Origin of the sequence: Pseudomonas sp. NFACC05-1, from assembly GCF_900100135.1 — a bacterium.
Taxonomy (GTDB): domain Bacteria; phylum Pseudomonadota; class Gammaproteobacteria; order Pseudomonadales; family Pseudomonadaceae; genus Aquipseudomonas; species Aquipseudomonas fluorescens_Q.
This window is the reverse complement of record NZ_FMTR01000008.1, coordinates 57,672-171,984: the sequence shown is the minus strand read 5'-3', so window position 1 is coordinate 171,984 and position 114,313 is coordinate 57,672. Positions and strand designations below refer to the sequence as shown.

Below are 114,313 nucleotides of genomic sequence, written 5' to 3'. Positions count from 1 at the left end.
GATGTGTGATGGATGTTGTTGGTTACGTTCGTGTCAGTACGGGTAAGCAGGAAGCATCCGGCCTTGGCCTAGAAGCCCAGGTTGAATACATCCATACAGCAGCACGCCAACAGGGTTGGAGCGTCACACACATCTATAGTGAGGCAATCTCAGGCTCTGTAGCCCCGACAATACGTCCTGAGTTCTCCAAGGCTATGGCAACAGGCTTGCCTATCATCGTTGCCAAGATTGACCGCCTATCAAGGGATGTCGAGCATATTGCTGGCCTGATGAAGCGTGTAGCCTTCAAGGTTGCCACCATGCCCAACGCTGACACCATGCAATTGCACCTATTCGCTGTACTGGCTGAGCAGGAGCGAGCATTCATTAGCCAACGTACAAAGGACGCCCTGAAGGCTCTTCAGCAACGTGCTGATGAGGGCTGTGTATCGTCTCAAGCAAAGGTGAAGCGTCGTTCAGACAACGCCTCAGTGGCTAGAGCAGCTAAGAAGGAGAAGGCTGCACAGGGGGGTGAAGTCGCTAAGCAGAACAGCCACCACACTGAGATAGCCCCTCACGTTATGGCGTGCCTCTACCAAGGGTGTAACACACTTCAGTCTCTCGCTGACTGCCTCAATGCTAAGGGTAAACACACCTCACGTGGTGGTCTGTGGTCGCCTACAACAGTACGTCGCTTGATGTTGGCTCTAGGAGTCGAGTTCAAGAAGTAAACAGCTTGGGTAGCCTTACAGGGGCGCTCAGAGTTATTTTATAATTAAGAACAATTCCTATTTGGGTCGTCGTCTGTTGCTTAACACCTCCAGCACAAATCTCACTTTTCCAAAGTTCATCTGACAACACTCTCCACGACACTCCACACATTATTTTCCCAGCCACGAAACCAAACGCATAAAGCATGAGGCCGTTTCTCACGGCGGGAATTTGGAAGTTGTATTAAAATCATCCATGTGAGCCGATCTCATTCCATGCCAAGGGTGTATTCCGTGACCACAAGTAATGAAGTGATGGCCGACGCATTGGAACTGCTCCTGCTCAATCAACATGCAGTCGCTTCTGGCCTGGAGGAAGTGGCCTTGTGGATCAAGTCGAGAGGGGCTGTCGATACACACCAGAACGTTGTCTCGGCCCTGGAGCGGCTTGATATGAACGCCGAAAGCATCACTGCTGCAATCGAGAGGCTACGTCAGGACACGTTGTAGAAGGCTGGATGTCGCTAGCTTAAAGTGGTTCCTTTCTGGCGGCGGGGGATTTCGTACAGGAAAAATTCCAAACTCTTGCTCCGTTAGGCTCTGATAGAATGGCCTTTTGGCATGATGGAATGGCAGCATGAAAGGGATCCGGGGAAAGGTCATTAAGTGGTCGCTAGGTACGTTGGGTGCTGCTGGTGTGGCACTGATTGCATATGTCGTTGAGCATGGGGAGTTACCTGTATGGCTATCAAAGGCTTTGAGTGCGTTGTCAGGTTTGTTAAATATGCAAGCACCTTGGGCGTTGTGGGAGATTCTACTGGCAGTTCTGATGCCCTGTGCAGGTTTGGGAATTGTGATTGTTATGTTGTTGCAGAAGAACTCAGTTGATGTAGATGACTATAATGCACAGCTTGAGGTATTGAAAGCTACTAACGCTGCTAAGATTCAGTTGGAAAAACAGTATAATGAATTAACAAATGAACATGCCAAGCTTTTGGCTTCGGTTGATACGCTAAAGCTTTCAAATTCTGACTTGCTTGCAAAGAATGAAGAACTGAAAAAAGCTGTTGCGATGGTTAACGAGGCAAAGCCTAAAGACATCGAAATTAATGACATCTGTTTGAGTGTGCTCAAAGCTATCGCTTCGCTGACTGAGCGTGATATAAGAGCGGAGTTAGATAACATTGAGTCTATAGTAGGGTTTGGAAAGATACAAACTCATGCTGCTTTAGATATTCTAATAGAAAGTGGATTGGTTTCCGCCTCTGCCAACGTTCGAGGGACACGCTACCGTCTCACGCCTAAAGGGCGAGCTTACTATGTAGGACGTAAGGATTAACAATCTTGGGTGGCTCGATGTCTCAGATTTTTACATGGAAGAACTGCATGGCTGACGTCTATGCATCTCGGTATGGACCCATTGCTAAAGATTTCTTAAGTCTCGTTGTAAATCCTTCCCTGGACGCTCTCGATGTCCAAATCAAATATTGGGAAGATTCTGAAGACTCTGTTTCATATTTCATGCTCGCTGACTTAAATGAGTTGCTATACAAAACCCGGATGGCGTTCTGTCTTTCAATACAATCTCTCTGGGAACAACAGATTCGCACTTACTTGGCAGATTGCCAGCGGCAATTGGGCATTAATCCATTTCCTGTGTCCAATCGTAAAGGTGCTAACTCCATTCAGACGGTGTACTGGGGCGATGAGCTTAACGCTGTATTTGAGAGATTGCGGAATATCGCTCTACCTTCGTTCGCATCATTTGAGTCACTTGACCTGCTTATGTTGGTAGGCAATGTGTGTCGTCATGGTGACGGCAACTCTAGTGCAAGACTGTGGCGTATTCGCCCTGATCTATGGCCCGCTTATCATAAGGCTGATGAGATTCTTCCTAAGTCAGCGCCGCCGCCTCAGGCGCCGTCTGTGCAATCCCTGAAAATCCCCAGAGAAATGCTAGACGATTTCGTCGATAAAATTTGTCTTTTCTGGGAAGACACTAATTACATCTATGAAGAGAGTATCGAACGCAAGCACCCGTCTCTAGAGGCTAGATTGGTGGTCAGGCGTGCCGAACGTGCGAAGGGAATCCGCAATGGTGGATTCACCACTCCCATCTCAATCGCTCCTAGTGAATGATGTGTAATTCTATGTGTGATCCTTGGCTTGCTTTTTATGTGTAACGTGTCATAGGATGCGCATCTGTCAATCACACGTGAAGGTGTTAATAATGGCTGTCACATACAAAATGCCGCAAGGCACAGTTCTAGCTGCCAATCAGGTCTGGAACGCTCAACACGGTTATGTCTCGACTGATGCTAAGCACTGTGAGAAGGAGGCACTGATAGCAGCCTATAACGCTGCTGGGCGGCCCCCAATGCGTACATGGATCAAGGATCAAGCAGCTAAGGGTACGGCTGTCCCTTCTTATCCAACGTGCATGGCATGGTTTAAGGCTGAGGATGCCGCCCCGTCAACGCGTGCTGTGCCGGTGGCTCAAGCTCATTCGACTATGACAACGCTGGATGAGGTAGAAGCTGCTTATAAGCAAGGTATCAAAACACTCATCACCAAGCTTGAAATAGAACAGACCAACCTTAAGGAAGCGCTTAGCAAGGTTGAGGATGAGCTTGCTAAGGCGAAGGAGAAGCTTGTCAAATTTGACTAATGCAGCTTTGCATCTGCCCAAGGCCACGCATTGTGGCCTTTTTCATTCCTGTCATACTGGTATGTGTGATTGTGTGTTGACATAGGGTGTGTGTCACATTACATTTCTGGTGTGTCGCAAGGCACTGCACAACGTAGTGCCAGACATGGAAGGAGGTGCTATGGAAACACTTCACAATGTCTACGTTCAGAAGGGATATGATTCAAACATTTACGAGATGTACAGCTTCAAAATCTTCAATACAGCCAACACGTTGAGGGATTGTGCATCTAGGTTTGGGTTGACTGCTTTCATCATTACTGTTGAAGCTAGCCAGCAACTGAAACACTACGTGCAAAGATGTGAATGCTGTGAATCTGTTTTCCAGTTCAACCAAGGAGTGGTGTAGATGGGATTCTTTTATGTTGTGTTCAGCTTTTGTGTTTCAGCAACAGGATATGAAAACCATTGTCAGCAAGAAAAGTTGATAGACACACAGTATCTTGGGTTGGTTAGCTGCTACACAGGCGCCAAATCGGTGGAGAAGAGAACCACAGAGCAAATCTTGCAGGAGGCACAGAAGAACAACGTGAAAGACCCGAAGATAGAGGTTAAGACTCGGTGCATAAACAGTGCAGAGACTGAAGCCTTCTTAAAGCAGTGGGGGCCGTCAGCCTTGGTCATCACTGGTAAGAAATACGAGTAGGGCTAACCGCCCCAATCCCCGCAACACCCCGCTACAGATTGCACCTCCCGCCCCATGCGGATAAACTCCGTACCTAATCCCCACATTGCAGATTCTTGGGTGAAGATCATGTCGTAGATCAGCGCCGAGTTCCACGCCACTTGCGTATGACCCGGGCCCTTGTTCAAGCCGGCGAGCATGTCTACCCAGCGCTCGAACTCAGGTTTCCAGCGGCCTGCGTAATAGGTCGTGCGCTCGTAGTTGCGAATACCCTCGGCGTTGACTTTCAGCTCCCGCGCGTACCATTGGTCCACGGTGCGATAGGGTACGCCCAAGGCTTTCCAGTCTTCCAGGCCAATGGGGTTGACCATCGCCAGGCGTTCGACCTCGTCGGGAAACTGCAAGGCGTAGCGGGTGGCGAGCATGCCGCCGGTGGAGTGACCGAGGATGACGGCTTTCTGTACGCCGAGGGCCTTGAGCAAGGCCTGGGTGTTGCTCGCCAGTTGCTGGAAGCTGTACTGGTAATGCTCGGGTTTACTCGATGTGCAGAAACCGACCTGGTCCGCCGCGATGACCCGGTAGCCGGCTTCGCTGAGGACCTTGATCGAATCGCCCCAGGTGGCGGCGCAGAAATTCTTGCCGTGCATCAGTACCACTGTGCGGCCATTGACCTTGCCTTGGGCCGGCACGTCCATATAGCCCATCTGCAACGACTGGCCCTGGGACTGGAAGGCGAAGCGCTTGAGGGTGTAGGGGTATTCGAAGCCCTCCAACTGCGCTCCGTAGGCCGGGCCTTCGGGTGGGGTGGCGGCCAGGGCGAACAGGGGCAGGGCGGCGGTGAGGAACAGGCTGGGCAACCAGCGCGCGGGGGTACGGGGCATGGTCAATCTCCTTGTGGCCGCCGCCGATCCTGGCGCGACCCGATTATGGCGACATTAACCACAGGCAACCGAACAGCCCGAACGTTCAGTCCATCCATCCCAGTGTCGCCAGGGCGAGAACGCCATAGCGCAGGCCCTTGGCAAGGCTCACGAGCAGCAGGAAACGCCGCCACGGTTCGCCCATCACCCCGGCCACCAAGGTCAACGGATCACCGATGATCGGCAGCCAGCTGAGCAGCAGTGACCAGTGGCCGAAGCGTTGGTAATGCACGCGAGCCTTGTCCAGGTGGGCCGGGCTGACCGGAAACCAGCGCCGATCCTTGAAGTGCTCTAGCCGTGTGCCCAGCCACCAGTTCACCAGTGAGCCGAGGACATTGCCGAGCGTGGCAACGGTCAGCAACAGCCAGGCCAGATGGCGCTCGCTGAGCAACAAGCCGACCAACACCGCCTCCGATTGCAACGGCAACAAGGTTGCCGCGCCGAAAGCCGCCAGGAACAAGCCGATATAGGCTTCGCCCATTAGTGGGCCGGGTAATCCGCCACTACGGTTTGGGTCCCGTCTTTCTTCAAGCCGATGACTTGGTAGGCATCGCTCATACCGTCCATTTCCATGCCGGGCGAGCCCATGGGCATGCCCGGCGCGGCGACACCGAGCAGGTCATCGCGCTTACTCAGCGCCAGCACCTGGTCGGCCGGGACATGGCCTTCGACGAATTTGCCGTTGATCTCGGCGGTGTGGCAGGAACGCAGGTTCGGCGCCACGCCCAGGCGCTGCTTGACCGAACTCATGTCGGCTTCGACATGGTCGTTGACCTTGAAGCCGTTTGCTTGCAGATGCGAAATCCACTTTTTGCAGCAGCCGCAATTGGCATCGCGGTGTACATCGATGGTGACTGGTTCGGCGGCCTGGGCCAGGGTGGTCATGAACAGGGCGCTCAAGGCGAGCAGGTGCAGGGGATGGGCCATGGGGGTGGTCTCGTGTCGAACGGTTTGGAGGGAGGATAACAGAGTAGCGAGCGCGAGCTGACGGGGGGCTGAAGTGGGGATTACAGAATTGTCAGGTTGCTCAGGGTGGACAACAAGGCAAGCAATAGGCTGATACGGCGAAACATACATAATTCCTCATGATTAACCGCCGCGGTTGCGCGAATACGCTCCTTCGGCTGTACCATGGGACCCCGTTGGCAGCCCGCCATTCCCGCAATACGGTATGGGCTTGGCAAGCCTTCGGACACAGAGCGGATACATTCAGGAAATTGGTAATGACTCATTCACAACGTTTGAAATACTCGATTCTGATCGTCCTCGTCGTCCTGGCAATCATGCTGGGGCTGTCGTGGATGCAGGGCAAGGGCATGATCAGCGAGCAGCTGTTTCAATACATCGCCATCGCCGTGGCGGTCATCGTGGTGGTGATCAACGGCGTGATGCGGCGCAAGGTCAAGTCCTGAGCGCCGGCTTCATTCCTCGGCCTTGAGCACGGCCATCGCACTGGGGTGCAGGCGGTAGCTTTTATCCGGGTTGAGGGTGACGACGCCCTCGCTGCACAGGCGCTTCAACACCTCACGCACGCTGAGAAAGGACAATGGAATGTCCAGCCCCAATAACTGGCTGTGCACCCCGCGCACGCCCAGGCTGCGGTTTTCCTGGGCGGCCTTGAGCAGCGCGTCGATGACTTTGAGACGAATCAGGCTGGTCCTGAGCCCGAAGCTCTTGAGCAAGCGTCTGATGTGGTCATTGCCGCCTCGCTCTGCCGGCCTGTCGAATACACGGTGGGGGGCGCTCAGCGAGACGCCGGTCGCCCTTGGCTTGCCCTCCATGGGCAGTTGCGCGTTACGCATGCAAAAACTCCTTACCAGCCTGATCAGAAAAGGTCACGGATACTCTCCTGTAATAGGACGAACGAGGACGCACAATCATGAGGGCCATGATGTGAAAAAAATGCCCTTGCTGCGTCAAACCCCCATATTCAAAAGGCTGCCAGCCATTAATTTTTTTTCATCCGGTTCGTTTTCAAGGGAGGCACATTCCGGTTCAGCAAGCGGCATGTGATTTCCCAGGCGGGTCGAGTGTTTGTCTTCTGTCGCACCGGTGGCCGTCCTGGTTTCTGAAGTTTTATCAGGAGTGAATGTGAGAATGTCCGGGCAGTTATCGAGGATTGGCCTCGCAGGCGCTTTTCTGGGGATCGCCCTCGGGCTCAGCCCCGTGGTCAATGCGCAAGACGATGGGCAGCAGGCCAGTGCCGAGATCCGTCGCACCCGTTTTGGCGTACCGCATATCCGGGCGCAGGATGAGCGCGGGCTGGGTTATGGCATCGGCTACGCCTACGCCCAGGACAACCTGTGCCTGCTGGCCAATGAACTCGTCACGGTCAATGCCCAGCGCTCGCGCTATTTCGGGCCCGAGCGCAGGACGGTGGAGCAGCGGGAGAACCGCGTCAGCGATCTGTTCTTCAGTTGGCTCAACACGCCACAAGCGGTTTCCGGTTTCTGGCAGGCCCAGACGCCTCAAGTGCAACAACTGGTCGAAGGCTACGTGGCGGGCTACAACCGTGCGCTGGTCGAGCGCAAGGCCAAAGGCCTGCCCGAACAATGTGCCAGCGAGTGGGTGCGACCGATCACGGCGCTGGACCTGGTCAAGTTGACCCGTCGGTTGTTGGTGGAAGGCGGCGTTGGTCAATTCGCCGAGGCCCTGGCCGGCGCGCAACCGCCCCAGGCGAGCGCACTCGCGGGCACCCCGGTCGCTGGTTTCGCGGCCGCCGCCACTCGGCAGCAGCGTTTTGCCCTGGAGCGCGGCAGCAATGCGCTGGCCATCGGCAGCGAGCGCTCGTTCAACGGCCGTGGGATGTTGCTGGCGAACCCACATTTTCCGTGGCTGGGCGGCATGCGTTTCTACCAGATGCACCTGACCATTCCCGGCAAGCTGGACGTCATGGGCGCGGCGCTGCCAGGCCTGCCGATGATCAATATCGGTTTCAGCCAGCACTTGGCCTGGACCCACACCGTCGACAGCTCGAAACACTTCACCCTATACCGCCTGCAACTCGACCCTAAGGACCCGACCCGCTATCTGCTTGACGGCAAGTCTGTGCCGATGAGTCAGCAGACGGTCGCGGTGGACGTCAAGCAACCTGATGGACAGGTGCAGACGGTCACCCGAGTGATCTATGGCTCGCAGTTCGGCCCGATCGTGCAGTGGCCTGGCCGGTTGGACTGGGATAACCGGTTCGCCTACAGCCTGCGGGATGCGAACCTGGAAAACGATCGCGTGCTGGCGCAGTGGTACGCCATGAACAAGGCGGTCACGCTCAAGGATCTGCAGGACGCCGTCCATAAGATCCAGGGCATTCCCTGGGTCAATACCCTGGCGGTGGACGACCAGGGGCAAAGCCTTTACATGAACGTGTCGGTGGTGCCGAATGTCGACGCCGAGAAACTGGCCCGGTGCAGCGATCCCCGGGCCGGGTTGCGACTGATCGTGCTGGATGGCTCTCGCAGCGAGTGTGCCTGGGGCATCGATTCCAAAGCCGTGCAAAAAGGCACCTATGCCGCCGACAGGCTTCCGCAGTTGCTGCGCCGCGATTACGTGCAGAACTCCAACGATTCGGCTTGGATGGCCAACCCTGCGCAGCCGCTGTCCGGTTACTCCCCACTGATCAGTCAGCAAGGCCAGCCCCTGGGACTGCGGGCACGTTTTGCGCTGGACTGGATGAGCCAATTGGCCAAGAGCGGGCCGGTGAAGATCGAGGATTTGCAGCGCATGGTCATGGACGATCAGGTTTACCTGGCTGACCAAGTGATGCCGGACCTGCTCGGCGTGTGCGCCGGTGACCTGGGGGCCGATGCTTCGGCATTGGTCGAGGCGTGTGCCAGCCTCAAGGCGTGGGATCGCAAGGCCGGCCTGAATAGCGGCCTGGGGTTCGTGCATTTCCAGCACATCATGGACCGCTTGCAGGCGGTGCCGGATTCATGGCGCGTCGCGTTCGACCCCAAAGACCCGCAACACACACCGCGTGGCCTGGCGATTGAGCGGCCAGCGGTACTCAAGGCCGTGCGCGATGCCATGCTGGCTTCGGTGGAGACGGTGAAGGTCGCCGGCTTGTCGAAGGACAGCCAATGGCAAGACGTCCAGGTGGCCAGCAGCGGCAGCCGACAGACGCCGATTCACGGCGGTCCCGGGGAGCTGGGCATCTACAACGCGATCCAGAGTGTGCCCGGGGCGGACGGCAAGCGGGAGGTGGTCAGCGGGACCAGTTATCTGCAAGTGGTGACGTTTGACGGCAACGGTCCGCAGGCCCAGGGGTTGCTGGCATTCTCCCTCTCCAGCGACCCGGCATCGCCATATTCGGCGGACCAGACCCAGGCCTTTTCGCAGAAGCAGTGGAGTGTGCTGCCATTCACTGAACAGCAGATCAAGGCCGATCCGCACTATCAAGCGTTGATTATCCGCGAGCGTGATGAGACGGGCAGGGTGGCGACGCAATAGCCGCTGGTGAGCGGTCACATTCAAACTGAATGTAGACTGATCCACCGCCTTCGCGAGCAAGCTCGCTTCCACACATAGGATCGGTGCCAGCCTGTGATTTCCCGGCCAACACAAATCCCCAGTGGGAGCGAGCTTGCTCGCGATGAGGGCGGCGCATTCAACGTCGAGGCAAGCTGACCCGGGCTATCGCGAGCAAGCTAGGCTCCCACAGAGAAAAGCTGTCAGTGAGTGGCTGGTCGTTGCCCGATGGAATTGAGGACCGGGTTGCCGTCCTTGTTCTGGGTCAGGTAGACCGGCAGCACTTTCGGCAGCGAAGGCACCAGGTTTTGCACTTCGCTGATGTTGTAGACACCACCGATACGCAGGCCCCCGGTGCTGTTGTCGGCCAACATGACAGGCCGGTCGAGGTAGCGGTTGATCAGCGGCAGTGCATCGCTCAGGGCAAGGTTATCCAGCACCAGTTTGCCGTTGCGCCAGGCCAGCGAACTGTCATTGGCATCTGTCTCACGAACTTGCGGTTGTTGGTCGCCTGCCTTGTAGCTGGCCTGCATGCCCGGGAAAAGCGGCAGGCCGTCACGGCTGAGTGCCTGGTTGCTGGTCACCCTCACCGAGCCCTCCAGTAGCGTGATCCGTACCTGGTCCTGGTACATCCATACGTTGAAACGTGTACCGGTCACACGCACCTGGCCTTGGCCAGCCCGAACGACAAACGGGTGCTGTTTGTCATGGCTGACGTCAAAAAACGCCTCACCCTTTTTCAGCGTCACCCGGCGTTCGTTTTTGTAGTTGGCAAATACCAGCTCACTGCCCAGGTTGAGTTCGACCTGGCTGCCGTCACCCAGGGTGACATGACGTACGCTGGCGCCGGCTTCGAAGCGCTGGTAGGAATTGGCAACCCAGCCCAGATTCCAGCCGGTGTAAGCAGCCAGGGGCGTGCCCACTACTAACACCGCAGCGGCGACCGCCAACCGGCTCCAACGCGACTGGGTGCGGCGTGCTGGAGCCGTCGGCGTTGACTCGACACGCGGCAGATGATCGGCAACAGCCCAGATCTCCAGCATGGCTTCGTATTCGAAAGCATGCAGGGGATCGGCATCGTGCCATTGCTTGAACGCCTGCCGTTCGGCATGGGTGCAATCGGCGGCATGCAAACGCATGCACCAATGGGCAGCGGCATCGGTAATGGCGTCGTATTCGGCTTCCGAGAGGGGATGTTCGGTCATTGACTCTTCCTGGTTTGCCGCATTCTAACCTTCGGCATGAGCTGCCGAGAACAACCGTCATGGCGTTTACGCATCAATCGCCTGTTTTTTTACTCAAACACTCGTTGTCGCCTACCGTCGCATACATTGCGTGAAAAAAAGATCAACCCCCAAACCGTTCATGGCACGGTAGTTTTCCGTGGTGGAGTGGGGTCGAGTTGGCGTCCCAATTCACAAATCAAGAGTGTGAGCGAGTCGGCGTTGCGAAGTATGACGTCGATGCGCTTGTCCGGCAAAATCGAATCGAGAAAATCATCGCGAGCGTTATCCATGGTTCTGGCGCCGGTTATCTTCAGGATTTCCCGGGTGATTTGGCTGTATCCAGGCAACAGCTCCAGCTTCTTGTAAGTGTTATCCGTGCTGTCCCACTGCGTGAACAGTTTTGACTTTGGTGTGGTCAATGAAAGCCCGTTGAGTTGCAGGTCCCTTTGCTCGTCGTATCGCAACTTTCCGGCGTAAGTCGCTGTTGAAATCAAATCGAGAAATGGCAGTGCGGCGTCCAGGTAGATGATGTCGAACGTATTGAACAACTGATGGGAAATTTCGTGGATGAGGGTCGCTCCCTGGGCGTGCGCATCGACATTGAAGAACTCGGGTACGACGGCCTTGTACCAGTCCAAGCCCATGTCGAAGAAAAACTGCGTGATATAGATTCTGCCGACGGCTGCCGGCTCGAGTACGAAGGCGGTTGCTCGATCTTCCAGGTGCTTGAGGTTGCCGATCACGATGCGGTCGGCATTCTGTTGCGCCCAGGATGGATCGGCCAATGCCCGGCATATGGGCGAGATCGCCGTCTCTATCTTGCTGATAAGACGAGCGTCGACGCTGTCGACCCCAAAAAACAATCTCATGAAATTATCCAGCCGAGAGCCCGCAAGTGGTTGTCGCTTGAATTGATCAAGGTTGTGAAGGGCGTTGAATGAATAGAACCTCGCGGTCTCCAGTGCCTGCACAATGGCGTTTGCACGGTGCGGATATTTCCTGCGTATCTCAGCCATGCCCTTTGCTTCGATATTCAGTGAGCCCTTGGCCTTGAAGTCGCTGTAGGTGACGGCCATTTTCGATCCGGCTTTGCCAAAGCGTATGGTCTGGCGTTGTGGATCGAGTTCCCATGTCTGGCCGTCAGGCGACTTTCTCAATAACGGCCCCTCTGCGTGCTCATGCACGATTCGCCAGGTTTGGCCGGCTTTCGCTACTTGGAAGACTTTGCCGGCAAGGGGGATATAAAGCCTGCCGTTTTCCAGTGCCTTGTAGGTGCCGTCGATCAGGTCTGGTTGCAGGTCCGACAGGCTGATACCCATGGCCTCGAAAACGCTCAAGTCGGTTCGGATTCGGGCGGTGGAAGCGATGTCCTTCCAGCGATTGGCCAACGTAGCGCCTTGCGAAAGCGGTTCAATGGGATCGAGAAGACCGAATGTATCCTCGCGATTCATCAGGCCCAGCGACACCATCTCGGCAGCGCCGGCGATAAAATCGTGCAGGCCTGTTTTCCAGTCATGCTGCTGCAACGCTTCGGCTGAAGCCTTGAAGTCCTGGTAGCTTTCCCAAAGCGTTTCGATAAAAGTCAGTTTGCCCGACAGTTGCCTCCCCACTGACTTGATGCCGGAGCTGAACAGGTGCAGGACCGTTTCCCAGTCAAACTGTCGTTTTTCATTGGTTTGTGCGCTCAGCATGTCCGATAACAATGCTGCGTTGTCGTCGAACAATGTGTCGAACAGGTTGGTCTGGATAGGGTTCGAGGCCAGGGTGATTTCCGATCGCTGCCCGACGGTGGCGGCGAACAGGTGCCTGAATGTGGCCTGCTGGTGCTCGGGAAGCCGGCGAATCAGCAGGTTCTGAAGTATCCCTGGCGTATTGAATGCGGCAATGACGCTCGCTTCATCCTTGAATTCGGTGAAGTGCTCCCCCTCGTGGTAGGGCGAATACAGGACCTGAGGACTTGTCGCATCGACGCTCGAGCCGATCAAGTAGAGCCCTTGCGCTTTGACCGGCACTGCACCACCGGTCTTGATCAATTCCAGCGGGCGAATAAACGCGTTGGCACCGTCAACGGCTTTGCGAGCGACGGCATCGGGCATGTCCACCACCTGACGAATCAAATCAAAGGCCAAGGGGGAAAGGTGTTGTTGCAGATAACGTGCGTGAGCGTATTGCAGCAACTGCCAGGGCATTTGTTGGCGGAAGGCCGTTTTTCTTTGCCGGGCCTGGGCAGTGGGGCCGGACAGTTTCTGCGCCACCTGATTTTTAAAATCGGTCGAGATATTCAACGAGGACAGCATCTGCCTGACGGTGATCTCGTTCAGGCCGTCCGGCAATTTCTGCGTGGACGTTGAAGAAACCTTGAAGCCCTCCCGGGTCACTTCGATGTGATGCAGGGCGAAGTCGGTTAGCGAACTGGCCGGTCCGACTATGGCGAGGTTTGGTGTGATCTGGAGGGTGTCGGGGTCAAGGTTGTTTGCAGCGAAGCGTGCGCTCAGCAGTGCTTTCAATTTATTACGCACATAGGTGCGCAGCGGCTCGATACCGTCCAGATAGTCCTTGCCATCGACCACGCTGTTTTTATATTGCTCAAGCAACTCGACGTGCAGGCGTTGATCGTCAAGTGCCGCCGTACCGAGCCAGGCGGGGAGTTGCTGTTGCTGCTTATTGGCCCGGGCAATGTGGGTGGCGCGCTTGAGATTGGTCGGCGCGCCTTTGTCCAGCAATGCCTGAAGGCTTCTCGACAGAGCCTTGCCGGTCAGTTGCCAGCTTCCGGCTTTCAAGGTGGTCAGATAAGCATGCTCGGCCTCAAAGTGTTTGATGAACGAACTCATCCGATTCACCAGCACGTTGTCCTCGATCAGTTCATATGCCTGGAGTTGATAGCGTCCATGAGGTTGGCGTTGGGCCGGGGTGAGGTTGGCGAGCAACCCAAAGCGTTTTCGGGAATCGAGCAGGTGCCGATTCAATTGCTGGGTCGCAACATCTACGGACGAAAACGCCTGCAAGCCATCGGCGGGCGTCCACAGGATGGCCATGCCCGAATAGGGGGTATCGAGGCCTCCGCGCTCAGTTAATAAAAAGCAGTTGGCAAGGGGCAGATAAACCGTTCGGTCTTCTTCGCTACAGGCCAGCGTCAACGAATAGACATCCGGCCGGAAGCCCCTGACGCCGATCCGTTGGGCACGGTCCGGGTATTCTGAATCGTAGGCAAAAACCGTTCTGATCAGGTCATTGGCAATCGACGGCAGGCTCGCATTAAGTTCCCTGAGTTCGGCCTCGGCCCGTATCCCCAAGGAAAAAACATTGGTCAGTTCAGCCAGTAATTGCCGGAGCCCATTGTGCAGCGAAACGTTGTGGGAGGTCGGCAACCGGGTAAAGAGGCTATCGAAAGCGGCTTCGACATCGGTGTAGCTCTTGACCTTTCTTTGCATCTGATCAGCCATGAAGTTGGATGGGCGCAGACTTCCATGAAAAGCGGGATGAGTCCCCCAGTGTCCGGCAGTAGGCGGGTCCAACAGGCTTTTATTGATGAAGGTGCGTATATCCAACGCCTTATCGATGAGCGCGTGGATGTCGACATCGCCCTGGCGAGACATTTCCAGTGCGTAATGAAAGTTATTCTTCTGTTTTTCGATGATGGCGTTCGCCAGGGATTCGGACACTGGCAAATCCAGCGGCTTGCCCGAAATCTGTGGTTCGTCAAAGCGCAGGAAACGGTTGCGCTCTTCCAGGCTCAGCAGGCTATAGAGCGCTTCCTTTTGTGCGGTGCTTGCGGGGTGACCGAACAGCGCAGCCTTGAAACCTGGAGGGTTGTCTATCTTCTGAAGACCCTGCATGGGGGTGTAGAGATAGTTGCCTTTGGCGCTGATCATCAAGGAGCCTGCAAGTTCTACAAAGTGCGGCTCATATTCCCAGAGGCGAATCGTTTCGATGAACAGCAGTGCTTCGTCCCGGCGCGAGGGCCTGAACAATCGGAGCAGTTCACGACTTTGTTCCTCCGTCAGTTGTCTTTTTTCCCGCTCGACCAGGATGGTTGCCCAGAGTCTGTCGTGGATGACTTGGGAAAGCAGTTTGCGCCGAGACATATAAAAGTGGGTCGTCATGTTCTCCCAAAAGGCATCAATGCAACCGATAAGCGTTGGAATCAGTTTCCTGGCGATGTCTTTTATGATGTTTTCCCATCGCTGCGGGCTGTAGGACGATGCGGGCGTACCCGGGTGAGTCAGATCGATGTCATGCCCGACAGGCCAGCCCTGATGATGGAAATAGCCCAGGATGGCATCGCTCAGTGGAAGGCTTTCGGTCACCTGGATGGCCCTTGGATTTCCTGGGTAAGCCCCCTTGCTGAAGGCCACGCGGATCTGTCGATGATCCAGGTCTGGCAGCGCCTCGTTCAATACCTGGTCAAGCATCGATCTTAACGAGGGCAATTTGATCAGTTCATTCACCATGGCCAGGGCATTGAGGCGCTGGGCGTGCTCGATGGATTCGAGCTGGGTCTTGAAAACGTCCTCTTCGATGAGTTGCCGGGTCTGCCTGATGTCGGTGGTGCTGTTCAGTTCGCTGCGTTGGGAGATCGACAAGAGACGAAACAGGTCGTCGCGTTGCGCAGTGTCCCGGCGCATCTGGTCAATCTGCGCTTCGAGGGATGCCAGGTTGTCGAACTTTTTTATGCCGCCACTTGGCATGTAGAGGAACGCCGGGTGGGTGCTGGTTTTGCTGCTGTTCGACGAGGTGCTGAGGACAAAGCAGCCGGCCAGTGCAATGGGCGGTTTTTCATCGGCTTGCAACAGAATGATTTCGGCGAACATCGGGGGTGTCTGCGCTGCGCGCTGGGTGTGGTCGGGCAGGGCGATGTGCTGCAACCAGTCGAGGTCTGCCTGCGTCAGTCCGTGGGTTGCGGTCAATTCGTCCAGGCGATGGGCGTGCAATACCTCGGGAAATAAAAGTGGCGTGGTTTCAGTGAGCATCGTTGCTTCTCGATCGGGGCGCCTCAAAGCGGCGCGAACGTGGAGGAAGCCGCCAGACTAGGCAACGATGAAAGAGCCAAGGTGGTACATAGTTACCGCATGCTGGTTTTCGACCCGCCACGCCGGGCAGATGCCGTGGACAAGGATTGACAGTGCGCGCCTGAACCGGTGTTTAATCCCCCGGCGGGTCCCTTTACGCTGTTGCTACCTCCAACAATCATTCTGGAGCTTCAGATGTCTGTGCCATCCGATCATGCCGCTTCTTGCACCTTGTCTTTCGATGCTCTGGTGAGCTTGCTGGAGAAAATTTTCCTGCGTCATGGCACGTCGACCGAAGTCGCTCGGTGCCTGGCTGAAAACTGCGCCGGGGCCGAGCGCGACGGCGCCCACAGCCATGGGGTGTTTCGCATTCCCGGTTATGTCTCGACACTCGACAGCGGGTGGGTCAACGGCAAGGCCGTGCCGATGGTCGAGGACGTCGCTTCAGGGTTTGTCGCGGTGGACGCCTGCAACGGGTTCGCCCAGCCCGCCCTGGCCGCGGCGCGTCCATTGCTGGTGGCGAAGGCCCGCAGTGCCGGTATCGCCGTCCTGGCCATTCGCAACTCCCATCACTTTGCCGCCCTCTGGCCGGATGTCGAGCCGTTCGCTTATGAAGGCCTGGTGGCGTTGAGTGTGGTCAATAGCATGACGTGTGTGGTGCCCCATGGCGCGGACCGCCCATTGTTCGGCACCAACCCCATTGCCTTCGCCGCACCACGGGCTGACGGTGAGCCGATTGTCTTCGACCTCGCCACCAGCGCCATTGCCCACGGCGACGTACAGATTGCTGCACGCAAGGGCGAGTTGTTGCCACCAGGAATGGGCGTGGACAGCCTCGGCCAGCCGACCCGGGACCCCAAGGCGATTCTCGAAGGTGGAGCGCTCTTGCCTTTTGGCGGGCACAAGGGCTCGGCGCTGTCGATGATGGTCGAGTTGCTGGCGGCAGCCCTGACTGGCGGCAATTTTTCCTTCGAGTTCGACTGGCACAACCATCCGGGTGCCAAGACCCCGTGGACCGGTCAGTTGTTGATCGTGATCGACCCGAGCAAGACCGCCGGGCAAAACTTTGCCGAGCGCAGCCAGGAACTGGTCAGGCAGATGCATGGCGTCGGGTTGCGGCGCTTGCCGGGAGACCGTCGCCATCGCGAACGCAGCAAATCCAATGAGCATGGGATCAGCTTGGACGAACAGACCCTGGCGCAGCTGCGCGAGTTGGCAGGGGTTTGAACAATCCGCTGTGGCGGCCAGCCTGGCTGCCACTGCCTTGCCGTGACACGCTGCGCCAAGCCTTCTACTATGACGGCTTCTTTTCTGTGGAATCGCCTGGATGAGTAAGCCCGGCCAAACGGTGCTGGTTGCGCTGCGCAAGATGATCGCCTCGGGCGAGTTGGCCGCTGGCGAGCGTCTGATGGAAATACCCACGGCCGAGTTGTTCGGCGTATCGCGCATGCCGGTGCGCATGGCGTTCCGCACCCTGGAGCAGGAAGGGTTGCTGGTGCGCTTCGGCGGACGAGGTTTCCAGGTGCGTTCGGTCAGTGCCGAACAGATCGCCGGGGCCGTGGAGGTGCGTGGCGTGCTGGAGGGCCTGGCAGCACGGCAGACGGCCGAGCACGGTTTATCTGAAGAGGCCCGTGCGATACTCGAGCAATGCCTGGCGCAGGGCGATGAACTGTTCGCCAAGGGTTATGTGACCGAGGACGACCTGGAGGTCTATCACGACCTCAACATGCGCTTTCACCAGGTGATCGTCGAAGGCAGCCACAACCCGGCGATTGCCGATGCCCTGGCCCGCAACGATCATCTGCCATTCGCCTCAGTCACCGCCCTGGCTGTGGATCGCCAGAACATGGCCGGCGAATTTCGCCGCTTCAATTATGCCCATATGCAACACCATTCGGTGTTTGACGCCTTGATCAACCGCCAGAGTGGCCGCGCCGAGGCAATCATGCGCGAGCATGCCAACGCGACCCTGCGCTACGCCGAAGTGTTCGGCTCGACGCTGGCTGACGAGCGGATGACGGTGATTCTCCGTTCGGAGTGAACGGCCCGGATGACTGCTGTATTTGTGTAGCCAGCACGCATCCCCTTTGGCGAGGGAGCTTGCTCCCGCTGGCCTGCGAAGCAGGCCCTATATCGTTCAGGTAAATCGCATTGTCTGGTTTGCGAGTGCTGCGCAGCCGAGCGGGAGCAAGCTCCCTCGCCACGGGATTTGGGTGCCTGTTTTCCGGTGGTTGTCAGAGATCCAGCACCAGCACCGGGGTTTTCGACCTGGAGCAGCACGGCGTGAACTGGTCGTTGCAGGCCTGTTCAGCCTCGGTCAGGAACATGTCCCGATGCTCTGGTACACCTTCCAGCACGCGGGTCAGGCAGGTGCCGCAGACCCCTTGTTCGCACGAGATCGGGATCTCGATGCCATGGCGCTCCAGCGCCTGCACCACACTGCAGTCCGCCGGCACGTCGAACACTTGGCCGCTGCGGGCCAGCTTGACCGAAAAACTGCCATCGGCACGGGTGTCGGTAGGGGCGGCGGCAAAGTATTCGCGGTGCAGGCAGGCTTCCTGCCAGCCCTGGCTTTTGGCGGTGTCGAGGACGTGTTGCATGAACCCGCCGGGGCCGCAGACGTAGAGGTGCACATCGTCACTCGGCGCGGCCAGCACCCTGGCGGCGTCCAGCAGGGTTTCCGGTTCTTCATCGAAATGCAGGAAGACCCGGTCGGCATAAGGCGCCTGGCGCAGGCGCTCGACAAAGGCCGCGCGGTCCCGGGCGCGGGCGCAGTAATGCAGCTCGAACGCGGCACCGCTCTGGGCCAGATGCTCGGCCATGCACAGGATCGGCGTAATGCCGATGCCGCCGGCAAACAGCAGGCTGCGCTGGGCTTGCGGGGCGAGAGCGAACAGGTTACGCGGCTCGCTGATGTGCAAACGCATGCCTGGCTGGATCAGCTCATGCAGGCTGCGCGAACCACCGCGGGACGCCGGATCCTTGAGCACACCGATGAGGTAGCGGTGCCGCTCCTGGGGATGGTTGCACAGCGAGTACTGGCGAATCAGCCCGCCGGGTAAGTGCACATCGATATGGGCGCCGGCGGTGAAGGCCGGCAGCGGCTCGCCATCGACACGCGTCAATTCGTAGCTGCAGATATCGAGGGCTTCGTTGTGTCGCGCCGCGACCTGGACTTCGATCATGGCCGTTGCTCCACCCGTTGTGGTTGATGGCTGCTGGCGATCAACCCGGCCTGTGCTTCCCGTTCCCGTGCGATCCAGCGCTCCAGCACCCGGCGGGACTGTACGCCGCCTGCGTCGATGTTGAGTTTGAGCAAGTTGCGTTGCGGATGGTCCAGCAGGTTGCGCTGTTGGCGTTCGAGCATTTCCAGGTCTTCGCTGAAAATCTTGCCTTGGCCTTCGCGAATGGACGCGGTGAGGGCTTCATCCTGCGGCTGGAAGTGCCGGGCCATGCCCCAGAAGTACCAGATCGACGTCTCGGTTTCCGGCGTAATGAAATCCACCACGATACTCGACGCCTTGAATTGCGGTGCGGCGTGATAACCGCCGTTGCCGGCATGGGCCACGCCGACTTCGATCAGCACATGGCTGGGCGGGGTGAAACGGCAGATCTGCCAGCGATCCACCGGCACGTCATCGGCCAGATTGTTGCCGCGCAAGGCCATGCGCCAGAACGGCGGGGCCATGATGTTTTCCATGTGCCGGGCGGTGACCACTTCATCGCCATCGACCGTGGTCACTGGCGGCGCCTCGTCGATTTCCTTCTGGCCGATGCTTGAGGCGTGGACGTAGGTTTCGTGGGTCAGGTCCATCAGGTTGTCGATCATCAGGCGATAGTCGCAGTGGATATGGAACAGGCCGCCACCGTAGGCCCATTCATCGCTTTCAGCCCATTCCAGATGATGGATCAGCGCCGGGTCGGCCTGCGCCTGGTCTCCGGGCCAGACCCAGATGAACCCATGCCGTTCCTGTACTGCAAAAGTCTTGTTGCAAGGGAAGCCTCGCACCCGTTGCCCCGGCATCTCGACGGTCTTGCCGTCGCAGCCCATCACCAAGCCGTGATAGCCGCACACCAGGTTGCCGTTTTCGACATACCCCAAGGAGAGCGGGGCGCCGCGATGGGGGCAGAAGTCTTCCACCGCCGCGACCTTGCCTTCATGCCCCCGGTAAAAAACCATCTTCTCACCACAGATCTGGCGACCCAGGGGCTTGTCGGCGATTTCATCGGGGGTGCAGGCAACGTACCAGGCATTTTTGGGGTACATAAGGGATCTCCAGGCGGATGTTGTTCTTGTCTGTGGATCCATTAACTCTCTTAACTAATTTGGTTGTCAACGTTTTTGCTGTGTTTGCGGACAATTGGTTATTGTGGTGGATCCATTGTGGCGAAATGGATGTTCGTGTCACCCGCAGTAAGCCACCGGCCCCGGGCTTCAATGAGCCGCTGGATGTGCGCTATGGTTCGCAGAAGGAAATATTCCTCGGCTTGCTGGGCGGGCGCCTGATTGTCTCGCGGGCCTGCTGTGGCACAACACGGAGTGATCCATGAAAACCAAAGCGGCACTCACTGAACAAGACGTTGCCATGTTGCTGGTAGCGGCCAAAGATCTAGCGCACCAGCGGGAATGGGCGGTGTCGGTTTGTGTGGTGGACGACGGTGGTCATCCCCTGGGGCTGCTGCGCCTGGACGATGCCTCGCCGTTGTCGGCCTATATCGCTACCGAAAAAGCCCGCACGGCCGCCATGGGGCGGCGTGATAGCAAGGTTTTCGAAGACATGATCAATGGTGGTCGTTACGCGTTTCTCAGCGCTCCGCACGTGCAGGGCATGCTTGAAGGTGGGGTGAGCATTCATCATGACGGCCAGTGCATCGGTGCCATCGGGGTTTCTGGGGTCAAGGCTGAGCAGGATGCTGAATTGGCTCGCTTGGCGGTAGAGACGGTGTTGCCGGTGATTACTCCGGATTCCTGAGGCGGCTATAAACCTGTGCGAGCTTGCTCGTGATAGCGGTGGGTCAGTTACAGATGCATCTACAGACCGAACACCATCGTGAGCAAACCCGAACGCCACAAGGTTTGCACAAATCTTCCAGACACTCTCCTCATCAGCCGTTAATCTGCCAAGAGCACATTCACCAAGCGGGATAGGGCATGACAGCGCGCAACTGGATCGATCTCAAGCAGGACGCCACGTCCGGTATCGAGACCGTGCGCGCGCATTTCGAGGGGCATGCCTATGATCCCCACTGGCATGACACCTATCTGGTGGGCGTGACCGAGCAGGGCGTGCAGCAGTTTCATTGCCGCCGCCAGCAGCACAACAGTACGCCGGGCAAAGTGTTCCTGCTTGAGCCCGGCGAGCTGCATGACGGCAATGCCCCCCACGACCACGGGTTTACCTACCGCACGTTGTACCTGGAGCCTCAATGGCTGGAGCGCGAATTGCGTTCCTTGTTCGACGTGGCGCCGGACAACGCCCAGTTGGGGTTTGCCGCCACTTTGACGGACGATGCGCGGCTGGCGAGTGCCACGGCCATGGCCTTCCAGAGCCTGCACGAGCAGGAGATCCGCATCGTGCGCCAGACGGCCCTCGATACGCTGTTGGCCAACCTGACCCAACACCTGCACTGGCGGGCGCGGATCAACCCGGATCCACGGCTGCCATTGGTGGCGCAGCAGGCCCGGGATTATCTGCACAGTCACCTGAGCGAAGACATCGGCCTGGATGACTTGGCGCAGGTCACCGGCGTGGATCGTTTCCGCCTGACCCGTGCGTTCAAGGCGGCTTTTGGCCTGGCGCCCCATGCTTATCTGATCCAGTTGCGCCTGGCCCGCGCCCGGCGCCTGCTGGCGCGTGGCGAGAGTGCCGTGGCAGTGGCGGCCATGCTCGGTTTTGCCGATCAAAGTCACTTGGGCCGCTGGTTCCAGCGCGCCTATCGCCTGAGCCCGGCGGACTACCGCAAGCGCTGCTCAATTGTTCCAGACTGACCATGGCTTCATGGGGATGATCAAGCGATCGATCATTCACCGAGAAGTTGCTCCATGGATCAGTTACTGCCGTTTGCCTTGTTCGCCTTTGTCGCCTCCATCACCCCGGGCCCGACCAATATCCTGGTGTTGAGCCATAGCTCGCGCTTCGGCCTGGCCACCACCTTGCCGATCATCCTCGGCGCGTGCGCGGCGGCAGCCTTGTTGGTGCTCCTGGTCGGCACCGGATTGGGGGACGTGCTGGCGCGTCATGCCACGATTCAAACATTGCTCTCATGGGCCGGCATTGCCTGGTTGAGCTGGATGGCCTGGCAGATTTTCAGCGCGCCGGCCCAGGCCATTGACCCGGACCGGCCCGCCGAAGGCCCGCGACTGGGCCTGGCGGGAGCGGCCGGGTTGCAGTTGGTGAATCCCAAGACCTGGATGATGGCGCTGGCGGTGGTCAGCGTGTTTGCCGGCGCCGAGGCTGACCGTACCGTGCGGGTGCTCTGGCTGTCCCTGGCGTTTTTCGCGATTTCCATCCCGTGCATGACCGCGTGGGCTTATCTGGGCCTCGGTGCGGCCAGGTTCTGCCGTTCCGCCGTAGCCATGGGCCGGTTCAATCGGACCATGGCGGTGTTGCTGCTGGTGTCGGCATGGGCGACGTTGGTGGTCTGAGGGATCGGAAAGAACCATTGTGGCGAGGGAGCTTGCTCCCGCTGGGGTGCGTAGCAGCCCTAAACCCTGGCGACGCGGTGTGTCCGGTTGATTAAGCGGTCCTTGAGAGGGGCCGCTTCGCACCCCAGCGGGAGCAAGCTCCCTCGCCACAATGGGTATCCCGGCCCATCTGGCTCTATCGCCGGTCAGCTTTGCAAGTACACCGCATGGGTATGGGTGTATTCATACAAGCCATGCTTGCCATCAGCCCCGCCCACCCCGGACTTGCGTACCCCGGCATGGAACCCCTGCATGGCTTCGAAATTTTCGCGGTTGACGTAGGTTTCGCCAAAGTCCAGGCCTCGAATGGCGTGCATGGCGCGACCCAGGTCTCGGGTGTAGATCGAAGAGGTCAGGCCATAGTCGCAGTCGTTGGCCAGGGCGATCGCTTCGTCCAGGTCGTCGATGATCTGGATGGGCAGTACCGGACCGAAAATTTCCTCGCGCATGATCTGCATCGAGGCGTTACAACCGGCCAGCACGGTGGGTTGGAAGTGGAAACCGTCGGGGCGGTCTGCCACGCGACCTCCGCTGATCAGGCTGGCACCTTGCTGCAGGGCGGTTCTCACTTTGCGCTCGACGCTGTCCAGGCCATGGCGGTTGATCAAGGGGCCCATCTCGATATCGGGCTCGGCCAGCGGGTCGCCGTAACGGGTGGCGGACATGGCCGCGCTGATGCGTTCGATGAACTGATCGGCGACCTTGCGCTCCACGTAGACCCGCTCGGCACAGTTGCAGACCTGACCGGTGTTGATGATCCGTGAGTCGCGAATCGCCTTGACCGCCAACGCCAGGTCAGCGTCCGCCAGCACAATGGCCGGGGCCTTGCCGCCCAGTTCCAGGTTGAGCTTGGTAATGTTCGGCGCCGCCGCCGTCATGATCCGCGAGCCGGTATCAACGCTGCCGGTAAAGCTGATCATGTCCACGCCGTTGTGACCACTCAAGGCCGCGCCCACCTGGCCGTCGCCACACACCACGTTGAACACGCCGGGCGGCAAGTCGGTTTCGGCCACCAACCGGGCGAATTCGAAGCAGTTGTTCGGGGTTTCTTCGCTGGGCTTGATGACAATGGTGTTGCCGGTCAGCAGGGCCGGGGCCATTTTGCGAGCGATCAGGAAAAACGGAAAATTCCACGGCAGGATGCCGGCCACCACACCCAGGGGCTTGCGGAACAGGAAGATGTTTTCCCCGGGGCGGTCGCTGGTGATGATTTCGCCTTCGATGCGCCGGGCCCACTCGGCCATGTAGTCGAGGTAGTCAGCGGTGAAGTTCACCTCCACTGCGGCCAGGGCGCTGGTCTTGCCTTGTTCCAGGGTGATGGTGCGCGCCAGGTGCGCAACGTTCTCCCGCAGTTTGCCGGCGATGCGTCGCAGGTGACCGGCGCGTTCGATGGCCGGTTTGGCCGACCAGGCTTTCTGCGCGGCGCGGGCGGCAGCCAAGGCCTGATCGACATCGGCGGCGGTGGAGGCCGGGCCCCGGGACAGCAATGCACCGGTGGCCGGGTTGTACACGTCCAGGTGTGCTTCGCTGTGGGTGAACTGGCCGTTGATGAAGTTCTGGAACACAGGAACGGATGACATGGCAGGCTCCTTTTAGTAAGTGCGCGACGGCGCTTGGACGGTGGCAGGTTTGCGATAGCGGGCGAGGGTAGCCTGGGCGCTCTGGCGCAGCAGGCTGATGTCGATGGCCACCGCAATGAACTGGCAGCCCCAAGCCTGATAACGACGCGCATCGGCTTCGTTGGGCGCCAGGATGCCGCAGGCCTTGCCCGTCGCGAGGGTGGCGTCGACCGCGTGCCGGATGCGCTCCTGTACCTCGGGATGTCCCGGGTTGCCTGCATGGCCGAGACCGATGGACAGGTCGGCGGGGCCGATGAACACCGCGTCCACGCCCTCGACGGCAGCGATGGCTTCGACGTTTTCCACGCCCGTGCGCGATTCCACCTGGACGATCAGGCACAGTTCTTCATGGGCTGTGGTGAGGTAGTTCGCCACACCGTCCCAACGAGTGGCGCGGGTCAGGCCGCCGCCCACGCCACGAATGCCATGGGGCGGATAACGCATGGCGCGTACCAGGGCCTGGGCCTGTTCGGCGGTTTCGACCATGGGAATCATCAGGGTCTGGGCACCGACATCCAGCAACTGCTTGATCAGGTTGGCGTCGCCAGTCACCGCCCGCACCACCGGCGCGGTGGCATAGGGCGCCACGGCCTGGAGCTGGCCGAGTATGCTGGGTACGGTGTTGGGCGCGTGTTCGCCATCGATCAGCATCCAGTCGTAACCGGTGCCGGCGATGATCTCGGCGGCGTAGCCGGTGGCGAAACCGGCCCAGATACCGTACTGGGGCTGTGTTGAGGTGAGCGCGGCCTTGAAGGCGTTGCGGGGCATGTTCATGGCGTGCTCCTTTCGCGGTGATAAGGTCGGTGCAACTGGCAATCCGGATTGAGCGTCACGCCGAAGCCAGGCTGGTCAAGGACCGACAGGCGCATGCGGCCTTCCACCGGCACCGGTTCACCCAGCAGTTGCGGGTGGAACATCGGCACCACTTCGTCGGCCTTGGGTGCCATCATCAGGAACTCGGCGAATGGGCTGTTATGCCGGGTGACGACGAAGTGATAGCTGTAGACCGAGGAGCCGTGGGGGATTACCAGCGCGTTGTGGGCGTCGGCCAGGGCCGAGATCTTCACCAGTTCGGTGAGGCCGCCGCACCAGCCGACGTCCGGCTGGATGATGTCGCAGCAACCCATTTCCAGCAGCATGCGAAAGCCCCAACGGGTGGCCTCATGCTCACCGGTGGTCACCAGCATGCCCTTGGGTACGTTGTTGCGCAGCGCGGCGTAGCCCCAGTAGTCGTCGGGCGGCAACGCCTCTTCGATCCACTTCAAACCGTGCTGGTGGGCGCCGACCGCGAGTTTGGTGGCGTAGTTGAGGTCCAGGCTCATCCAGCAATCGAGCATCAGCCAGAAATCGGGGCCGACTCGCTCGCGCATGGTTGCCAGGGCTTCGAGATTCTTGCGCAAGCCTTCCTCGCCTTCGGCCGGGCCGTGATGCAAAGGCATCTTGCCGCCGATGAAACCCATTTTCTGCGCCAAGTCCGGCCGCGCGCCGGTGGCATAGAACTGCAATTCGTCACGCACCGCGCCGCCGAGCAATTGATGCACCGGCTCTTGGCGGATCTTGCCGAGCAAGTCCCAGAGCGCCAGGTCCACGCCGGAAATCGTGTTGATCACCAGGCCCTTGCGGCCGTAGTAGAGCGTGGACTGGTACATCTGGTCCCAGATCTTCTCGATGTCGGTCACCCGGGCGCCTTCGACGAATCGTGCCAGGTGCTTTTCAACGATGTAGGCCGCGGGCTCGCCACCGGTGGTCACGGCGAACCCGACGGTGCCATCGCTGGCTTCGATTTCCACCACCAGGGTGCCGAGCACATTGATGCCGAAACTGCGGCGGCTCTGGCGGTAGTCCGGGTACTTGCTCATGGGCGTGGCGATGTGATCGTCGATCCAGTGGCCGTCGGCCTGGTCGTGATAGTCCGCGCCGCCGCCTCGAAGCACGAAGGCGCGAACGTGTTTGATTGTGGGAATACCCATATGTGCAGCTCCTTGAGTTAAACAGTGGCGGGCGTCTTCGAAGCGCGTTGGCCGGGCGAGTGGATACCCAGCACCAGCAACGCGGCGATAACGGTGGTAACGGAGAGCAGGTAGAGGCCTGCGGCGGGAGAGTGGAAGGCGCCTTCGGCCCAATTCTTCAGCACCGGGGCGATAAAGCCGCCGAGGGCGCCAAAGGAGTTGATCAACGCGATGCCCGCTGCTGCCGCGCTGCCGGCCAGGTAGCTGGATGGAAAGGTCCAGAACACCGGCTGCACGGCGATGAAGCCGGAAGCGGCGAAGCACAGGGCGATGATTCCCAGCAATGGGCTGGAAACGCTCACCGAGCAGGCGATTCCGGCGGCCGCCATCAGTAGGGTCAACGCGGCGGTACGGCGGCGCTGGCCGGTGCGGTCGCTGTAACCGGGAATCAGGTAGGCCGCGCACAGCGCGCAGATCCATGGAATGGCCGTGACCAGCCCCACCATCAACCCGACCTTGCTGCCCAACAGACCGCCGACCTGGGTCGGCAGGTAAAACACCACGCCATAGACGCTGGCCTGGATCAGCAGATAAATCAGGCACAGGTACAACACCGAAGGTTGGCACAGCACGCTGAGCAGGCTGCGGCCGTGGGATTGTTTGTGCAGGTCCTCGGCATCGAGCAGCGCCTGGACCTGCCGGCGTTCCTCGACCGTCAGCCATTTGGCATCGGCGGGGCGGTTGTCCAGGTACCAATAGGCCCAGATGCCCACAGCCGAGGCCATCAGGCCTTCAACGGCGAACAACCACTGCCAGCCGTGAACACCGGCAAAACCGTCCAGCTCCAACAGCAGGCCCGACAGCGGGCTGCCAAAGATGAACGCCAGCGGCGCGCCGAAGTAGAAGAAACCCATGGCCTTGCCCCGGGCCGCCGAGGGGAACCAATAGGTGAGGTAGAGGATGACACCGGGAAAGAACCCGGCTTCGGCCACGCCCAGCAAGAAGCGCAGCACGTAGAAACTGGTTTCGTTGTGGGCAAAGACCATGGCCGCCGACACCAGCCCCCAGGTGACCATGATCCGGCACATCCACAACCGCGCACCGACGCGGTGCAGGATCAGGTTGCTGGGCACTTCCAGCAGTGCATAACCGGCGAAGAACACGCCCGCACCAAACGCGAATGCGGCGTCGCCGATACCGGTGTCGGCCTGGAAGGCCTGTTTGGCGAAGCCAACGTTGGCCCGGTCGAGAAAAGCCATGATGTACATCAGTAGCAGGAAGGGCAGCAGGCGCCAGGAAATCTTGGCCAGTACAGACACAGGAAGAGTCTTCATCGCGGGAGTCCTTTAGCAGGTATTTGTTCTTATGGGCTGGACTGTACGGCGGGCGATTGATGCGTTACAAATCGAATCTCGCTAACAACCGATACCTTGAAGGTATCGGTAATCAGGGGCCTATCAATGACTCATCCTGTATTGTCGCGCAGTCTGTTCAACCGCCTGCGCTACAAACACTTGCACATGCTGGTGGCCTTGAGCGCCAGCCAGAACCTGCACCGGGCATCCCAGAGCCTGAACATGTCGCAACCGGCGGCGACCCGGATGCTGCACGAGATCGAGGACATGTTCGGTTGCGACCTGTTCGAGCGCCTGCCCCGGGGTATGCGCCCGACCGCCCTGGGCCAGGAACTGATCCGCTTCGCCGAGTTAGCCCTCAGCGGCCTGGATCGCTGCGCCGAAGATCTGCTGGCGCGCCAACAGGGCGGTTATGGTTACCTGTCCATCGGCACCATCATGGGAGCGGCGCCGGACTTGGTCATGGATTCCATCGCGCGGATCAAGGCGCTCAATCCGCAGCTGCGAATCCGCATCATGGGCGATACCAGCGACCAGGTGATCCAGTTGCTGGAGCAAGGTCGCATCGACCTGGCCATCGCCCGACGCAACGCTGCCACCGACAGCGAGCACTACGACTTCGAACAACTGGGCAATGAACGACTGCTGGTGGTAGTCCACGCCGGCCATCCCCTGGCACGGCGCAAAAAACTGGCCCTGGCCGAACTGGTCAGCGACTGGCCATGGATCCTGCAACCGGAAACCAGCCCGGCGCGCATCGGCCTCGATCAGGCGCTGCAACGCCTGGCGTTGCCAATGCCAGCGGACATCATCGAGTGCAGCTCGGTGTATTCCATGCAGCAGCTGATCCAGCTGACCGACGCGATCATGGTGCTCTCGGAAACGGCGTTGCGCGATTACCTGAAAATGGGCCTGGTGGTGGCGCTGCCAGTGGCACTGGACGTACAACTGGCGCCGTTTGGCATGTTGCGGCGCAAGGGTGAGCCGGTGAACCGGGAGCTGGGACTGTTCATTGACCTGCTACGCACCCAGGCCGCGGCGCGAAGGTAGCACCGATTCGCTTGCTGCGCTGACGCCCGCAACCCCTTGCAACGGTTGCGCGGTTTCAAAAAAAAATCAGTTTGGAGAGCATCGGCCACCTCAACGCATTCAATCGCCCCCAAGGAAGGAGGTCCAACATGTCCACACTCGAGACCCATGTCGAGTTCATCCACGCCAGGCTGCCCATCTGGTTGAAACGCGCCTCGCGAGCCCACCAGAAACGGTTCAAGGTCCTGACCCAGCAATTGCAACGCGACAGCGACACCCTCAATGCGCTGATGGTCGACTTGCCGGCCCCCGATACCTTTACGCGCGACCTGCTGCTGGCTCAGCCGCCCGTGCAGGCCTGGGGACCGGTGAAGGGCAAGGGCGGCGTCGTGGAGGCGGTACGTCGGGCGCGGATCAAGCGCGATGCCTTCGGCACCTCGTTGTCGGTGGTCGAAGCGGCCATGCGCAATTACCCTCCCGCCGATGCCGCCGTCGGCAGCGAGTTCGACAAGAAAGGCGAGCTGTTCATCAAGGGCCAGCCCGGGGAGTTCCATCGCTGGGGCGCTCCGTCAGCGACCCTGCCGCTGCCCATGACCCCGGCCAGTTTCGCCCTTCTGTGTCGAAGCATGGACGCGGGTGGCGCTTACCAGCGTTTGCTCGCACAGCGGCTGCCGCATATCGGCGCTGAGGTTCCCGCCGTTGCCAAGGCTTACATGGCCTATGCACGCAGTCAGCTGGCCTACGACGCCTACGAGGCGAAGCTGGATGGGCGCCTGGATGAGACCGGTGAGCGTTTGCTGGCCTATGTCGGTGTGCAGCTCGAAGATCGGCCCGTGGAGCCTCTGGCTTGCGAGATCAAGGCACTGGAAGTGCTGTCTGTGCCGTTGTTCGGTGCTCGGGTCTACTGGGGGGTGGCAGGGAACGCCCAGGGCGTACGCCCGGTGGTCTTGCACTTGCCCCATGACGTGGTGGCGCCCGTCAAGCAATTCCCCAGCCTGCAGGCCATGGCAGCACAGCTGGCCGAACGATTGCGCAAGCGCAGTTATCGCCAGAGCCTGATGCGTTACCTCCCGTTGCGCCTGCAAGCCCAACTGGGCGATGCCCTGCATGATCAGGTGGAATGGGAGATAAAGGACAACCTCAATCTGTTCCAGGAAATCCATGCGCGTGTGACCGGCTGGCGAGAAGGGGAGCTGGGCGAGGGTGGCAACCCCAGGCGTATCCGGGTGCCGACGCCCCACGTGCCCTGGAGTCTTGGCGATGTGCGCAAAAATCAATGGGACGATCGCTATCACGAATGGCGCACCCATATCCTGGCCAATGCCTCGACGCTGATGGTCCCCACCAAGGACCAGGACTGGCAGGCGCTGCTGGCACGCTTCGAGTATTGGGAAAGCCTCGCGGAGCGTTCGCTGATGCTCGCCGTCAGTTTCATCCCGTTTTGCGCACCGATTGGCATGGCCGCAGCGGCGGTGGGCGGGGTACGCCTGGTGTATGAGTTCTTCGAAGGTATCCAGGCATTCAACGAAGGCCACGCCCAGGAAGGCATCGACCATATCTTCAACGTCTTGTTTGGGATCGCTCAAGGTGCCTATCTGGGTTTTATCGGCGGGGCCGTTGAACCCATGCCGCTGAGTGACGGTACGACACGCCTGTGGAATGGCGATGTCACGCCGTTCCAGGCCCGGCAGCGCCCCCCCTTGGTGGCCGAACAGGACGCCTGGGGTGTTTGGCGCACGGCCGACCAGGCGTGGGTGCAGGTCGAGGGCCAGTATTTCGAGGTGCAAGGGACTGCCGACGCCTTGGGCTTGCGCCTGCCCGCCGGCCATCGAGGCGTGACGCCTCTGCTGGAATGGAGCCGTGCTCGCGGCTGGCGCTGGGCGCACCGCAACCCATTGCAGCGCAGCAACCTGGAACTGCTGCGCGACTTTGCCGAAACGCCAGGCGAGCTGGACGACAAGACGATCCTTGCCTTGCAGCGACAGGCCGGCATCAGTGAGGCGCACCTGCGTTACCTGCAAGTGGAAGGACAGCCGCTGCCGGCGCTATTCGCCGACGCCCTGAGTGAAGCGCGCAACTGGCAAAAGGTGCAGCAGACCATTGGCCGTCTGCGGCGTGATGAAGCGCCCGGGCATGTGCCTGTGCAAATCGCCCACACCCTTGTGGATTTGCCGGGTTGGCCAAGCGAGCTGAGGCTGCGTTATCACGACGGCGGGCAGGCTCACGTCACCGGTGACACAGCCGCTACGCGCGTGCTCGACGTACACGACGCAGACCTGGAGCAAGACGCCTGGGCGGATCGCATCCTGGCCGGATTGAGCCTGAATGAACAGCGCACGCTGCTGGGGCAAAGCCCCCTCGGACTGCGCCCGGTGGAGCGCAGCCGGTTGTTGGCCGGGCGCTGGTCCGACTACCTGGAACGCCATGGGACGCAAGTGAGCGCTGCCCTGGCCCGGCCCGCAGTGCTCGATCCGCAGGCCGTTCCCGTGGCGCGTGCTTTCCCGGGCCTGCCGGAGTCCTTGGCCAACGAACTGGCCAGCCAGGCTCGAGGCCAGGACCGGCTGCGCCTGCTTGAAGGCCGGGTGACCGGGCGCCTGGGCAAGCAATGTGTAGAAGCCCTGAGCGAGCTGCGCCTGACCCGTGCCTTGCGCGCCCTGGAGCGCGGCGAAAGCAGCGCCGACCGGGACGCCATGGTCATGGGGTTGCTTGGCGACACTGCGCGATTACACGGTCGGCTGCACCTGCGTCTGTCCTCGCCCGAGCAGCAAGGCCCGCTCACGGTGGGAGAGGCTGGACCTTTGAAAGTCATTCGCCAGGAGGACGGCCAATACCTTCCCTTTGACGAAGCGGATAACGAACTGGCTGGGCCTTCGAGCCTGGAAGAAGCGTTGCTCAGGGCGATGCCGGACGAAGCACGCAATGCCTTGGGCCTGAATATCTGGGACGCAGCCAAGCTGCGTGAGGCCCTTCTTGAACAAGCCCTGGATGATCGACAGAGTCTGCGTCCGTACCTGCGACTCAAGCGCTTCGACAACATGAATGAGGGGCCGCAGTGGCTGAACGGATACTTTGGTTATCCCATGAGCGGCCGTGGCCGACTGCCGTTGCGGCGCTGGCTTGGCACCCTGCAAGGGCGCCTTGAACGGCTGTATCCCCACTACGCCGGGGCTGCCTTCGAGGGGCTGCAACGCGGCTTGACCGAGCAGGCCGAGCGAGAAGGCATCAGTCTCGATGACCTGGTTGGCCGGTTGACGACTGAATGGGCAACCCTGGATGAAGGGCTGCGCCAATGGGAGGTTGAGGAGGGCCTTCATCACCCTAACGAGGGCCGTTACAACCGTGATGAACTGATTTCGGTGCGCAGGGAGGTGACGAGGGAAATTCGCCGGGCCTGGCGACGTGAACCCGATCCGGACCGGGAAGATAGCGAGCTGATATTGCGTCTATCGGGGTGGGACATCGGCCGGCTTCCGCCCCTCAGCGCGCGTTTCGACCATATCGAAGAGCTGATGTTGGCGCACATGGGCTTGAGTGAAGACCCCTCGGATTTCCTGCGGCTGTTTCCCAATATCGAGACGCTGCGCCTGCACGGCAATAATCTCACTACCGTGCCAGCGGCGGCCGGCGAGTTTCGCAACCTGCTGGAGCTGTCATTGGGCAGGAATCCACTCAACCTGGACGCGGAGGTATTCGCCCCCTTGCTGGGCGCCGACCGTGCTCCTCGTCTGGAGGAGCTGAACCTGTCCGAGGTGAGCGGCGGGACCGTACCCGGTGCCGACCGAGCCGTGGCCATCGGTCGCTTGGCGGAGCTGCCCTCGCTACGGGAACTGGTATGGTCCGACAACTTGCATTTCACCCCCGAGGAGTTGCAGGCCATCACCGCTTTACCGGGATTGCGCACCCTGGACCTGGCTCGCTGTGGCCTGCGCCTGGATGAAGAGGGCAGTGCATTCCTGCGTAGCGCCACGACCGTCAGGGATTTACGGCTGAGCGGTAACAACTGTCGCGATTTACCGGACCTCCCCGAACTGGTGTCCTTGGAGGCGCTGGAGCTGGCCAACGCCGGGCTTGAACGCGTTCCCGCGCTGGCATTGCGGTTGCTCTCGAAAACATCATCCGAGCCAATCTTCATCGACCTCAAGGGCAATCGCATCACCGACATTCAGGGTGACTTGATCCCGGCGCTGGGCAACCTGCCAACGGGGAATACCCTGGGGCTTTGGCTCGAAGATAATCCACTGCCCAGCGCCCAGATCCGAATCCTGCGGGCCGTGGACCCCCAGGCTTTTCGCTACACCGTCGACGACTGGCTTGATCCCTTCAACGAACTCCAGCGGGCGTTGGAAGTGGCCCGCGACGATGCCGGCGGGCGGCGTTTCATCGATTGGTACTCCGGCCTCATCCGTGACGCCGATGCCGATGTGTCAGGCGGGTTGGCCGCCGGCGATCGACAAAGGGCGACCAGCATCCTGCAGTACTACACCGGTTTCCCGGACATCTATGCCGACCTCTCGGCACGGGTTGCGGATTTCGACCAGCAATTGGCTCAACTGCGCACACGCTTGCAGGCCCGCGTGCTGGACAGGCAACCGCCGGACGTCCCCGAACTGGAGGCGCATTTCCTGATGTTCCAGGCGGTTCAACGTGCCCGCCTCGAGCCGCAAAGGGTGCCTTTCGCGAGCTTCCTGGGCCGCCACCATGACTATTGGGGCAGAGTATTGAGCGGGCGTTATCCCGACGTCTCGCAGTTGCGGGCGGCCATGACACGGGAAGGCTTCATCAACTGGCTCAGCGACGCCCAGGACTCCTTTAACGGCAACGATCAAATACCCCGCGTCGGCGAACTGACCTGGCGTCCCTACCTGGGGTTGATGTCCCGCGAGTGGTCCGACGGCTTGGCGATCTGGGACACCGTGGAAGACGATCTGGTGGATGCCTTCAGCGAGCCGGTGGACCCTTCCCATTGGCCCCAGGTATTGCTGGATAACCTGGCACACCCGGATGCCGACCTGCCCAGTGCCCTGGAATCCGTCACCGGGCCAGAAGGGATCGTCTGGCACCGTGTGAGGCTCGAGGCGGTGGCGGATGTGGATTGGGCCGCCGGCCAGCCGGTGACGCTCAGCGAAGACCAGTTGCGGCGCACCATGGCCATCTATCGCTCGGTCAAGAGCCGGGAGGTTGAAGGGATGGTCAAGCGGATCACCACAGGCCTGGTCAGCCCTTGGTGGTCGTTGCGCACGCAATAGAGGTTACTGGCCGGCACCCTCGCCAGAGGCCGTCATCCTGAACACCAGCGCCTTCAGGCCACACGCCATGTCGGCATCTGGAAACTCCGGCGGATTCGCCAGCCGCTGTTCGAACATCAAGCCCGGTGCTTCGCGGGTGACGCCGTCGATGAGGAAGTCCGGGCCGGTGGCCGGATCGTTGCTGCAGGCCAGGACCGTGCCGTCGGTGGTCAGCAGTTCCGGCAGGCGGCGCAGGACGCGCTGGTAATCCTTGGTCAGCAGGAAACTGCCTTTCTGGAAGGTGGGCGGGTCGATGATCACCAGGTCATACGGCCCGCTGTTGATCACCTTGCCCCAGGACTTGAATAAATCGTGGCCGAGGAAACTCACCTGGCCCAGGTCATGGCTGTTCAGGCGATGGTTGTCGCGACCTCGGCTCAGGGCCGCACGTGACATGTCCAGGTTGACCACGTGCCGCGCACCGCCGGCGATGGCTGCCACCGAGAAACCGCAGGTGTAGGCGAACAGATTCAACACTCGCTTGCCGTTGGCATTGGCCCGCACCCAGTCGCGGCCATAACGCATGTCGAGGAACAGGCCGTTGTTCTGCTTCTTGCCCAGATCGATCCGGTAACGCAGGCCGCCTTCGGTCAGGGTCCATTCGTCAATGGGCTCGCCCACCAGCCATTGGGTGAGGCTTTGCGGCAGGTAGCGGTGCTGTACGGCCAGCGTATGGGCCTTGCTGTGTTGCCAGGCCGACGACGTAGCGAGCGCCAGCAGTGTCGCGATCAAATCCTCCAGGTGCGTGGGTTCCGGTTCCTTGAACAGCGAGACCAGGACCACCCCTTGTAACCAGTCGACAGTGATTTGCTCCAGGCCCGGCCAGCAGCGCCCGCGGCCATGGAACAGGCGCCGGGTTTCTTCTGGCGCCGACTCCAGGGCAGTCAGCAAATGGGCGTGAAGGGTTTGAAGGGCTACGCAATTCATTCAGGCAACGCCAGGGATTCGAAAGGCCGGCATATTAACCTGTGGCGAGGGGATTTATCCCCGTTGGGATGCGAAGCAGCCCTGAAATCTGCCAGCTCGGTGTGCCAGGAAGATGGAGTCTGCTGCATTGGGGCTGCTTCGCAGCCCAACGGGGATAAATCCCCTCGCCACAAAGGTGCCATCTAACCGCCGCTGGTAGCCAGAATGCTCGCCACCTGTTGCGGCTGGCAGTTGAGGTACGCCGAACGCTTGAGCCAACTGGGGTCCGGATACCAGGAAAACATGAATTGACCGCCCTTGAGCTTGTCGATCACCTGGCGTGCCACCTGGGGGCGTACGGCAGGGCAACCCTGGCTGCGCCCGATGCGGCCCTGGCGCACGCTCCATAAGGGGTTCACGTAGTCGGCGGCATGGATCACGATGGCCCGATCGCGGGCCTGGTCATTGAAACCCGGCTCCAGGCCGTCCATGCGCAACGAATAGCCGTGGGTGCCCTGGTAGCTTTCCTGGGTGCGAAACAGGCCCAGGCTGGATTGGTAGCTGCCCAGGCGATTGGAGAATTGCGTCGCGAAGTTTTCCCCGGATTTTTGCCCGTGGGCCACCAGGTCACGCAATACCAGCTTCTTTTGACGCAGGTCGAAGATCCACAGGCGACGGGCCGTGGAGGGTTGCGAGTAGTCGATGACCGCCAGGTGGCGGGCCTGGCTGGCACCATTGGCGACCGCGCATTGCATGGCGCTCAGGGCACTTTTGAGCGCCAGGGGATTGAGTTCCGGCGCTGCGTGGGCGAGGCTGTTGTAGAGCGTTTGCGAATTCGTCTTCTTTTCGGCCAGTGCCGGGCTGCAAATGACGCCCAGGCCCAGCATGACCAGGCAGAGTCGGCGCAAAAAGCCCTGTACAGGCGAAGCGTTTCCAGCGTGGTGTTCGTTCGCGGCATCCCGTCCGATTTCGTTTGTTTGCATGATGGCGGGTCGTACCTGTCGCAAAATTCACCGTCAACGAGACGGCCATGGAGTGGAGTAAAGCAGTTGTTCAAAAAGTCCGCATGTTACCTGAGCCTTTTATTGCTCACTGCGCCATTGGTCGCGACAGCCGAAGACAGCGATCCGGCGCTCGTGCAGACCACACTGGCGCAATTGGCGGTCGCGTGCCCGGACGTCGCGGTGGGCGTCGACTTTCCGACGCAGCTCGATTTGCAAGCGTTCTATCAGCAAAACGCAGGCCAGGAAGTCTGGTCGGACGACGAACGACGGGGGGCGTTGCAGGTCCAGTTGCAACAACTGGCCGACGACGGTCTCGATCCCGGGCGCTATGGCTTGCCGGTCGAGGGGGCGACCCAAGGCCCTCATTGTGCCGACATCGCCATCAGCCGGCGCTACCTGCAAGCCTTGCATGACCTGCGTTTCGGCTACCTGCCTCAAGACCGGCTGGAACCGGTGTGGAAGGCCAATCCACCGCCACAGGACCATCCGGCCGTGGTGTTGGCCATCGCCGGGCTGGGCCTGCGGAACCTGGCCGACGCTTTTGAACAGGCACGGCCGAACCTGGACCTCTACCGCAACCTGCGTGGCCTCTATGCCCGGCTGCGACAACAGCCTTTAGCCGAATGGCAAGCGGTGCCGGGCGGGCCGTTGCTGCAACCGGACAAACAGGACGCCCGCGTACCCGCCCTGGCCCAACGACTGTTCAACGAGGGTTACCTGAGTACGCCGCCGCAGTTGAGCGACGAGCACTACAGCCCCATGCTGGTGGAGGCGATGAAGAGCTTCCAGGCCCAGCATTCGTTGCAGGCCGATGGGGTGGTGGGGCCGTGGACCGTCACCGAGCTGAACATCAGCCCGGCCATGCGTCGCGAGCAGCTGCGCATCAACCTGGAGCGCATGCGCTGGCTGGCCCAGGACGTGGAGGCCGACAGTGTCCTAGTCAACGTGGCAGCGGCGCAGTTGACGGTCTACCAGGGCGGCGCTCCGGTGTGGCAAACCCGCACCCAGGTGGGCCGTGCGCAACGGCAGACGCCGTTGCTCAAATCCCACGTCACCCGACTGACACTCAACCCGACCTGGACCATTCCGCCGACCATCATGCGCGAAGACAAACTGCCCGAGATCCGCCGCAATCCGGAGTTTCTCAGCCGCCACAACCTGCGGATTCTCGATGGTGATGGCCTGCCATTGCTGGCGGAGGATATCGACTGGGAGCACCCGGGCAACCTCATGTTGCGCCAGGATCCAGGCCCGAAGAACCCGTTGGGCAAAATGGCGATTCGTTTTCCCAACCCGTTTTCGGTGTACCTGCATGACACACCGAGCCAGGCACTGTTCAGCAAAGGCCCGCGAGCCTTCAGTTCAGGCTGCGTGCGGATCGAGCAAGTGATGCGCCTGCGCGACTTGCTGGTAAGCCCGGCCGAACGCGCCCGCACTGAGACGTTGCTGGCCAGTGAGTCGACCCACGAGTTCAGGCTGGCCCGGCCCGTGCCGATCCTGCTGGGCTACTGGACAGCACAAGCGGACAGCCAGGGCCAGGCGGTGTACGTTCCGGATATCTACGGGCGTGACGCGACACTGTCGGCCGCCCGTGGTCGCGCGCTCTGAGTTCAGGCGCATGCGGTCGCGGGGGCATGGGTGGTTTCGTCGAGCGTTGCGAACAAGCGCTGGCCGATAATGCCGGCGGTCTGCAGATGTTGTTGTGGATCGGCGGTTTCCGAGTCGAGCAAGCGCTGGGAACTCACCACGCGGGCGCCGCAGTAACCGAAAATGCCATGGTCGATCTGCGTGGTCATGGCCTCACCGTAGCCGTGGCGCTGGAAGCTGTCGGCATCGGCGCCGCCGACCCCCACCAGATGGACCTGCAAGTGCTGCAATTTCTGGATGAAGGGCTTGTCGAGGCTGAAATCGAATGCCCAGCCGTTGGAAAACACCCGGTCGATCCAGCCCTTGAGCAGCGCCGGCATGGACCACCAGTAAATCGGATAGACCAGCACCAGCGTATCGGCACGGTCGATTCTGGCTTGCTCGGCCAGCACATCCGCCGGCGGCAAGGCTTCGCGGTGGTGCACGGCATGGTCGGCAAAGCTGAAACGCGGATCGAAGCCTTCGGCGGCCAGGTCGGCGATCTCGAACGTATCGGCGGGGTTGGCGCGGGTGATGCCTTCGGCGATTTTTCCGGCCAGGCTGTGGGTGAGGGAGCGCGGATCGTGGTGAGCCACAACGATGAGTGCATGCATGGCGAAACTCCTTCTGGTCACGAGGTCTTGATGACAGGTATGCTTAAGTTACGCTTAGTAAGTTACGGTTGGTAAAGTTAGCATGTCAAGCACTGACGAACATTCGCAGGCGTCACCTCGTCGTCGTTTATCCCGGCATGACCGGCAGCGCCAATTGCTGGATGTCGCCTGGCGACTGGTGCGGGAGGAGGGCAGCGACGCCCTGACGCTGGCGCGGCTGGCGGACCAGGCGGGGGTGACCAAGCCCATCGTCTACGACCACTTCATCACCCGGTCCGGGTTGCTGGCGGCGCTGTACCAGGATTTCGACGCCCGCCAGACCGCGTTGATGGACGCAGCCCTGGACGCCAGCGACGCGACCCTGCAAAGTCGGGCGGCGGTGATTGCTTCTTCCTACGTCGAGTGCGTGCTGTTGCAGGGCCGAGAGATTCCCGGGGTGATCGCGGCGTTGAACAGTTCGCCGGAGCTGGAACGTATCAAGCGCGAATACGAGGGTATTTTTCTCGACAAGTGCCGTGCGGTGCTGGAGCCGTTCGCCGGCACGAAGGGCATCACCCAGGCCGGTTTGCGGGCGATGCTGGGAGCGGCGGAAGCATTGTCCAATGCCGCCGCCACTGGGGAAGTCAGCGCTGACGAGGCGAAGGAAGAGTTATTGGCCAGTATCGTGGCGATGGTGACCAGGACCGCCGATAACCCTTCAAGCTGACCCACCGCTATCGCGAGCAGGCTCGCTCCCAGCGCAAAGTGCATGCCGGATAAACGCCTCGTGCTTGCTTCGGGGGGTGTTTTAATGGGGCCGGGCCACACCACGCAGCAGATTGGCGCTGAGCTTGTCGGCATTGCAACTGGCGACGTTGGCCAGCGAGACCATGCCCACCAGGCGCTTGTCGCGATTGACCACCGGCAGGCGGCGTTTTTCGATCTGGGCCATGTTCTTGGCCACATGGTCGATCTCTTCGTCTTCGAAGCAGTAGCGCACCTCATCGCTCATGATCCGACTGACCGGGGTGTTCATGTCCATGCCATCTGCCATGGCTCGAACCACCAGGTCACGGTCGGTGATCATACCGGCCATACGGTCGTCCTGATTGATGATCAGCGCGCCGATGTCGGCTTGGCGCATGATTTGCGCGACTTCGCGCAAGGAAGTCTCGGGGGAGACCGTGCGTACTTCCCGACTCATGACTTCATTGATTTTCATCGCTGAATCTCCTTTTTCTCGGGTTGGACAGCAAGCCTCGATCCGGGCCGGGCAAGTCACCTGCGCGACACCGGACGGGGGCCTCACTTATTGTGAAAATCCGGGTGGGTGATGGTTCAGGATTTTTCCCGACAGGTTTGAATGGCTGCACTTTTATGAAGCCGCAGGCGGGTGATCGCACCATCGCAAGGCAGTGGGCGGTGCTTGGGAAACGGCGGAAGAGGCCGCTCAGCTTGCGGTGGCTGGGCCGACGGTTTCGCGGCCAGGCCCGCTCCCACAGGGGATCGTCGGCGAATGCGAGGTTGCCAATAGCGTTGCGGATTAGGTTTGGCACGCTCGCTGCAAGAGGCTATCCAGGCCCACCGTGTACACAGTCGAGTGGGCAGCCCCGTCGGTCAACGAAGATCGAGCGCCAGCAGGCCGGGGGACATCGGTAGGTCAGGGCGCAGTCGCCGGGCCGATACCGCACAGAACAGGCAAAGACGCCTGGAACCGCAAGGTTTCAGGCGTCTTTTTTTTGCTTTCAAAATCGTGATGGGCTTTTGTCGGGTGCTTTTTATGAATTCCAACGTTGCTTCTCTGAACAAGCTGCAAACGCTGATCGTGATCGGCAATGGCATGGTCGGCCATCACTGCGTCGAGCAATTGATCGAGCGCGGTGCCCTCAATCATTACCGTGTGCATGTGTTCAGCGAAGAGCCGATGCGTGCCTACGACCGTGTGCACCTGTCCGAGTACTTCTCGGGCCGCGATGCCGAGTCCCTGGCCCTTGGCGAAGCGTCGTTGTACCAGACCCCTGGCGTCACGTTGCACCTGGGTGTGCCGGTGCTGGAAATCGACCGTGACGCCCATCAGGTCGTTACCGCCCATGATCGCCTTCACTACGACAAACTGGTGCTCGCCACCGGTTCCTACCCGTTCGTGCCACCGATTGAAGGTGCTGAAGGCGATTCGTGCCTGGTCTATCGCACCCTCGAAGACTTGGACGCGATCCGCGCTGCCGCCAGCAATGCCCGTCGTGGCGTGGTGGTCGGTGGCGGCCTGCTCGGCCTGGAAGCGGCCAACGCGCTCAAGACCCTGGGCCTGGAGGCCCACGTGGTGGAATTCGCCCCCCGACTGATGCCGGTGCAATTGGACCCCCAGGGCGGCTTGGCCCTCAAGGCCCGTATCGAGAAGCTGGGCGTCGGCGTGCACCTGTCCAAGGGCACCCAGTCCATCAGCGCCGGTGAGCAGTACCGTTATCGAATGAATTTCGGCGACGACGATTTCCTGGAAACCGACCTCATCGTGTTTTCCGCCGGCATCCGTGCCCAGGATGCCTTGGCTCGCCAAAGCGATCTGCAGATCGGTCCGCGCGGTGGCGTGGTGATCGACGACCATTGCCAGAGCAGCGACCCAGACATCTACGCCATCGGCGAATGCGCGGCCTGGAACGGCAGCATTTTCGGCCTGGTCGCCCCGGGCTACCAGATGGCCCGCAATGTCGCGGCCCGGCTGTGCGGCGAAAGCGCTGACGCCTTCACCGGGGCCGACATGTCCACCAAGCTCAAGTTGCTGGGTGTGGACGTCGGCTCCATCGGCGACGCCCATGGCAACACCCCGGGGTCGCGCAGCTTCCAATTCATCGACGAAACCAGCGCCAGCTACCGGCGACTGGTGGTGGACGCCGCCGGCAAGCGCGTGATCGGCGCGGTGCTGGTGGGCGACAACAGCTACTACGACACCTTGCTGCAATACATGCAGAACGGTATCGCCTTGCCCAAGGACGCTGCCAGCCTGATCCTGCCATCGTCCGAAGGCGCCCCGACCCTGGGGCCGGCGGCGCTGCCGGAAACCGCCACGATTTGCTCGTGCCATAACGTCACCAAGGGCTCGATCTGCTCGGCCATCGACGGTGGCTGCACTGATCTGGGCCAGCTCAAATGCGACACCAAGGCCGGTACCGGGTGTGGTGGTTGCGCGGCCCTGGTCAAGCAAGTGTTCGAGCATGAGTTGACTGCCCGCGGCGTCAGCGTCGACAAGAGCCTGTGCGAACATTTCGCCTACACCCGCCAGGAGTTGTACGCCCTGGTGCGGGTGGAAGGCATCATCAGCTTCGAAGAACTGCTGGCCAAGCACGGTCGTGGTCACACCGGCTGCGACCTGTGCAAACCGGCGGTGGGCTCTATCCTGGCGTCGTGCTGGAACCAGCCGATCATGGACCCGTCCCTGGTGCCGTTGCAGGACACCAACGACACCTTCATGGCGAACATGCAGAAAAACGGCACCTACTCGGTCGTGCCGCGTATCGCCGGTGGGGAAATCACCGCCGACAAGCTGATCGCCATCGGCGTGGTCGCCAAGAAATATGACCTCTACACCAAGATCACTGGCGGCCAGCGCATCGACCTGTTCGGCGCCCAGTTGCACCAGTTGCCGGACATCTGGGCCGAGCTGATCGAAGCCGGTTTCGAGACCGGGCATGCCTATGGCAAATCCACGCGCACGGTAAAATCCTGCGTGGGCAGCACCTGGTGCCGCTACGGCGTGCAGGACAGCGTGCAGATGGCCTTGACCATTGAGGATCGCTACAAAGGCCTGCGCTCGCCGCACAAGCTCAAGTTCGCGGTGTCCGGCTGCACCCGAGAGTGCGCCGAAGCCCAGAGCAAGGACGTCGGCGTGATCGCCACCGAAAAGGGTTGGAACCTCTACGTGGCCGGCAACGGCGGCATGCGCCCGCGGCACGCCGAGTTGTTCGCCACCGACCTGGATGACGAGACGCTGATCCGCTACATCGACCGCTTCCTGATGTTCTACATCCGCACCGCCGACAAGCTGCAACGGACCTCGGTCTGGCGCGAAAGCCTGGAAGGCGGCCTGGACTACCTCAAGGACGTGATCATCAACGATAGCCTGGGCTTGGGCGCCGAGCTCGAAGCCCAGATGCAGCTGGTGGTCGATCGCTACGAATGTGAATGGGCCAACGCCCTCAAGGATCCGGAAAAGCTCAAGCGTTTCCGCACCTTCGTCAACGACGGGCGCGGCGATCCGGATGTTCACTTTGTCAGGGAACGCGGCCAGCGCCGGCCGGTTCACGCCCACGAACTCCACCTGATTCCCGTTACCGAGGAGGTGCTCTGATGAGCCAGTCAAACGTCGTTCGTATTCCTGTCCGCGATGTCGCTCAAGAACCGCTGCAATGGCGTGCCCTGTGCAGCCGTGACGATCTGGTCCCCAACTCAGGGGTGGTCGCCTGGCACGACGGCAGCCAAGTGGCGCTGCTGTACCTGCCCGAGCATGAGGAAAAGCCGCTGTACGCCATCGACAACCGTGATCCCAAGTCCGGCGCGAATGTCATCGGTCGTGGCTTGCTGGGCAGCATCAAGGGCGACCTGGTGATTGCCTCGCCGATGTACAAGCAGCATTTCCGCCTGGAAGACGGCCATTGCCTGGAATACCCGGAACAGCGCCTGCGGGTCTGGCCGGTGCGCCTCAATGGCGACGTGGTCGAGATCGGCGAAGACTGACCCGCTTCTGTGGCGAGGGAGCTTGCTCCCGCTCGGGTGCGCAGCGCCCGCAAGATCCTGGGGCCGCTGCGCAGCCCAGCGGGAGCAAGCTCCCTCGCCACAAGGGGTTCTCAAGCGAAAGTATCAGGCAAGCTGCTAGGGGAATAAGCAATGAAAACCGCCGCTCAACTGGTGAGACTCAAAAGCGTGCAGCACCAGCAGGTCCACAGCATCGCTCCGGAACAGACGGTGCTCGAAGCACTGCAAATCATGGCCGAGAAAAACGTCGGCGCGCTGCCGGTGATCGAAGACGGGCAAGTGGTGGGCGTGTTCAGCGAGCGCGATTACGCGCGCAAGATGGTGCTGCAAGGGCGCTCCTCGGTGGGCACCCAGGTGCGCACCATCATGAGCGCGCCCGTGATCACTGCCGACAGCCAGCAAAGCATCGATCGCTGCATGGAAGTCATGACCGACAGCCACCTGCGGCACTTGCCGGTGCTGGATAACGGGCAGTTGATCGGCCTGCTGTCCATCGGCGACCTGGTGAAAGAGGCGATTGTCGAACAGGCGGATTTGATCCGGCAGTTGGAGCACTACATCCGCGGGCACTGAGCCCGCAAGCTCGCATTTGTGGCGAGGGGATTTATCCCCGCTGGGCTGCGAAGCAGTCCCAAAAAAAGCACAGTCGACTCAATGCTTGGGTGATAAAAAGGGGGGCTGCTGCGCAGCCCAACGGGGATAAATCCCCTCGCCACAAGGTTGTGTCCGACTTCAGTACCTATAAGCCTCACCCCAGCATCAACAACTGCCGAATCAGGTTCGGCGTGCTACCGGTCCAGCGCTTGAACGAACGACGGAAGTTCGCCGTGTCGTTGAAGCGCAAGTACTGCGCCACTTCTTCATTGCTGAACCCTTTGACCTGATAGAGATACAAAGCCACATGGGTGTGCACCCGATCCACCTGTTGCTGGAATCCGGTGTGGTGCTTGTGCAGCTTGCGCTTGAGGGTTGCCGGGCTCATGGCGAAGGCCTGGGCGGTCTGTTCCAGGCTGAGCGTCTGCTGCACATGAGCGTGCAGGTAGTCGTAGATACAATCCAGAAAGCTTGAAGCGAAGCCCAGTTGATCAAGCTGTTCCCGGGCTTCGATCCGCGCCACCTGGCCGGCGGTGGCTGAAACGTTGGGCCAGGGCTGGGCGAGGCAGTGGCGGGGCAGGCGCATCAGGTCCAGGGGGCGGTCGAACTGGGTGTGCTCACCCAGGTGCACCCAATATTGCTCGACGTAACGTGGTTCGCTGTGGCGAAAGCTGCATTGCCAGGGCAGGCGTTCGCCGCTGAGCCAGGTGCTCATCGCCACCATCGAGGTCATACTCGCCTCCAGTACGAAGCGCCATTGTTCATCGGCGCCGCAGCTGTCAAGCCAATGGAGGTAGGCATAGTGCTCGTCCAATAGCAGCCTCGGGGCGGCCAGCGGGCTGAGCAGCGCCTGCTGGTCGATCAGGGTTTGCAGGGCTTGATGCAGATTCTGCGCGTGGCGCAAAGCGTGGCTCGCAGGCCCGTAGTGGCCCGGCAACAGCCGCTGGCCAAACAGGAAACTGCTGTCGCTGGCATCCAGCAGGCGCCGGCTGTTGTCGATCAGACCGAGGAACTGCTGCGGGCTGATACGGCTCTGGCCGGCGAGGATATCGTCGTGAAACAACCCGGTGCCGCGCAGCAGGCGATGGCTGTCGATGTCCCGCGACAGCGCTAGGTCGATCAGCGCGGCAGGCTGATAGTGCCCCGGAATGAAGCGGCTGTCGGTTTCGTACCAGCACGTCTTGAGCGTCATGCGCTTTTCGCCAATGTGGTCCGGGACTGGGCCAGCGCCAGGTTCAGGCGTTTGAGCAAGGCTTCGGGGGACTCGTCGAACGCCATCACCACCGCCGTGCTGGCGACCAGTTGCAACCGTTCGCTGTGTTGCCGGGTCTTGTGGGCCAGGCTGCGCACCGCAATCTCCAGCTCCAGGGCCAAGCGCCGGGCCTGGCTCTCGCCTGTATCGGGCAGCAGCACCACGAAGCGATCACCGGCCAGGCGGCACAGCAGATCCTGGCGCCGCAGGTTCAATACCAGCAACTGGCTGACGGCCTGCAACACCGCGTCGCCTTCGCCGTGGCCGAAGCGCTGGTTGATGGCGGTGAAGTTGTCAAGGTCCAGGGCTAGCAGCGACAAAGGTTGCTGGCGGCGTCGACTGTCTTCCAGGCTGGCGGACAGTTCGTGCTTGAGAAAGTCGGCGCCTCCCAACGGCGTAAGTTTGTCGAACAGACGATGCTCACGGAACAGCCGCTCGCGCTTCTCCATCTGCGCGTTGATCGCCAGTTGCTCCCGGTGCCAATGATAGATGCCGAGGGTCAACAGGATCATGCCCACCGGCATCGGCCCGGATTCGAGCCAGTGGTCCCAGGTGATGCTGTCGGGCAGGCGGATGAATTCATCGAGGCTGTCGATCCACCAGGAAAAGAAGATGCAGCCCAGGCCCAGGATCAGGTAGTTAGTGACCCGTCCGGTCGGGCGGCTTTTCAGCACCAGCCCCAACCAGACCAGCGCCAGCAGCGCTGAGCCACCTTCGCCGAGGATGTCCAGCCAGACCCATTCGGCGACGGGTTTGAGTTCGCCGCTGGCCAAGTGCAGGATCAACCCGACGTTGGCCGCCAGCAGGAGCAGGGCGAGTTTGAGGCAGTGCGGGCGCAGCACGGAGAACATGGCCGGAATCCTTTGGCAGAAGCGGAATGCGGCCCAGCACAGCAGATGAATGTGACAGTGCGGTGACGGCGGGTGATGGGGTGGGGGAGGTCGAATCAGCTCATCCATTATCTGAACTTTTCATTCATGACCTCGCCACCTATCTCATTGTGGCGAGGGGATTTATCCCCGTTGGGTTGCGAAGCGACCCTAAAACCAGGCATCGCGGTATGTCAGGCAATATGAAGGAGGGCGCTTCGCGCCCAGCGGGGATAAATCCCCTCGCCACAAAAGTGATCGGCTGCGGATTGTCTGGGCGGCTCGAAACCAGGTCATTTCAGCTCATTCCGGCTCGCCAGCCCCGCTAAATCAGCCGATTGCTGCCCCTCCAGCCAAACCCTGTCACAGAACCGTCATTCAGCACCCCTAGCGTGCCCTCCCAGTTGCCGGGCCATTGCCTGGCGGATTTCCGGATTCCTGGGGAGGACCACCATGTATCACCGCACAAGCACTGCCGGGCTCGTCGGTTTCACGTTCACCGCATTGGCGATGGCCATTGCCAGTGAGCGGCTGAGCGCCGCCGAGCAGGCGGCCACTGAACACGTTGAAGTGGTCGGCCAGGCGGCCAGCATCGACCAGGCCCTCAAGGAGCAGCGCAACGCCGACAGCATCAAGAGTGTGGTGCATGCCGACGGCGTGGCGCAGTTGCCGGATGAAAACGTCGCCGAAGCGGTGCAACGCCTGCCCGGTGTCAGCGTCGAGCGCGACCAGGGCGAAGGTCGGTTTGTCAGCGTGCGCGGCCTTGGCCCGGACCTCAACAGCGTGACCATCAACGGCACGCTGGTGCCAGCCCCGGAGAGCGAACGCCGGGCCGTTGCCCTGGATGTGCTGCCTTCGGAGCTGGTGCAATCGTTGTCGGTGATCAAGACCCTGACGCCGGACATGGACGCCAACTCCCTGGGCGGCACGGTGGACGTCAAAAGCCTCTCGGCCTTCGACCACAAGGGCCTGTTCTACACCGGCAGCAGCGAAGCCAGCTATGACAAGAACACCAGCCAGACCAGCCCGAAATTCTCCGGTGCCATCAGCGATCGTTTCAGCCTCGGCGATGGCATCGACAACTTCGGCGTGGCCGCGGCGCTGAGCTGGCAGAAGCGTGACTTCGGTTCGGACAACGTCGAAACCGGCGGCGCCTGGGATTTCGAGCAAGGCTCACGCCTCGAAGAGTTCGAACAGCGCGACTACGACATCCGTCGCGAGCGGGCCGGTGGCGGGTTGAACTTCGACTACAAGCCCGACGACTCCAGTAGCTATTACCTGCGCACGCTGTATAGCCGCTACAAGGACAGTGAAACCCGCAACGCCGCCAGCATTGCCTTCGAAGACCCGCAAGCCGCCGGTGAATTGGGGGACGCCGAGGGCGAGCGCAAACTCAAGCAACGTGAAGAAACCCAGGAAATTCAATCCTACGTGCTCGGTGGCGAGCGCCTGTTCGGGCTCTGGACCCTGAGCGGTCAGGGCGGCTATAGCCAATCCAGCGAAGACAGCCCCGGCCACATCGCCGGCGCCACTTTCGAAGGCATCGACGGTTTCAACGGCGGCTTCTACGACAACGACAAGCCGCGGCCGATCATCGGCTCGGGGTTCTACGATCCCGCCAACTTCAGCCTCGACAAGGTGGATTGGGAGGAGCAGAAGACCACCGACACCGAGAAAAACCTGCGCCTGGACCTGGCCCGGGACTATGATCTGCGTGGCTACGCGTCCCAGGTCAAGTTCGGTGGCAAAGTCAGCCGACGTGACAAGGACAACGACCTCAATGCCTGGGTCTACGAGGATTTCGACGACCTGGGTTTTACCGACGAGCAGTTGAACCTTGGGCAGTTCCAGAAAGGCAACGTGGATTATCGCCTTGGCCGCTTCGGCCCGGGTATCAGCGCCGATGCGATCAAGCAGTTGCTCGGCGGTCTGAATCGCGATCAGTTCTTTGACGAGCAGGAGTCGCGAGTCAACGACTTCAAGATGAGCGAAGACATCAACGCCGGATACCTGATGAACACCGTCGATATCGATGACTGGCGCTTCATCGCCGGCATGCGCTACGAAGGCACGGAGTTCGACGCCAAGGGCACCGGCGCCACCGACGGCGTATTCACCGACACCGAGACCCGGCGCAAGTATCACCACTGGTTGCCGGGCCTGCACGCCCGCTATCAACTGGACAAGAACACCCAGGTGCGTGCGGCCTGGACCAAATCCGTGGTGCGTCCGACCTTTGGGCAGTTGGCGCCGGGTTTTGTCATCGACGATGACGAGGCCACGTTCGGCAACCCTGAGCTCAAGCCGCTGGAATCGAGCAACCTGGACCTGGGCATCGAGCACTTCATGGGGCACGCCGGCACGGTCTCGGCCTTCGTGTTCTACAAGGACATCAAGAATTTTGTCTACAACACCGACCTGGCCGGCACGGGCGCCTGGACCGATTTTTCAGAGGCCCACAGCTACGCCAACGGTGACAGCGCCAAGCTGTATGGCCTGGAACTGGCCTACTCGCAAAAGTTCGACTGGCTGCCAGCACCTTGGAATGGCCTGCTGCTCGGCGCCAACACCACCTTCAGCCGTTCGGACGCCGAGATCGAAGGCTTCGACCAAGCCAGTGGTACCCAGCGCAAACGTAGCATCGACTTGCCGAACCAGTCGGACACGGTCGGCAACCTGATGTTGGGTTGGGAAAACGACAAGCTGAGCCTGCGGCTGTCGGCCAACTACAAATCCGCGTACCTGTTCGAGCTGGCGTCCATCAGCGACCGCGACCATGACCTGCATGTCGATGCCCAGACCTTCGTCGACTTCAGCGCGCGTTACTCGCTGACCAAGAACCTGCAAGTCAGCCTGGAAGTCCAGAACCTCACCGACGAGCCGTATTTCGTCTACACCGGCCACCGCTCCTACAACGGCCAGTACGAAGAGTACGGCCCGACCTACAAGCTGGGGCTGACCTTTACCCATTTCTAGGTGCCGATGCTGATCACCTGTGGCGAGGGAGCTTGCTCCCGCTGGGCTGCGCAGCAGACCTGTTGTGTGGGCGCTACGCACCCAAGCGGGAGCAAGCTCCCTCGCCACAGGAATAGTGAACATGCCATTTCTGAAGTTGGCCCAATGACAAGGATTTTCCCGTTGATCACGATGTTTTTCTTACCCAAGCGCTGCCTACTGGCGATGGCGCTCAGCCTGGCATCAACTGCCGCGCTGGCGGCTGCTTCAGCGCCCAAGCTAAAGCTGCAACCCTGGCCTCAAGCCGAACAACGGTCGATCAACGCCCTGGCATTCCTGCCTGGCCCTTCGACGACCGAACGCCTGGCCAGCGCCCGCGAGGGCCTGTTCTTGCTCGATGCCCAAGGTCGCGAACTGACGCGCCTGAAGGGCACCTTCGAAGGTGTCGATAGCCGTGCCCAAGGCGAGAACGTGCTGGTCGCCAGCCTCGACAGCGAGCGCCAGCAAGCCATGGTCGTCAGCCTCGACCCAAAAAGTCGCCAGTGGAGCACGCCGCTGTACCTGCCCACGCGGGACTTCCCGGTCAACGGCCTGTGCCTGTACCGCGACGAGGCGAGCAACCTGTTTGTGTTCCTGGTCGGCGAGGAAGGCAAGGGCGAGCAATGGCTGGTGGGCAATGGCGAGCGCCTGAGCGACACCGCGCAACGGGTGCGGGGCCTGCCGTTGCCGCCGGATGCCAAGACCTGCCAGGTGCAGGACAGCGCTAATCAGTTATTCGTCAACGAGGAGCGGGTGGGTTGGTGGGCCTACCCGGCATCCTCTGAGGCCGAGACCGTGCGGGTGCCCGTGGCGATGCGCGCACCGTTCGGCGAGCTCCAGCAACGCGCCGGGGCCATGGCCGTGTTGCCGGGAGGCCTGTTGGGGCTGGACCCGGAAGCGGCGCGCCTGCATGTGTATCAGCAGCAGGGAGAGGGTTGGAGTGCTGAAGCCAGTCTGCCGCTGGCGGGTCTGAAGGAACCGGAAAACCTCGCGGCGCGGCTGACGAAAAGTGGCATTGAAGTGCTGCTGCGCGACGATGACAACGGGCACCTGTACCAAGGCGAAATCAGCTGGAAACCCACGCCAGTGCCTTTGCCGCCGGTACTGCCCACTGTGACGGCCATCGTCCAGAGCGAACCGGTGGCCCGCCAGGGCGATGCCGCCGATGACCCGGCGATCTGGGTGCATCCAACGACGCCCGGGCTGAGCCGGGTGCTGGGCACCAACAAGAAGCAAGGCCTGTTGGCCTATGACCTGCAAGGCAAGCTGCTGCAGGAACTGGCGGTCGGGCGCCTGAATAACGTCGATGTGCGGGCGAACTTCAAGCTGGGCACGCAAATCGTCGATCTGGCCGTGGCCAGCAACCGAGATCGCAACAGCTTGAGCCTGTTCAGTATCGACCGCGCCAGTGGCGAGTTGCGCGAAGCGGGCGAGATCATGACGTCATTGCAGGAAATCTACGGCATCTGTCTGTTCCAGCCTGCCGAAGGTGAGCTGTATGCCTTCGCCAACGGCAAGGACGGGCGCTTCGTGCAGTACCGCCTGAGCGCGCCGGACGGCGTGGTGAAAGGCCAGTTGGTGCGCCAGTTCAGCGTCGACAGCCAGCCCGAAGGTTGCGTGGCAGATGAGCGGCGCCAGCGTCTGTTTCTCGGTGAAGAGGATGTAGGTGTCTGGGCGGTGGATGCCCGGGCCGACCAACCGGCGACCTTGAACAGTGTGATCAAGGTTGGCCCCTTGTTGCACGCCGACGTTGAGGGCATGGCCTTGTACCAGGCCAACGGCCACGACTACCTGGTGATCTCCAGCCAGGGCAACGACAGCTACCTGGTGCTCGATGCCGAGCCGCCTTATGCCGTGCGGGGCGCCTTCCGGGTCGGCCTGAACGCTGCCGCGGGCATTGATGGCGCGTCGGAAACCGATGGCCTGGAGGTGACCTCGAGGAACCTCGGCGGGCCTTGGAGCCAGGGCATGCTGGTGGTCCAGGATGGACGCAAGCGCATGCCCGAGCAGACCCAGAACTTCAAGTTCGTGCCCTGGGCCGACGTGGCGAAAGCGCTGCGCCTGCCTTGAGCGACGCTGTCATCAACCGGTCACGAACATTTCATCGAATAACCGCCAGACAGGAGTTTCAACCATGCAAGCCACTCTGGAACACATGACGATCTGGGGCCTGATCAGTGACGCGAGTCTGTTGGTCAAGGCGGTCATGCTCACGTTGCTGCTGGCCTCGCTATTGAGCTGGTATTTGATCATCCAGCGCAGCGCCGTGCTGCAACGCAACGAGCGTCAGCTCAACGGTTTCATGCAGCGTTTTCGCAGCAGCCAGGATCTGTTGCCCTTGTACCGGGAACACGCACAAGTCCGCGAAGAAGACGCTGGTGTCACGCCGATCTTTCAGGCGGGTGTGCTGGCCTTCACTCAGCTCAACCAACCTTCAAGCACGCCAGAAGTGGTGCTTGAAGGCGTCGAGCGCGCGCTGCAAGTGGCGATCAGCGAACAGGAAATACAGCTGGAAAAAGGCCTGCAATTTCTCGCCACCGTCGGTTCGGTCAGCCCCTACATCGGTTTGTTCGGCACCGTCTGGGGGATCATGAATGCCTTTATCGGCCTGTCCCAAGTGCAACAGGCCAGCCTTTCCACGGTGGCGCCGGGTATTGCCGAAGCGTTGATCGCCACGGCCATCGGCTTGTTCGCGGCGATCCCGGCGGTCATTGCCTATAACCGTTTTGCCGCTCGCGGCCAGACCCTGCTGACCCGTTACTACGCCTTTGGCAACGAGCTGCAGGCGCGTCTGCACCGCAAGCTGCACGGTGCACCGGTAAACCTGGCCACGGCCGCTTGAGAGGAGAGGGCAGATGCTCGTCAAGCCACAACGCAAGCACGGTCCCAAGGCCGAAATGAACGTGGTGCCGTACATCGACGTGATGTTGGTGCTGCTGGTGATTTTCATGGTCACCGCACCGATGCTGACCCAGGGCGTGAAGATCGAACTGCCCAAGGTCGCCAGCGAAGCACTGGCCAACGACAGTCGCCAGCAAATCCTCACTCTGTCGGTCAAGGCCGAGGGCGGTTACTACTGGAACCTGGGCGGTGAGCTGGACACCCGCCACGCTACTGACAGCGCTGTGGATCTGGAGCAGATGCGCGTGAAGGTGGCGCAGGTCGTGGCCGAGCGCAGCGATACCCAGGTGTACATCCGTGCCGACGAGCATGCCGATTATGGCCGGGTCGTTGCAGCCATGGCCGCGTTGCAGCAGGGCGGTGTGAGCAATCTGGGACTGGTGACCGAGGCGCCGCAATGACGGCGATGACCATGCACAGGCCCTCCTTGAGCGTGCCTGCGCTGGGCCGTCGCTTCTGGAAAAACGGCCTGGCGGCGGGGCTCGCCGTTGCCCTGCACGCGGGGGTGGTGGCGTTGTTGGTGCTGGGTTGGAGCGTGGAAAAGCCAGCCGCCGAGGCACCCCGGGTGTTGCGCACGCAACTGGTGATGTTGCCAGCGGCACCGGTGCCCGAAGCGCCTGCACCGGCCGCTGTTATTCCTGTAGCACCGCCATCGGCCGAGCCGACTTCGGCGCCGGTAGAAGCGCCGCGTCCCGTTCCCAGCCAACCCGTTGTCGATCCGCGTGTCCAGGCACAGAAACTGGAGCAGGCGGCCCTGGCGCGCAAACGGGTCGAGGAGCAAAAGCGCGAGCAACAGGCCCAACAGCAGCGCGAACGCCAGGAAAGCGAACGACGCAGGCAAGACGCCGAGCAGCAGGTCGCCGAACAACAGCGTCAGGCCCGGCAGGCGCAAGCACTTGCCGAGCAACGCCAAGCCGAGCAGGCGCGCCAGGCCGTCGCCGACAGCCGCAGCTACCAACCGCTGAGCAAGCAAGCCCCGGACTATCCACAGCGCGCCCTGGACAAGGGCCTGGAAGGCGATTGCACCGTGGAATACAGCGTGACGCCGGACGGGCGGATCGATAACCCCAAGGTGCTCGACGGTTGCCACCCATTGTTCATCCGACCGTCCTTGGCTGCCGCTCAGACGTTTCGTTATCAGCCGCGGATCATCGATGGCAAGGCGGTGACGGTGCCGGCAGTGCGCAATACCTTTCACTACCGGATCAAATAAACGCCGTATCTAGACATCGGCCAAGAACCCCATTGTGGCGAGGGAGCTTGCTCCCGCTGGAGCGCGCAGCGGTCCAAAAATCTTGCGCTCGCTTCGAGCGGGAGCAAGCTCCCTCGCCACAGGGGATTGTTTGGTCCGGGGACATGGTTGTGTGGTCCTTACTTGCGGTAATGACTTGGCGCCACACCCACTTCGCGACGGAATACCTGGGAGAAGTGACTGGCGCTGCCATAGCCGACCTCCAAGCCGATATCGATGACGCTGCGCTCGGTTTCCAGCAGCAGTTGCCGGGCCCGGGCCATTCTCAGTTGGATGAAGTATTGCGAAGGTGACCGCCCGGTGGCGCGTTTGAACAGGCGGCTGAAGTGGTATTCGCTCATACCGATGGCTTGGGCCAGATCACCGAGGCTGAAGGGTTCGGCCAGGTGTTGTTCCATCAACTGGGTCACCCGCTTGAGCTTGAAAGCGGGCAGGGCGTTACGTCCGGACATGTCGTCGGCATTGGCATCCAGATAATGCCGCGCCAGGTGTACCGCTACGCACTGAGCCACGCCCTGGATCAGCAAGGCACTGGTTTCACCGCGCCGGGTCAATTCCACCCGAATCTGTTCGAGCAAGGCCGAAAGTGCTTCATCCCGCCCGCCAGAGACTTCCCGCAGCTGGATCGCGCCGCTGCCGCCGGCTTCGGCAAGGGCGCGTTCCAGCAATGCCAACCCCAGGTACAGGTGCATGACCACAAACGGCTCGCGACTGGTCACTTGCCAGCGCATCTCATAAGGAACCGGGGATGTGGTCAGGAAAAAATCTCCGCTGCCCACGGTATTCGCTTCCCACGCCTCGTCGGCAACGCGCTCCTCGACGATGGCTTCCCCGGACAGCACCCAGACGAGCAACGGTTCGGCCACTGCCGGCACGACGATGTGTGCTTCGCTGCGCTCACGGACGAAGATCTCGACCAGAATCTCCTTGGCCGATACGCCGTCGGACGTCGCCAGGCGCTCGCCGCGAATGTGTGCCTGCAGGCCGGTTGCCGATGTTCGTTCAGTGACTTCCATGCTTCGCATGCCTCGATGGAACGGCCGCCAGGTCAAGCCGGGCCGGCAGCAGGACGGTGCTGGCGCAACAGTTCGATCTGCTGGGACGGGATCAACTCGCGCAACGCCTTATAGAGCGCGCGAGTTTCGAGCAGGTTCCAGATGCGCAACATGGTTTCCAGCGCGTCCAAGGGTTTGCTGATGAAGTCCCGGGCGCCGAGGGCCAGGGCCCGCAGGCGCGTGTCTCGGGTCGCGTCGGCAGTCAGCACCAGGATCGGCAGGTAATCATTGGCCGGAATGCGCCGATTGAGTTGCTCCAGCACGGCAAAGCCGTCGAACGCCGGCATGTGCAGGTCGAGGATGACCAGGTCCGGCTCGAAACTGTTGAACAGGTCGAGCGTGCGCAAAGGTTCGGTGCTGCTCAGCACGTTGTGCAACCCTTCGCGGGCCAGCAGTTGCTCCATCAGGTCCAGGTTGGGGCGCTGATCGTCGACGATCAGGATGCGCAAGTCGCGATTCATGCGGGCTCCGGTAGATAGTGCTCGAGGTGGCCCAGGAAGGCCTGGATATGAATAGGTTTGGTCAGGATCGCCGTGGCGCCGGCGTCACGCAGGGCGCGGTGGGTCAGGTCGCTGGCATCGGCGGTGATCATCAGCACGGGCGTGGCGGCGGTGGCCGGGGACTGGCGCAGGCGGCGCAAGACTTCCAGGCCTTCGAGGTCAGGCAGGCTGACGTCCAGCAGGATCAGTTGCGGGCTGTGCTGGCGAGCGAGGTCCAGGCCCATCTGGCCTTGCATGCTCGACAACAACTGGATGCCAGGGCGGCGTTGCATCAGGGTTTCGATCAGCGCCAGGCTCGACAGGTTGTCTTCGATGCACAGGACTTTGCCGTGATAGTCCAGAGGCGAACGCGTCACCGCCAGGGCGGCGATGGGTGGCAAATGCGCGCCAACTACCTGGGTGCCGGGCAGTTGCAGGGTGAAACAGCAGCCGTGTCCGGGCTCGCTGTGGACCTGCAGGTTACCTTGCATCATTTCCAGCAGGCTCTTGCTCAACGACAACCCCAAGCCAGTGCCCTCGACCTGGGGATCGGCACCCAGGCGTTCGAAGGGCTTGAACAGTTGGTCCAGCTGTTCCGGGGCAATGCCATGACCCGTGTCGTTGACGGCGATGCTCACCTGATGGGCCTGGACGCTGACTTCGATGCGCACCTCACCACCGGGCCGGTTGTACTTGATGGCGTTGGACAGCAGGTTGAGCAGTACCTGCACCAGGCGCTGGCGGTCCGCGAGCACGCCGCTGTCGTCGGGCAGCGCTGGCAGCTCGGCCAAGTGGATCCCGGCGTCGGCGGCCATTGGTGAAACCAAGGTCAGGGCTTCGTGCAGCACCGTCGACAGGGCGATCGGCTCGATGTTCAGCGGCAGGCGCCCGGCTTCGATCCGGGCAATGTCCAGCACCTCGTTGATCAGCGCCAGCAAGTGCTGGCCGGCCCGCAGGATATGGCTGACCTGGGGGCGTTGGCCAGCCGTGGAGTCCATGTCCAGCAATTGAGCAAAACCGAGGATGGCGTTCAGTGGCGTACGCAGCTCATGGCTCATGCGCGAGAGAAACTCGCTCTTGGCCCGGCTGGCGCTTTCGGCTTCTTCGCGGGCGGTACGCAGGGCGATCTCGGCAGCGCGTCGGTCGGTGATATCGCGGGTGATCTTGGAAAAACCGCGCAAGGCGCCGGTGCCATCGTATTGGGCGGTGATGACCACGCTGGCCCAGAAGCGGCTGCCGTCCTTGCGGCAACGCCAGCCTTCTTCCATGTAATGACCGTCGCGGGTGGCTTCGCGCAAGGCCATGTCCGGGTGCGCCGGGCATTCCTCGGCCAGGTAGAACAGGGAAAAATGGCGGCCGAGGATTTCCTGCTCGGTGTAGCCCTTGATCCGCTGCGCGCCGGCGTTCCAGGTGGTGACGTAGCCTTGGGCATTCAGAGCGAAGATCCCATAGTCCTTCACGCCATCGATGATCAGCCGCAAGCGCTCCTCGTTGTCGCGCAGGGCCCGCTCGCGTTCGGCGAGCAACTGCCCGGCCTCCACCAGGCGCGTGCCGAGCTGGCCTATTTCGTCCTGCTCCGGCGGTTGCGGCAACAAGGGCTGGCCCAATGCCAGGCGCTGCGCGTTGCCTTGCACGTGCTGGACGCGGGCGACAATGCCCTTGGACAGGAACAACACCGCGACAATCGCCCCCAGCAGCCCGCACACCGCCGCCAGCAAGGTGGCGAACAACAGGCGCATGCGCGTGGCCGAGGCGGCGGCGCTGCGGTCGGCGAGCAGGGCGTCCTCGCGGATGCGCATGGCGCTGATCTGCTCGCGCAGCACATCCAGCACCTGTTTGTTTTCGATCAGGATCGCGGTGATGGCCTCGGGGTCGTCGCGCTTGCCGTTGCGCAACGCGAGCAGACCGTCGAGTTTGTCGGCGATCAGCGGGGTGATGGTCTTGAGGTGTTCACGCATCCTGGCATCGCGAATGTTGTGGTCCAGGCGCTGCAACGCCGCGTGGATCAGCGGCGTTGCCTGTTCGTAGCTGGGCAGGAAATCTTCACGCCGGGTCAGCAGGTAACCGCGCACGCTGGCCGCTGCCTCGGCCAACAGGGTATGGACTGTCTGGATATCTCCCTGGACCAGCAGCACCCGGCGCACGTCCTCTTCGGCCCGTGCGGTCTGGCGTTCGGTGATATAGATCAGCACCAGCGACAACAGCAGGACTACCAGCGGCAGGGAAATCACCACCAGGGCCTTGCCTCGCAAGGGTAGGTCGGCCCAGCGGCGGGCGGCGAGAAACCTCATGGCCATTGCCCGGAGGGTTGCGCCACCAGGCCCAGGGCAACGCCGCGCACGGCGGCCTGGGTCCGGTCGGCGGCGCCCAGTTTGCCGATGACTCGCTCTACGTGGGCCTTGGCCGTGCCGGGCGCGATGCCCAGCTTTTCGCCGATTTCGCGGTTGCTGAAACCGCCGGCCACCAGCCCCAGGACCTGGCGTTCTCGGGCGGTCAGGGCCTGGACTTGAGTGGCGCCACTGGCACCGCGCTCGGCCATGCGGCGCAGCAGGCGCGCGCTGACCGAACTGTTCAACGCCTCTTCGCCCTGGGCGACCCGTTTGAGGGCATCGAGCATTTCATCGCGGCTGGCGTCCTTGAGCAGATAGCCGACCGCGCCCGCACCGATGGCGGCTTCGAGGTGGTCTGGGCTGTCATCCATGGTGAAGATCACGACTTTGATTCCGGGCTGGCGCTGTTGCAGGATCCGCGCCGCGCCCAGGCCGTTGAGGACGGGCATGCGAATGTCGAGAATTGCGATGTCCGGCTGTAGCCGCTCGCACAGGTCGAGGGCTTCCTGGCCGTCGCGGGCCTGGCCGACGACCTCGAATCCCGGGTTGCCGGCGAGCATGCTGATAAACCCGGTGCGGGTGACTTCGTGGTCATCGGCCAGCAGCAGGCGCAAGGGCGGGTTCATGGGTGTCCTCCGTGGGCCGGTAGCGGCACGCTGGCCAGCAGTCGGGTGCCGCCACCGGGCTGGCTGCAACAGCTCAAGTGGCCGTCCAGCAAGTGCGCGCGTTCCTGCATGGCGGCCAGTCCCAGATGGCAACTGCCATTGGTTTCGATGGGTTGCTCCAGGGCAAAGCCACGGCCGTCGTCCTCCACGCGCAGGCAAGCGTGGCCGTCTTCTACCGCCAACCCCAAACACACGTGGCTGGCCTGGGCGTGCTTGAGGATGTTGTTGATGCCTTCCTGGGCAATGCGAAACAAGGCGATCTCCGTGTGGCCCGGCAGGCGCGCGGTGCTGTGTTCGACCCAGGTCACCGTCAGGTCCGCGTCACGCAGGCGGTCGGCTTCCTTGTCGACGGCCTTGTACAGGCCGAAATCATCCAGTACGTGGGGGCGCAGGCCACCGATCAGTTGCCGGCCCTCGCCAACGCAGCCTTGGGCCAGGTCGAGGATGCTTTGCAGTTCGTTCGCCAGTGCAGGCGGTAGCGACGGGCAGCGACCGGCGAAGCCCTGCAAGCGCTGATGCAAACCGGCGAGGTTCTGCGCCAGGCCGTCGTGCAGGTCGTAGGCCACGCGCTTGCGTTCGTCTTCCTGGGCGCTGAACAGGCGGTGGACCAACTCGGACATAGTCCGCTCGCGGGCCTGGAGTGCTTCGAGCAGACGGCTGTTCTCCAGGTGCGCCGCCAACAGCGTTGCCAGCAATTGCAGCGATTCGATGTCTTCGTTGTCCGGCGCGCCGAGGGCCACGCTGTTACCCAGCAACAACGCCCCGAACGCTATACCGTCGGAGGCCCGCAACGGCACCCGCAAGACCTGGGGCAGGGCGCTGCCGGGCGACTCCAGCCATTGTGGGCCGGGCGTTTGTGGCCGGGCCAGGTTGGCGAGCAGCTCGAGTCGCTCCGCGCTGCCGTGGCTGGCGAGGGTGCGCAACGGGTGGTCCGGTGCCCACTCCAGCAGCAGGCCATGGTCCATGGCCATGAACGCGCACGCCCGTTGCAGCGCACGCTGGCGCATGGCCGACAGGGGCAGTTGCGTCAGTTCATGGCCGGTGCCCAGCAGCAGGCCCAGGCGTGCGGCGCGGCTTTGCGACTGGCGATATTGGCTGCGGATGGCCAGGGCGCTGCCGGGGTCATGGGGTGGGCTTTGCATGGGGAACTCCAGCGTGGAAGAGGACCGGTCCGGTTCGCGGTGGCGTCATTAGAACGTGTCACCGGCACCGGGCCTATCTGCCGAACGGCATAGGCGATTGGCACCGGTTGGCCGATGGCGAAGGCAGGGAAGGCCGGCAAAGTGGAGCCATTGAAACCCAAAGGAACGCTTTGATGAAAATGAAAACCTGCGCCATTGCTGCTTTATTCCTGCTGGCCGCACCGCTTGTCCAGGCGCTTGAGGCTACGCCTTATGTGTATCGCACGGTGGCCGAGCAGCCCAAGAATGTGAATGACCGTGAGATCGCGGCCCTGTTCGACCGCTGGAACGCCGCGCTGCAAACCGGTAGCGCCACAGCCGTGACCGGCCTCTACGCCCCGGATGCGATTTTGCAACCGACTGTTTCCAACAAGGTGCGCAACACACCGGCGCAGATCCAGGATTACTTCGAGCATTTCCTGGCCGGCAAACCGGTCGGGCAAATCAACTACCGGGAGATCCGCCATCTGGGCCCCGATGCGGCGATGGACAGTGGTGTCTATACCTTCACGCTCACCCAGGCCGACGGTTCCAAGCGCGAGGTCCAGGCGCGCTACACCTTCCTCTATGAGCGCCTCGATGGCCAGTGGAAGATCATCAACCATCACTCATCGGCCATGCCCGAGGTGGCGAAGACCTTGCACGCCAGTCACTGATCGCACTGCTCGCTCCCACAGGTTTCCAAATCTGCCCTGTGGCGAGGGAGCTTGCTCCCGCTGGGCTGCGTAGCACCCCCCAATCAATCCCATCCCCTGTTTAGACACACTTTGTATAAAGAGCTTGGATTAACGCGCGAACATTAATTAGAATCAGTCTCATTTAAGACTTTGCGCAGGCTTCTGGACATGTGTGATGCAGTTACGCCGACGGAGCATTCCCTCCATGCGTTGTACCGTGACCACGGTAGTTGGCTGGAAGGCTGGCTGCGACGGCGCATGGGCAATGCCTGGGATGCGGCGGACCTGCGCCAGGATACCTTCCTGCGGGTGCTTTCCAGTTCCCAGACATTGGCTGACCTGCAAGAACCCCGGGCTTATCTGCTGACCGTTGGCAAACGTCTGCTGAGCAATTTCTACACCCGGCGCAGTCTGGAACAGGCGTATCTCGACGCCCTGGCGAGCCTGCCCGAAGCCTGCGCACCGTCGCCAGAGCAACGCTGGCTGCTGCTGGAAACCCTGCAAGCCCTGGACGAACTGCTCGATGGCCTGCCGCCCCTGGTGCGGCGGGCTTTTCTCTGGAGCCAACTTGAAGGCCTGGGTTACCGCGAGATCGCCGAACGCCTGCACGTGTCCGAGCGCACCGTGAAACGCTACATGGCCCAGGCCTATGAGCATTGCCTGTTGGTGGACTTCTGATGCGCTCGGCCCCTTCACCCGAAGCCCGCGAAGCGGCGCGGGCGGCGGCTCGCTGGTTGACCCTGATGGAGTTCGACGCAGATGCGTTCGACTCCGCAGCCCTGCAACGCTGGCGCGACAGCAGCGCTCATCACGAGGCGGCCTGGCAGAAGGCCCAGCGATTGCGCCAGCGCTTTGCCGGGGTGCCCGCGTCCCTGGGCATGGCAACGCTGGACCGCCCAGTGCTGGCTCGGCGCGAGGCGCTCAAACGCGCATTGGGCGTCGCGGCATTGGTCCCGACCGCTTGGTTGCTGGGGCGAGAGCTGCCATTGGAGGCCTGGCGCGCTGATTTGCACACCGCCACGGGCGAGCAACGGCGCTGGTCGCTGGTCGATGGCAGTGCGCTGCAACTGAACACCGACAGCGCCGTTGACCTGGACCTCAAGACGCATCGCCTGGTGCTGTTGCGCGGCGAAATCGCCCTCACGCTCGCCGGGCGCACGCCGCTGTCCGTTCAATCACCCTACGGGCTCATCACCGTCGGTCGTGGCGAAATCTGTGTGCACCTGGGCGAACGCGATTGCCGGGTGTCGGTGGTCAGCGGCTCGGCACACCTGCAACCCTTGCGCGGGCCATTGCTGAGCCTGGAAGCAGGCCAGCAGGTCAACATCCAGGACTCGGGCGCGGGGCCAGTGAAGGCGTTCGACGTGGCACAGCTGGGTTGGCGTGAGGGCCTATTGGTTGCGCAGGACCAGCCACTGGGGCATTTCCTGCGGGAACTGAGCCGCTATCGCCCCGGGGTGTTGCGTTGGGACGAAACCCTGGAACCCCTGCGAATCACAGGCAGCTTCCGCCTGGACAACACCGACCGAATCCTCACGCTGCTTGCGGCCAGCCTACCGCTGGACGTGCACATGCGCACTCGCTACTGGGTCACGTTGACACTTCGCAAAAATATGGCCTGAGGCCTGTCCCCTTTTTTTGTCTCGCTTGTCATTCAAGGCAACTGAACAAAAATGAGAGCGCTTTCCAATGTCCGCAGTTGCACCTTTGCTTTTGCGCCCGGCCTTTGCCGGCTGGCGTCCGCTGTTGAACCTGAGCCTCATGCTGAGTTTGAGCGCCAGTCCATTCTTTATCTCATCGAGCCTGGCCGAAGATGCCGACCGGCGCAGCTACCAGGTGCCGGCTGGCAGCCTCGGCGTGGCGTTGACCCGGTTTGCCGGGCTGGCGGGCGTCAACCTGTCGGTGGACCCGGCCCTGGTGAGTGGTCGCAACAGCGCCGGCCTTTCGGGTGAGTTCGGGGTTGAGGAGGGGTTTGCCCGGCTGTTGTCGGGCTCGGGCCTGCAATTGCAAGCGGTGGGTGAGCAGGCCTATATCCTGACGCCGGCACCGGAACGCGGCAGCCTGCAACTGGCACCCACCTCGATTCTCGGCGCCACGGCGTCGACGGACAGCCCGGCGTATGCCGGTGGCCAGGTTGCTCGTCGCGGTTCGCAAGGCTTGCTGGGCTCGCGGGACTTCATGGAAACGCCGTTCAGCATGACCACCTATACCAGCGCGGTGGTCAAGAACCAGCAGGCGCGTACCTTGGGCGACCTGATCGCCAGCGACCCCTCTGTCCGCGCCACCAACCCGGCGGGCGGGCGCTACGAGCAGTTCACCATTCGTGGTTTCAGCCTGTTCAACAGTGATGTGGCGTACAACGGTCTCTACGGCATCTTGCCGACCTACACCATCGACATGGAGATGGCCGAACGCGTCGATATCCTCAAGGGTCCGAGCCAGCTTATCAACGGTATCTCGCCGCGGGGCAGCGTGGGGGGCGGGATCAATGTGGTGCCCAAGCGTGCCACCGACAAGCCCATCACCTCGTTCACCGGCAGCTATGCCTCCAACAACCAGCTTGGCGGTGCCGTGGATGTCGGTCGGCGTTTTGGTGACGATGACAAGTTCGGTATCCGTTTCAATGGCGTGAAGCAGGCGGGCGATACCGAATGGGATCACCAGAGCGTGGACCGCGAGATGGCGGTGCTGGGCCTGGATTTTCGCGGTGAGCGCCTGCGACTGTCGACGGACATCGGCCACACCGAGCGTAACACCGACGCGCCCCAGGAGCGCGTGCAGGTGGGTGCCAATGCACAGGTTCCTCACGCCAGTGACGTACGTGACAACTACGCCCAGTCCTGGAGCAAGGCACGCACCAAGGACACCTTCGGCGCCGTGAACGCTGAATTCGACGTCAACGATTCCGTCATGCTGTATGGCGGTGTCGGCGCGCGCAAAAGCGAGCATGACTTCCTCAGGCACAACGTTTCGGTCATCAACGACGCCGGTGACTTCACGGTCCAGCCCCGAGATTTTACCCGCGACGAAAATGTCCGCACGGCCACGGCCGGGGTGCGCAACTGGTTCCATACCGGTCCGGTGAGCCATGAGGTCAACCTGGCGGCCAGTTATTTCTACATGGACTTCGAAAATGGCGGCGCCCGCTACGCCAACGGTCGCAGCAACCTGTATGACCCGGTACAGACCCCGACGCCGAGCAACCCGACCCGACAGGACGACAAGGTCTATACCGAGAACCGCTTCAGTGGCGTGGCCTTGTCCGACACCCTGGGGCTGTTCGATGATCGCTTGCTGCTGACCCTCGGCGCCCGCTGGCAGCGGGTGAAGGTTGACGACTGGACGAATAACGTCAAGGGCGACACCGCCTACGACGAAGAAAAGGTTTCGCCGTCGGGCGGCATCTTGTTCAAGGCGACCGACAAGCTGTCGTTGTATGCCAACTACATGGAAGGCCTGAGCCAGGGCAAGATCGCGCCGTCGACATCGGTGAACGAGGACGAGATTTTCCCGCCATTCATCAGCCGTCAGGTCGAGGTGGGCGCCAAGTATGATGCCGGTCCGTTCGCCGTCACCGCCGCCCTGTTCCGGATCAAGCAGCCGGCCTATGCGACCGACGCGACGACGCGTGTCTTCGGCCCGAACGGCAAGCGAGAAAACACCGGCGTGGAGTTGAGTGTGTTTGGCGAACCGCTGAAGGGAACCCGTTTGCTCGGCGGCGTGATGTACATCGACAGCGAACTGACCCAGACCACCAACGGCACTTTCGACGGCAACCGCGCACCGGCCACGCCGAAGTTCAACGTCAACCTCGGCGCCGAGTGGGACGTGCCGACGCTACAGGGCCTGACCCTGACCAGCCGTGGCATCTATTCCAGCTCGCAGTACCTGGACCAGCCCAACACCAAGGAAATCGATTCCTGGGAACGTTTCGACGTGGGCGCCCGCTATGCATTCAAGGTCGACGAAAAACACATCACCCTGCGGGCCAATATCGAAAACGTGGCAGACAAGCGCTATTGGAGTTCGGCCGGCGCGTCGGATGACAGTGAGCCTGGCTTGACGCTGTCGACCCCGCGCACCTATCTGCTTTCCGCAACCGTGGATTTCTAGGCCGAGGTGCCGCTCCAGGGAAGGAGCCGCCTGGGTTCAGATGTCGCGAAACAGATCGTGGGCATCCAGCAACCGCCAGGCGATCTCGGGGCGTTTTTCCAGACCGCGGCGAATGGCGGCGGGGATTGACTGGCGAATTTTCCGGCACAGGCCGGGCTGCTCCTGGAATTCGATGGCAATGCCGCGCATGGTCCGCACTTCGTTATAGCCGGGCTCGACGCTCAAGCGGATCCCCAGGTTCTCGTACAGGCGTTGCTGCAGGCGCTGGAGTTCGTCGAGGCTCTGGATGTTCTCCAGGCGTTCAAGCAGGCGTTTTTCTTCCTGGCGATTCAGGCAAAGGATGCGCAGGTCGCTGCCAGGCGCTTGCAGCAAGGCATCACGGCCACAATTGCAGACGCCGGGCGGGCAGGGGGGACGGATCGGAATCGACGCGGTCATGGGCTCCACAAAAATCTGCTGCACAACGAAACAGCGAGCTTATCGCCGGCCCAGGCAATGTGATGCCTGGCGGCATGTGGGTCAAGCCTGTTGGAGGGGCCGCTTGTCTGGCGCTGCTGTGGGCGCTTGCTCGTGATAGCGGTGAGTCAGTTTGCACCTTTGTCGGATTTGCCACCGCCATCGCGAGCAAGCTCGCTCCCACATTGCGGATACACATGTTGTGCCCGACATGGATCCCCTGTGGGAGCGAGCTGGCTCGCGATAACGGTGGTTCAGTCAAGAGCGTTACAACCCCAACTCAGACAACCCCGGATGATCGTCCGGCCGGCGGCCCAGCGGCCAGCGGAACTTGCGCTCGCTTTCCTTGATCGGCATGTCGTTGATGCAGGCATAACGGTTGTACATCAGGCCTTGTTCGTCGAACTCCCAGTTTTCGTTGCCGTAGGAGCGGAACCAGTTGCCCGAATCGTCGTGCCATTCGTAGGCATAGCGCACGGCGATGCGGTTATCGGTGAAGGCCCAGAGCTCCTTGATCAGCCGATAATCCAGTTCCTTGGCCCATTTGCGGGTCAGGAACGCCTTGGCTTCCTCGCGGTTATGGGCGAATTCGGCGCGGTTACGCCATTGAGTATCCAGCGTGTAGGCCAGGGATACTTTTTGTGGGTCACGAGAGTTCCAGCCGTCTTCGGCCAGGCGAACTTTCTCGATCGCCGATTCACGAGTGAACGGCGGCAACGGCGGGCGAACTTCGGAAGAGGCAGACATGGCGGATCTCCAGTGAATTGACGAATTGCACAAGGGTTCAACGGGTCAGGCGTGTAACAGTTTTTTCAGCAAGTCCTGGGCGTCGTCAGCCGCGCTGTGGTCGCCCATGACCAGCGCCACGGTAATGGCGCCGTCAATCAGAATCAGGAGTTGGCGGGCCAATGCGTCCGGGTTCTGGACACCTTGTTCGACGCACAGCCGGGTGACGTAATCGAGCAACTTCTGTTTGTGCATCTTCGCCACTTGGCGGACCGGATCCTGTGGATCGCCTGTCTCGCCACTGGTGTTGATGAATGCACAGCCGCGGAAACCTTCGCTGTCGAACCAGCCCTTGAGTACGGTGAACAGGTTGAGCAGCCGCGCCGTCGGTGTCGGCGCCTTGTCCACTTCGCTGCTGAACCAGTGCATCCAGCGCTCATCCCGCCGCCTGAGGGCGGCCACGATCAGGTCGTCCTTGTTGGCGAAGTAGCGATAGACACTTTTCCTGGAGACGCCGGCGGTTTTCACCAGAAGGTCCATGCCGGTGGCGGCGATGCCACTTTTATAGATCAACTTTTCGGCGACATCGAGGATGATGTCTCGTGTTTCATTACCAGTGATTTCGTTCATGAAACAAAAGTAGAATGATCGTTCTCCTTGGTCAAGTCTTTTTTTCTTGAGGACAGGAAGACCCAAACCCATCCATGGTGTAAGCTCATCCGTTCTTCGGAATCGACCTTTTGCGAGCCCTATGCCGTCGCTTTTCAAACGCTCCCTGCTGCCCAAGCTGCGCAGCTTTGCACTGACCGCCGACGCGGTGACCATCCTCGATGGCGCTGCCCAATTCCGCCGTTGCCTGCTGGAGAAAATCGCCCAGGCCACCCAGCGCATCTACATCGTCGCGCTGTACCTGCAACAGGACGAGGCCGGCCAGGAAATCCTCGATGCCCTGCATGCCGCCAAGGCCGCGCGTCCGGAACTGGATGTGGTCGTGGTGGTGGACTGGCTGCGGGCCCAGCGCGGGCTGATCGGCGCCAAGAAGCAGCCGGGCAACTCGGCGTGGTACCAGGAACAGACTCGCACCCATGCCAGCGAAGTGCCGATCTACGGCGTGCCGGTACAGACCCGCGAGCTGTTCGGCGTGCTGCACTTGAAAGGCTTCGTGATTGACGACTGTGTGCTCTACAGCGGCGCCAGCCTGAATAACGTCTACCTGCACAAGTTCGACAAATACCGCTACGACCGCTATCACCTGCTGCAGAACACGGCACTGGCTGATTCGATGCATCACCTGGTGCAGCACGGCCTGATCACCTCCAGGGCCGTGCACCGCCTGGACCTGCCGAACCTGCCCAGCACCCGCAGTTTGCGCAAGGACATCGGCGACCTGCGCAGTCGCCTCAAGTACGCGACCTATGACACCAGCGTGGGCAGCCTCGATAAGAGTGGCCTGTCGGTAAGCCCGTTGCTGGGGGTGGGCAAGAACAATCCGCTGAGCCGGGTGATCGGTGAGCTGATCGCCAGCAGTCGCCAGCAACTGACCATTTGCACACCGTATTTCAACCTGCCCCTGGCGGTGACCCGGGAGCTCAATCGCGCCCTGGCCCGGGGGGTCAAGATCGACATCATCGTCGGCGACAAGACCGCCAACGACTTCTACATTGCGCCAAGCGAGCCGTTCAAGATCATCGCGGCGCTGCCATACCTCTACGAAATCAGCTTGCGGCGCTTCGCCAAACGCCATCAGCGCGCTATCGACAGCGGCCAATTGAACCTGCACCTATGGCGTGATGGGGACAACACCTATCACCTCAAGGGCATGTGGATCGATGAGCGCTACACCTTGCTGACCGGCAACAACCTCAACCCGCGGGCCTTTCGCCTGGACCTGGAAAACGCGCTGTTGCTGGACGACCCCAAGGGCGAGTTGCTGGCGCCGCGCCAGGCCGAGCTTGAACAGATCTACCGCCACACTCACCGGATCGAGCGTTACCTGGACCTGGAAACCCTGCCGGATTACCCCGATGCCGTGGCCAGGTTCCTGAAACGGGTCAGCCGGGTGCGGATAGAACGGCTGCTTTACCGGATCCTGTGAACACCGGCGCCATGTCGAAAAAAGACACCATCTCCATTCAGTTGGTGCGTGAGGCGCTGCTGCAAAGCTGCGCTCCCGGAGCGGCTATCGATGAGGTATTGAGCAAGGTGGGCATCGATCCCGCATTGCTCGACGACGCCCAGGCGCGGGTCCCGGCCCATGCCTATGCGCGGCTCTGGCGTTTGCTCGCCCGGCGCCTGGATGATGAGTTTTTTGGCATGGACCCGCGCAAGCTCAAGTCCGGCAGCCTGGCGTTTCTCTGCCAGTGCGCCATGGCCCAGTCGACGCTGGCGAGCGGCTTGACGGCGGGGCTGGGTTTTCTGTCGCTGATGCTCGAACACCTGCCGGCCCAGTGGGTGCGCCAGCAAAGCCTGGCGGAGATCGTGCTGCTGGAAGACGATCAGGAACCGCGCCGGGCCTTTACCTACTTCACCTACTGGATGATCGTCCATGGGGTGGCCTGCTGGTTGGCTGGGCGGCGCATTCCCATTCTTTCCATCGAGCTGCGTTGCCCGGCGCCGGATTTCTGCGACGACTACCGGGTGATGTTTTCCCAGAACCTGCGTTTTGACCGGCCTCGCACCCGGATGATTTTCGCCGCCGAATGCCTCGACCTGCCGATCAGACGCAACGCTGATGAGCTCAAGCGCTTCCTGGCCCAGGCCCCGGCCAACATCCTGGTCAAATACCGCGACCCGCAAAGCCTGGCCAGCCGTATCCGGCACGACCTGCGGCAGTTGCCTGCCGAACAGTGGCCGGAAACCGAGGCCCTGGCCCAGCAGCTGTGCGTGTCCGCCTCCACCCTGCGTCGACGCCTGGCGGAGGAGGGCCAGACTTACCAAGGCCTCAAGGACAGCGTGCGCAAGGACCTGGCGATCACCTGGCTGGCCGAGCCTTCCATCAGTTTCGTCGAAATCGCCTCGCGCCTGGGTTTTGCCGATGCCAGCTCCTTCTACAAGGCGTTTCGCAAATGGTCCGGGTCCAACCCGGGGCATTATCGCAGCCTGATTCTCAACGACCCAGATTGACCCATCGGGTGGCCTCCAATCTTGTGCCTACCCAAGCTCCCACAGGGTTTTTCGCTACGCTCGTAAAACCGTCATTTTCTTCTGATACAAGCCTGTGCAAGCCCCGGAAAAGCCGGACCATCCATCAGGGTAATGTATGCAAATGACCGTTTTGGGCCGCGTATGAGAGTACTGGTCACCGGTGTCGCAGGGTTCATCGGATTTCATACCGCCAAGCGGCTGTGCAGCGATGGTCATCAGGTCATTGGCATCGACAACCTCAACAGTTACTACAGCGTCGAGCTGAAACAGGCACGACTGGCTCATTTGGCCGAATATCGTGATTTCCGCTTTCAGCTGCTGGATGTGGCAGACAAACAGGCACTGTTGGAGTTGTTTGCCGAACACGCCTTCGACCAAGTCGTCCACCTCGCGGCCCAAGCCGGCGTGCGCTATTCCATCGACAATCCGGACGTTTATGCGCAAAGCAACCTGGTAGGTTTCCTCGACATATTGGAAGCCTGCCGTGCCCATCGGCCGGCGCACCTGATTTTCGCCTCGAGCAGTTCGGTGTATGGCTTGAACGACCGCCTGCCGTACGCCACGACCGACCCTGTCGATCAGCCGGTGTCTTTCTATGCCGCTACCAAGCGCGCCAATGAGCTGATGGCTCACGCCTACTCGCATCTCTATGGCATTCCCACCACCGGCCTGCGGTTTTTTACCGTGTATGGGCCTTGGGGACGGCCCGACATGGCGCCCTTCAAATTCACCGATGCCATCCTCAACGGTCGCGCCATCGACGTTTACAACGACGGCGCGATGTCTCGCGATTTCACCTATATCGACGACATCGTCGAGGGCCTCGTGCGCCTGATTCCGCTGCCGCCGACCGATGAGACCGGCGTGCGCAACAAGGTCTACAACATCGGCTTCGGCTCACCGGTGAGGCTTTTGCAGTTTATCGAGTGCATTGAAGAAGCGCTGGGCATCCGCGCGATAAAGAATTTCTTGCCACTGCAATCGGGCGACGTGGTCGACACGTGGGCGGACACTCGTGAACTGGAGGCGCGGGTGGGGTTTCGCCCACAGGTCGCGGTGCCCGTCGGTGTGCAGTCGTTTGTCGATTGGTACCGCGACTATTACGCCGTCTAACCACTCATTTCCCAGCTTTTTTCTGGAGCATCATGCACGAACCCCCTTATGTATCGGTCCTGATTCCAGCCAAGAACGAGGCAGGTAATCTCATTCCACTTCTTGAAGAAGTGCGCGCGGCGTTGGCCAATGAGAACTTTGAGGTCATCGTGGTGGACGATGGGAGCACCGACGCCACCGCCGCTGAGTTAAGCACCTTGCAAGGTAGCGGCTACCAGCAATTGCGGGTGCTCAGCCACACCCGTTCCCTTGGGCAGAGCACCTCGGTCTACCACGCCGCTGAAGTGGCACGCGGGCATTGGTTGGCAACCCTGGACGGCGACGGTCAGAACGACCCGGCCGATCTGCCGAAAATGCTCGACCTGGTGCGCGGCTCCGAAGGCACCCCCGCGGGCGTCAAGCTAGTGGCAGGGCATCGCGTCAACCGCCGGGACACGGCGAGCAAGCGTTGGGCCTCGCGATTTGCCAACAAATTGCGCGCCAGCCTGCTCAAGGACCAGACGCCCGATACCGGTTGCGGCATCAAGTTGATCGAGCGCGAGGCGTTTCTGCGCCTGCCGTATTTCGATCACATGCACCGTTTCATTCCGGCGCTGATCCGCCGTCACAACGGCCGGATGCTGGTTCATCCGGTCAATCACCGTGAGCGCGGGGCCGGGGTGTCCAATTACGGCAACCTGGACCGGGCGCTGGTGGGCATTGTCGATCTGTTCGGGGTGTGGTGGCTGATCAAACGCACCCGCCTGGACGTCAACGCACAAGAAACCGAGGTTTGAAATGGGCAGAGAATCGTTGTGGTTGGCCGTTGGCTTCGGTGGTCAATTGGCATTCACCGGGCGTTTTGCCCTGCAATGGCTGTACAGCGAATACAAGAAGCGCAGCATGATTCCCGTTGGCTTCTGGTACCTGAGCATCGTCGGGAGCGCGCTGTTGCTGGCCTATGCCATCTACCGCGAAGACCCGGTGTTCATTGTCGGCCAGTCCTTCGGCTTTATCGTTTACCTGCGCAATTTGCAGTTGATCGCCAAGCATCATGAGCAGGAAAACCCCGAACTGGCCAAAAAGGGCTGAGACGGTGCGGATACGATTATCTTCCTCGCGGCTCGAGCTCCTGGCGTTTGTGGTATTGGCCTTGATCATGGTGGGCGCTGGCCTTGGCTGGCGCCAACCGATGAACGTCGATGAGGAGCGCTTCCTTGGCGTTGCCCTGGAGATGCTGCAGAACGGATCCTGGTTCATTCCCCATCGCGCCGGTGAAATCTACGCCGACAAACCGCCGCTGTTCATGTGGACGGTGGCGCTGTTCGTACAACTGACCCACCTGCCCAAAGTTGCCCTGTACTTGCCCGCGCTGCTGGCAGGCGCCGTTACCACCGCGTGCCTGTATGACCTGGGCCGACGCTTGTGGGGGCGGCGCGTAGGGGTGATCGCGGCGCTCTTGTTTCTCGCGACCTACCAGACCTACAGCATCCTGCGCACCGGGCAGATCGATGGTTTCCTTGCGCTCTGGAACATCCTGGGGATCTATGGCTTGTGCCGGCACATGCTGCTCGGCCCGGCCTGGCGTTGGTACTACGTGGCGTGTGCGGCGATGGGGTTGGGGATCATCAGCAAAGGCGTGGGGTTTCTGCCGGTGCTATTGCTGATTCCCTACGCCTATGCACTGCGCAAAGGTTGGAAGGGGGTGGTGGCCATGCCTGGCCAGGCGGGACGCTGGTGGCTGGGGCTGCTCGTAGCATTGGTCGCCATCGCGTTATGGCTGGGGCCTTTGCTGATGATTGTCTCGCAGGGCAGTGCCGACAGCCTGGCATATGCCCAGGAAATCCTGTTCAAGCAGACTGCCGGGCGTTATGCCAACGCATGGGAGCATCGCGAACCATTCTGGTATTTTTTCGTCCAGGTGATTCCGAAGTACTGGCTGCCGATTGTGTTCATGCTCCCCTGGCTGGTGCCGGCCTGGCGTAAACAACTGCTCAAGCACGACGGTCGGGTGTTGGTGCTGCTCGGTTGGGTACTGCTGGTGTTGGTGTTCTTTAGCCTGAGCAGCGGCAAGCGCAAGCTGTATATCTTTCCCGCGTTACCCGCGTTGATTCTGGTGGTGGCGCCGCTTGTGCCATGGATGCTGCGCTGCTGGTTTGGCGCGCGACCGAGGGGCAGGAGGGTTTTCAACGTATTGGCTGCGCTGTGGTTGTGTGCCTGGCTTGTACGCGGCTTCGTCGAGCCCCACAAGGAAGGCATCAACCCCCACCAGACCTTGATGCGCGATGTCGCGGGGATGACTTCAAATGCCGAGTTGGTACTCGTGGGTTGGCGTGAGGGCCATTGGCTGTTCGCCCGGCAACCCATCGTGCATTTCGGCTTTTATAACGGCAACGCCCTGGAACAATCCGCCACCTGGCTGCGCAGCCACCCCCGGGCCTTCGCCCTGGTCCCCGCCCGGGACCTGGCTCGCTGTTACGACCCGCAAAAGGCTCGCCGGGCCGGCGATACCTCGAGGGCCGAGTGGTTCCTGGTGGGGGCTGATGCGGATAACCAGCGCTGCCAGTCCCCGGTGCCGGAAAAGGTTTACTCATTCACATGGACGCATCCTTTGTAGAGGCTGAAAACTGCCCTGTGGCGAGGGAGCTTGCTCCCGCTGGGGCGCGAAGCGGCCCCAGAACCGGACAACCGGGTGTGTCAGGCTAATTGAGTTGACTGCTTTGGGGCGGCTGCGCAGCCCAGCGGGAGCAAGCTCCCTCGCCACAGGGGGGGCGACAGGCAACACACCCCTGAACCATGGCCAAACCAGTCAAGCAACTTGAAAGCTTTGACCATTGCCGCCACAGCCCTTCGGCGCGAGTATTTGCCTGCTATCCACGGTTCCCCCAACCAATAAAAAACACAGAGGGATGCTGGTCATGCGCGATTATTCGTCCGCCACTTCGCAATTCGATTACCTGCAAACCGTCAACGCCGCGCTGCACGGCTCGCTCGAGGCGCTCAATGCCTGTGTCGAGTGTTTCGACCGGCATGCGTTGCCGGGGCGCATCGCCTTGTTCTGGGAGGGCCGTGACGGCAGCGATGCGACTTGGACTTACCGTGACCTGCAGGACAACGCCGCGCGGTTCGCCAATTTCCTCCGCGCCCAAGGCGTCGGCAAGGGCGACAAAGTGGCCGGCCTGCTGCCGCGCACCGCGGAACTCTTGATCGTTGTACTCGCCACCTGGCGTATCGGAGCGGTGTATCAACCGCTGTTCACCGCATTCGGGCCCAAGGCCATCGAGCACCGCGTCGGCAGCTCGGGCGCACGGATCGTCGTGACCGACGCCGTCAACCGTCCCAAGCTCAATGAAATCACCGGTTGCCCCACCATCGTCACGGTCGGTGGTGAAAAGGGCCAGGGCATCGTGCGCGGCGACTACAGTTTCTGGGCCGAAGTGGCGAACCACTCCAGCCAGTGCGAACCGCTGATGCTCACCGGCGAAGACCCGTTCCTGCTGATGTTCACCTCCGGCACCACAGGGCCTGCCAAGGCTCTGTCGGTGCCACTCAAGGCCATCGTTGCGTTCCAGAGCTACACCCGTGACGCGGTGGACCTGCGACCTGAAGACGCCTTCTGGAACGTCGCCGACCCCGGTTGGGCCTACGGCATTTATTTCGGCGTGACCGGGCCGCTGGCCATGGGACATCCGATTACTTTCTACGATGGCCCGTTCACCCTGGAAAGCACCTGCCGGGTCATCAACAAATACGGCATCACCAACCTGACCGGTTCGCCCACCGCCTACCGTCTGTTGATCGCCGGGGGCGAGCAGTTCGCCCGCTCGATCAAGGGCAAGCTGCGCATCGTCAGCAGCGCTGGTGAGCCGTTGAACCCGGAGGTGATCCGTTGGTTCGCCGATAATCTGAACGTGGTGATCCACGACCATTATGGCCAGACCGAACTAGGCATGGTGCTGTGCAACCACCATGGGCTGGAACATCCGGTACATCTGGGGGCGGCCGGTTTTGCCTCGCCGGGCCATCGGATCGTGGTGCTGGATGAAAACCAGCGCGAGCTGGGCGTGGGCCAGCCGGGCATTCTCGCGGTGGACCGCAGCCAGTCGCCCATGTGCTGGTTCGCCGGTTACGAAGGTGCGCCGACCAAGGCCTTCGTTGGCGACTACTACTTGAGCGGCGACACCGTGGAGCTTAACCCCGACGGCAGCATCAGCTTCGTCGGCCGTAGCGATGACGTGATCACTACCTCCGGCTACCGGGTCGGTCCGTTCGACGTGGAAAGTGCGCTGATCGAACACCCGGCCGTGGTGGAAGCGGCGGTGATCGGCAAGCCCGATCCGGAACGCACCGAGCTGGTGAAGGCCTTCGTGGTGCTCAGCACCCAATATCGCGCCTCACCGGAGCTGGCCGAGGAATTGCGCCTGCATGTGCGCAAGCGCCTGGCGGCCCATGCGTATCCCCGTGAAATCGAATTTGTCAGCGACTTGCCGAAAACCCCAAGCGGCAAGTTGCAGCGCTTTATCTTGCGCAACCAGGAAATCGCCAAGGCTCAAGAGGCCGCGGCGCAGAACGTTTCAGCTTGAACCCAAGGAAACCATGATGCAGATCGACAACAAGATTTTCCTCGTCAGCGGCGGCGCGTCCGGCCTCGGCGCGGCCACCGCTGAAATGCTGGTCAAGGCCGGCGCCAAGGTGATGCTGGTGGACCTCAACGCCGACGCCGTGGCCGCCCAGGCGCAAAAACTGGGCTGCCAGAGCGTGGTGGCCGATATCAGCAACGAAGCGGCGGCTGAAGCGGCGGTCCAGGCCACGGTCGATGCGTTCGGTGGTCTGAATGGCCTGGTGAATTGCGCCGGTATCGTGCGCGGCGAGAAGATCCTCGGCAAGAACGGCCCCCACGGGCTGGACAGCTTCAGCCAGGTGATCAACGTCAACCTGATCGGCAGCTTCAACTTGCTGCGCCTGGCGGCTGCGGCCATTGCCGAAACCGAGGCAGACGCCGATGGCGAACGTGGCGTGATCATCAACACCGCTTCGGTCGCGGCCTTCGACGGCCAGATCGGCCAGGCCGCCTATGCGGCCTCCAAAGGCGCCATCGCCAGTCTGACGTTGCCAGCCGCCCGTGAACTGGCGCGCTTCGGTATCCGGGTGATGACCATTGCCCCGGGGATTTTCGAAACCCCGATGATGGCCGGCATGACACCCGAGGTGCGGGATTCCCTGGCCGCCGGCGTGCCGTTTCCGCCACGCCTTGGGAAACCGTCCGAGTACGCGGCGCTGGCCAGGCATATCATTGAGAACAGCATGCTCAACGGCGAGGTGATCCGTCTCGACGGTGCCTTGCGTATGGCAGCCAAATAAGTAAGGAGGATTCATGATGTCCAACGATCCTATTGTCATCGTCAGTGCCGTCCGTACCCCCATGGGCGGTTTCCAGGGCGAACTGAAAAGCCTCACCGCCCCGCAACTCGGTGCCGCCGCCATCAAGGCCGCCGTGGAGCGGGCCGGTATCGCGCCGGGTGCGGTTGAAGAAGTGCTGTTCGGTTGCGTGCTCGCCGCCGGCCAGGGCCAGGCACCGGCACGTCAGGCCGCACTGGGCGCCGGGCTCGACAAGTCGACCCGCTGCACCACGCTCAACAAGATGTGCGGTTCGGGCATGGAAGCGACGATCCTGGCCCACGACATGCTCATCGCCGGCAGCGCCGAGGTGGTGGTGGCCGGCGGCATGGAGAGCATGTCCAACGCGCCGTACCTGCTCGATCGCGCCCGCGGCGGTTATCGCATGGGCCACGGCCGGGTGCTTGACCACATGTTCCTCGATGGCCTGGAAGACGCCTACGACAAAGGTCGGCTGATGGGCACTTTCGCTGAAGATTGCGCCGAGGCCAATGGTTTGAGTCGCGAGGCCCAGGATGCCTTCGCCATTGCGTCCACCACCCGCGCCCAACAAGCGATCAAGGACGGCAGTTTCGAGGCCGAGATCGTGCCGTTGCAGGTCATGGTCGGCAAGGAACAAGTGACCATTCGCCACGACGAGCAGCCGCCGAAAGCGCGGATCGACAAGATCGCCTCGCTCAAACCGGCGTTTCGCGAGGGCGGCACGGTGACGGCGGCCAACGCCAGTTCCATTTCCGATGGTGCCGCTGCCCTGGTGCTGATGCGCCAGAGCCAGGCTGCCCAGCGTGGCCTCAAGCCCCTGGCGGTGATCCACGGTCACGCGGCGTTTGCCGATACTCCGAGCCTGTTTCCCACCGCACCGATTGGCGCCGTGAAGAAACTGATGCAGAAAACCGGTTGGTCGCTGGATCAAGTCGACCTGTTCGAAGTCAACGAAGCCTTTGCCGTGGTCGGGCTGGTGACCATGGACAAGCTGGAGATTGCCCATGACAAGGTCAACGTCCACGGCGGAGCCTGTGCGCTGGGCCACCCGATTGGCGCGTCTGGCGCACGGATCCTGGTGACCCTGCTGTCAGCCCTGCGCCAGAAGGGTCTCAAGCGCGGCGTCGCGGCGATCTGCATTGGTGGCGGCGAAGCCACGGCCATGGCCGTCGAATGCCTGTATTAAGGAATTACCATGCTTGCGACTGAAGAACAGACTCAAATCCGCGACATGGCCCGGCAGTTCGCCGAGGAGCGCTTGAAACCGTTCGCCGCCGAATGGGACCGCGAGCACCGTTTTCCCCGGGAAGCCATCGATGAAATGGCCGAGCTGGGCTTCTTCGGCATGCTGGTGCCGGAGCAGTGGGGCGGCTGCGACACCGGTTACCTGGCGTATGCCATGACCCTGGAAGAAATCGCCGCCGGCGACGGCGCGTGCTCGACCATCATGAGTGTGCACAATTCGGTGGGCTGCGTGCCGATCCTCAAGTTCGGCAACGATGAGCAGAAGGCGAAATTCCTCACACCCCTGGCCAGTGGCGCGATGCTTGGTGCCTTCGCCCTGACCGAGCCCCAGGCCGGTTCGGACGCCAGCAGCCTCAAGACGCGGGCGCGGCTGGAGGGGGATCATTACGTGCTCAACGGTTGCAAGCAGTTCATCACGTCCGGGCAGAACGCCGGGGTGGTGATTGTGTTTGCGGTGACCGATCCGAGCGCAGGCAAGCGTGGCATCAGTGCGTTCATCGTGCCGACCGATTCGCCGGGCTACAGCGTCGCGCGGGTCGAAGACAAACTCGGCCAGCATGCCTCCGACACTTGCCAGATCCTCTTCGAGGATTTGAAGGTGCCGGTGGGCAATCGCCTGGGGGAGGAGGGCGAGGGCTACAAGATCGCCTTGGCGAACCTGGAAGGCGGGCGCGTGGGCATCGCGGCGCAAGCGGTGGGCATGGCCCGCGCGGCGTTCGAAGCGGCTCGGGACTATGCCCGGGAACGCTCCAGTTTCGGCAAGCCGATCATCGAGCACCAGGCCGTGGCGTTCCGCCTGGCCGACATGGCGACCCAGATCGCCGTGGCCCGGCAAATGGTGCACTACGCCGCCGCCCTGCGAGACAGCGGCCAGCCAGCGCTGGTGGAGGCCTCCATGGCCAAGCTGTTCGCCTCGGAAATGGCTGAAAAAGTCTGCTCCATGGCGTTGCAAACCCTGGGCGGCTACGGTTACCTCAACGACTTCCCGCTGGAGCGCATCTACCGCGACGTACGGGTCTGCCAGATCTACGAAGGCGCCAGCGACATTCAGCGCATGGTCATTTCGCGCAATCTTTGAACAGGAGTCCTGCATGAGTTACGAAACGATTTTATTGGAGATCAAGGACCGCGTCGGCCTGATCACCCTCAACCGTCCCCAGGCCTTGAACGCCTTGAATGCGCAGATCGTCAGCGAACTGAACCAGGCGCTGGATAGCCTGGAGGCTGATCCGAAGATTGGCTGCATCGTGCTGACCGGCTCGAAAAAAGCCTTTGCCGCCGGTGCCGATATCAAGGAAATGGCCGAGCTGACCTACCCGCAGATCTACCTGGACGACCTGTTCAGCGACAGCGACCGCGTGGCCAACCGTCGCAAGCCGATCATCGCGGCGGTGAACGGTTTTGCCTTGGGCGGTGGCTGTGAGCTGGCGTTGATGTGCGACTTCATCCTGGCCGGCGACAACGCCAAGTTCGGCCAGCCGGAGGTCAACCTCGGCGTGCTGCCAGGCATGGGCGGCACCCAGCGCCTGACCCGGGCGGTGGGCAAGGCCAAGGCCATGGAAATGTGCCTGACCGGGCGCTTTATCGATGCGGTGGAAGCCGAACGCTGCGGCATCGTCGCGCGGATCCTACCAGCCGATGAACTGCTGGACGAGGCGCTGAAAACTGCAGCGTTGATCGCCTCCAAGTCGGTGCCTATCAGCATGATGGTCAAGGAAAGCGTCAACCGTGCGTTTGAAGTCAGCCTGTCCGAAGGCGTGCGTTTTGAGCGGCGGGTATTCCACGCCGCGTTTGCGACGCAAGATCAGAAAGAAGGCATGGCGGCATTCGTGGCCAAGCGCGCGGCGGAGTTCCAGGACAAGTAAGGCGGCCACCCCATAACCCGTGGCGAGGGAGCTTGCTCCCGCTCGGCTGCGCAGCAGTCGCCAACCGGATCATGCGGTTCGGCTGAAAAAATGCAGAGGCCTGCTTCGCAGGCCAGCGGGAGCAAGCTTCCTCGCCACATTGGGTTTGTGTAGAGCCGAAATTGGAGCTCGACCAAAGTCCCTGTGGGAGCGAGCCTGCTCGCGATGCTTTCCCAGCCATCACACCAGGTAGTGTTTCAACTCCCGAGCGATGACCATCCGCTGTATCTCGCTCGACCCTTCATAAATCTGGGTAATCCGCGCATCGCGGTAGTAGCGTTCCACCGGATAATCCTCGAGATACCCATAACCACCATGAATCTGTATGGCCGAGGAGCAGACTTTCTCGGCCATTTCCGAGGCAAACAGCTTGGCCTGGGAGGCTTCTGACAGGCAAGGTTGGCCCGCGCTGCGCAGGCGGGCGGCGTGGAGGATGAGCAGGCGGGTGGCGTTGATGCGGGTGTGCATGTCGGCCAGCAGGTTGGCGATGCTCTGGTGCTCGATGATCGGCTTGTCGAACTGGACGCGATCACGCGCGTAAGCCAGCGCCGCTTCAAACGCCGCGCGGGCGATGCCCAAGGCTTGCGCCGCGATGCCGATGCGGCCGCCTTCCAGGTTGGACAGGGCGATGGCCAGGCCTTTACCGCGAGCCCCCAGCAGGTTGGCTTCGGGGATGGTGCAATTGCTCAAGGTGACCGCGCAGGTGTCCGAGGCGCGGATGCCCATTTTGTGTTCGGTGCGATCAACGATGAAACCCGGCGTATCGGTGGGCACCAGGAACGCTGAAATGCCTTTCTTGCCCAGTTCCGGGTCCGTCACGGCAAACACGATCGCCAGTTTCGCTCGCTTGCCGTTGCTGACGAACTGCTTGGCGCCATTGATGACCCATTGGCCCTCGCGCAATTCGGCCCGGGTGCGCAGGTTGTGGGCTTCGGAGCCGGCCTGGGGCTCGGTCAGGCAGAAGCAGCCAATGGCCTGGCCACTGGCGAGGTCGGCCAACCATGTCTGTTTTTGTTCGTCGGTGCCGAAATTCAGCACCGGCCCGCAACCCACCGAATTGTGGATGCTCATCAGTGCGCCGGTAGCACCGTCGCCTGCGGAGATTTCCTCCACGGCCAGGGCATAGGCGACGTAATCGACGTAGGTACCGCCCCATTCTTCCGGCACTACCATTCCCAGCAGGCCCAACTCACCCATCTTCGCCACCAGACCGTCGTCAATCCAGCCGGCCTTTTCCCACGCCTGGGCATGGGGGGCGATTTCACCACGGGCGAAGTCCCGGGCCATGTCGCGGATCATCACTTGTTCTTCGGTCAGTTCGAGGTCATGCATGGCTCAGTTCCCGTGGTCGTCGAAGCCCTCGAAGAAACTCGCCACATGGTCGGCGTCCAGCGCCTCCAGGGTCGGCGGGTTCCAACGCGGGTTCTTGTCTTTGTCGATCAGCAAGGCGCGTACACCTTCGATCAGGTCACCGCGTTCGAACCATTGCTGATCCAGATGCAGTTCCAGGGCAAAACAGTCTTCCAGGCTCAAATGCCGACCGCGCCGCAGCATTTCCAGGGTCACGGCCATGGCCAGGGGAGAGCGGCTGTCCAGCAGGTCGGCGGTCTTTATTGCCCATTCATGGCTGTTGGCGACGGTGACCTGGCGCAACTGCTCGACCATGCTCGGCACGTCGGGCAGGCCGAAGAAATGATCGATGGCTGGCCGCAGATCGGCCAGGGGCGGGGCAGGCAGCTGTTGCATACCGAGTTTGGCCAGCAGGCTCTGCAGGTCCTTGAGTGGCGTGTCACCCCACTCCAGGCGATCGAGGCGCGCATCGAGCTGTTCAAGCTTGCGACTGTCCAGATACCAGTCGGCCAGCCCGCAATACAAGGCGTCGGCCGCGCGGATCTGCGCGCCGCTGACGCCCAGGTAGATCCCCAGTTCGCCAGGAATGCGCGGCAGGAAGTAGCTGCCGCCTACGTCCGGGAAATACCCGATGCCGACTTCCGGCATGCCCAGGCGGCTGCGCTCGGTCACCACCCGCAGGTCGGCACCTTGTGCCAGCCCCATGCCGCCGCCCAGCACGAAGCCATCCATCAAGGCGACGATTGGTTTACGGTAGTGATGAATCGTCAGGTCGAGGGCGTATTCCTCGACGAAGAAATCTTCATGCAGGGTGTCACCCTGCTTGTGGCTGTCGTACAACGAACGGATATCGCCGCCGGCGCAAAACGCCTTCTCGCCCGCGCCCCGCAGCACCACGGCGCGGATCTGTGGGTCCAGGGCCCAGGTATCGAGTTGTTGCTGCAAGCTGCGCACCATGCCCAGGGTGAGGGCATTGAGGCCGGCGGGGCGGTTCAGGGTCAAATGGCCAATGTGATTGCGAACGTCGACCAGCACCTCATAGGCCGCGGTGTCGAGGGTTCCCGCAGCGTGTGATGAAACCTGAGCTGTCATCGCTAACTCCCTGCTTTTATTCTTCTTTATGAATTGTGTCGCGCGTACCTATTCAGGATCGTACCAGTGCAAATTTGCATTGCACAACCGGGATACGTGCAGGTCCTTTCTGCATATTTATAGCAGCCGCAGGCTCAGCCGCGACTAGAGAGAACCTCCGCGATGCTGCGGCGCTTGGCATTTCGCTCGCTGGCGTGGATCAACTGCTCAAGATCTTCCGGCGTGACGTCAAAGAATGCTTCCATTTCCGCCAAGGCCAGTTTCAGGTCTTCGGCTGTGATCGCCTGGCGGTCGACGGGAGGGTGGTCAGCCGGTATGACGGCCACCGGTTCGCTGGCACGCTTGGGATAGCGCACCCGCGTCAGGTTGTTATAGGCCAGCGCAAAGGCCAGCAACCCGGAACCGGCCAGCATCGCCGCACCAACGGCTTGCCAGTCCAAGGCAATGATAGACGGGGCGGCCAGCACCAGCGTCGCCGCCAGGGCGCCTGCCGGCGGATGCAAGCAACGCAGCCAGCACATCAACACCAGCGCCATGCCCGCCGCCAGGCAGGCGCTACCCAGCGTACGGCCCAGTACATGGGCCACCAGCAGCGCGACGACCGACGCACACAGGTAACCGCCGACAATCGACCAGGGCTGGGCGAGGGCGCCCGATGACACCGCAAACAACAGCACCGCCGAGGCGCCGAGGGGGCCGATCAGGTGTTGCGCCACCTCAAGGCCGAATACCTGGCCACAAAGCCAGACACTGAACATCGTCCCCAGCGCCATGCCGATGGCGGCGCGGCTCCACTCGGTGGGACGGGTATTGATAGCGGCGGGGAACCAGCGAGAAAGCATTAAGCGAAAATCCAAAAAACGAACAAAAAAAGGGGCTTACGGGAGAGTCCCAGAAAGCCCTTTAAGTGTTCCAACAGTTGGGGGAGGAACGGTGCACAGTGTGCCGTTCACAACTCTTGCTTACAAATTCATATTAATGCTGGTTGAGTGCATTAATTTTGAGGTAACGCCCGCAGGTCACGCGCTTCTCGAAGCCGGGAACCACGTTTGCTGGGCGATAGGCAGGTTGCGCGACTGCCCGCGACCCATCGGGAAATAGATGAAACCCTTGTCGGCCATGCGCTCCGGATCGAAAAGGTTACGACCGTCAAAAATCACCGGGGCCTTGAGCCGTTGCTGGATCAGGTCGAAGTCCGGCGCCTTGAAGGGCTGCCATTCGGTACAGATGACCAATGCGTCGGCCCCCGGCAACACCGATTCCGGCGTGCCCATCAGCATGAGTCGGGTTTCGTCGGGATAGAGCAGTTGCGTCTGCTGCATCGCCTCCGGGTCGAACGCGCGGACGCTGGCACCCGCTGCCCAGAGCGACTCCAGCAGGGTACGGCTCGGAGCATCGCGCATGTCGTCGGTGTTGGGCTTGAAGGCCAGGCCCCAGAGGGCGAAGGTCTTGCCGCGCAGGTCGCCCTGGTAGAACGCGTTGATCCGCTCGAACAGCTTGTGTTTCTGCCGCCCGTTGATGGCTTCCACCGCTTGCAGCAGGTCGCTGGAGCAATGAGCCTGCTCGGCCGTGTGGATGAGGGCACGCATGTCCTTGGGAAAGCACGAACCGCCGTAGCCGCATCCCGGGTAGATGAAGTGATAGCCGATGCGCGAGTCGGCGCCGATGCCCAGGCGCACGGACTCGATGTCGGCCCCCAGGTGTTCGGCCAGTTCGGCGATCTGGTTGATAAAACTGATCTTGGTCGCCAGCATGCCGTTGGCGGCATATTTGGTCAGCTCGGCGCTGCGCAGGTCCATGAACAAGACCCGATCGTGGTTGCGGTTGAACGGGGCGTACAGGTCGCGCATGGTTTCGCGCACTTCATCGCGCTCGCAGCCGATCACGATGCGATCCGGACGACGGCAATCGGCGACCGCCGAGCCTTCCTTGAGGAATTCGGGGTTGGAAACAATATCGAACTGCAGCAGGCGACTGGCCTTGAGCAGGCATTTGTCGATGTGCCCCCGCAGAACGTCGCCGGTGCCCACCGGCACGGTGGACTTCTCCACCACAATGAGCGGTTGCTCGCGGTAGCGGGCGACGGCCTCGCCGACGGCCAGGACCTGGCTCAGATCGGCACTGCCATCTTCCCGGGAAGGCGTGCCCACGGCGATAAACAGCACCTGGCCGTGCTGCACGGCAAGCTGTTCGTCGCAGGTGAAATGCAAGCGGCCAGCTTCCAGGCCTTCACGCACCAGCGCGGCCAGGCCAGGTTCGTAAATGCTCACCTGGCCTTGGCGCAAGCTGTCGACCTTGCGCTCGTCGATGTCCATGCACACCACGTCATGGCCCACTTCGGCCAACACGGCAGCTTGCACCAAGCCTACGTAACCACTTCCGAATACGCTGATTTTCATGGCGAACTCCCTGGAACTTTCCGAGCGGGCGACATGCACAACCAGCGTTCGCCGCAGTGCGCTTGGCTCAGAATAAGTCGGGGATGTTGCAATTCGCTGACAGACGCGGCCCCGGGGCCTCAACTGAAGGTGGCCTGGATCAATCGACGGCTGGTCTTAGTCGCTGACGATGAAACGCTTGGCCTTTTAAAGAAACGTCTCACGCACCTATCGGAATCTGCTCATTTCCTCTTGGGTATCTCGTTCAACACAATCGTGGCAATCGCACGCTCTCTGCTAAATCAGTGCTTCGATCCAGGAAGAGCGCGCTGGCGGGTGACTCTCAAATGCTTCCCCAAGGTGATCATGACGCATGAAAAGACGCGATTTCTTTCAAGGCATGGGTGCCACGCTGGCTTTAGCATCAGCGGCCCCTCAGGCTATAGGCGTAACGGTTCCACAGGGCGAACCGACACATCGCGGTGTTGCCAGTCGAGGAAGCGTTTCACTTGCTCCCATCGACGCCCGAGTGGACCGCATTACCGAGATCTATACGTGCCTCAGGCCGTTCCGATTGACCGGGCCACGGATTGAAACACAGCAGTTGGGCAATAAACTGATAGTGCACAACTATGGTCACGGTGGCAGCGGCTGGTCTTTGTCCTGGGGATCGAGCAGGATTGCACTCCAGCTTCTGCAAAAAAAAGCCAGGAACACCAGGCGCCTGGGCGTAATCGGCTGCGGTCCAATAGGCCTTACCTCTGCCATTCTCGCTCAGCGTGCCGGTTTGCCGGTTACCCTCTATGCAAAAGAGATTCCGCCTCAGGTAGCGTCCATGGGCGCGACGGGACATTGGTCACCGGACTCCCAGTTCTGCGCTGCACCCTTTGCTTCCAGATGGTGCAGTCGCTGGATTGAAATGGCGGACTTCTCCTACAAGATGTATCAAGACCTGCTGGGGCTGCCCGGCGATCCAGTGCAATGGTATTACGGTTACAAGTTAAGCAACTCGTCATTCGACTTGGCGGCGCCCCGCGGAGAACCGGAATTCGCAAAATTCAACAATCCCAACCGCCGTTATCAGCCGATACAGGTGGACCTTGCGCCCGATGAGCATCCGTTTTCATACCCTTATGTTCGCCGGTGGCAAAACCTGTTGTTCAACATCAATAGCTATGCCCGCCTCTTGTTGTCGGACTTCCTGGCAGCGGGAGGGAAGATTCATATCCGCCATTTTGAAAGCGCGGAGGAGTTGTTGAGCCTGCCCGAGAAAACAATCATCAACGCTACGGGCTACGGCGCAAAGGCACTGTTCAACGATCCGGACATTGTCGCGATTCGTGGGCAAACGGCCCGGCTCGTTCAGCAACCGGAAATCAAGTATGCAATCAGGGCTCAGGACTTTCTCTTCATTCCTCGACGAGACGGCCTGGTCGTGCAGTACATCGATCGGGCAGGAAGCTATGACAATGAGGATGACAGCCCTGACTTTCAGGAAGCGTCTGATGCCGTAGAACAGCTGGCTGCCGTCATGGCGGGATTGCGCTACTGAAACTCAAATCGCATCCAGTCGGTAGGCAGCAGGCAATTGCGCGACGAATTCGCCGACCACTTCCCGGGTCAGGCTGACGATGTCTTCTACCCGTTCCATTCCCGCGCCGGTCCGCCAACTGGCGACGATGTCCATGACCGATGGCAGCGGCACGCCGTCCACCAAGGTCAATGTGCCTTGGGCCAGTTCGCCGACGACCAGCGCCGCGGGCATGGCGCCAATGCCAAAGCCGTCGCGAACCAGGCGGGTAATGGCCGAGGCCGAGTTCACGCAGTTGATGCGGGGCGAGACGATGTTGGCCGAATGCAGGAGGTTGAGAATATCCTGGTGGGGGCGAGAGTTGCGCGAGAAGGTCACTATGCGTTCCTGGGACAAGTCCTCCAGCGACGCATAGGACCGGTCATAGACGGAGCCGGTGCGCACCACCCAGTGCATCGGGTAACGGGTCAGCAGCGCGTTGCGTACACTGTCCAGGCGCAGGATGTCGGTCTGGAAAATGATGTCCTGGTAGCCTTTTTCCAGTTGCGAGCACAGGTTGCTCGCGGTGTCGGCCGACAGTTCGATTTCCAGGGCCGGGTAACATTCCATCAGGCGCGTCACCAAGGGGCTGAGCCAGGTGTGGATCACCGTATCCATCGCACCGATGCGGATTCGGCCGCGCACCTGGCGTGGATCCTTGATCACGGCTTTCATGCTTTGCATGGTGTCCATGATGCGCTCGGCGTATTCCAGCACGCGCTGGCCTTCGGAGGTCAGCGACACACCTTTGGAATCGCGCACGAACAGGCGCACGCCCATTTCGTCCTCCAGGGCGGCGATCCGACTGGAGATGGACGCCTGGGTGGTGAACAGCTTTTCCGCGGTGAGGCGAAAGCTCTTCAGGCGGGCGACCCAGACGAAGGTTTCGAGAAACTTGATGTTCACTTGGGGCGATTCCTTGAAACAGTCATGCAAGACTCCTGAAAGCGCACGGGCGGCCTGATCAAAGATCTTCCAGGTAGCGGATAACATCCTGGAGCGCGCCTGAATCCGGGACGTTATCGAGAACCGCTTCTGGCTGGCACCATGGGTACTCCAGTCGCGATGCCCAGGCCATGATCATCGGCAGATCGGTTGCCGGCAGGGTCTTCATGTGTTCGATGGTGATGGTCAGTCGCTCGGCCAGGCTCGACGCCGGATCGAACTGCCAGTCATACAGGCCACAACCGACACGTGCCTCGCCACTGTTCTTGTCGGACATCGCCACCAGCCATTTGCACTGGAACGCCTCGGCGTTTGCCGGCGGCGGGGCGGCCAGGCAGAACGTGTAGACGTTTTCGAAGGCCTGGCCAAAGCGACTGACCAACACGTCGCCAATGGCGGTACGGCCTTCGGCGTGGTCGGGAAACGTGATGGAACCGGTGCGCACGACCATGTGCAGCGTAGCAGTCGGTGTAAAAGCCTGATCCAGCAGGTGCGGGCGATTGCCGTCCTTGGCGCTGATGTACTGTTGAATCGATTGCTGAGCGGTGTTCATCGTGTGTCCCTTCAAGTTGAAAGCGGCCTCGTCCGAGGTTTACAAATCACTGTTCCATAAGTCCGTCACCAGCATGCAGCCAGGGGCGTGGGTGATGCACAACGGTGGACGTGAGGCCTGGACCACCGATTGAGGCGTTACGCCGCAGGCCCAGAATACCGGGATCTCGTCCGCTTCCACCGGCACGGCATCGCCGTAATCCGGCGAGTCCAGGGATTGAATGCCGATCAGTGACGGATCGCCGATGTGTACCGGGGCGCCGTGAACGTTGGGCATGCGCCCGGTAATCTGGATCGCCTGGATCGCCGCGGCGGCTTTCATCGGCCGCATGGTCACCACCATTTTGCCAGACAGGCGGGCGGTGGGGCGTGTGTCGATGTTGGTCTGGAACATCGCGACATTGCGCCCCAACTCAATGTGCCGCAAACGGATGCCGGCCTCCAGCAGGGGTTGTTCGAACGAGAACGAGCAACCGAGGGCGAAGGCCACCAGGTCGTCCTGCCACAGGTGTTCGATGTCCAGCGGCGCTTCGCTCAACTCGCCGTGGCGGTAGACCCGGTATTGAGGTACCTCGTGGCGGATATCGATGGCGGCGCCCAGGTTGCGGAAGAACGGATCGCCGGGCTCGGTCACGTCAAGCACCGGGCAAGCCTGGCGATTGAGGGTGCAGTAGCGCAGGAATTCATTGGCCCAGTCGCCGGGCAGGATCACGATATTGGCTTGCACGCGGCCCTGGCCCAGGCCGCTGGTATGGCCCTGGTACTGACCGGCGGCGATGTTTTGGCGCAGGGCCAGGGGTGTGCATTGCTGCAGTTGTTCGAAGGACATCATTACGGGGCTCTCCAAGCGTTCGTTCGCTACTTTGAGAACACCGTGGCGATGACGTCCAACAAGGAATATTGCTACCCCGTGACAACTAAAAGTTATTCAAGAGGTGGTTGGCCGTTCAGCCCGGGAGCCGCCACCATGCGTTGCGGCCCGACATCAACGGCGTATTGGCTGACTACCTGGCGACTCATCTGGACGATGTTCTCGACCAGTTCCAGGCCGACACCCGCCCGCCACGAGGCGACGACGTCGAGTTGGGGCAGGGCGGTGCCGGGTTCGAGCTGGATCAATTCGCCGCTGGCCAGGGGCTTGGCCACCAGCGCGGCGGGCAGGGCGCCGATGCCGAATCCGTCGCGAATCAATCGGGTCATGGCCGACACCGAGTTGACGCAACTGACCCGTGGCGCATTCACGCCATGGGCGTACAACAGGTTGAGTACATCCTGATGCGGCCGCGAATGCTTGACGAAGGTGATGATGCGCTCGCCGGCCATTTCCACCAGTGACGCGTAGGGGCGGGCATAGATCGACTGGCTGGCGGCGATCCAGTGCATGGGGTAGTGACCCAATTCCAGGTTGCGCACGCTTTCGTGGCGGACCAGATCGGTCTGGAACACGATGTCCAGGTAGCCTTTTTGCAATTGGTCACAGAGATTGCGCGCGGCATCGGCGGTGATTTCGATTTCCACGGCGGGGAAGGCTTGCATCAGCATCGACATCAACGGGCTGAGCCAGGTGTGGATCACCGTATCCATCACGCCGATGCGCACCAGGCCTTGCTGCGCAATGGTGGTGTCCAGTGACTGCTTCAACGCCCGCTGCACTTCGAGCATCTGCTCGGCGTAGTCGAGCACCTTGAGGCCTTCGGGGGTCAGCGAAACCCCGCGCGAATCCCGTACGAACAGGCGCAGGCCCAACTCCTCTTCCAGCGAAGCGATTCGGCTGGAGATCGCCGCCTGGGTGCTGAACATCTTCTCGGCGGTGAGGCTGAAACTCTGTAGCCGGGCGACCCAGACAAAGGTTTCGAGGAATTTGAGGTTCATGAGGGCTCTCTGGGTGCGGGTGGTTCTTATGTTGCAATTGTTTTGCAATTGTCACTCCAGATCGGGCCGTTGGGGCATCAAATTTTCTTATGTCCCATCTGGTGTTTTTCCCGTTTGACGCTGTGCCGATCCGCCACCAAGAATCCGCTCCACGACGCAGCCACTGCGTCCGCATCCCCAACGACAACGCCTTCACAAAAAAATAACGAGGCGTGTCCGTCATCTTCGCTTGCTGCCGCAGGAACCTCCCATGGAAAAGACCATGACTGACTGCGTAACCACCGGGACAGGGCGCACGGGCCCGTTCAGTTGGTACGGTCCCCTGTCGAAAAATGAAAAACGTACATTCTGGAGCTGCAAGATCGGCTATGCCCTGGACGGCATGGATACACAGATGCTGAGTTTCGTCATCCCGACCCTGATCGCGACCTGGGGGATTTCCAAGGGCGACGCCGGCTTGATCGGCACCTGCACGCTGCTGGCCTCGGCGGCCGGCGGTTGGATCGCCGGGATCCTGTCCGACCGAATCGGCCGGGTACGGACCCTGCAATTGACGGTCCTGTGGTTCGCATTCTTCACCTTCCTGTGTGGGCTGGCGCAGAACTACGAGCAATTACTGGTGGCCCGGACCTTGATGGGCTTTGGCTTCGGCGGTGAATGGACCGCAGGGGCGGTATTGATCGGCGAGGTGATCCGCTCCAAGGACCGTGGCAAAGCGGTGGGCATGGTGCAGGCCGGATGGGCGCTGGGCTGGGGGTTGACGGCGCTGTTGTATGCCGGGCTGTTCAGTTTCCTGCCGCCGGAAGACGCCTGGCGGGCGTTGTTCCTGATTGGCCTGGTGCCGGCGCTGTTTGTGCTGGTGATCCGTCGACTGGTCAAGGAGTCGGAGACTTTCGAACATGCGGTGCGGGAGCGCCAGGCCAAGCCGGAACTGGGCTCTCGCTGGGCCTTCTTCGAGATCTTTTCCCCCCGGATGCTCAGCACGACGTTGCGCGCCTCGCTGTTGACCACCGGTGCGCTGGGCGGCTACTACGCCATCACCACGTGGTTGCCGACGTACCTGAAAACCGAGCGCGGCCTGAGTGTGCTCGGTACGGGCGGCTACCTGGCGATGGTCATCGTCGGTTCCTACATCGGCTACGTGACCAGTGCGCTGCTGACCGATGCCATCGGCCGCAAGAAGAATTTCATCCTGTTCGCCGTCGGGTCCATGGCCATCGTCCTGGCCTACACCCAATTGCCAATCGATAACACCTGGATGCTCTGGTTGGGCTTTCCACTGGGTTTCTTCGCCTCGGGCATCTTCGCCGGCATGGGCGCATTCCTGACCGAGCTGTTTCCCACCCGCATGCGCGGGTCGGGGCAGGGCTTTTGCTACAACGCCGGGCGTTCCATCGCGGCGCTATTCCCATTGTTCATCGGCGCGTTGAGCAACACCTTGCCCATCGGCACCGGGATCGGCGTGTTTGCGGCCGGCGCCTATGGTGTGGTGATCCTGGCGGCGTTGAGCCTGCCGGAAACCCGCGGCAGGCAGCTCGAGTCCTGACCACCCGTGACGTCCGCGCACAGCGCGGACGCCGCTACACCCCTTAAAACAACAACCATCGGACGCGATTGCAACGCCCCCGAGAGGGTTCGCTCGCGTCCATAAAAAAGGAGCATGCCATGGGGCATTTCACATCCACCTGGTTTTATACCCCCGCCGGTACGTTGCTGGGCCTGAGCCTGATCGGCGTGCCGAACGCCCAGGCCGACTTCATCGCCGACAGCAAAGGCAGCCTGGAGGCCCGCAACTTCTACTTCAACCGCGACTTCCGCCACGAAGGGGCACGGGACAAGGCTGAAGAATGGGCGCAGGGCTTTCTGCTGCGGATGGAGTCGGGATACACCGCCGGGACCGTGGGTTTCGGCCTCGATGCCTTGGGCATGGCCGGTTTCAAACTGGATTCCGGGGGCGGTACGGCGGGCACCAACCTGCTGCCAGCGGATCGGTCCGGCGGCTCGCAAGACCGCTATGGCGAACTGGGCCTGACCGCCAAAGTCCGAGTGTCCAACAGCACCTTGAAGTTGGGAACGTTGCAGATCAAGGACCCTGCGGTAAGTTCCAACGACACGCGCCTGTTGCCGGGAACCTTCAAGGGCGGCTTGTTGAGCGTGCAGGAAATCGATCGTTTGAAGCTGACCGCCGGGCAACTCACCCAGATCAATTTTGTCGACTCCACCGATTACCAGGACATGACCGCCAACCGCATCGGCGGCAGCAGCGACAAGTTCCAGTTCGCCGGAGCCGACTATCAGTTCCTGCCGAACCTCACGGCGCAATACCGCTATAGCCTGTTGGAAGACATCTACCAGCAGAACTACCTCGGCTTCGTCCACACCCTGGACCTGGGCGCAGGCCAGTCGTTCAAGAGCGACGTGCGCTATTCGCGCAGCACCGAAGACGGCAGTTTTCGCGAACTCGACAACCAGGCTTTCGGCGCCATGTTCACCTACAGCCTGGCGGGCCATGCGCTGGGCCTGGGCTACCAGCGCATGAGCGGCGACGATCCGTTCCCGTACATCGGACGCAGCGATCCCTACCTGGTCAACTTTGTGCAGATCGGTGACTTCGCCAACATCGACGAGCGTTCCTGGCAAGCGCGCTATGACTACAACTTCGCGGCTATTGGCGTACCCGGGTTGACCTTCATGACTCGCTACATCACCGGCGACAACGTCCAGCGCAGCGCACCGGGCGAAGGCAAGGAATGGGAGCGCAACACGGATATCGCCTATGTGGTACAGGATGGAACCTTGAAGGGCCTCGGCTTGAAATGGCGCAACGCAACGGTGCGCTCGAATTTTGGCAACGACCTGGATGAGAACCGGTTGATCGTCAGCTACACGATGGCGCTTTGGTAAAGAGATCGCTGGTAAAACCGATCCTGTGGCACAAGAACTGGCTCCCTCGCCACAGGGTCATCACTCCTTGGATAAAAGGAGCATTGCACTCGATCAATGGCGTCGTTGCCTGTATACAGGTGCGCTTCGAAAGGGATTTTCAAGGCAAAACAAGGGAGCTGTCGCTGTGATTTACCTGATACGCCATGCCACGCCGCTGATCGATTACAAGCCCTGCAATGCGCATTCAGCCAAGTTGCTGCTGGATGAATACAATCAGACCTCGTCCATCGATGAGGGTGAAATTGCCGCATTCCTGAGCCAACCGGACTTGTCCCAAGCGCTTTTGGCGACCGAAGCCAACATCATTTCCTCGCCCGTCAACAGAGCCTACGCGACGGCATGCCGGCTATTCGAAGCCACACGTATCCAACAGGATGCTCGACTACGTGAATACGACCTGCGGTTAAGCAGCATTCCTGTCTTGAAAATGGGCGTGAGGCATTGGTTCGCCTTGCACAGGATCCTGTGGTTGCTGGGGATTTCACTGGGGGCCGCCAGCTGGAAAGCCGAACACCAGCGGGCGCTCGGTGTCGCCGATGAGCTTTACAACAGTTGCGGCGAACCGGGGAAGACCACGATCGTGGTGTCTCACGGCATGTTTCTCAGAACCGTCAGGAAAACCCTGCAAAAGCGCGGATTGCAGGCGCGCAGGGTGTATCGCTCGGGGTGTTTTACCGTCGAGTCGCTAACGCCATGACGGGGATTGCTCGGCCACCAGCAGTAACGACTGCGGCACCGGGCTTTGTGGGTGCTGAGGTTCCTGCAGGAGCACCAATCGGAAACCGGCCATGTCCAGGGCATTGAGCCAACTGGACAAGGTGCGGAAGTACCACGGCATACGTTGCCATTGGCCTTTGAAACCATCAAAGGTTTCTTCTCGCCAACCGTCCTGATAATCGCCCGCCGCCACGGTCCATGGATGCAGCGTCTGAACCACCAGCGCGCCACCTGGGCTGAGCAGGGCATTCATCGCAGTGAGCAATGGGATGATGTCCTGGTGCAGCAGGGCGAAGTTGGCGCAGATCAGGTCGTAGCCGCTGCCAACGTCCACCTTCTCCTGCACCAGTGCGTCATAGCTCGCCAGATGCACCGGCGAGGAACCCGCCGCCCGGGCCGCTTCGACCAGCGTCGCGTCGCCATCCACACCGACCGCTTCGATGCCCCTATCAGCCAGCGCCCGCAACAGCCAGCCTTCGCCGCAGCCCAGATCGAGCACGCGCTCGGGCTGGCGGCTCTGCACCACCAGTAGCATGGCCTGGTCCGTGACCGTCAGCCGGCTTTCGATGGCCCCCGTGCGGATGGCTTCGATCCAGGATTGGGCATTGTGGTGCCAGCTTTGAAGGAGGGTGGTTTCCGAGGACGACATTGATCCAGCTCCGCAATGGATTGGGTAAGCATAGGCCAATCGCTGGCGCAGCGAAGCCAGTGGTCAAAGCGGGCGGTCAAGAAACAACAGGCGTGCGGCCAGCGCTGCCATGACCCCGGCAAAACCATACGTGCCTAGGCGCCTTGAAATCCCGCCGCTTGCCAGCTTCGCCCTGAGCTGAGCGGCGCAAACACCCAACAGCGTATGAAAGACGAGTGCAATCAGCGCCAGCAACGCGCCCAGGAAGATCAACTGCACACTGACGCCTCCAGCCTTGACGTTGACGAACTGGGGCAGGAACACCATGAAGAACAGCAGCGCCTTGGGATTCAAGAGGCTGTTGAGGGCGCCTCGGCAGAAGATTTTCCACAGCGAAGCCACCTGGAGCTGGCTATTCTGAGTCGCTGCTGGCGTTCTCAGTGCTTGCCAGGCAAGCCAAAGCAGATAACCAGCCCCGGCCAGGCGCAGGATGTCGAACGCCGGCGCCCAGCTCATCACCAGCGCACCAATGCCCGCGCTGACCATCATCGTCATCAGCACGTCCGAAAAGGAAATGCCAAGGGCGGCGGCAATACCGGCACGCCAGCCGTGGGCCAGCGCATGACTGGTGACAAAGGCCATGTTGGGCCCTGGGACGATCAGCAGAAGCACAACAGCAACCACGAACAGGTAGAGATTGGCGGTATCCGGCATGGGAATCACTCCGTGGGGTGAGCCACGACAGTAAGCGAATGACGAGGAGGGCGTCAGTTACAGTCCGGGCCAATCTGATAGCAACAGTCGTTTCTCGCGATGCATCAAGGCAATCGCTAAACTGCTGGCCCGAATTTCAGCAAGGAAGTGGGTGGATGCGTTCGCTCGTCAGCAGTGTGCTTCTTTCCATGACGCTGGTATCCCCGGTCATGGCCGAGCCAAGGGCGTTTTCGGTGAATGATCGCAGCGGCCAATACCTGGTCGACGTGTTGTTCCCGGAGCCGCCGGAAGACCCGCATCAACTGGCGCACGCCTTTATCACCATTCGCGACAACACCACCCACCAAGCCCTGCAGCAATTGCAGACGCCCGCCGGCAATGTGCCCGTGGACCGCAACGGCAAGGTCGATAACTGGTTACTCGGCCCCCAGAGCCTGTTGTACTTCGATGACTTCAACTTCGATGGCCGCCTGGACTTGGCGATTCGTAACGGCAACGATCCCGATGCGAGTTACAAACCGGCGTTCGACGTCTACCTGCAAGACCCGCAGAAAACCCAATGGGTCCTCAATCCTGCGCTGACGGGTTTGGCAAAGGAGGACAGCAAAGGCATGTTCTCCGTCAGCCCGCTGGACGGTGTCCTGCTTTCGCAAACCGACCGCGACTGCTGCTGGACTCGCGCCACCCACTGGAAAATGCGCGGCGACGAGTTGGTCCTGCTTCACTCAGACACCGAGGAGCAAATCCAGCCGACCGAGGAGGGCGAAAATACCAGCATGCCCAGCGGCTACACGCGACGCACCACCGGTGAATTGAAAGATGGCCAGTGGCTCGAACAATCGAGCCTGGAAGGTCCGGAAAAGGAGGATCCAGTGATTCTTGCCGGAACCCTCGACGCCAGGACCCCGGTAGAGCTCTGGTACCAGGTACAGGGAACCGTGATCATTGGCGAGGTGCGCTACACCCAGGCTGGCACAGGCGAAGCGATCAAGCTGCTGGGAACCCGGGAAGACGCCGACGACGATCTCATCAGCCTCCACGAATACGCCGATGACGGTCGTCAAACCGGTACCTGGCGGATCTCCCGGGAAACAGTCGAACCCTACAATCACACCGGCACCTGGGTCAGCGGCATTCAGGGCGACGACAGCAAGTTGGCGATCCTGCTGCACGATGAAGAACGGGAATTGGATGGCGACAAAATCGACGACGTCGACGCTGACCAGCGCAGCGGCCATTACCAGATGCGCCAGGACGCCCTGGGGCGCGACGCCGACCTGGACTTGAAGATCCTGCCGGACCGCGACGCCAACGGAAAAGAAATCGCGGAATTGAGCGTGACCTTGAAGGGCGGCGTGACCGAGCATCACATCGTACCGATGGAAAGCGAAAACCTGATCATCGTGCGCGAGCCGCAAGTCTCCGAGAAAAACGCTCCGTATCACATTCAATTGGTGAAAGGCTTCGCGGTCATTGGGAACAACGCTGGGCCGGATTCGCAGGAGGGGCTGGGGGTGTATTTGAAGCAGTGAACGCAGCCTCCGTTAGGACGCACCGAAACCGCACTTGCCTCCACCTGTACCCAGCTTATTCATCGAGACCCAACACAATCACCGCAGGACGTCTGCTGAAAATAGTCATTGTATTGCTTCGAAATCGAATGTTATTGTTTTAACACGATAGAAATTAATGTCATCGCGGTAACATTTTGCGTTCGGGAGCTCTGAAACCATGGAAAAGAACAGCTTCCTGCAGTTGCTGGAGCGAGAGTTCTCCAACCTGACCCCGACTGGCAAGCGGATCGCCAGTTATCTGTTGGGTAACCCAGAACAGCTTCCGTTCGAGTCGGCCGATAGCATCGCGCAGCAGACCTCCACCACTGGGATTTCCGTAGGGCGTTTTTTTCGATCCCTTGGTTACCAGAACATCGATGAAATCAAACAGAGCCTGCGCGTTGAAACACCCACGTCGTGGCTTATCACTGATCGCATCGGCGCCTTTCGTGCCGAAAGCAATCAGCAAGATGCTCTTGATCGTTCCCTGAGTCGTGAGATCGAGGCCATTCGGTATGTCTACGGTCTAGCGCGCAGCGACGCCTTCGCCGATATCGTGCAACGTATCTACGAAGCCGATGCAGTGTTCATCCTCGGTATTCAGTCCACTCGAGGGATTCTCACAGCGTTCCATAGCCATCTTGAGTACATCCGGCCCAAGGTCTACTACGTCGATGGTCTGTCCGGCATCTACGCAGAAACCCTGAACTCCGGCTTTGCCAATCCCTACGCAATCATTGCGGATTTCCGCGCTTATTCCAGCGTGACTCAGACTTTCTGCGACGCGGCCATAGATAACAACCTCCCATTGGCCCTGATCACCGACCTGCAATGCCCCTGGGCCAGGGACTACCCACTTGACCTCTTGCAACTGAAAACCGATGTCGGGCAGTTCTGGGATTCGCCTGCGCCATTGGCCTGCCTGTTAAATCTCATCGTGTCGGCCGTCGCTGAGAAATACGGGGATCGGCTCGATGAGCGCTTGGCCAAGAACCGTCAATTGCAAAAAGCTTTCGGTCAGTTCGAAGGCTGATCCTCATCGTCCCACCGAATCCCAACTGGAGTATTGGCGTGAACAACAGCCCCCTTGTAGAGATCGATGCCCAGCGCTACCAGCTGCAAATCGATTTGATCTACGCCGGTGCAGACAACCTGGCAGGAAGAGTGATTTATCCAAATGCGCGTTGCCTGTTACATCACCAGGCTGCCGACTGTTTGTCCAAGGCCAGTCAGCTCGCGCGTCAGGCCGGCCTTACCCTTCGCATCTATGACGCCTATCGGCCGCCTTACGCTCAGTACCTGTTGTGGGACGCACTGCCAAACAACGACTACGTGCGTGACCCACATTTGGGCTCCCATCACAGCCGTGGTGTGGCGGTGGATCTGACACTGGTCGGTGCTGATGGCGAACCGCTGGATATGGGCACTGAATTCGACGCAATGGAAGAGAAATCCCACCAGTTCCATCCCGGCTTGCCAGTAGACGTGCAACGCAATCGATTGCTGCTGGTGGGGATCATGCTCGCCGCCGGCTTCCAGGCGATTGCTACCGAGTGGTGGCATTACGAACTTCCGAATGCCGACGATTACCCCTTGCTGGAAGACGTTTAAAACCACTGATTCACCAACAGATAGCACCGCGCAGCCCACGCTCAGTGCGGCTGATAACAATAACAAGACAGCGTTACTTACGTTTCACCTGCAACTGCCCGGTTATAGCTTTTATAAAAAACCTGACGTACTTCCCTCTATCGAATGATCAAGGAAACCGGCATGAACCCAATGAACACCGTGACCAGCAAAACCTTTCCCGGCGCCGGCAAGCTATTGCTGAGCATTTTGTGCAGTGCATTGAGCCTTGGCGCCTGGCAGGCCGCGACAGCGGCTGTACCACAAGACACCCTGGTCATCGGCAAACCCGCTGACCCCCAGACCCTCGACCCGGCCGTGACCTTCGATAACAACGACTGGACCATTACCTACCCGTCGTACCAGCGCCTGGTCGGCTACAAGGTCGAAGGCGACAAAAGCAGCACCGAAGTTCAGGGTGACCTGGCCGAGAGTTGGACCGTTTCTCCGGACAATCTGGTCTGGGAATTCAAAATCAAACCTGGTAACAAATTTGACGACGGCGCCCCTGTAGATGCCGCCGCGGTGAAGTTTTCCTTTGATCGCTTGATGACGCTCAAGCAGGGACCTTCCGGTGCATTTCCGGAGGACATGGTGGTCGCGGTCGTCGACCCGCAGACTATCCGGTTCACCCTGAAGACGCCTTTCTCGCCGTTCCTGTTTACCCTGGCCCACAATGGCGCGTCGATCATCAACCCCGCTGTGGTCAATAAAAGCGCGGACGTCAATGCCTGGCTGTCGAGCCACACCGCAGGCTCCGGTCCCTTCCGCTTGAGCAACTGGCAAAAAGGCCAGTCGTTGACCATGGAGCCCAACACCTACTTCGCCGGCCCCAAACCTGCGCTGAAAACCGTGGTCATCAAAATCATCGGTGAGCCCTCCGTGCGTCGTCTGCAATTGGAGCGGGGTGACCTGGACATCATCGAAGACATGCCCGAAGACCAGCTCGGCGTTCTTGCCAGCAAGCCCGGCGTGGCGGTGAAGGAGTTCCCGTCGCTACGGGTCACCTATCTCTACCTGAACAACAAAAAAGGCCCACTGACCAGCGTCGATGCACGTCGCGCGATCACCGAAGCGGTGGACTACAACGGCATCGTCAAAGGCATTCTCAGGGACAAGGCCAAGCTCCTGAACGGGCCAATCCCGGACGGCATGTGGGCGTATGACAGCTCGTTGCCGCCGATGAAGCAGGACATGGCAGCCGCCAAGGAAAGCCTCGCGAAAACGTCGCAGAAAATCACCAACCTCAGCTACATGTATTCGGACAAGGATCCTAACTGGGAACCGATCGGCCTGACCCTGCAAGCTGCATTGGCGCCACTGGGCATCAACCTCAAGCTGGAAAAGCTAGCCAACGCCACGCTGCGTGAGCGCGTCGGCCAGGCGGACTACGACATCGCGGTCGGTGCCTGGAGCCCGGACTTTGCCGACCCGTACATGTTCATGAACTTCTGGTTCGACTCCAAGATGCAGGGCCTGCAGGGCAACCGCTCGTTCTATAGCAACCCGCAAGTCGACAAATTGATTCGAGAAGCCGCCGCTAATAGCGACACCACGAAGCGCGTCGAGCTGTACCAGAGCGCGCAGAAAATGGTGCTCAAGGACAGCGTCTACGCCTACCTCTACCAGAAGAGCTACACCTTGCCGATGCGTGATTCGGTCAAGGGTTACGTGTTCAACCCCATGCTCGAACAGGTGTTCAACTTGGGCAGTATGAGCAAGTAAACCGACTCCCTCGCGCTGGCCATTCGTGGCTGGCGCGGCTTCTGATTTTCGTCGCGGGTGTTACCGAGGTGCCAAAATGGCCTTCCTGACTTTGTTGCGCAAGCGCCTGCTCGGCCTGTTGCTGGTCGTGTTCGGCGTTTCGCTGATTACCTTTGCAATTTCGCATCTGATCCCGGGTGATCCTGCTCGATTGATCGCTGGCGACCGGGCCAGTGATGCATTGGTGGCCGGTATACGTCATCAACTGGGATTGGATCTGCCGCTGTATCAACAATACGGTCGTTACCTGATGGACCTGGTGCAGGGAGACCTGGGAACCTCGATACGCACCAGCCGTCCCGTTCTGGAAGACCTGCAGACGTTCTTCCCGGCGACACTGGAGCTGGCGCTGGTAGCGCTGGTGCTTGCGATCCTGGCCGGCGTGCCGCTTGGCGTGCTGTCAGCGGTTTATCACAATCGGGCGATTGACCAGATCGCCCGCACGCTTGCAGTCACCGGAATTTCAACGCCGGCCTTTTGGCTCGGCCTGGGCGCAATCGTTCTGTTCTACGGGCATCTGGGCTGGTTGCCGGGAGGAGGGCGGCTGTCCGAAGGGCTTGCTCCGCCGCCGACAATCAGTGGTTTTTATCTGCTCGACTCGCTGCTCGCCGGTGAGGGCGCGCTGTTTCTCGATGCCGTCGAGCATCTGATTCTGCCGGCTGCGACCCTGGGATTCGTGACCTTGGGCGTCGTCGCCCGGCAGATTCGTTCAGCCATGCTTGATCAACTCGGCGAAGACTATATCCGCACCGCCCGCGCCTACGGCTTGTCGCGATGGACTGTGATCCTGCGCCACGCACTGCCTAACGCGCTCATTCCTTCGGTGACAGTCCTGGGGCTGACCCTCGGAGATTTGCTGTATGGCGCGGTGCTGACCGAAACGGTCTTCGCCTGGCCCGGCATGGGCGCCTATGTCGTCAAGTCGATCCAGTCGCTGGACTTCCCGGCGGTGATGGGCTTCGCCATTCTGGTTTCGTTCATCTATGTGCTGCTGAACATGGCCATCGACATTGTGTACCGCGTGATCGACCCACGCATCGGCGAGGTAAGTTGAAATGTCCGCTACCCTGATGGCCACGCGCCGCCCGCGCTGGAACGAAAAAATCGCCTATCTGACCTACCGCGTCCGCCGCAGTCCGCTGACCATGGCGGGCCTGGCGATCACCTGTGTCGTCTTGCTGTGCATGATCTTCGCCCCTTGGCTCGCCAGTCACGATCCCAACGCGCTGAACTTGGCCGAACGCCTGACGCCGCCATCCAGCACCCATTGGTTCGGCACCGACGAAGTCGGTCGCGACCTGTTCAGCCGCGTGCTGTTCGGTAGCCAGCAGTCGGTGGGTGTCGGTCTGTTCGTGGCTTTTGCATCCTGTTTTATCGGCGGGTTGCTGGGGTGCTTTTCCGGGGGCATCGGTGGTCGTTTCGACGCATTGATCATGCGCCTGATGGACATCATGCTGTCGGTGCCCTCGCTGGTGCTGATCATGGCCTTGGCGGCTGCGTTGGGGGCGAGCCTGTTCAACGCGATGCTGGCGATTACGCTTGTACGAATTCCGTCCTATGTCCGGCTAGCCCGCGGCCAAGCCTTGAGCATCCGCGAGATGGGTTATGTCAAGGCCGCCCAAACCTTCGGGGCAGGGCGCTGGCACCTGGTGCACTGGCACGTGGCGCGCAACGCAATGCCGCCATTGCTGGTGCAACTGAGCCTGGATATCGGCAGCGCGATCCTCATGGCTTCGGCCCTGGGCTTTATCGGCCTGGGAGCGCAGCAACCTACGGCCGAGTGGGGCGCGATGGTCGCCACCGGGCGCAACTACATCCTCGATAACTGGTGGTATTCGACCTTTCCAGGCCTGGCGATTCTGATCACGGCCACCGGGTTCAACTTGCTGGGCGATGGCGTACGCGATCTGCTCGATCCACGGCAACAGGGGAAGTGACCATGCAGACGTCGAGTCCAGTATTGTCCATCGACAACCTGAGCCTGGAATTCCCGGCTTACAAAAACAACGTCAAAGCGCTGAACGGCGTGTCGCTGCATGTCAATCCCGGGGAAATCGTCGGCGTCGTCGGCGAGTCCGGATCGGGCAAGTCGGTCACGGCCATGCTCAGCATGCGGTTGTTGCCCGAGCGCAGCTATCGCATCACCGCCGGCAGCTTAAGCATGCTCGGTCGTGACATGCTGGCAGCGCCTGAAAAAGAGTTACTGACGATTCGTGGGCGCGATGCCGCGATGATTTTCCAGGAGCCGATGACCGCCTTGAACCCGACCCGGCGCATCGGTAGGCAAATGCTCGATGTGATCATTCATCACCAGAAGATCAGCGTCGCCCAAGCCCGTCTCAAGGCGATCGCACTGTTGCGCGACATGCACATCGCCAGTCCGGAACAGGTATTGGAGAGCTATCCTTTCGAGCTGTCTGGCGGCATGCGCCAGCGGGTGATGATCGCGCTGGCGTTCTCCTGCGAACCCCAATTGCTGATTGCCGACGAGCCGACAACGGCCCTCGACGTGACCGTGCAACGCCAGGTGCTGTTGCTGTTGCGAGAAAAAGCCAGGCAGCGGGGCACGGCCATCTTGCTCATCACCCATGACATGGCATTGGTTTCGCAGTTCTGCGACCGGGTCTACGTCATGTACACAGGGGCAGTGGTCGAGGAGGGTCGCACGGCCGATGTCATGGGAAATCCACAACATCCCTATACGCAAGGTTTGCTCAGTGGTCTGCCGGAAATGGTCGAGCCGGGCCAGCCGCTGCTGACCATTCCCGGTCAGGTGCCGAACCTGGCCTCTTTGCCCGTGGGCTGTACTTTTCAGGAGCGGTGTACATACGCCATGCCGGTTTGTAGCAAGCGCCCGAATCTCAACACTATCAACGGTAATGACCAACGTAAAAGCGCGTGCTGGTTACCGGTCAAGGAGCTTTCGTGATGAACAGTGCCGTCTTTCAACCCATCACCCAAATGGCTCCCACGATTCTTCAACTTGACGATGTTCACGTTCGTTTCCCCGTGAGCAATGACTGGTTGGGGCGACCGCGTGGATATGCCCACGCCTTGAACGGCATTGATCTTCAGGTGCGGGCAGGCGAGACCCTGGGGGTTGTCGGCGAGTCAGGTTGCGGCAAGAGCACCTTGGCCCAGCTGTTGATGGGCCTGCTGCCGCCCAGCAGCGGGGAGATGAATTGGGCCAATCGCAGCGGCGAAGGTCGCAGGAACGTTCAGATTGTTTTCCAGGATCCACAGTCGTCCCTTGATCCGCGTCTGCCTATCTGGAGAATCATCACCGAGCCGTTATACGCCCGAGGCCATGTCAGCCATGCGCAGATGCGCGATGTAGCCGCCAGGGTCGCGGCCCAAGTCGGCATCCGCCCGGAATATCTGGACCGCTTCGCGCATCAGTTTTCCGGTGGGCAGCGTCAACGCATCGCCATCGCCCGAGCCCTTTCGTCAGACCCGGATATCATTGTCCTGGACGAGCCCACATCGGCGCTGGACATCTCGGTTCAGGCGCAGATTCTCAACCTGCTGGCAGAGCTGCAAAGTGCCCGCAATCTGACTTACATCCTGATTTCTCACAACGTATCCGTGGTGCGTCATATGGCTAATCGGGTAGCGGTGATGTACTTGGGGCAAATCGTTGAACAGGGTAGCGTGGCTCAAGTGCTCGATCAGCCACGTCACCCCTATACCCGTTTGTTGCTCGAGGCGGTACCACGACTGGGCGTGCCACTGCACGACGAGCAAGTCGCGGCGCCGACCGAATTACCAGGGAACCGCCGACTACCGAGCGGCTGCTTCTTCCGCGAACGGTGCAGTCTATGCACCACTGGCTGCGAGAAGCCTCAGGCCTTGCTGGGCGATGAGCTGCAGCGTGTGCGATGTCATTTACAGGATTGAGTCACTGACTTCGCAGTTTTCGCACCGGACTTATCAGTGGCCTGTAGCAGGGTCTCCATGATAATCATCTAGACTGCTCCTTCATCCTCCTGCCCAGGACTGGCAGCCTATGCGGATATGTTTTTTTGACGGGGCTGATCGCATCGAACTGGGCTCTCGATCCAGCTTTGCTGACGGTCCGTCCATGCAGCAAGGGGGGAGCGGGGCGACCAGGATCGAAATGCGTGAACCGTGGCAGGCCGACAGTTTTATTCACCGACATTTTGCCGGAGCCGATCAGATACACCGTTTGCGCGCGCTGTTATCCGCCCAGGAGTCTCTGGTCCATCTGCTGGATGATCGCGAAGTTCGCCGTCAGGTCGCCAGCAAACTATGGTGCGGGGAGCTGTGTGCTTACGTTTATCCATACCAACGGCCGATGCCCGTTCGCGTACCGGCCTCGGTCGCTGTAGAAGAGGTCGTTGCGCCGGTGTCCGCCGCAGCCCGCAGGCGTCTGCCAGTAAAAGCCTCTTCCGAATCTGCCAGTCGACCTGAGCCGGTGGTACTGACATTCGTGGAGATCGAGTTGTTGGATATGCAGGGGCAGCCCGTTGCCGGGGAATCCTATGTCATTGCATTACCAAACGGGACCCAGCACAGCGGTGTGCTTGACGCGTTCGGACGGGCGAGGGTGGATGGCCTTGATCCGGGCAACTGTCAGGTGACGTTTCCGGAATTGGATCAGCGTGCGGTGGAGCGCTGGAAGGGCTCATGAATTGGACTTGAGACGGATATGTTGCCACGCGGCGTCCAAATTCTGGGGCATGCCGGCGCGTTTGCGCAGCCCGGTGGCCTTGGGCGTGATCCAGGGTTTTGGTGGGGCTGGCAACGGAAATGGCATCACTGTTTCGGGAATATTGCCTATTTTCAGTTTAGCGACGGCCTCGGCAATTTCCTTCAGTGTGACGCGCATGCTGCTGGTGCTGTTGCTCACATCTTCGTTTGCGCAGGCCTGGCACCGACGGTCGAGCTCAGCGGTAAGTTGCTCACCAGCCTGACCGATCCTGACCACTTCGTCGCACCAGGGCGCTGTCTGATTCAAGCTTCGATTCAGGTTGAACGCTTGTGTCGCATGGTTGAGTCTGACGACGATCTGGTTGCAATGGACAGTGAGGTCTTCTGCGAGATCCGGCCCATATTCCGTCAGGTTCTGGTTCATCGTGTCCATCGCGCTGCTCCATGTATCCTTGTCGCACTCATAGGTTTCCAGGGCATTCCAGACATCAAGGACATCGCGCTCGTGGCTCAGAAAAGCAGTGACAAAAGCCGGGTCGTGACGGGGATAGCCTTTTTGGTCCTTGTAAAATTTGGCGTGCAGAGCCATGACCTTTGCCAGGCGGTCCCGGCAGACGTATTCGATGTGCGTTTGCTCAAATCCGGCATTCCATAACGGGGCATACGCACCAAGGGTGTCACGCGACGCTTTCAGCGCCTCCATGTCCGCTTGGTAAGTAGCCAGGATGACCGCATGCACGCCGAGCCGGGGAAGTTCGTGGACGCTGCGGGTGGCCGGGGCATTCCCGCTTTGTGCGGCCTGCAGCTGAGTGATGTGCTCGCGTGACTGCAGCACGTGTCTGGTCAGCTCCAGGCTCCAGCAGGCAAAGGCATCCATCGCCAACGCCGAAAACGGCGCCTGGGGCGTCGTGGAGTAATACAAGAACTCGATGGCCGAGCGGGTTTGATTCTCCGACACGGGGTAAGCGGTGTAGCGTTTCACTTTGTCGCGCAATGTTGGCACCGTCAGGGTCTTGAACCACTCGTCTCCACGCTGCCATTTCAGGAACTCGATCGTTAGGTCGAGGCTGTGGGTCATCTCCAGAAACACGCCTCGCAACATTGCCAGGTGCCGCATGCGGGCGAACACAAGCTCCTTGCGGTTCAGGCCGAGAACAAGAATGTTCTTGCCACCCCTGTCGCTCGTGGGCTGCATTTGTTGGTTAAGGTCGTCGAGAGGAGCGGGGACGGCTTCTCCCGTCTCTGAATCGAAGCTGATGTGTTCGCGCGGATTCTCGGTGACAGGATTGATCAACACCGGCCTTTCGGCATTGCTCGGGTTGTTCCATGCGTCGTGTCGCGGTGGACCCAAACGACCCCATTCGTTAATGGCTGCCCAGAACTCGTCCTCGGTGTCGAAGTCTTCCAGGCGCGGCGGTGGGGTCGTCAGGTTGTCCGGTATCACGTCGAAGTAGTTTTTCTTGTAGGTCTCATTGCACTCCTTGCATGACCACAAGTGGTTGCTCCAGTCATAAACGTATTGAAAATAGCCGAGGTTATCGAGTGCCTGGGCGCCCACGGGGACGAAACCGTCGTGGCGTTTTTTCGGCCGAAAGTGCTCGACATCCCCGCCTGCGGTGCTCATGAAGCGCGCCTCGCAAAAGGCACACTTGCCATATTGGTCCACCTTCAGCAGCGCCTTGGCGTGAGGCGGCTTGTACTGATCGTCGTCGATGACGATCTTCACCGCGCCTTTTGGAACACTTTTTGTTTTTGCAGTGTTGGTGCCTTTGGTGCAGAGGACCACCATGGCGCCAGCCTGGACAGCTTGCTGGATGCTTTTTTGCATCTCAGCATGCGAGCGCTGTAGCGCGGGAGGGGCCGTTGGCGTTTTGTGAACCTGGATCATAGGGAGGCCTCTCCATGGTAGCCGTGGAGCGTCGCGCGTACGGCATCGCTCAGCAACTCATCGTCGTCAGGCAACCCGGCCTGCATCTTGAAAGCACCGATGGCCACCCGGGTCGCGTCATTCATCTGGCCATCGCATTCGCCGCTGAAGTAGCCGAGACCACGCAAGCGTTGTTGCACGCCCTTGAGGGTGCTGATCGGGTCGAGCGCGCGAAGCCTCAATGGATAGTCGCGGGAGAAGCCGTCAAAGGTTACGCGTACAGTGATGTCATCGGCGGTTGGCTCGAGCGGCCAGACAATATCGCCGTTCGCTTCAGCCGTGCCACGCCCCAGCAGCGTGTCACCACGCAGTACTTCAAAGTGGCGCGCCAGGCCTTGTCCGGCGAGCGCATAAGGACGAAACCGAAGCAAGGCAGGCGTGTTCAGCACGCGGAAAGTGTGCCTTCGCCCGGTGGCGTTCTGTTCGAAGGTCGCTTTCGTGCGCGGGGGAACGAACAATAAATCCCCCGACGCGAGCGTCGTCCCGTCCGGGTGTTGCTGGCGCAGGTTGGCATTGCGTGGGTGATCCCAGAGTGTCGAGCGCGCGTGTCCATAAGCGTAGGCCACGCTGTCGACGCTTTCGGCGGCTCCCAATGCCAGGACGATGCCGTCACCGCCAGGGTCCGATCTGGCATTCATACTGTCTATCCTTGTATGTCGCACTAAGGTCGTGTGTAGGAAATCGCACCCATTCAGCAGGCGATTTAAACCTTAGTACGTTATTTGCCTTTTTGGGAACACGGAGAACTTGGCGACAGTTGGTTGAGGGATATCGATGGCGTCACGGTACAGCATTGAATTGAGAGGATGAGATTGGCTTCAAATCCAGCCATCAATGGGGCCGTGGGAATACCTGAGAGTACACATAATGTATATTATGTTAAACGGCCTATGGATAAGTGTTTACTCTTTTGCCACCCTTCGTGGAAAGCGGACAAAATTTTCGAACGCACCATGACCTAGCCTTCCTCACGAGAAGCCGCGAGACTCGACTGGCTTCTCATTTGCTAAGCCTCAAGAAACGCTGGCCACCTCATCACATTGCCCCTGCGCAGGTCGCGACATGGACGAGCCGAAACTTTGTCTACAGCCGCAGACAGGCCCTATGCAGCATTCCCGAGGGCGGCGAAAGGTTGCCGGCGTCCAATCGCGATGCTGTATGAAATTCCGGAAAACCACATGAATGCAGAGCATCACACCGGCAACGACGCTAAAGCCGTCGCTTCAGGACTAGCATCGGGAATTATAGAAAAGATATGGGACTTCAACTGGTGCTTGAAAGCAGTCTACGTGGGCCTGTTTGCTGATATCTCATTGATTGTCTTAACGGGCCACGACCTAGCCAGTTCCTCCTTTGATACCGAAACCGTCCTCACCAACGCCGGCAAAGTACTGTGTGCGTCACTCGTATTCATGTGCTTCGTTTCACTAGTTGTACCGGCCATCGTCCACGTTCTTAATGTCTTGGCGCAGCCTACCCCGGAGCACCATCCGCTCCCACCGGACTGCGTGCGGCCGAGGGACTTGAAAAGGCTGGCGCTTGAAGAGAAAAGTGATTTCTTGCTCAAACTCTGCGTCCAGCACAGTTTGGACGTCAGGGAGGGTCAAGTTAAAAAAAACGATGCAAGAACTCTGCTCACAGGGCTGACGATACTGGTCGCGAGTGACTACATTTTGGGCTACCTGCATCACACCCCATCAATCATGAGGCTGCTCCAATCGCACCTGACCTGGGGGGTAGTTGTGGTATCTCTGCTTGCTCTGTACTACGGGATTGTCTGGACGTATGAACAAGAAGTGAAGGATCGATGGATTTGGTATCCGCCCCTCGCTGAGCAACAACGCCAAGCGCAGAAGGAAACTGAAGATCGCCAGCATGACGCTCATAGAAAGTATCAGGAGCCGCAGCGTGCCTTGCACCAGCCTGATGATTGACCCACATTGTAACTTTGACTATCCCGTATAGTCGTTACACTAGCCGACTGGCGCTTTGCCATATCCGCACCGCCGGTTTTGGGCTCAGCACCCTTGTTTGAGTTTGGCGACGTCAGCAGTCACTGGATCGACTTAAAAGACTGAAAAATCCATTCACGATGCCAGGCAAGATAGTACTCATGCCGCTTCTCGATTTGGGACAGCCGCTGGCGTACGTCAAGATTGAGACGTTGGGCGTCCTCAACGCTCAGCATCGGACTGATGACCAGCTCCCCCGACGCCCCGAAAGTAATCAATCCTTGATCGAAGGCAACGTCTAAGTGAGGAGCAAGCAGCAAGCCATTGAAAGGATCTAGCCGCTCTTCATCATTGGCTCTACTCCAAGGCTTAATATGGGACGCCCATGAATCTCGCAGTTATGATAAAGGTAGAGCTTCATGATGCAGTCTAGGATTTCGGCTCCGGAATAGACGTCAAGTACAATGGGGACCATGATTTACGCCCCAGTAAGTTTCGACAGAACATGGGCGTCTCCGAAGAAATGGTGCGTGAGTTCTACAATGGACTTAAATCAAACAAATAGAACTGGAATCTCCTATTCAATACTCGTTTGAGTGTTGGCGTTACCCTCCTCCCGACTATGCTATTACCGTTATCCACCCCGCGACGGCGGTGGCCACAGCCCCATTTAGGGGTACCAAGAGGAGTCACAAGACAAGATGCCAGACGCCCTCATGCAATATTAGGTTTGCTAATCCCGCATCATGAAATTTAACTTTTCTTATCGCGAAAAAATCCGAGACTGGGGCGTCAACAATCAATAGAGACTTATGAAATGTCGGGTGAAAAATCAATAGCAAAGCTACTCCATGGCATGAGCCCTTTGCTGAATGAGGGTAACTATGTCTTCTGCACTGTCAAAAACAGCAACATCTTGGAGGGGCAGGAAGTGCTGGGGAGCTTTCGGGAGAAGGAAGGCCTGACGGTCATCCTCGAGCAATCCGCAGCTCTGGCGCTGGGTCTTGAATTCGAATATGTCGCCGCCTGGATCACCCTGACCGTCCATTCGGCGCTGGATGCCGTTGGCTTGACGGCTGCTTTTGCAACTGCACTGGGAAATGCTGGCATCAGCTGTAATGTCATCGCGGCTTACTACCACGACCACATTTTTGTGGGCAAAGGTGATGCCCAGAAAGCAATCGAGGTGCTGCAGGCGCTCGCGCGATCTGGATCTGCTGACTAGAAAGCACCTCGAGGCATTTGAACCGGTCCTTCGAGAGCTGAGATGGGCATAATTCCATCGCTTTGGTTAGAATGGCTCCAATGCGATTCGGATATCTATTGAATGACAACAGTTGTATGGGATACGAAAATACTGGCTGCGGATACCTGCCATCGAGTCGCAAGAAACACTTACGGCGAGGATGCAGACAAGATCTTCGTCTCTTCCAAAAAGGTTCTTTTTGAGGGCTCTGAGCTCATCGCCGCAGCCGGTTCCGGCAATGTTTCCATGCTTTCGGATTGGTGGAAATACATCTGTGAGTCGCCGTGCTCCGCTGACGAACTAAAGGAAAAGATGAGAAAGCAAATATCGGGGAATTTGGGGACGCACGCTTTTTTAATCCTGACAGTTGATAAATGCTTTAAGATCGAAGCATCATCAAAAAAAGCAACTTCCTCAGACGTAACTGATATACCCGCGGCTATAGGCTCGGGGGGCGATTCAGCCTTACCACTACTCATCCAGAAATTTGGCGTATTCACTGCGATTGCTCGTGCAGCCAGGATGGACAGGGAAAACACCAATGCCAAAATCACCTGGATCAGCCGCGAGCCTGGTTCAACCACCAAGTATGCTAGTTTTCTGCAAATCGCATGGGCCAGGTGTCAAGAGACGTGGCTGCGGCTCTCCACCTCTAGGTACATCTGGAAGAGATAGCTGATGATAGGCTGTAAAAAAGGGCAGCCCACTCTCATGGGCCGCCCTTAAACACCCGATCTAGCTGCTCCTTATTTCATCAATCCAGCGAATCAACTGGCGACAGCATTCACGAAAAGCTTCGGATGCAGCCAACGCTGCGAGCGAGGAGACAATTTTTTTCAGCCAGTCAGGTGCGCCACGGCGAGTGCTCATAGTCGTAATCCTATGCATGAGCTAATAGACGTGGGTGTTTCAGCCGATATTAATTGCGCACCCATGATAGGTACGGCCGAGGCTCGGCCACGGAAATGGCCGGCGTCAAGCTTGATAACGCTCTTGTCAGTGGCTCATCTTCATCGACGGCCATTGCTAAGAACTCGCATCAGACACCCGATCCTCGAATGCACTGCGCTTCTTCTGCTCTCACATCACGATAGATGGAGAGTTCTTTGGGCTCTCGACTTCGCACGGGGCATACATCGAGAGCGCTATTTTTTGGCTACAAACCCAGCACAGCCGAGGCGTGCCGAATCTAGCGGCTACCGTAAGACGCGGTTAAGGCGCCCCCGGTGGTTTCTTCCTGATAAGCCGATAAGGCCATCGGTCCGTCTACGCGATTCAGGTGCGTGACGCGTCTGTGCTCTGCAACTGATATGAGCGCCTCAGCTGCAACAGGCCCTGACGCCTTGAGCGTGTAGGCACAAGCCGATCCTCGGCAACGCACTACATCATTCTGGGGCGTTGCACTCAACGTGCAGCGCTCCGATTTTTCTGCCCTAACCTAAAGTTCCTTTAGGTAGGGGCACCTAGTAATTTTAGGCCTGGCCATCTCTAATCGCTTGGTACAGCCTGGCCGGCGTCATCGCTAAGCGAAAAGTCTCTCGCTGGCTGATGAGCTATGTTTGGTCTGAAACAGCCCGTTGTTTTGAACATGGAAATCCAGGTTCGCGATGAGCATACAGGCTAGCGAGTGGTGTTTGCCACTGTCTTCGCTTTCCTGAGAGATCAGGCATGCGATGTACTTAGGCTTCGAAATCGAACACTACAAACCGGTCAGCTATTTCCTTCATCGGTCGCCAATGCCCAAGTGACGAGATGCTTTACGTTCACCGGGAACGTTCCTTCGAAGGTGCGGAGCAGTTAAGTGTAAAAGTTGTGCAGAGGGAAGATCGTCAACCCACTCACTCTTTGGTCGATTTGGGTATCGCAATACGGCTACTGGTCTTGACCTCGCGCAACGCCAGGCTCGACTGAATGGATGCAATACCCACCTGGCGCCTGAGCACCTGCTCGATGAAGTCACTGTAGCTATCAAGATCCTCTGCCAACACTTGCAACACGTAATCGGCATCCCCGGTGATCTTGTGACAAGACAACACTTCAGGCAATTGCGCAATCACCGCCTCGAAGGCGTCGGGAGCGTGATCGGCATGGGTGGAGAAACGGATGTGCACGAACGCCATGATATCCAACCCCAGCATGCGTCGATCAAGGTTGGCCTGATAGCCCTTGATCACGCCCGCTTCCTCCATTCTCTTACGCCGGCGCCAGCAAGGCGTGAGGCTTAACGACAGGCGCTCACTGAGCTCGGCGTTGGAAATGCTCGCATCCTCTTGCAGCAATGTGAGTATCGCCAGGTCCGTCTCGTCGAGGCTGATGCGTTTGGATGATTTTTTCTGCATTTCGCAAATCCTGAGTAAAAACGCCCGAAAAAAATAGCAAACCACGAATATAAAGCAAAGAAAGCGCATCCAGTCCAGAACAGAATATTTGCACTGGCCCACATTAACGGATGCGCAGATGTTTACAGTTTTCAGTGATTCCCACCGTTTGCACCACGGCACCGAATTGAAAGACGGCGTGCTCAAGCCGTCGTTCGAACAGCCCAGCCGGGCCGATACCGTACATGATCGAGTCAAGCAGGTAGGCCTTGGCCAGATCGTCGAACCACGGACATTTGACCGGTCGTGTTACGTCAATGCGCACAGCGAGCGCTACGTCAGCTTTCTTGAAAGCGCATGGTCAGAATGGTGTGCGACCGGGCGTACCCACGATGCCTTGCCGCTGGTATGGCCGGTGCGCGATTTGTCCAACGATCAAGTCCCGACTTTCATCGACGGAAAGCTCGGTTTCTTCGCCATGGATGCCGGTTCCCCAATTACCGCGACCACATGGCAAGCCGTAAAGACCAGCGCAGACATCGCCCTCACAGGCCTGGCGCTGATCGATGAAGGCCACGACAGTGCCTTCGCCCTGTGCCGTCCGCCCGGCCATCACGCAGCGCGCGAATACATGGGTGGCTATTGCTATCTCAATAACGCCGCCATTGCCGCACAGCAGGCCATCACTCAAGGCGCGAAACGCGTCGCGGTACTCGACGTCGACTTCCATCATGGCAACGGCACCCAAAACATCTTCTATGAACGCAGTGACGTCATGTTCGTGTCGCTGCACGGCGAACCCACGGTGTCTTATCCGTACTACTCAGGCTTCAGTCACGAAGTCGGCGCCGGCCATGGCGAAGGTTACAACCTCAATTACCCGTTGCCGAAAAACACCACCTGGGAAAGCTATCGCAATGCCCTGCTCCACTCCTGCAAGAAACTCCAGCAATTCGCCCCTGAAGTGCTGGTTATTTCACTCGGCGTCGACACGTTCAAGGACGACCCCATCAGCCACTTCCAGCTGGAAAGCGAAGATTTCATCGGCATCGGCGAGCTGATAGCGAGTGTGGGCTGCCGCACTCTGTTTGTGATGGAAGGCGGCTACATGGTCGATGAAATCGGAATCAATGCAGTCAATGTGCTGCATGGTTTCGAGAGCAAACGCAGCTGAGTCATCCCCTGCCCCGCAACGTTGTTACTACTGAACCGGAGAATAAAAAACATGACTCTTTTCTTAGACGTCGATCATGCCGCACGCCTGTTCGCCACAGTGGGCATCCGTCGCGCAATCCGCGAAATGGCGGATTACATCGAAGCTGATTATTCACGTTGGGCGCAGTTCGATAAGTCGCCTCGCACCGCCAATCACTCGGCCAAGGGTGTGATCGAGTTGATGCCGACCGACGATGGCCAGCAGTACTCGTTCAAATACGTCAATGGTCATCCGGACAACGGTCAAAGTAACTTGCTCACGGTCATGGCCTTCGGTGTCTTGGCCGATGTTCGCAGCGGCTATCCAACCCTGCTCAGTGAACTGACGCTGACCACCGCTGTGCGCACTGCGGCGACCTCCGCCTTGGTCGCGAAGTCCTTGGCGCGCCCGGATGCACGCATCATGGCCATCATCGGCAATGGCGCCCAAAGTGAATTTCAAGCCCTCGCCTTCCACGAAATGCTATCGATCAAGGAGTTGCGCATATTCGATATCGATCGCGACGCGTCGCTTAAGTTGAAGCGCAACCTGGCCGCGTTCCCGGATCTTGAAGTCATCCTGGCCGGCTCTGTACAAGAAGCGGTCAAAGGCGCAGACATCGTCACCACGGTCACCGCCGATAAAGCCTATGCAACGATTCTGACGCCCGAGATGATCGAGCCCGGCATGCATGTCAATGCCGTAGGGGGCGACTGTCCGGGGAAAACCGAGCTGCACGCCGAGATCTTGCGCAATGCCCGGGTCATTGTTGAATTTGAACCTCAGACCCGAATTGAAGGTGATATCCAGCAATTGGAAGCCGACTTTCCGGTCGTCGAGTTTTTCCGGATTGTTCAGGGCGAAATCAAGGGCCGCGAGAACGACGCGCAGGTCACGGTGTTCGATTCGGTGGGTTTTGCCCTCGAAGACTTTTCGTCACTGCGCTACGTACTAGACCTGGCCCAGGAGCATGCAATCGGTGAGCACATCCATCTGGTGCCGAAGCCTGCCAACATAAAAGACCTCTACCAAATCCTGGACCAGCAGCCAGCAATCGTCCCCTCACGCTTGCGCACAGTGAGCTGAAAACCATAGGTGATGCCCCTGAGCAAAGTGCCAAGGGGCCACTCACCACTGTGTGTACGCGACAAATCTCGCTATTCACAACCAACCACCGTCAGTAGCCGTTGCATCTCTAACAAATACGCAAGACACCACCTTTCTGCCAAAACTCAAAAACATAAAATCAAGAGGTTTTGTAATGAAATCGACTCCGTCAGGGCTGATTGAACAGCCCGCGCTGCAGCGCACCCTCAGCAATCGTCACATTCAGTTAATGGCCATGGGAGGAGCCATCGGTACCGGTCTGTTCATGGGGTCCGGGAAGATCATCGCCCTCTCGGGCACGTCGATCATCCTCATCTATATGATCATCGGTCTGTTCGTTTATTTCGTCATGCGTGCCATGGGCGAAATGCTGCTCTCCAACTTGAACTTCAAAACCTTCGCAGATTTTGCCGGTGCCTACCTCGGCCCGCGCGCAGCGTTTTTTCTTGGCTGGTCGTATTGGCTGAGCTGGAGCGTTGCGGTGATAGGCGACTGCGTCGTGGTCGGCGGATTTTTTCAGTATTGGTTCCCCGATGTACCCGCCTGGATACCGGCCATCGGTATGCTGATGACCCTGTTCGCCTTGAATGTGCTGACGGTCAGGCTGTTTGGTGAAGTGGAGTTCTGGTTCGCGATCATCAAGATCATTGCCGTCATTACCCTTATTGGCGTCAGCATGGTGCTGATTGCCAGCTCCTTTGTATCACCCAGCGGTGTTACTGCATCTCTGAACCACCTGCTGGATAAACAAGCAGCCTTTCCCAACGGCCTGTTCGGTTTCTTTGCCGGTTTCCAGATGGCAATCTTCTCATTTGCCGGCACCGAACTGATCGGCACCGCCGCCGCCGAAACCCGCAACCCCGAAAGGACCCTACCGAAAGCCATCAACTCGATTCCGCTGCGAATTATCCTGTTTTATGTGCTGGCATTGGCCTGCATTATTGCAGTGACTTCGTGGCAACAGGTTTCGCCCAACAAGAGCCCTTTCGTCGAGCTGTTCCTGGTTGCAGGTTTTCCCGCGGCAGCCGGTATCGTCAACTTTGTGGTGCTGACGTCTGCCGCTTCCTCGGCCAACAGTGGTGTTTTTTCGTCTAGCCGCATGCTGTTCGGATTGGCCAATCAGGACAATGCCCCGGGGATTTTCCGACGTCTGTCGAGCAATAGCGTACCTCTGCTGAGTCTGGCCTTCACCACACTGTTAATGCTCGTGGGCGTGCTGTTGCTTTTCATCGTTCCTGAAGTGATGACCGCCTTCACCATTGTTTCCACTGTATCGGCAATCCTGGTGATTTTTACTTGGTCGACCATCCTTGCATCGTATATTGCCTATCGCAAAAAACGACCTGAGCTGCATGCGAAATCGGCCTACAAAATGCCTGGCGGCGTGCCAATGGCCTGGTTTTCCCTGGCGTTTCTGGCCTTTGTTCTTTGTCTGCTGGCATTGAGACCTGACACCCGTATTGCGTTGATGGTTATGCCGGGGTGGTTCATATGGCTGGCAATTGCTTACCAGCTGACCTGTTCCAAAAAGCCGAAAGCCGCTGCCGGATCTGCAAGCCAATACAGCTGATACGCTAAAGCAATAGCTGGTTAACAGTCTCAGGCGGGCATCAGGACCGCCTGATCACCTACGAGGCTCGATTCAATCAACAGCGTGTAGGGTGCGCAAAGTTAACTTAACCTCGGATGACCCAGCGCTCCGCGAACTTGAACACCATCTCGTTCATCTGCTCGGCGAGCGTTGAAGGCATTTCTCCAGGAATGATAATCGCAGGTTTATCGGAGAGATTCGGAAGGAACATTGCCGCCAGCGTTGGCGTGATGGTCATGACAGCGACAGCAGCACCATGCCGGCCTATGTCATAGGCAAATCCGGCATGGTCGGTCCCTCCTGCGAGTGGAAAGCACGGCCAATCCCCAGTGTCCAACCTGCAATGTGGTGAATGCACCAAGGCAACGTGCAGATTTTGAAAGCGGTCTAACAGCGTAGAGTCAAACGCTTGCTGGCCAAAAAAATAGGGTGAGGTAAGGCTCTCCAAGGCCTTTGCCGCTGCTGCAGAGTTGTCCTCAACGAGTTCTCGCCTGATTTGATCAAGCGCTGCTGGCGTACGAAAATAAGCAGTCCCGGCAAATTCTTTCAGTGCCTTCAAATAGTCAGGGAGACTCATCAAAGCGCTAGCCAAGGTCTGCGCGACAGGTTGCCCAATTTTTAAGGCATTGTCTTCAACAAAGGTAAGGAAGTCACGAGCCCTTCCAAAAGCTCCCTCGTACTCACAAAATTTTCGTTCAAGTTCATTTGTAGGAGGTACAGCTGGATCTTCGTAGTAATATTTCTCCAGGCAAATTTGCTCCGGCTTAGGGTGAATCCGCTTTCCTCCAGCTTTGCCGTCAACCGTTAATTTTCCATTTGAATCAGTCCATGCTCGAAGATAAACCCTGGGTACATAGTGCTGCCGAATGGTTAGCTGCACGTAAAACTCCTATTCAACATTCATAAAAACATTCGTACGAGCGGAACTACCGCATACGGCTCCTGCCTAGGACTTCGCCGGACGCTTACGCTTGGTATCGCTTATTCTGAAGCTATGCTTTCGTTGGCATCAATCGAATCAGCAATGCCTGCATGAACCTGAGCAACCGGATGCACGCTTCCGCTGATCCAGTCGTCTTGGATTAACCCTTCTTTAAATCTGGCCTGAGTCAGAACAGAATCATTCGACATTCGAAGCGCTCTCATCCTCGCGGGTGCATAAGCCTCCCATTCCGTGATGTTTTTGATAGGTTGCAGCGAAGGGTGTTTTTCTTTTTCATCCTTACGCCAGCCAGGCAAGTCGACGGCATCGCATTGACCATCCGATTTATCGCAGGCTTTTGCTACTGCACACATGGTTCGGTCACCATCTGGCGATTTAAATCCCCTCTGTGACTCGATGGTCGACCAGCCGACCTTTGCTATCGCATCTCTCTGCGCTTTCTGTAGCGGTAAGATAAAGGTCTCAGTGATCAGCCGAGCGTCCTTATCTTCAATCCGATAGATGAAGTTTCTGAACTTGCCCTTGGTGAGCCAGAATTTATCTGCACTTCTGTTAGTGAACTCACTCAAGGCTTCGTTGCCCTGAGTCATCCGACCAGAGCAGACCTCCGAGAGTTTTTCTGGCAACGGATTTGGGTAAACGAGTTCCCTCACTGCCGAGGGCTTGGTGTTTAAAGCTGTAGTGAAGGCCCACGCCAGATCGGAGTACATGTCCTGCGTTTCGCTAGTGGCCATCTTGCCCGCAGGAATGGGGTCTTGGACTTTAAGTACATTCCGGAAAAATCCCACGCCCGCGGTCGCGAGTACTTTCTTTGGAGTCATCACATCTCCTACCGCTGTGGCTGGGACAAGCCCCCACATAACGACTCCAGAAAACCCAAAGTCATTACCACCGAATGACGTCAACAG

The 114,313-nt window shown here is 60.2% G+C and carries 102 protein-coding genes (1 of these 102 running past the window's edge); 59 read left to right on the top strand and 43 right to left on the bottom strand.

Annotated features, from left to right (window positions below):
- Nucleotides 1-8 precede the first annotated feature (8 nt).
- The 6 genes from BLO97_RS14960 to BLO97_RS14930 all read left to right on the top strand — a co-directional run bounded on the left by BLO97_RS14960 (nt 9) and on the right by BLO97_RS14930 (nt 4,042).
- Nucleotides 9-710, top strand: coding sequence for a recombinase family protein (locus BLO97_RS14960; protein WP_092346507.1), 702 nt, complete (start codon nt 9-11; stop codon nt 708-710).
- A 273-nt stretch (nt 711-983) separates the two neighbouring features.
- Nucleotides 984-1,199 (top strand): hypothetical protein, encoded by a 216-nt coding sequence (locus BLO97_RS14955; RefSeq protein WP_092346675.1) that lies wholly within the window; start codon nt 984-986, stop codon nt 1,197-1,199.
- Between the two features lie 127 nt (nt 1,200-1,326).
- A complete protein-coding gene (locus BLO97_RS14950; protein ID WP_092346505.1) occupies nt 1,327-2,028 on the top strand; it encodes a winged helix DNA-binding protein in 702 nt (233 codons plus the stop codon).
- Nucleotides 2,029-2,075: 47 nt separating this feature from the next.
- The gene (locus BLO97_RS14945; RefSeq protein WP_092346503.1) at nt 2,076-2,828 is read left to right on the top strand and encodes a hypothetical protein; all 753 of its coding nucleotides are present in this window, start codon (nt 2,076-2,078) and stop codon (nt 2,826-2,828) included.
- A 91-nt stretch (nt 2,829-2,919) separates the two neighbouring features.
- A complete protein-coding gene (locus BLO97_RS14940) occupies nt 2,920-3,357 on the top strand; it encodes a hypothetical protein (protein ID WP_092346501.1) in 438 nt (145 codons plus the stop codon).
- A 388-nt stretch (nt 3,358-3,745) separates the two neighbouring features.
- A complete protein-coding gene (locus BLO97_RS14930; RefSeq protein WP_092346497.1) occupies nt 3,746-4,042 on the top strand; it encodes a hypothetical protein in 297 nt (98 codons plus the stop codon).
- 2 nt (nt 4,043-4,044) lie between these two features.
- Here the strand turns inward: BLO97_RS14930 and BLO97_RS14925 are convergent, their stop codons facing one another.
- The 3 genes from BLO97_RS14925 to BLO97_RS14915 all read right to left on the bottom strand — a co-directional run bounded on the left by BLO97_RS14925 (nt 4,045) and on the right by BLO97_RS14915 (nt 5,868).
- Nucleotides 4,045-4,902 carry an alpha/beta fold hydrolase gene (locus BLO97_RS14925; RefSeq protein WP_256571919.1) on the bottom strand — a complete coding sequence of 286 codons (858 nt, stop codon included), beginning with the start codon at nt 4,900-4,902 and terminating at the stop codon, nt 4,045-4,047.
- An 85-nt stretch (nt 4,903-4,987) separates the two neighbouring features.
- Complete coding sequence (locus BLO97_RS14920; RefSeq protein ID WP_092346495.1) at nt 4,988-5,422, bottom strand: YqaA family protein; 435 nt, start codon at nt 5,420-5,422, stop codon at nt 4,988-4,990.
- Nucleotides 5,422-5,868 carry a DUF411 domain-containing protein gene (locus BLO97_RS14915; RefSeq protein WP_057450668.1) on the bottom strand — a complete coding sequence of 149 codons (447 nt, stop codon included), beginning with the start codon at nt 5,866-5,868 and terminating at the stop codon, nt 5,422-5,424. Before BLO97_RS14915 ends, BLO97_RS14920 begins: the two co-directional genes overlap by 1 nt.
- 296 nt (nt 5,869-6,164) lie before the next feature.
- Here BLO97_RS14915 and BLO97_RS14910 point away from each other — a divergent pair, with 296 nt between their 5' ends.
- The gene (locus tag BLO97_RS14910) at nt 6,165-6,353 is read left to right on the top strand and encodes a hypothetical protein (protein ID WP_003202135.1); all 189 of its coding nucleotides are present in this window, start codon (nt 6,165-6,167) and stop codon (nt 6,351-6,353) included.
- Between the two features lie 9 nt (nt 6,354-6,362).
- On the opposite strand, the gene BLO97_RS14905 is transcribed toward BLO97_RS14910, so the two are convergent.
- Nucleotides 6,363-6,743, bottom strand: coding sequence for a hypothetical protein (locus BLO97_RS14905; protein ID WP_063321175.1), 381 nt, complete (start codon nt 6,741-6,743; stop codon nt 6,363-6,365).
- A gap of 295 nt (nt 6,744-7,038) precedes the next feature.
- On the opposite strand from BLO97_RS14905, the gene BLO97_RS14900 reads away from it, so the two are divergent.
- Nucleotides 7,039-9,387, top strand: coding sequence for a bifunctional acylase PvdQ (locus tag BLO97_RS14900; protein WP_092346493.1), 2,349 nt, complete (start codon nt 7,039-7,041; stop codon nt 9,385-9,387).
- Nucleotides 9,388-9,608: 221 nt separating this feature from the next.
- On the opposite strand, the gene BLO97_RS14895 is transcribed toward BLO97_RS14900, so the two are convergent.
- Together BLO97_RS14895 and BLO97_RS14890 are read right to left on the bottom strand one after the other, a co-directional pair.
- Nucleotides 9,609-10,610 carry a FecR family protein gene (locus tag BLO97_RS14895; RefSeq protein ID WP_072345955.1) on the bottom strand — a complete coding sequence of 334 codons (1,002 nt, stop codon included), beginning with the start codon at nt 10,608-10,610 and terminating at the stop codon, nt 9,609-9,611.
- 158 nt (nt 10,611-10,768) lie between these two features.
- Nucleotides 10,769-15,601, bottom strand: coding sequence for a dermonecrotic toxin domain-containing protein (locus BLO97_RS14890; RefSeq protein WP_092346491.1), 4,833 nt, complete (start codon nt 15,599-15,601; stop codon nt 10,769-10,771).
- Nucleotides 15,602-15,835: 234 nt separating this feature from the next.
- On the opposite strand from BLO97_RS14890, the gene BLO97_RS14885 reads away from it, so the two are divergent.
- Nucleotides 15,836-16,867, top strand: coding sequence for an Ldh family oxidoreductase (locus tag BLO97_RS14885; RefSeq protein ID WP_092224204.1), 1,032 nt, complete (start codon nt 15,836-15,838; stop codon nt 16,865-16,867).
- A gap of 100 nt (nt 16,868-16,967) precedes the next feature.
- Nucleotides 16,968-17,681, top strand: coding sequence for a GntR family transcriptional regulator (locus BLO97_RS14880; protein WP_063321180.1), 714 nt, complete (start codon nt 16,968-16,970; stop codon nt 17,679-17,681).
- Nucleotides 17,682-17,874: 193 nt separating this feature from the next.
- Here the strand turns inward: BLO97_RS14880 and BLO97_RS14875 are convergent, their stop codons facing one another.
- Together BLO97_RS14875 and BLO97_RS14870 are read right to left on the bottom strand one after the other, a co-directional pair.
- Entirely contained in the window at nt 17,875-18,825 is a 951-nt protein-coding gene (locus tag BLO97_RS14875; RefSeq protein WP_092346489.1) for a PDR/VanB family oxidoreductase, read from the bottom strand.
- Nucleotides 18,822-19,907: an aromatic ring-hydroxylating oxygenase subunit alpha gene (locus tag BLO97_RS14870; protein WP_092143189.1), complete on the bottom strand. Its 1,086-nt coding sequence runs from the start codon at nt 19,905-19,907 to the stop codon at nt 18,822-18,824. The genes BLO97_RS14875 and BLO97_RS14870 overlap by 4 nt, the downstream gene beginning before the upstream one ends.
- Nucleotides 19,908-20,187: 280 nt before the next feature.
- Here BLO97_RS14870 and BLO97_RS14865 point away from each other — a divergent pair, with 280 nt between their 5' ends.
- From BLO97_RS14865 to BLO97_RS14855, 3 genes are all read left to right on the top strand, one after another.
- Nucleotides 20,188-20,613, top strand: coding sequence for a GlcG/HbpS family heme-binding protein (locus tag BLO97_RS14865; RefSeq protein ID WP_092346487.1), 426 nt, complete (start codon nt 20,188-20,190; stop codon nt 20,611-20,613).
- 179 nt (nt 20,614-20,792) lie between these two features.
- The gene (locus tag BLO97_RS14860; RefSeq protein WP_092143204.1) at nt 20,793-21,629 is read left to right on the top strand and encodes an AraC family transcriptional regulator; all 837 of its coding nucleotides are present in this window, start codon (nt 20,793-20,795) and stop codon (nt 21,627-21,629) included.
- A gap of 54 nt (nt 21,630-21,683) precedes the next feature.
- The gene (locus BLO97_RS14855; protein ID WP_092346485.1) at nt 21,684-22,286 is read left to right on the top strand and encodes a LysE family translocator; all 603 of its coding nucleotides are present in this window, start codon (nt 21,684-21,686) and stop codon (nt 22,284-22,286) included.
- Nucleotides 22,287-22,471: 185 nt separating this feature from the next.
- Here the strand turns inward: BLO97_RS14855 and aldA are convergent, their stop codons facing one another.
- From aldA to BLO97_RS14835, 4 genes are read right to left on the bottom strand one after another with little or no spacing between them, the layout of a single operon-like run.
- Entirely contained in the window at nt 22,472-23,905 is a 1,434-nt protein-coding gene (gene aldA / locus BLO97_RS14850; RefSeq protein ID WP_092346483.1) for an aldehyde dehydrogenase, read from the bottom strand.
- Nucleotides 23,906-23,917: 12 nt separating this feature from the next.
- Nucleotides 23,918-24,718 carry an aldolase/citrate lyase family protein gene (locus BLO97_RS14845; protein ID WP_092346481.1) on the bottom strand — a complete coding sequence of 267 codons (801 nt, stop codon included), beginning with the start codon at nt 24,716-24,718 and terminating at the stop codon, nt 23,918-23,920.
- Nucleotides 24,715-25,914 carry an L-rhamnonate dehydratase gene (rhmD, locus tag BLO97_RS14840; protein ID WP_092346479.1) on the bottom strand — a complete coding sequence of 400 codons (1,200 nt, stop codon included), beginning with the start codon at nt 25,912-25,914 and terminating at the stop codon, nt 24,715-24,717. The genes BLO97_RS14845 and rhmD overlap by 4 nt, the downstream gene beginning before the upstream one ends.
- 17 nt (nt 25,915-25,931) lie before the next feature.
- The gene (locus BLO97_RS14835; protein WP_092143213.1) at nt 25,932-27,227 is read right to left on the bottom strand and encodes an MFS transporter; all 1,296 of its coding nucleotides are present in this window, start codon (nt 27,225-27,227) and stop codon (nt 25,932-25,934) included.
- A 126-nt stretch (nt 27,228-27,353) separates the two neighbouring features.
- Here BLO97_RS14835 and BLO97_RS14830 point away from each other — a divergent pair, with 126 nt between their 5' ends.
- Both BLO97_RS14830 and BLO97_RS14825 read left to right on the top strand, forming a co-directional pair.
- Nucleotides 27,354-28,298 carry a LysR family transcriptional regulator gene (locus tag BLO97_RS14830; protein ID WP_063321195.1) on the top strand — a complete coding sequence of 315 codons (945 nt, stop codon included), beginning with the start codon at nt 27,354-27,356 and terminating at the stop codon, nt 28,296-28,298.
- A 128-nt stretch (nt 28,299-28,426) separates the two neighbouring features.
- The gene (locus tag BLO97_RS14825; RefSeq protein ID WP_092346477.1) at nt 28,427-33,523 is read left to right on the top strand and encodes a dermonecrotic toxin domain-containing protein; all 5,097 of its coding nucleotides are present in this window, start codon (nt 28,427-28,429) and stop codon (nt 33,521-33,523) included.
- 3 nt (nt 33,524-33,526) lie between these two features.
- On the opposite strand, the gene BLO97_RS14820 is transcribed toward BLO97_RS14825, so the two are convergent.
- Nucleotides 33,527-34,489: a class I SAM-dependent methyltransferase gene (locus tag BLO97_RS14820; RefSeq protein ID WP_092346475.1), complete on the bottom strand. Its 963-nt coding sequence runs from the start codon at nt 34,487-34,489 to the stop codon at nt 33,527-33,529.
- Nucleotides 34,490-34,671: 182 nt separating this feature from the next.
- Nucleotides 34,672-35,355 carry a murein L,D-transpeptidase catalytic domain family protein gene (locus tag BLO97_RS14815; protein ID WP_072346052.1) on the bottom strand — a complete coding sequence of 228 codons (684 nt, stop codon included), beginning with the start codon at nt 35,353-35,355 and terminating at the stop codon, nt 34,672-34,674.
- A 162-nt stretch (nt 35,356-35,517) separates the two neighbouring features.
- Here BLO97_RS14815 and BLO97_RS14810 point away from each other — a divergent pair, with 162 nt between their 5' ends.
- Nucleotides 35,518-37,080: a L,D-transpeptidase family protein gene (locus tag BLO97_RS14810; RefSeq protein ID WP_092346473.1), complete on the top strand. Its 1,563-nt coding sequence runs from the start codon at nt 35,518-35,520 to the stop codon at nt 37,078-37,080.
- Nucleotides 37,081-37,082: 2 nt separating this feature from the next.
- On the opposite strand, the gene BLO97_RS14805 is transcribed toward BLO97_RS14810, so the two are convergent.
- A complete protein-coding gene (locus tag BLO97_RS14805) occupies nt 37,083-37,712 on the bottom strand; it encodes an NAD(P)H-dependent oxidoreductase (RefSeq protein ID WP_092143225.1) in 630 nt (209 codons plus the stop codon).
- A gap of 82 nt (nt 37,713-37,794) precedes the next feature.
- Between BLO97_RS14805 and BLO97_RS14800 the strand changes: the two genes are divergently transcribed.
- A complete protein-coding gene (locus BLO97_RS14800; RefSeq protein ID WP_092143228.1) occupies nt 37,795-38,418 on the top strand; it encodes a TetR/AcrR family transcriptional regulator in 624 nt (207 codons plus the stop codon).
- An 81-nt stretch (nt 38,419-38,499) separates the two neighbouring features.
- On the opposite strand, the gene BLO97_RS14795 is transcribed toward BLO97_RS14800, so the two are convergent.
- Nucleotides 38,500-38,913 (bottom strand): CBS domain-containing protein, encoded by a 414-nt coding sequence (locus BLO97_RS14795; protein WP_072345929.1) that lies wholly within the window; start codon nt 38,911-38,913, stop codon nt 38,500-38,502.
- 558 nt (nt 38,914-39,471) lie between these two features.
- Between BLO97_RS14795 and nirB the strand changes: the two genes are divergently transcribed.
- The 3 genes from nirB (at nt 39,472) to BLO97_RS14780 (ending at nt 43,010) form a co-directional block, all read left to right on the top strand.
- Complete coding sequence (gene nirB, locus BLO97_RS14790; protein ID WP_092224216.1) at nt 39,472-42,033, top strand: nitrite reductase large subunit NirB; 2,562 nt, start codon at nt 39,472-39,474, stop codon at nt 42,031-42,033.
- A complete protein-coding gene (gene nirD, locus BLO97_RS14785; RefSeq protein ID WP_092143234.1) occupies nt 42,033-42,419 on the top strand; it encodes a nitrite reductase small subunit NirD in 387 nt (128 codons plus the stop codon). Before nirB ends, nirD begins: the two co-directional genes overlap by 1 nt.
- A 150-nt stretch (nt 42,420-42,569) precedes the next feature.
- Nucleotides 42,570-43,010, top strand: coding sequence for a CBS domain-containing protein (locus BLO97_RS14780; protein WP_092224218.1), 441 nt, complete (start codon nt 42,570-42,572; stop codon nt 43,008-43,010).
- A 175-nt stretch (nt 43,011-43,185) separates the two neighbouring features.
- Here BLO97_RS14780 and BLO97_RS14775 read toward each other — a convergent pair whose 3' ends face one another.
- A complete protein-coding gene (locus BLO97_RS14775; protein ID WP_063321206.1) occupies nt 43,186-44,223 on the bottom strand; it encodes an AraC family transcriptional regulator in 1,038 nt (345 codons plus the stop codon).
- A complete protein-coding gene (locus tag BLO97_RS14770; protein WP_092346471.1) occupies nt 44,220-45,134 on the bottom strand; it encodes a GGDEF domain-containing protein in 915 nt (304 codons plus the stop codon). Before BLO97_RS14770 ends, BLO97_RS14775 begins: the two co-directional genes overlap by 4 nt.
- A gap of 471 nt (nt 45,135-45,605) precedes the next feature.
- Between BLO97_RS14770 and BLO97_RS14765 the strand changes: the two genes are divergently transcribed.
- The 5 genes from BLO97_RS14765 (at nt 45,606) to BLO97_RS14745 (ending at nt 52,260) form a co-directional block, all read left to right on the top strand.
- Nucleotides 45,606-48,128 carry a TonB-dependent receptor gene (locus BLO97_RS14765; protein WP_092346469.1) on the top strand — a complete coding sequence of 841 codons (2,523 nt, stop codon included), beginning with the start codon at nt 45,606-45,608 and terminating at the stop codon, nt 48,126-48,128.
- A gap of 162 nt (nt 48,129-48,290) precedes the next feature.
- Nucleotides 48,291-50,216 (top strand): phytase, encoded by a 1,926-nt coding sequence (locus tag BLO97_RS14760; protein ID WP_092346467.1) that lies wholly within the window; start codon nt 48,291-48,293, stop codon nt 50,214-50,216.
- Nucleotides 50,217-50,280: 64 nt separating this feature from the next.
- Entirely contained in the window at nt 50,281-50,988 is a 708-nt protein-coding gene (tolQ, locus tag BLO97_RS14755) for a protein TolQ (RefSeq protein ID WP_092346465.1), read from the top strand.
- A 13-nt stretch (nt 50,989-51,001) separates the two neighbouring features.
- The gene (gene tolR, locus BLO97_RS14750; protein WP_072345909.1) at nt 51,002-51,448 is read left to right on the top strand and encodes a protein TolR; all 447 of its coding nucleotides are present in this window, start codon (nt 51,002-51,004) and stop codon (nt 51,446-51,448) included.
- On the top strand, nt 51,445-52,260 hold the full coding sequence (locus BLO97_RS14745) for an energy transducer TonB (protein WP_092346463.1): 816 nt from the start codon (nt 51,445-51,447) through the stop codon (nt 52,258-52,260). The genes tolR and BLO97_RS14745 overlap by 4 nt, the downstream gene beginning before the upstream one ends.
- Before the next feature lie 158 nt (nt 52,261-52,418).
- Here the strand turns inward: BLO97_RS14745 and BLO97_RS14740 are convergent, their stop codons facing one another.
- From BLO97_RS14740 to BLO97_RS14720, 5 genes are read right to left on the bottom strand one after another with little or no spacing between them, the layout of a single operon-like run.
- On the bottom strand, nt 52,419-53,315 hold the full coding sequence (locus BLO97_RS14740; protein WP_092346461.1) for a helix-turn-helix domain-containing protein: 897 nt from the start codon (nt 53,313-53,315) through the stop codon (nt 52,419-52,421).
- Nucleotides 53,316-53,347: 32 nt separating this feature from the next.
- Nucleotides 53,348-53,815: a response regulator gene (locus BLO97_RS14735; protein WP_018610463.1), complete on the bottom strand. Its 468-nt coding sequence runs from the start codon at nt 53,813-53,815 to the stop codon at nt 53,348-53,350.
- On the bottom strand, nt 53,812-56,124 hold the full coding sequence (locus BLO97_RS14730; protein WP_175489848.1) for an ATP-binding protein: 2,313 nt from the start codon (nt 56,122-56,124) through the stop codon (nt 53,812-53,814). The genes BLO97_RS14735 and BLO97_RS14730 overlap by 4 nt, the downstream gene beginning before the upstream one ends.
- Complete coding sequence (locus BLO97_RS14725; protein WP_092346457.1) at nt 56,121-56,789, bottom strand: response regulator; 669 nt, start codon at nt 56,787-56,789, stop codon at nt 56,121-56,123. Before BLO97_RS14725 ends, BLO97_RS14730 begins: the two co-directional genes overlap by 4 nt.
- On the bottom strand, nt 56,786-57,970 hold the full coding sequence (locus tag BLO97_RS14720; RefSeq protein ID WP_092143270.1) for a sensor histidine kinase: 1,185 nt from the start codon (nt 57,968-57,970) through the stop codon (nt 56,786-56,788). Before BLO97_RS14720 ends, BLO97_RS14725 begins: the two co-directional genes overlap by 4 nt.
- A gap of 173 nt (nt 57,971-58,143) precedes the next feature.
- Between BLO97_RS14720 and BLO97_RS14715 the strand changes: the two genes are divergently transcribed.
- The 4 genes from BLO97_RS14715 to BLO97_RS14700 all read left to right on the top strand — a co-directional run bounded on the left by BLO97_RS14715 (nt 58,144) and on the right by BLO97_RS14700 (nt 62,799).
- Nucleotides 58,144-58,665, top strand: a complete 522-nt coding sequence (locus tag BLO97_RS14715) for an SgcJ/EcaC family oxidoreductase (protein WP_014338290.1) — start codon at nt 58,144-58,146, stop codon at nt 58,663-58,665.
- A gap of 189 nt (nt 58,666-58,854) precedes the next feature.
- Complete coding sequence (locus tag BLO97_RS14710) at nt 58,855-59,364, top strand: sigma-70 family RNA polymerase sigma factor (protein ID WP_063321215.1); 510 nt, start codon at nt 58,855-58,857, stop codon at nt 59,362-59,364.
- The gene (locus BLO97_RS14705; protein WP_092346455.1) at nt 59,364-60,308 is read left to right on the top strand and encodes a FecR domain-containing protein; all 945 of its coding nucleotides are present in this window, start codon (nt 59,364-59,366) and stop codon (nt 60,306-60,308) included. The genes BLO97_RS14710 and BLO97_RS14705 overlap by 1 nt, the downstream gene beginning before the upstream one ends.
- Nucleotides 60,309-60,375: 67 nt before the next feature.
- Nucleotides 60,376-62,799 carry a TonB-dependent receptor gene (locus BLO97_RS14700; protein ID WP_092346453.1) on the top strand — a complete coding sequence of 808 codons (2,424 nt, stop codon included), beginning with the start codon at nt 60,376-60,378 and terminating at the stop codon, nt 62,797-62,799.
- A 36-nt stretch (nt 62,800-62,835) separates the two neighbouring features.
- Here the strand turns inward: BLO97_RS14700 and BLO97_RS14695 are convergent, their stop codons facing one another.
- The 3 genes from BLO97_RS14695 to BLO97_RS14685 all read right to left on the bottom strand — a co-directional run bounded on the left by BLO97_RS14695 (nt 62,836) and on the right by BLO97_RS14685 (nt 64,611).
- The gene (locus BLO97_RS14695) at nt 62,836-63,237 is read right to left on the bottom strand and encodes a hypothetical protein (protein ID WP_092346451.1); all 402 of its coding nucleotides are present in this window, start codon (nt 63,235-63,237) and stop codon (nt 62,836-62,838) included.
- Between the two features lie 285 nt (nt 63,238-63,522).
- On the bottom strand, nt 63,523-64,002 hold the full coding sequence (locus BLO97_RS14690; protein WP_046062452.1) for a nuclear transport factor 2 family protein: 480 nt from the start codon (nt 64,000-64,002) through the stop codon (nt 63,523-63,525).
- A 45-nt stretch (nt 64,003-64,047) separates the two neighbouring features.
- Entirely contained in the window at nt 64,048-64,611 is a 564-nt protein-coding gene (locus tag BLO97_RS14685) for a TetR/AcrR family transcriptional regulator (protein ID WP_092224240.1), read from the bottom strand.
- 121 nt (nt 64,612-64,732) lie between these two features.
- Between BLO97_RS14685 and pssA the strand changes: the two genes are divergently transcribed.
- From pssA to BLO97_RS14630, 11 genes are all read left to right on the top strand, one after another.
- The gene (pssA, locus tag BLO97_RS14680; protein ID WP_092224242.1) at nt 64,733-66,076 is read left to right on the top strand and encodes a CDP-diacylglycerol--serine O-phosphatidyltransferase; all 1,344 of its coding nucleotides are present in this window, start codon (nt 64,733-64,735) and stop codon (nt 66,074-66,076) included.
- 11 nt (nt 66,077-66,087) lie between these two features.
- A complete protein-coding gene (locus BLO97_RS14675) occupies nt 66,088-67,104 on the top strand; it encodes an AraC family transcriptional regulator (RefSeq protein WP_092346672.1) in 1,017 nt (338 codons plus the stop codon).
- A gap of 162 nt (nt 67,105-67,266) precedes the next feature.
- Complete coding sequence (locus tag BLO97_RS14670; RefSeq protein ID WP_092224244.1) at nt 67,267-68,238, top strand: NAD-dependent epimerase; 972 nt, start codon at nt 67,267-67,269, stop codon at nt 68,236-68,238.
- A gap of 32 nt (nt 68,239-68,270) precedes the next feature.
- Entirely contained in the window at nt 68,271-69,014 is a 744-nt protein-coding gene (locus BLO97_RS14665; RefSeq protein ID WP_092346449.1) for a glycosyltransferase family 2 protein, read from the top strand.
- 1 nt (nt 69,015) lies between these two features.
- Nucleotides 69,016-69,309, top strand: a complete 294-nt coding sequence (locus tag BLO97_RS14660) for a lipid-A-disaccharide synthase N-terminal domain-containing protein (RefSeq protein WP_063321222.1) — start codon at nt 69,016-69,018, stop codon at nt 69,307-69,309.
- 67 nt (nt 69,310-69,376) lie between these two features.
- On the top strand, nt 69,377-70,834 hold the full coding sequence (locus BLO97_RS14655; protein ID WP_371914900.1) for an ArnT family glycosyltransferase: 1,458 nt from the start codon (nt 69,377-69,379) through the stop codon (nt 70,832-70,834).
- Nucleotides 70,835-71,135: 301 nt separating this feature from the next.
- Nucleotides 71,136-72,800: an AMP-binding protein gene (locus BLO97_RS14650; RefSeq protein ID WP_092346445.1), complete on the top strand. Its 1,665-nt coding sequence runs from the start codon at nt 71,136-71,138 to the stop codon at nt 72,798-72,800.
- Between the two features lie 16 nt (nt 72,801-72,816).
- Nucleotides 72,817-73,578, top strand: a complete 762-nt coding sequence (locus tag BLO97_RS14645; RefSeq protein ID WP_092224457.1) for an SDR family NAD(P)-dependent oxidoreductase — start codon at nt 72,817-72,819, stop codon at nt 73,576-73,578.
- 16 nt (nt 73,579-73,594) lie between these two features.
- Nucleotides 73,595-74,782, top strand: coding sequence for an acetyl-CoA C-acyltransferase (locus BLO97_RS14640; protein WP_092143726.1), 1,188 nt, complete (start codon nt 73,595-73,597; stop codon nt 74,780-74,782).
- 9 nt (nt 74,783-74,791) lie between these two features.
- Nucleotides 74,792-75,919 (top strand): acyl-CoA dehydrogenase, encoded by a 1,128-nt coding sequence (locus tag BLO97_RS14635; RefSeq protein ID WP_092346443.1) that lies wholly within the window; start codon nt 74,792-74,794, stop codon nt 75,917-75,919.
- Nucleotides 75,920-75,932: 13 nt separating this feature from the next.
- Complete coding sequence (locus BLO97_RS14630) at nt 75,933-76,706, top strand: enoyl-CoA hydratase (protein ID WP_003202009.1); 774 nt, start codon at nt 75,933-75,935, stop codon at nt 76,704-76,706.
- Nucleotides 76,707-76,925: 219 nt separating this feature from the next.
- Here BLO97_RS14630 and BLO97_RS14625 read toward each other — a convergent pair whose 3' ends face one another.
- From BLO97_RS14625 to BLO97_RS14610, 4 genes are all read right to left on the bottom strand, one after another.
- The gene (locus tag BLO97_RS14625) at nt 76,926-78,077 is read right to left on the bottom strand and encodes an acyl-CoA dehydrogenase family protein (RefSeq protein WP_092346441.1); all 1,152 of its coding nucleotides are present in this window, start codon (nt 78,075-78,077) and stop codon (nt 76,926-76,928) included.
- A 3-nt stretch (nt 78,078-78,080) separates the two neighbouring features.
- Complete coding sequence (locus BLO97_RS14620; protein ID WP_092346439.1) at nt 78,081-79,187, bottom strand: enoyl-CoA hydratase/isomerase family protein; 1,107 nt, start codon at nt 79,185-79,187, stop codon at nt 78,081-78,083.
- A gap of 134 nt (nt 79,188-79,321) precedes the next feature.
- Complete coding sequence (locus BLO97_RS14615) at nt 79,322-80,029, bottom strand: HPP family protein (protein WP_092346437.1); 708 nt, start codon at nt 80,027-80,029, stop codon at nt 79,322-79,324.
- Between the two features lie 177 nt (nt 80,030-80,206).
- Complete coding sequence (locus BLO97_RS14610) at nt 80,207-81,586, bottom strand: UDP-glucose dehydrogenase family protein (RefSeq protein ID WP_092346435.1); 1,380 nt, start codon at nt 81,584-81,586, stop codon at nt 80,207-80,209.
- Between the two features lie 352 nt (nt 81,587-81,938).
- On the opposite strand from BLO97_RS14610, the gene BLO97_RS14605 reads away from it, so the two are divergent.
- Nucleotides 81,939-83,117, top strand: coding sequence for an FAD-dependent oxidoreductase (locus tag BLO97_RS14605; RefSeq protein ID WP_092346433.1), 1,179 nt, complete (start codon nt 81,939-81,941; stop codon nt 83,115-83,117).
- A gap of 3 nt (nt 83,118-83,120) precedes the next feature.
- Here BLO97_RS14605 and BLO97_RS14600 read toward each other — a convergent pair whose 3' ends face one another.
- The 4 genes from BLO97_RS14600 to BLO97_RS14585 form a co-directional block, all read right to left on the bottom strand.
- Complete coding sequence (locus BLO97_RS14600) at nt 83,121-84,041, bottom strand: LysR family transcriptional regulator (protein WP_092346431.1); 921 nt, start codon at nt 84,039-84,041, stop codon at nt 83,121-83,123.
- Between the two features lie 58 nt (nt 84,042-84,099).
- On the bottom strand, nt 84,100-84,633 hold the full coding sequence (locus BLO97_RS14595; protein WP_092346429.1) for a hypothetical protein: 534 nt from the start codon (nt 84,631-84,633) through the stop codon (nt 84,100-84,102).
- A gap of 39 nt (nt 84,634-84,672) precedes the next feature.
- Complete coding sequence (locus BLO97_RS14590) at nt 84,673-85,464, bottom strand: putative hydro-lyase (RefSeq protein ID WP_063321235.1); 792 nt, start codon at nt 85,462-85,464, stop codon at nt 84,673-84,675.
- Between the two features lie 92 nt (nt 85,465-85,556).
- Entirely contained in the window at nt 85,557-86,504 is a 948-nt protein-coding gene (locus tag BLO97_RS14585; protein WP_092346427.1) for a LysR family transcriptional regulator, read from the bottom strand.
- 262 nt (nt 86,505-86,766) lie between these two features.
- Here BLO97_RS14585 and BLO97_RS14580 point away from each other — a divergent pair, with 262 nt between their 5' ends.
- From BLO97_RS14580 to BLO97_RS14570, 3 genes are all read left to right on the top strand, one after another.
- Complete coding sequence (locus tag BLO97_RS14580; RefSeq protein ID WP_170867314.1) at nt 86,767-88,050, top strand: MFS transporter; 1,284 nt, start codon at nt 86,767-86,769, stop codon at nt 88,048-88,050.
- A 119-nt stretch (nt 88,051-88,169) separates the two neighbouring features.
- Nucleotides 88,170-89,408 carry an OprD family porin gene (locus BLO97_RS14575; RefSeq protein ID WP_092224474.1) on the top strand — a complete coding sequence of 413 codons (1,239 nt, stop codon included), beginning with the start codon at nt 88,170-88,172 and terminating at the stop codon, nt 89,406-89,408.
- Nucleotides 89,409-89,475: 67 nt separating this feature from the next.
- A complete protein-coding gene (locus BLO97_RS14570; RefSeq protein WP_175489847.1) occupies nt 89,476-90,147 on the top strand; it encodes a phosphoglycerate mutase family protein in 672 nt (223 codons plus the stop codon).
- Here the strand turns inward: BLO97_RS14570 and BLO97_RS14565 are convergent.
- Complete coding sequence (locus BLO97_RS14565) at nt 90,136-90,816, bottom strand: class I SAM-dependent methyltransferase (RefSeq protein WP_092346423.1); 681 nt, start codon at nt 90,814-90,816, stop codon at nt 90,136-90,138. The genes BLO97_RS14570 and BLO97_RS14565 overlap by 12 nt on opposite strands.
- Before the next feature lie 63 nt (nt 90,817-90,879).
- On the bottom strand, nt 90,880-91,509 hold the full coding sequence (locus tag BLO97_RS14560) for a LysE family translocator (RefSeq protein WP_092346421.1): 630 nt from the start codon (nt 91,507-91,509) through the stop codon (nt 90,880-90,882).
- Between the two features lie 155 nt (nt 91,510-91,664).
- Between BLO97_RS14560 and BLO97_RS14555 the strand changes: the two genes are divergently transcribed.
- From BLO97_RS14555 to BLO97_RS14515, 9 genes are all read left to right on the top strand, one after another.
- Entirely contained in the window at nt 91,665-93,041 is a 1,377-nt protein-coding gene (locus BLO97_RS14555; RefSeq protein ID WP_092346419.1) for an XAC2610-related protein, read from the top strand.
- Nucleotides 93,042-93,240: 199 nt separating this feature from the next.
- Nucleotides 93,241-94,095: a MurR/RpiR family transcriptional regulator gene (locus tag BLO97_RS14550; protein WP_092143349.1), complete on the top strand. Its 855-nt coding sequence runs from the start codon at nt 93,241-93,243 to the stop codon at nt 94,093-94,095.
- A 38-nt stretch (nt 94,096-94,133) separates the two neighbouring features.
- On the top strand, nt 94,134-94,673 hold the full coding sequence (ddpX, locus tag BLO97_RS14545) for a D-alanyl-D-alanine dipeptidase (RefSeq protein ID WP_092143352.1): 540 nt from the start codon (nt 94,134-94,136) through the stop codon (nt 94,671-94,673).
- Between the two features lie 162 nt (nt 94,674-94,835).
- Nucleotides 94,836-96,416 (top strand): ABC transporter substrate-binding protein, encoded by a 1,581-nt coding sequence (locus BLO97_RS14540; protein ID WP_092346417.1) that lies wholly within the window; start codon nt 94,836-94,838, stop codon nt 96,414-96,416.
- Between the two features lie 76 nt (nt 96,417-96,492).
- Complete coding sequence (locus tag BLO97_RS14535; RefSeq protein ID WP_003201952.1) at nt 96,493-97,509, top strand: ABC transporter permease; 1,017 nt, start codon at nt 96,493-96,495, stop codon at nt 97,507-97,509.
- A gap of 1 nt (nt 97,510) precedes the next feature.
- Nucleotides 97,511-98,392 (top strand): D,D-dipeptide ABC transporter permease, encoded by an 882-nt coding sequence (ddpC, locus tag BLO97_RS14530; protein WP_092346415.1) that lies wholly within the window; start codon nt 97,511-97,513, stop codon nt 98,390-98,392.
- Nucleotides 98,393-98,394: 2 nt separating this feature from the next.
- Nucleotides 98,395-99,384 carry an ABC transporter ATP-binding protein gene (locus BLO97_RS14525; RefSeq protein ID WP_092346413.1) on the top strand — a complete coding sequence of 330 codons (990 nt, stop codon included), beginning with the start codon at nt 98,395-98,397 and terminating at the stop codon, nt 99,382-99,384.
- Entirely contained in the window at nt 99,384-100,352 is a 969-nt protein-coding gene (locus BLO97_RS14520; protein ID WP_092346411.1) for an ABC transporter ATP-binding protein, read from the top strand. Before BLO97_RS14525 ends, BLO97_RS14520 begins: the two co-directional genes overlap by 1 nt.
- A gap of 220 nt (nt 100,353-100,572) precedes the next feature.
- The gene (locus BLO97_RS14515) at nt 100,573-101,106 is read left to right on the top strand and encodes a carboxypeptidase-like regulatory domain-containing protein (protein WP_139197685.1); all 534 of its coding nucleotides are present in this window, start codon (nt 100,573-100,575) and stop codon (nt 101,104-101,106) included.
- Here the strand turns inward: BLO97_RS14515 and BLO97_RS14510 are convergent.
- The gene (locus BLO97_RS14510) at nt 101,101-103,014 is read right to left on the bottom strand and encodes an HNH endonuclease family protein (RefSeq protein WP_092346409.1); all 1,914 of its coding nucleotides are present in this window, start codon (nt 103,012-103,014) and stop codon (nt 101,101-101,103) included. The genes BLO97_RS14515 and BLO97_RS14510 overlap by 6 nt on opposite strands.
- A complete protein-coding gene (locus BLO97_RS14505) occupies nt 103,011-103,691 on the bottom strand; it encodes a peptidoglycan-binding domain-containing protein (protein ID WP_092346407.1) in 681 nt (226 codons plus the stop codon). Before BLO97_RS14505 ends, BLO97_RS14510 begins: the two co-directional genes overlap by 4 nt.
- 540 nt (nt 103,692-104,231) lie before the next feature.
- Between BLO97_RS14505 and BLO97_RS14500 the strand changes: the two genes are divergently transcribed.
- Entirely contained in the window at nt 104,232-104,987 is a 756-nt protein-coding gene (locus tag BLO97_RS14500) for a hypothetical protein (RefSeq protein WP_092346405.1), read from the top strand.
- Nucleotides 104,988-105,106: 119 nt separating this feature from the next.
- Here BLO97_RS14500 and BLO97_RS32325 read toward each other — a convergent pair whose 3' ends face one another.
- Entirely contained in the window at nt 105,107-105,379 is a 273-nt protein-coding gene (locus BLO97_RS32325) for an HNH endonuclease (protein ID WP_371914899.1), read from the bottom strand.
- 443 nt (nt 105,380-105,822) lie between these two features.
- Between BLO97_RS32325 and BLO97_RS14490 the strand changes: the two genes are divergently transcribed.
- A complete protein-coding gene (locus tag BLO97_RS14490; RefSeq protein WP_092346401.1) occupies nt 105,823-106,230 on the top strand; it encodes an ACT domain-containing protein in 408 nt (135 codons plus the stop codon).
- Between the two features lie 102 nt (nt 106,231-106,332).
- Nucleotides 106,333-106,926, top strand: a complete 594-nt coding sequence (locus tag BLO97_RS14485) for a hypothetical protein (protein ID WP_092346399.1) — start codon at nt 106,333-106,335, stop codon at nt 106,924-106,926.
- Nucleotides 106,927-106,986: 60 nt separating this feature from the next.
- Here BLO97_RS14485 and BLO97_RS31945 read toward each other — a convergent pair whose 3' ends face one another.
- Complete coding sequence (locus tag BLO97_RS31945; RefSeq protein WP_256571890.1) at nt 106,987-107,121, bottom strand: hypothetical protein; 135 nt, start codon at nt 107,119-107,121, stop codon at nt 106,987-106,989.
- Nucleotides 107,122-108,089: 968 nt separating this feature from the next.
- Nucleotides 108,090-108,590: an Lrp/AsnC family transcriptional regulator gene (locus tag BLO97_RS14480; protein WP_092346397.1), complete on the bottom strand. Its 501-nt coding sequence runs from the start codon at nt 108,588-108,590 to the stop codon at nt 108,090-108,092.
- 118 nt (nt 108,591-108,708) lie between these two features.
- Here BLO97_RS14480 and BLO97_RS14475 point away from each other — a divergent pair, with 118 nt between their 5' ends.
- From BLO97_RS14475 to BLO97_RS14465, 3 genes are all read left to right on the top strand, one after another.
- On the top strand, nt 108,709-109,743 hold the full coding sequence (locus BLO97_RS14475; RefSeq protein WP_092346395.1) for a histone deacetylase family protein: 1,035 nt from the start codon (nt 108,709-108,711) through the stop codon (nt 109,741-109,743).
- Nucleotides 109,744-109,794: 51 nt separating this feature from the next.
- Entirely contained in the window at nt 109,795-110,850 is a 1,056-nt protein-coding gene (locus BLO97_RS14470) for an ornithine cyclodeaminase (protein WP_092346393.1), read from the top strand.
- Nucleotides 110,851-111,025: 175 nt separating this feature from the next.
- Nucleotides 111,026-112,441, top strand: coding sequence for an amino acid permease (locus BLO97_RS14465; protein ID WP_092346391.1), 1,416 nt, complete (start codon nt 111,026-111,028; stop codon nt 112,439-112,441).
- A 106-nt stretch (nt 112,442-112,547) separates the two neighbouring features.
- Here BLO97_RS14465 and BLO97_RS14460 read toward each other — a convergent pair whose 3' ends face one another.
- Nucleotides 112,548-113,342, bottom strand: coding sequence for a DUF4238 domain-containing protein (locus BLO97_RS14460; protein WP_092346389.1), 795 nt, complete (start codon nt 113,340-113,342; stop codon nt 112,548-112,550).
- A 101-nt stretch (nt 113,343-113,443) separates the two neighbouring features.
- Nucleotides 113,444-114,313, bottom strand: partial view of a hypothetical protein gene (locus tag BLO97_RS14455; RefSeq protein ID WP_092346387.1) — the 3' end only. The gene runs 1,119 nt beyond the window's last position; the window shows 870 of its 1,989 coding nt (coding positions 1,120-1,989); its start codon lies beyond the right edge, outside the window — the gene reads right to left on this strand; the stop codon is at nt 113,444-113,446.

Bases quoted from the DNA above. Each gene is read 5' to 3' on its own strand.
- BLO97_RS14960 (WP_092346507.1), top strand. From the start codon at position 9: ATGGATGTTGTTGGTTACGTTCGTGTCAGTACGGGTAAGCAGGAAGCA.
- BLO97_RS14950 (WP_092346505.1), top strand. From the start codon at position 1,327: ATGAAAGGGATCCGGGGAAAGGTCATTAAGTGGTCGCTAGGTACGTTG.
- BLO97_RS14945 (WP_092346503.1), top strand. From the start codon at position 2,076: ATGGCTGACGTCTATGCATCTCGGTATGGACCCATTGCTAAAGATTTC.
- BLO97_RS14940 (WP_092346501.1), top strand. From the start codon at position 2,920: ATGGCTGTCACATACAAAATGCCGCAAGGCACAGTTCTAGCTGCCAAT.
- BLO97_RS14930 (WP_092346497.1), top strand. From the start codon at position 3,746: ATGGGATTCTTTTATGTTGTGTTCAGCTTTTGTGTTTCAGCAACAGGA.
- BLO97_RS14925 (WP_256571919.1), bottom strand. From the start codon at position 4,902: ATGCCCCGTACCCCCGCGCGCTGGTTGCCCAGCCTGTTCCTCACCGCC.
- BLO97_RS14920 (WP_092346495.1), bottom strand. From the start codon at position 5,422: ATGGGCGAAGCCTATATCGGCTTGTTCCTGGCGGCTTTCGGCGCGGCA.
- BLO97_RS14915 (WP_057450668.1), bottom strand. From the start codon at position 5,868: ATGGCCCATCCCCTGCACCTGCTCGCCTTGAGCGCCCTGTTCATGACC.
- BLO97_RS14910 (WP_003202135.1), top strand. From the start codon at position 6,165: ATGACTCATTCACAACGTTTGAAATACTCGATTCTGATCGTCCTCGTC.
- BLO97_RS14905 (WP_063321175.1), bottom strand. From the start codon at position 6,743: ATGCGTAACGCGCAACTGCCCATGGAGGGCAAGCCAAGGGCGACCGGC.
- BLO97_RS14900 (WP_092346493.1), top strand. From the start codon at position 7,039: ATGTCCGGGCAGTTATCGAGGATTGGCCTCGCAGGCGCTTTTCTGGGG.
- BLO97_RS14895 (WP_072345955.1), bottom strand. From the start codon at position 10,610: ATGACCGAACATCCCCTCTCGGAAGCCGAATACGACGCCATTACCGAT.
- BLO97_RS14890 (WP_092346491.1), bottom strand. From the start codon at position 15,601: ATGCTCACTGAAACCACGCCACTTTTATTTCCCGAGGTATTGCACGCC.
- BLO97_RS14885 (WP_092224204.1), top strand. From the start codon at position 15,836: ATGTCTGTGCCATCCGATCATGCCGCTTCTTGCACCTTGTCTTTCGAT.
- BLO97_RS14880 (WP_063321180.1), top strand. From the start codon at position 16,968: ATGAGTAAGCCCGGCCAAACGGTGCTGGTTGCGCTGCGCAAGATGATC.
- BLO97_RS14875 (WP_092346489.1), bottom strand. From the start codon at position 18,825: ATGATCGAAGTCCAGGTCGCGGCGCGACACAACGAAGCCCTCGATATC.
- BLO97_RS14870 (WP_092143189.1), bottom strand. From the start codon at position 19,907: ATGTACCCCAAAAATGCCTGGTACGTTGCCTGCACCCCCGATGAAATC.
- BLO97_RS14865 (WP_092346487.1), top strand. From the start codon at position 20,188: ATGAAAACCAAAGCGGCACTCACTGAACAAGACGTTGCCATGTTGCTG.
- BLO97_RS14860 (WP_092143204.1), top strand. From the start codon at position 20,793: ATGACAGCGCGCAACTGGATCGATCTCAAGCAGGACGCCACGTCCGGT.
- BLO97_RS14855 (WP_092346485.1), top strand. From the start codon at position 21,684: ATGGATCAGTTACTGCCGTTTGCCTTGTTCGCCTTTGTCGCCTCCATC.
- aldA (WP_092346483.1), bottom strand. From the start codon at position 23,905: ATGTCATCCGTTCCTGTGTTCCAGAACTTCATCAACGGCCAGTTCACC.
- BLO97_RS14845 (WP_092346481.1), bottom strand. From the start codon at position 24,718: ATGAACATGCCCCGCAACGCCTTCAAGGCCGCGCTCACCTCAACACAG.
- rhmD (WP_092346479.1), bottom strand. From the start codon at position 25,914: ATGGGTATTCCCACAATCAAACACGTTCGCGCCTTCGTGCTTCGAGGC.
- BLO97_RS14835 (WP_092143213.1), bottom strand. From the start codon at position 27,227: ATGAAGACTCTTCCTGTGTCTGTACTGGCCAAGATTTCCTGGCGCCTG.
- BLO97_RS14830 (WP_063321195.1), top strand. From the start codon at position 27,354: ATGACTCATCCTGTATTGTCGCGCAGTCTGTTCAACCGCCTGCGCTAC.
- BLO97_RS14825 (WP_092346477.1), top strand. From the start codon at position 28,427: ATGTCCACACTCGAGACCCATGTCGAGTTCATCCACGCCAGGCTGCCC.
- BLO97_RS14820 (WP_092346475.1), bottom strand. From the start codon at position 34,489: ATGAATTGCGTAGCCCTTCAAACCCTTCACGCCCATTTGCTGACTGCC.
- BLO97_RS14815 (WP_072346052.1), bottom strand. From the start codon at position 35,355: ATGCTGGGCCTGGGCGTCATTTGCAGCCCGGCACTGGCCGAAAAGAAG.
- BLO97_RS14805 (WP_092143225.1), bottom strand. From the start codon at position 37,712: ATGCATGCACTCATCGTTGTGGCTCACCACGATCCGCGCTCCCTCACC.
- BLO97_RS14800 (WP_092143228.1), top strand. From the start codon at position 37,795: ATGTCAAGCACTGACGAACATTCGCAGGCGTCACCTCGTCGTCGTTTA.
- BLO97_RS14795 (WP_072345929.1), bottom strand. From the start codon at position 38,913: ATGAAAATCAATGAAGTCATGAGTCGGGAAGTACGCACGGTCTCCCCC.
- nirB (WP_092224216.1), top strand. From the start codon at position 39,472: ATGAATTCCAACGTTGCTTCTCTGAACAAGCTGCAAACGCTGATCGTG.
- nirD (WP_092143234.1), top strand. From the start codon at position 42,033: ATGAGCCAGTCAAACGTCGTTCGTATTCCTGTCCGCGATGTCGCTCAA.
- BLO97_RS14780 (WP_092224218.1), top strand. From the start codon at position 42,570: ATGAAAACCGCCGCTCAACTGGTGAGACTCAAAAGCGTGCAGCACCAG.
- BLO97_RS14775 (WP_063321206.1), bottom strand. From the start codon at position 44,223: ATGACGCTCAAGACGTGCTGGTACGAAACCGACAGCCGCTTCATTCCG.
- BLO97_RS14770 (WP_092346471.1), bottom strand. From the start codon at position 45,134: ATGTTCTCCGTGCTGCGCCCGCACTGCCTCAAACTCGCCCTGCTCCTG.
- BLO97_RS14765 (WP_092346469.1), top strand. From the start codon at position 45,606: ATGTATCACCGCACAAGCACTGCCGGGCTCGTCGGTTTCACGTTCACC.
- tolQ (WP_092346465.1), top strand. From the start codon at position 50,281: ATGCAAGCCACTCTGGAACACATGACGATCTGGGGCCTGATCAGTGAC.
- tolR (WP_072345909.1), top strand. From the start codon at position 51,002: ATGCTCGTCAAGCCACAACGCAAGCACGGTCCCAAGGCCGAAATGAAC.
- BLO97_RS14745 (WP_092346463.1), top strand. From the start codon at position 51,445: ATGACGGCGATGACCATGCACAGGCCCTCCTTGAGCGTGCCTGCGCTG.
- BLO97_RS14740 (WP_092346461.1), bottom strand. From the start codon at position 53,315: ATGGAAGTCACTGAACGAACATCGGCAACCGGCCTGCAGGCACACATT.
- BLO97_RS14735 (WP_018610463.1), bottom strand. From the start codon at position 53,815: ATGAATCGCGACTTGCGCATCCTGATCGTCGACGATCAGCGCCCCAAC.
- BLO97_RS14730 (WP_175489848.1), bottom strand. From the start codon at position 56,124: ATGAGGTTTCTCGCCGCCCGCCGCTGGGCCGACCTACCCTTGCGAGGC.
- BLO97_RS14725 (WP_092346457.1), bottom strand. From the start codon at position 56,789: ATGAACCCGCCCTTGCGCCTGCTGCTGGCCGATGACCACGAAGTCACC.
- BLO97_RS14720 (WP_092143270.1), bottom strand. From the start codon at position 57,970: ATGCAAAGCCCACCCCATGACCCCGGCAGCGCCCTGGCCATCCGCAGC.
- BLO97_RS14715 (WP_014338290.1), top strand. From the start codon at position 58,144: ATGAAAATGAAAACCTGCGCCATTGCTGCTTTATTCCTGCTGGCCGCA.
- BLO97_RS14710 (WP_063321215.1), top strand. From the start codon at position 58,855: ATGTGTGATGCAGTTACGCCGACGGAGCATTCCCTCCATGCGTTGTAC.
- BLO97_RS14705 (WP_092346455.1), top strand. From the start codon at position 59,364: ATGCGCTCGGCCCCTTCACCCGAAGCCCGCGAAGCGGCGCGGGCGGCG.
- BLO97_RS14700 (WP_092346453.1), top strand. From the start codon at position 60,376: ATGTCCGCAGTTGCACCTTTGCTTTTGCGCCCGGCCTTTGCCGGCTGG.
- BLO97_RS14695 (WP_092346451.1), bottom strand. From the start codon at position 63,237: ATGACCGCGTCGATTCCGATCCGTCCCCCCTGCCCGCCCGGCGTCTGC.
- BLO97_RS14690 (WP_046062452.1), bottom strand. From the start codon at position 64,002: ATGTCTGCCTCTTCCGAAGTTCGCCCGCCGTTGCCGCCGTTCACTCGT.
- BLO97_RS14685 (WP_092224240.1), bottom strand. From the start codon at position 64,611: ATGAACGAAATCACTGGTAATGAAACACGAGACATCATCCTCGATGTC.
- pssA (WP_092224242.1), top strand. From the start codon at position 64,733: ATGCCGTCGCTTTTCAAACGCTCCCTGCTGCCCAAGCTGCGCAGCTTT.
- BLO97_RS14675 (WP_092346672.1), top strand. From the start codon at position 66,088: ATGTCGAAAAAAGACACCATCTCCATTCAGTTGGTGCGTGAGGCGCTG.
- BLO97_RS14670 (WP_092224244.1), top strand. From the start codon at position 67,267: ATGAGAGTACTGGTCACCGGTGTCGCAGGGTTCATCGGATTTCATACC.
- BLO97_RS14665 (WP_092346449.1), top strand. From the start codon at position 68,271: ATGCACGAACCCCCTTATGTATCGGTCCTGATTCCAGCCAAGAACGAG.
- BLO97_RS14660 (WP_063321222.1), top strand. From the start codon at position 69,016: ATGGGCAGAGAATCGTTGTGGTTGGCCGTTGGCTTCGGTGGTCAATTG.
- BLO97_RS14655 (WP_371914900.1), top strand. From the start codon at position 69,377: ATGGTGGGCGCTGGCCTTGGCTGGCGCCAACCGATGAACGTCGATGAG.
- BLO97_RS14650 (WP_092346445.1), top strand. From the start codon at position 71,136: ATGCGCGATTATTCGTCCGCCACTTCGCAATTCGATTACCTGCAAACC.
- BLO97_RS14645 (WP_092224457.1), top strand. From the start codon at position 72,817: ATGCAGATCGACAACAAGATTTTCCTCGTCAGCGGCGGCGCGTCCGGC.
- BLO97_RS14640 (WP_092143726.1), top strand. From the start codon at position 73,595: ATGTCCAACGATCCTATTGTCATCGTCAGTGCCGTCCGTACCCCCATG.
- BLO97_RS14635 (WP_092346443.1), top strand. From the start codon at position 74,792: ATGCTTGCGACTGAAGAACAGACTCAAATCCGCGACATGGCCCGGCAG.
- BLO97_RS14630 (WP_003202009.1), top strand. From the start codon at position 75,933: ATGAGTTACGAAACGATTTTATTGGAGATCAAGGACCGCGTCGGCCTG.
- BLO97_RS14625 (WP_092346441.1), bottom strand. From the start codon at position 78,077: ATGCATGACCTCGAACTGACCGAAGAACAAGTGATGATCCGCGACATG.
- BLO97_RS14620 (WP_092346439.1), bottom strand. From the start codon at position 79,187: ATGACAGCTCAGGTTTCATCACACGCTGCGGGAACCCTCGACACCGCG.
- BLO97_RS14615 (WP_092346437.1), bottom strand. From the start codon at position 80,029: ATGCTTTCTCGCTGGTTCCCCGCCGCTATCAATACCCGTCCCACCGAG.
- BLO97_RS14610 (WP_092346435.1), bottom strand. From the start codon at position 81,586: ATGAAAATCAGCGTATTCGGAAGTGGTTACGTAGGCTTGGTGCAAGCT.
- BLO97_RS14605 (WP_092346433.1), top strand. From the start codon at position 81,939: ATGAAAAGACGCGATTTCTTTCAAGGCATGGGTGCCACGCTGGCTTTA.
- BLO97_RS14595 (WP_092346429.1), bottom strand. From the start codon at position 84,633: ATGAACACCGCTCAGCAATCGATTCAACAGTACATCAGCGCCAAGGAC.
- BLO97_RS14590 (WP_063321235.1), bottom strand. From the start codon at position 85,464: ATGATGTCCTTCGAACAACTGCAGCAATGCACACCCCTGGCCCTGCGC.
- BLO97_RS14585 (WP_092346427.1), bottom strand. From the start codon at position 86,504: ATGAACCTCAAATTCCTCGAAACCTTTGTCTGGGTCGCCCGGCTACAG.
- BLO97_RS14580 (WP_170867314.1), top strand. From the start codon at position 86,767: ATGACTGACTGCGTAACCACCGGGACAGGGCGCACGGGCCCGTTCAGT.
- BLO97_RS14575 (WP_092224474.1), top strand. From the start codon at position 88,170: ATGGGGCATTTCACATCCACCTGGTTTTATACCCCCGCCGGTACGTTG.
- BLO97_RS14565 (WP_092346423.1), bottom strand. From the start codon at position 90,816: ATGTCGTCCTCGGAAACCACCCTCCTTCAAAGCTGGCACCACAATGCC.
- BLO97_RS14560 (WP_092346421.1), bottom strand. From the start codon at position 91,509: ATGCCGGATACCGCCAATCTCTACCTGTTCGTGGTTGCTGTTGTGCTT.
- BLO97_RS14555 (WP_092346419.1), top strand. From the start codon at position 91,665: ATGCGTTCGCTCGTCAGCAGTGTGCTTCTTTCCATGACGCTGGTATCC.
- BLO97_RS14550 (WP_092143349.1), top strand. From the start codon at position 93,241: ATGGAAAAGAACAGCTTCCTGCAGTTGCTGGAGCGAGAGTTCTCCAAC.
- BLO97_RS14540 (WP_092346417.1), top strand. From the start codon at position 94,836: ATGAACCCAATGAACACCGTGACCAGCAAAACCTTTCCCGGCGCCGGC.
- BLO97_RS14535 (WP_003201952.1), top strand. From the start codon at position 96,493: ATGGCCTTCCTGACTTTGTTGCGCAAGCGCCTGCTCGGCCTGTTGCTG.
- ddpC (WP_092346415.1), top strand. From the start codon at position 97,511: ATGTCCGCTACCCTGATGGCCACGCGCCGCCCGCGCTGGAACGAAAAA.
- BLO97_RS14525 (WP_092346413.1), top strand. From the start codon at position 98,395: ATGCAGACGTCGAGTCCAGTATTGTCCATCGACAACCTGAGCCTGGAA.
- BLO97_RS14520 (WP_092346411.1), top strand. From the start codon at position 99,384: ATGAACAGTGCCGTCTTTCAACCCATCACCCAAATGGCTCCCACGATT.
- BLO97_RS14515 (WP_139197685.1), top strand. From the start codon at position 100,573: ATGCGTGAACCGTGGCAGGCCGACAGTTTTATTCACCGACATTTTGCC.
- BLO97_RS14510 (WP_092346409.1), bottom strand. From the start codon at position 103,014: ATGATCCAGGTTCACAAAACGCCAACGGCCCCTCCCGCGCTACAGCGC.
- BLO97_RS14505 (WP_092346407.1), bottom strand. From the start codon at position 103,691: ATGAATGCCAGATCGGACCCTGGCGGTGACGGCATCGTCCTGGCATTG.
- BLO97_RS14500 (WP_092346405.1), top strand. From the start codon at position 104,232: ATGAATGCAGAGCATCACACCGGCAACGACGCTAAAGCCGTCGCTTCA.
- BLO97_RS14490 (WP_092346401.1), top strand. From the start codon at position 105,823: ATGTCGGGTGAAAAATCAATAGCAAAGCTACTCCATGGCATGAGCCCT.
- BLO97_RS14485 (WP_092346399.1), top strand. From the start codon at position 106,333: ATGACAACAGTTGTATGGGATACGAAAATACTGGCTGCGGATACCTGC.
- BLO97_RS31945 (WP_256571890.1), bottom strand. From the start codon at position 107,121: ATGAGCACTCGCCGTGGCGCACCTGACTGGCTGAAAAAAATTGTCTCC.
- BLO97_RS14480 (WP_092346397.1), bottom strand. From the start codon at position 108,590: ATGCAGAAAAAATCATCCAAACGCATCAGCCTCGACGAGACGGACCTG.
- BLO97_RS14475 (WP_092346395.1), top strand. From the start codon at position 108,709: ATGTTTACAGTTTTCAGTGATTCCCACCGTTTGCACCACGGCACCGAA.
- BLO97_RS14470 (WP_092346393.1), top strand. From the start codon at position 109,795: ATGACTCTTTTCTTAGACGTCGATCATGCCGCACGCCTGTTCGCCACA.
- BLO97_RS14465 (WP_092346391.1), top strand. From the start codon at position 111,026: ATGAAATCGACTCCGTCAGGGCTGATTGAACAGCCCGCGCTGCAGCGC.